General features: G+C 65.0%; 120 protein-coding genes, 3 tRNA genes and 1 pseudogene (2 of these 124 cut by a window edge). 84 read left to right on the plus strand and 40 right to left on the minus strand.

What is annotated here, in order from left to right; genetic code table 11:
• The 5 genes in view from WDM86_10555 to dnaQ are tightly spaced (each overlapping or abutting the next) and all read left to right on the plus strand, a layout consistent with a single transcriptional unit that may run on beyond the window.
• A protein-coding gene (locus tag WDM86_10555) for a pyruvate, water dikinase regulatory protein (GenBank protein ID MEI9990470.1) crosses the window boundary here: on the plus strand, positions 1-697 show its 3' portion. 125 nt of this gene lie to the left of the window's left edge; only the last 697 of its 822 coding nucleotides appear in the window; its start codon lies off the left edge, out of view; it ends in the stop codon at positions 695-697.
• Positions 697-1,290 carry a Maf family protein gene (locus WDM86_10560; protein MEI9990471.1) on the plus strand — a complete coding sequence of 198 codons (594 nt, stop codon included), beginning with the start codon at positions 697-699 and terminating at the stop codon, positions 1,288-1,290. Before WDM86_10555 ends, WDM86_10560 begins: the two co-directional genes overlap by 1 nt.
• Positions 1,287-2,150 (plus strand): shikimate dehydrogenase, encoded by an 864-nt coding sequence (locus WDM86_10565; GenBank protein MEI9990472.1) that lies wholly within the window; start codon positions 1,287-1,289, stop codon positions 2,148-2,150. The genes WDM86_10560 and WDM86_10565 overlap by 4 nt, the downstream gene beginning before the upstream one ends.
• The gene (gene coaE, locus WDM86_10570; protein MEI9990473.1) at positions 2,140-2,760 is read left to right on the plus strand and encodes a dephospho-CoA kinase; all 621 of its coding nucleotides are present in this window, start codon (positions 2,140-2,142) and stop codon (positions 2,758-2,760) included. The genes WDM86_10565 and coaE overlap by 11 nt, the downstream gene beginning before the upstream one ends.
• On the plus strand, positions 2,760-3,464 hold the full coding sequence (dnaQ, locus tag WDM86_10575; protein ID MEI9990474.1) for a DNA polymerase III subunit epsilon: 705 nt from the start codon (positions 2,760-2,762) through the stop codon (positions 3,462-3,464). The genes coaE and dnaQ overlap by 1 nt, the downstream gene beginning before the upstream one ends.
• A gap of 13 nt (positions 3,465-3,477) precedes the next feature.
• Here dnaQ and secB read toward each other — a convergent pair whose 3' ends face one another.
• Complete coding sequence (gene secB / locus WDM86_10580) at positions 3,478-3,972, minus strand: protein-export chaperone SecB (protein ID MEI9990475.1); 495 nt, start codon at positions 3,970-3,972, stop codon at positions 3,478-3,480.
• A 187-nt stretch (positions 3,973-4,159) separates the two neighbouring features.
• On the opposite strand from secB, the gene WDM86_10585 reads away from it, so the two are divergent.
• The 4 genes from WDM86_10585 to WDM86_10600 all read left to right on the plus strand — a co-directional run bounded on the left by WDM86_10585 (position 4,160) and on the right by WDM86_10600 (position 7,008).
• Positions 4,160-4,834 (plus strand): Tim44/TimA family putative adaptor protein, encoded by a 675-nt coding sequence (locus WDM86_10585; protein MEI9990476.1) that lies wholly within the window; start codon positions 4,160-4,162, stop codon positions 4,832-4,834.
• A 130-nt stretch (positions 4,835-4,964) separates the two neighbouring features.
• Entirely contained in the window at positions 4,965-6,098 is a 1,134-nt protein-coding gene (locus WDM86_10590) for a murein transglycosylase A (protein MEI9990477.1), read from the plus strand.
• Positions 6,095-6,592: a Smr/MutS family protein gene (locus tag WDM86_10595; protein MEI9990478.1), complete on the plus strand. Its 498-nt coding sequence runs from the start codon at positions 6,095-6,097 to the stop codon at positions 6,590-6,592. The genes WDM86_10590 and WDM86_10595 overlap by 4 nt, the downstream gene beginning before the upstream one ends.
• A complete protein-coding gene (locus tag WDM86_10600) occupies positions 6,589-7,008 on the plus strand; it encodes a secondary thiamine-phosphate synthase enzyme YjbQ (GenBank protein MEI9990479.1) in 420 nt (139 codons plus the stop codon). The genes WDM86_10595 and WDM86_10600 overlap by 4 nt, the downstream gene beginning before the upstream one ends.
• Before the next feature lie 63 nt (positions 7,009-7,071).
• Here the strand turns inward: WDM86_10600 and WDM86_10605 are convergent, their stop codons facing one another.
• Positions 7,072-8,061 carry an adenosine kinase gene (locus WDM86_10605; protein MEI9990480.1) on the minus strand — a complete coding sequence of 330 codons (990 nt, stop codon included), beginning with the start codon at positions 8,059-8,061 and terminating at the stop codon, positions 7,072-7,074.
• A 47-nt stretch (positions 8,062-8,108) separates the two neighbouring features.
• On the opposite strand from WDM86_10605, the gene WDM86_10610 reads away from it, so the two are divergent.
• Both WDM86_10610 and WDM86_10615 read left to right on the plus strand, forming a co-directional pair.
• Complete coding sequence (locus tag WDM86_10610) at positions 8,109-8,783, plus strand: EI24 domain-containing protein (protein MEI9990481.1); 675 nt, start codon at positions 8,109-8,111, stop codon at positions 8,781-8,783.
• Complete coding sequence (locus tag WDM86_10615; GenBank protein MEI9990482.1) at positions 8,780-9,151, plus strand: hypothetical protein; 372 nt, start codon at positions 8,780-8,782, stop codon at positions 9,149-9,151. Before WDM86_10610 ends, WDM86_10615 begins: the two co-directional genes overlap by 4 nt.
• Here the strand turns inward: WDM86_10615 and nth are convergent.
• Complete coding sequence (nth, locus tag WDM86_10620) at positions 9,108-9,806, minus strand: endonuclease III (GenBank protein ID MEI9990483.1); 699 nt, start codon at positions 9,804-9,806, stop codon at positions 9,108-9,110. The two genes, WDM86_10615 and nth, sit on opposite strands and share 44 nt — an antisense overlap.
• A gap of 69 nt (positions 9,807-9,875) precedes the next feature.
• Here nth and WDM86_10625 point away from each other — a divergent pair, with 69 nt between their 5' ends.
• From WDM86_10625 to WDM86_10645, 5 genes are all read left to right on the plus strand, one after another.
• Complete coding sequence (locus WDM86_10625) at positions 9,876-10,364, plus strand: DUF2244 domain-containing protein (protein MEI9990484.1); 489 nt, start codon at positions 9,876-9,878, stop codon at positions 10,362-10,364.
• Between the two features lie 85 nt (positions 10,365-10,449).
• The gene (locus WDM86_10630) at positions 10,450-11,052 is read left to right on the plus strand and encodes a TetR/AcrR family transcriptional regulator (GenBank protein MEI9990485.1); all 603 of its coding nucleotides are present in this window, start codon (positions 10,450-10,452) and stop codon (positions 11,050-11,052) included.
• A complete protein-coding gene (locus WDM86_10635; GenBank protein MEI9990486.1) occupies positions 11,028-11,867 on the plus strand; it encodes an SDR family oxidoreductase in 840 nt (279 codons plus the stop codon). Before WDM86_10630 ends, WDM86_10635 begins: the two co-directional genes overlap by 25 nt.
• Positions 11,868-11,917: 50 nt before the next feature.
• The gene (locus WDM86_10640; GenBank protein MEI9990487.1) at positions 11,918-12,805 is read left to right on the plus strand and encodes a hypothetical protein; all 888 of its coding nucleotides are present in this window, start codon (positions 11,918-11,920) and stop codon (positions 12,803-12,805) included.
• 181 nt (positions 12,806-12,986) lie between these two features.
• Positions 12,987-13,772 carry an EF-hand domain-containing protein gene (locus tag WDM86_10645; protein MEI9990488.1) on the plus strand — a complete coding sequence of 262 codons (786 nt, stop codon included), beginning with the start codon at positions 12,987-12,989 and terminating at the stop codon, positions 13,770-13,772.
• A 3-nt stretch (positions 13,773-13,775) separates the two neighbouring features.
• Here WDM86_10645 and WDM86_10650 read toward each other — a convergent pair whose 3' ends face one another.
• Positions 13,776-14,204, minus strand: a complete 429-nt coding sequence (locus WDM86_10650; protein MEI9990489.1) for a hypothetical protein — start codon at positions 14,202-14,204, stop codon at positions 13,776-13,778.
• A 78-nt stretch (positions 14,205-14,282) separates the two neighbouring features.
• On the opposite strand from WDM86_10650, the gene WDM86_10655 reads away from it, so the two are divergent.
• Positions 14,283-15,494, plus strand: a complete 1,212-nt coding sequence (locus tag WDM86_10655; GenBank protein ID MEI9990490.1) for a PQQ-dependent sugar dehydrogenase — start codon at positions 14,283-14,285, stop codon at positions 15,492-15,494.
• A 42-nt stretch (positions 15,495-15,536) separates the two neighbouring features.
• Here WDM86_10655 and WDM86_10660 read toward each other — a convergent pair.
• Positions 15,537-15,612 (minus strand) — tRNA-Ala (locus WDM86_10660).
• A gap of 192 nt (positions 15,613-15,804) precedes the next feature.
• Between WDM86_10660 and WDM86_10665 the strand changes: the two genes are divergently transcribed.
• From WDM86_10665 to WDM86_10680, 4 genes are read left to right on the plus strand one after another with little or no spacing between them, the layout of a single operon-like run.
• Positions 15,805-16,116, plus strand: coding sequence for a YggT family protein (locus WDM86_10665; protein ID MEI9990491.1), 312 nt, complete (start codon positions 15,805-15,807; stop codon positions 16,114-16,116).
• Positions 16,117-16,121: 5 nt separating this feature from the next.
• Positions 16,122-16,436: a DUF167 family protein gene (locus WDM86_10670; GenBank protein MEI9990492.1), complete on the plus strand. Its 315-nt coding sequence runs from the start codon at positions 16,122-16,124 to the stop codon at positions 16,434-16,436.
• Positions 16,433-17,317, plus strand: a complete 885-nt coding sequence (gene folD, locus WDM86_10675) for a bifunctional methylenetetrahydrofolate dehydrogenase/methenyltetrahydrofolate cyclohydrolase FolD (protein MEI9990493.1) — start codon at positions 16,433-16,435, stop codon at positions 17,315-17,317. Before WDM86_10670 ends, folD begins: the two co-directional genes overlap by 4 nt.
• A gap of 15 nt (positions 17,318-17,332) precedes the next feature.
• Positions 17,333-17,752 carry a VOC family protein gene (locus WDM86_10680; protein ID MEI9990494.1) on the plus strand — a complete coding sequence of 140 codons (420 nt, stop codon included), beginning with the start codon at positions 17,333-17,335 and terminating at the stop codon, positions 17,750-17,752.
• Here WDM86_10680 and WDM86_10685 read toward each other — a convergent pair.
• The gene (locus WDM86_10685) at positions 17,749-18,351 is read right to left on the minus strand and encodes an SCO family protein (GenBank protein ID MEI9990495.1); all 603 of its coding nucleotides are present in this window, start codon (positions 18,349-18,351) and stop codon (positions 17,749-17,751) included. The genes WDM86_10680 and WDM86_10685 overlap by 4 nt on opposite strands.
• An 84-nt stretch (positions 18,352-18,435) precedes the next feature.
• Between WDM86_10685 and WDM86_10690 the strand changes: the two genes are divergently transcribed.
• Positions 18,436-19,818 carry an ActS/PrrB/RegB family redox-sensitive histidine kinase gene (locus tag WDM86_10690; protein ID MEI9990496.1) on the plus strand — a complete coding sequence of 461 codons (1,383 nt, stop codon included), beginning with the start codon at positions 18,436-18,438 and terminating at the stop codon, positions 19,816-19,818.
• Between the two features lie 121 nt (positions 19,819-19,939).
• Positions 19,940-20,473 carry an ActR/PrrA/RegA family redox response regulator transcription factor gene (locus WDM86_10695; protein ID MEI9990497.1) on the plus strand — a complete coding sequence of 178 codons (534 nt, stop codon included), beginning with the start codon at positions 19,940-19,942 and terminating at the stop codon, positions 20,471-20,473.
• Positions 20,474-20,636: 163 nt separating this feature from the next.
• On the opposite strand, the gene WDM86_10700 is transcribed toward WDM86_10695, so the two are convergent.
• The 6 genes from WDM86_10700 to WDM86_10725 form a co-directional block, all read right to left on the minus strand.
• A complete protein-coding gene (locus WDM86_10700) occupies positions 20,637-21,020 on the minus strand; it encodes an MmcQ/YjbR family DNA-binding protein (GenBank protein ID MEI9990498.1) in 384 nt (127 codons plus the stop codon).
• Entirely contained in the window at positions 21,007-21,480 is a 474-nt protein-coding gene (locus WDM86_10705) for an MmcB family DNA repair protein (protein MEI9990499.1), read from the minus strand. The genes WDM86_10700 and WDM86_10705 overlap by 14 nt, the downstream gene beginning before the upstream one ends.
• 41 nt (positions 21,481-21,521) lie before the next feature.
• Positions 21,522-22,205: a M24 family metallopeptidase gene (locus WDM86_10710; GenBank protein ID MEI9990500.1), complete on the minus strand. Its 684-nt coding sequence runs from the start codon at positions 22,203-22,205 to the stop codon at positions 21,522-21,524.
• Entirely contained in the window at positions 22,202-22,975 is a 774-nt protein-coding gene (locus tag WDM86_10715; protein MEI9990501.1) for a class I SAM-dependent methyltransferase, read from the minus strand. Before WDM86_10715 ends, WDM86_10710 begins: the two co-directional genes overlap by 4 nt.
• 68 nt (positions 22,976-23,043) lie before the next feature.
• Complete coding sequence (locus WDM86_10720) at positions 23,044-24,159, minus strand: ferritin-like domain-containing protein (protein MEI9990502.1); 1,116 nt, start codon at positions 24,157-24,159, stop codon at positions 23,044-23,046.
• Between the two features lie 121 nt (positions 24,160-24,280).
• Positions 24,281-25,060 (minus strand): helix-turn-helix transcriptional regulator, encoded by a 780-nt coding sequence (locus WDM86_10725; protein ID MEI9990503.1) that lies wholly within the window; start codon positions 25,058-25,060, stop codon positions 24,281-24,283.
• 100 nt (positions 25,061-25,160) lie between these two features.
• On the opposite strand from WDM86_10725, the gene WDM86_10730 reads away from it, so the two are divergent.
• A complete protein-coding gene (locus tag WDM86_10730; GenBank protein MEI9990504.1) occupies positions 25,161-26,240 on the plus strand; it encodes a zinc-binding alcohol dehydrogenase family protein in 1,080 nt (359 codons plus the stop codon).
• Positions 26,241-26,256: 16 nt separating this feature from the next.
• On the opposite strand, the gene hisB is transcribed toward WDM86_10730, so the two are convergent.
• The 3 genes from hisB to WDM86_10745 all read right to left on the minus strand — a co-directional run bounded on the left by hisB (position 26,257) and on the right by WDM86_10745 (position 28,769).
• Positions 26,257-26,856 carry an imidazoleglycerol-phosphate dehydratase HisB gene (gene hisB, locus WDM86_10735; GenBank protein MEI9990505.1) on the minus strand — a complete coding sequence of 200 codons (600 nt, stop codon included), beginning with the start codon at positions 26,854-26,856 and terminating at the stop codon, positions 26,257-26,259.
• Positions 26,857-26,922: 66 nt separating this feature from the next.
• The gene (locus WDM86_10740) at positions 26,923-27,945 is read right to left on the minus strand and encodes a hypothetical protein (GenBank protein ID MEI9990506.1); all 1,023 of its coding nucleotides are present in this window, start codon (positions 27,943-27,945) and stop codon (positions 26,923-26,925) included.
• 2 nt (positions 27,946-27,947) lie between these two features.
• A complete protein-coding gene (locus WDM86_10745) occupies positions 27,948-28,769 on the minus strand; it encodes an HAD family acid phosphatase (protein MEI9990507.1) in 822 nt (273 codons plus the stop codon).
• Between the two features lie 46 nt (positions 28,770-28,815).
• On the opposite strand from WDM86_10745, the gene hslV reads away from it, so the two are divergent.
• Together hslV and hslU are read left to right on the plus strand one after the other, a co-directional pair.
• Positions 28,816-29,376, plus strand: coding sequence for an ATP-dependent protease subunit HslV (hslV, locus tag WDM86_10750; protein ID MEI9990508.1), 561 nt, complete (start codon positions 28,816-28,818; stop codon positions 29,374-29,376).
• Complete coding sequence (gene hslU, locus WDM86_10755; protein MEI9990509.1) at positions 29,373-30,680, plus strand: ATP-dependent protease ATPase subunit HslU; 1,308 nt, start codon at positions 29,373-29,375, stop codon at positions 30,678-30,680. The genes hslV and hslU overlap by 4 nt, the downstream gene beginning before the upstream one ends.
• 40 nt (positions 30,681-30,720) lie before the next feature.
• Here hslU and WDM86_10760 read toward each other — a convergent pair whose 3' ends face one another.
• Both WDM86_10760 and WDM86_10765 read right to left on the minus strand, forming a co-directional pair.
• Positions 30,721-31,671: an IS110 family transposase gene (locus WDM86_10760; protein ID MEI9990510.1), complete on the minus strand. Its 951-nt coding sequence runs from the start codon at positions 31,669-31,671 to the stop codon at positions 30,721-30,723.
• Between the two features lie 308 nt (positions 31,672-31,979).
• Positions 31,980-32,396, minus strand: coding sequence for a GFA family protein (locus WDM86_10765; protein MEI9990511.1), 417 nt, complete (start codon positions 32,394-32,396; stop codon positions 31,980-31,982).
• Between the two features lie 123 nt (positions 32,397-32,519).
• Between WDM86_10765 and metK the strand changes: the two genes are divergently transcribed.
• From metK to WDM86_10845, 16 genes are all read left to right on the plus strand, one after another.
• Positions 32,520-33,710: a methionine adenosyltransferase gene (metK, locus tag WDM86_10770; GenBank protein ID MEI9990512.1), complete on the plus strand. Its 1,191-nt coding sequence runs from the start codon at positions 32,520-32,522 to the stop codon at positions 33,708-33,710.
• The gene (locus WDM86_10775) at positions 33,707-34,390 is read left to right on the plus strand and encodes a tRNA (guanine(46)-N(7))-methyltransferase TrmB (GenBank protein ID MEI9990513.1); all 684 of its coding nucleotides are present in this window, start codon (positions 33,707-33,709) and stop codon (positions 34,388-34,390) included. Before metK ends, WDM86_10775 begins: the two co-directional genes overlap by 4 nt.
• 60 nt (positions 34,391-34,450) lie before the next feature.
• Complete coding sequence (locus WDM86_10780; GenBank protein ID MEI9990514.1) at positions 34,451-34,660, plus strand: hypothetical protein; 210 nt, start codon at positions 34,451-34,453, stop codon at positions 34,658-34,660.
• Positions 34,661-34,807: 147 nt separating this feature from the next.
• Positions 34,808-35,293: a ribosome maturation factor RimP gene (gene rimP / locus WDM86_10785; protein MEI9990515.1), complete on the plus strand. Its 486-nt coding sequence runs from the start codon at positions 34,808-34,810 to the stop codon at positions 35,291-35,293.
• A gap of 21 nt (positions 35,294-35,314) precedes the next feature.
• Positions 35,315-36,922, plus strand: a complete 1,608-nt coding sequence (gene nusA, locus WDM86_10790; protein ID MEI9990516.1) for a transcription termination factor NusA — start codon at positions 35,315-35,317, stop codon at positions 36,920-36,922.
• Positions 36,919-37,557, plus strand: coding sequence for an RNA-binding protein (locus WDM86_10795; protein ID MEI9990517.1), 639 nt, complete (start codon positions 36,919-36,921; stop codon positions 37,555-37,557). Before nusA ends, WDM86_10795 begins: the two co-directional genes overlap by 4 nt.
• Entirely contained in the window at positions 37,554-40,121 is a 2,568-nt protein-coding gene (gene infB, locus WDM86_10800; GenBank protein ID MEI9990518.1) for a translation initiation factor IF-2, read from the plus strand. Before WDM86_10795 ends, infB begins: the two co-directional genes overlap by 4 nt.
• A gap of 38 nt (positions 40,122-40,159) precedes the next feature.
• Positions 40,160-41,785, plus strand: a complete 1,626-nt coding sequence (locus WDM86_10805; GenBank protein MEI9990519.1) for a sulfotransferase — start codon at positions 40,160-40,162, stop codon at positions 41,783-41,785.
• A gap of 9 nt (positions 41,786-41,794) precedes the next feature.
• Positions 41,795-42,202, plus strand: a complete 408-nt coding sequence (gene rbfA, locus WDM86_10810) for a 30S ribosome-binding factor RbfA (GenBank protein ID MEI9990520.1) — start codon at positions 41,795-41,797, stop codon at positions 42,200-42,202.
• A gap of 74 nt (positions 42,203-42,276) precedes the next feature.
• Positions 42,277-42,996, plus strand: a complete 720-nt coding sequence (locus tag WDM86_10815; protein ID MEI9990521.1) for a class I SAM-dependent methyltransferase — start codon at positions 42,277-42,279, stop codon at positions 42,994-42,996.
• A 155-nt stretch (positions 42,997-43,151) separates the two neighbouring features.
• Entirely contained in the window at positions 43,152-44,096 is a 945-nt protein-coding gene (truB, locus tag WDM86_10820) for a tRNA pseudouridine(55) synthase TruB (protein ID MEI9990522.1), read from the plus strand.
• A gap of 17 nt (positions 44,097-44,113) precedes the next feature.
• Complete coding sequence (gene rpsO, locus WDM86_10825) at positions 44,114-44,380, plus strand: 30S ribosomal protein S15 (protein MEI9990523.1); 267 nt, start codon at positions 44,114-44,116, stop codon at positions 44,378-44,380.
• Positions 44,381-44,558: 178 nt separating this feature from the next.
• Positions 44,559-46,697, plus strand: coding sequence for a polyribonucleotide nucleotidyltransferase (gene pnp / locus WDM86_10830; protein ID MEI9990524.1), 2,139 nt, complete (start codon positions 44,559-44,561; stop codon positions 46,695-46,697).
• Between the two features lie 79 nt (positions 46,698-46,776).
• Positions 46,777-47,013 carry a type II toxin-antitoxin system HicA family toxin gene (locus WDM86_10835; GenBank protein MEI9990525.1) on the plus strand — a complete coding sequence of 79 codons (237 nt, stop codon included), beginning with the start codon at positions 46,777-46,779 and terminating at the stop codon, positions 47,011-47,013.
• A 2-nt stretch (positions 47,014-47,015) separates the two neighbouring features.
• On the plus strand, positions 47,016-47,456 hold the full coding sequence (locus WDM86_10840; GenBank protein ID MEI9990526.1) for a type II toxin-antitoxin system HicB family antitoxin: 441 nt from the start codon (positions 47,016-47,018) through the stop codon (positions 47,454-47,456).
• Between the two features lie 299 nt (positions 47,457-47,755).
• Positions 47,756-48,061: a hypothetical protein gene (locus WDM86_10845; GenBank protein ID MEI9990527.1), complete on the plus strand. Its 306-nt coding sequence runs from the start codon at positions 47,756-47,758 to the stop codon at positions 48,059-48,061.
• Here WDM86_10845 and WDM86_10850 read toward each other — a convergent pair.
• Positions 48,058-48,621 carry a cob(I)yrinic acid a,c-diamide adenosyltransferase gene (locus tag WDM86_10850; GenBank protein ID MEI9990528.1) on the minus strand — a complete coding sequence of 188 codons (564 nt, stop codon included), beginning with the start codon at positions 48,619-48,621 and terminating at the stop codon, positions 48,058-48,060. The genes WDM86_10845 and WDM86_10850 overlap by 4 nt on opposite strands.
• A 100-nt stretch (positions 48,622-48,721) precedes the next feature.
• On the opposite strand from WDM86_10850, the gene WDM86_10855 reads away from it, so the two are divergent.
• Both WDM86_10855 and polA read left to right on the plus strand, forming a co-directional pair.
• Positions 48,722-48,898: a zinc-finger domain-containing protein gene (locus WDM86_10855; GenBank protein MEI9990529.1), complete on the plus strand. Its 177-nt coding sequence runs from the start codon at positions 48,722-48,724 to the stop codon at positions 48,896-48,898.
• A complete protein-coding gene (polA, locus tag WDM86_10860) occupies positions 48,895-51,807 on the plus strand; it encodes a DNA polymerase I (protein ID MEI9990530.1) in 2,913 nt (970 codons plus the stop codon). Before WDM86_10855 ends, polA begins: the two co-directional genes overlap by 4 nt.
• A 199-nt stretch (positions 51,808-52,006) precedes the next feature.
• On the opposite strand, the gene WDM86_10865 is transcribed toward polA, so the two are convergent.
• Together WDM86_10865 and moeB are read right to left on the minus strand one after the other, a co-directional pair.
• The gene (locus WDM86_10865; protein ID MEI9990531.1) at positions 52,007-53,731 is read right to left on the minus strand and encodes a hypothetical protein; all 1,725 of its coding nucleotides are present in this window, start codon (positions 53,729-53,731) and stop codon (positions 52,007-52,009) included.
• A gap of 65 nt (positions 53,732-53,796) precedes the next feature.
• A complete protein-coding gene (moeB, locus tag WDM86_10870; GenBank protein MEI9990532.1) occupies positions 53,797-54,582 on the minus strand; it encodes a molybdopterin-synthase adenylyltransferase MoeB in 786 nt (261 codons plus the stop codon).
• Positions 54,583-54,815: 233 nt separating this feature from the next.
• On the opposite strand from moeB, the gene WDM86_10875 reads away from it, so the two are divergent.
• Both WDM86_10875 and WDM86_10880 read left to right on the plus strand, forming a co-directional pair.
• Positions 54,816-56,414: a phosphoenolpyruvate carboxykinase gene (locus tag WDM86_10875; protein MEI9990533.1), complete on the plus strand. Its 1,599-nt coding sequence runs from the start codon at positions 54,816-54,818 to the stop codon at positions 56,412-56,414.
• A gap of 68 nt (positions 56,415-56,482) precedes the next feature.
• Positions 56,483-56,791: a hypothetical protein gene (locus WDM86_10880; protein MEI9990534.1), complete on the plus strand. Its 309-nt coding sequence runs from the start codon at positions 56,483-56,485 to the stop codon at positions 56,789-56,791.
• Here the strand turns inward: WDM86_10880 and WDM86_10885 are convergent.
• The 3 genes and pseudogenes from WDM86_10885 to dnaK all read right to left on the minus strand — a co-directional run bounded on the left by WDM86_10885 (position 56,748) and on the right by dnaK (position 60,546).
• Positions 56,748-57,302, minus strand: a complete 555-nt coding sequence (locus WDM86_10885) for a hypothetical protein (protein MEI9990535.1) — start codon at positions 57,300-57,302, stop codon at positions 56,748-56,750. The two genes, WDM86_10880 and WDM86_10885, sit on opposite strands and share 44 nt — an antisense overlap.
• An 80-nt stretch (positions 57,303-57,382) precedes the next feature.
• Positions 57,383-58,513: a molecular chaperone DnaJ gene (gene dnaJ, locus WDM86_10890; protein ID MEI9990536.1), complete on the minus strand. Its 1,131-nt coding sequence runs from the start codon at positions 58,511-58,513 to the stop codon at positions 57,383-57,385.
• Between the two features lie 83 nt (positions 58,514-58,596).
• Positions 58,597-60,546 (minus strand): annotated as a pseudogene (gene dnaK / locus WDM86_10895) (molecular chaperone DnaK).
• A 229-nt stretch (positions 60,547-60,775) separates the two neighbouring features.
• Here dnaK and WDM86_10900 point away from each other — a divergent pair.
• Positions 60,776-61,774 (plus strand): hypothetical protein, encoded by a 999-nt coding sequence (locus WDM86_10900; protein ID MEI9990537.1) that lies wholly within the window; start codon positions 60,776-60,778, stop codon positions 61,772-61,774.
• A 153-nt stretch (positions 61,775-61,927) separates the two neighbouring features.
• On the opposite strand, the gene WDM86_10905 is transcribed toward WDM86_10900, so the two are convergent.
• Entirely contained in the window at positions 61,928-62,320 is a 393-nt protein-coding gene (locus tag WDM86_10905; GenBank protein MEI9990538.1) for a type II toxin-antitoxin system PemK/MazF family toxin, read from the minus strand.
• Between the two features lie 11 nt (positions 62,321-62,331).
• Positions 62,332-63,741 carry a M20 family metallopeptidase gene (locus WDM86_10910; GenBank protein MEI9990539.1) on the minus strand — a complete coding sequence of 470 codons (1,410 nt, stop codon included), beginning with the start codon at positions 63,739-63,741 and terminating at the stop codon, positions 62,332-62,334.
• A 104-nt stretch (positions 63,742-63,845) separates the two neighbouring features.
• On the opposite strand from WDM86_10910, the gene WDM86_10915 reads away from it, so the two are divergent.
• Positions 63,846-64,691, plus strand: a complete 846-nt coding sequence (locus WDM86_10915; protein MEI9990540.1) for a hypothetical protein — start codon at positions 63,846-63,848, stop codon at positions 64,689-64,691.
• A gap of 4 nt (positions 64,692-64,695) precedes the next feature.
• Here the strand turns inward: WDM86_10915 and WDM86_10920 are convergent, their stop codons facing one another.
• On the minus strand, positions 64,696-66,948 hold the full coding sequence (locus WDM86_10920; protein MEI9990541.1) for an NADP-dependent malic enzyme: 2,253 nt from the start codon (positions 66,946-66,948) through the stop codon (positions 64,696-64,698).
• A 164-nt stretch (positions 66,949-67,112) separates the two neighbouring features.
• Between WDM86_10920 and mutS the strand changes: the two genes are divergently transcribed.
• Positions 67,113-69,740 (plus strand): DNA mismatch repair protein MutS, encoded by a 2,628-nt coding sequence (gene mutS, locus WDM86_10925; GenBank protein ID MEI9990542.1) that lies wholly within the window; start codon positions 67,113-67,115, stop codon positions 69,738-69,740.
• On the opposite strand, the gene WDM86_10930 is transcribed toward mutS, so the two are convergent.
• Entirely contained in the window at positions 69,730-70,356 is a 627-nt protein-coding gene (locus tag WDM86_10930) for a hypothetical protein (GenBank protein MEI9990543.1), read from the minus strand. The two genes, mutS and WDM86_10930, sit on opposite strands and share 11 nt — an antisense overlap.
• 50 nt (positions 70,357-70,406) lie before the next feature.
• Between WDM86_10930 and WDM86_10935 the strand changes: the two genes are divergently transcribed.
• The 6 genes from WDM86_10935 to WDM86_10960 all read left to right on the plus strand — a co-directional run bounded on the left by WDM86_10935 (position 70,407) and on the right by WDM86_10960 (position 74,016).
• Entirely contained in the window at positions 70,407-71,060 is a 654-nt protein-coding gene (locus WDM86_10935) for a helix-turn-helix domain-containing protein (protein MEI9990544.1), read from the plus strand.
• A gap of 50 nt (positions 71,061-71,110) precedes the next feature.
• Positions 71,111-71,578, plus strand: coding sequence for a universal stress protein (locus WDM86_10940; protein ID MEI9990545.1), 468 nt, complete (start codon positions 71,111-71,113; stop codon positions 71,576-71,578).
• Positions 71,579-71,737: 159 nt separating this feature from the next.
• Entirely contained in the window at positions 71,738-72,085 is a 348-nt protein-coding gene (locus WDM86_10945; protein ID MEI9990546.1) for a thermonuclease family protein, read from the plus strand.
• Between the two features lie 48 nt (positions 72,086-72,133).
• Complete coding sequence (locus tag WDM86_10950; protein MEI9990547.1) at positions 72,134-72,325, plus strand: twin transmembrane helix small protein; 192 nt, start codon at positions 72,134-72,136, stop codon at positions 72,323-72,325.
• Positions 72,326-72,411: 86 nt separating this feature from the next.
• The gene (gene leuC, locus WDM86_10955; protein ID MEI9990548.1) at positions 72,412-73,812 is read left to right on the plus strand and encodes a 3-isopropylmalate dehydratase large subunit; all 1,401 of its coding nucleotides are present in this window, start codon (positions 72,412-72,414) and stop codon (positions 73,810-73,812) included.
• Between the two features lie 112 nt (positions 73,813-73,924).
• Positions 73,925-74,016 (plus strand) — tRNA-Ser (locus WDM86_10960).
• Between the two features lie 224 nt (positions 74,017-74,240).
• Here the strand turns inward: WDM86_10960 and WDM86_10965 are convergent.
• Positions 74,241-76,448: a primosomal protein N' gene (locus WDM86_10965; protein MEI9990549.1), complete on the minus strand. Its 2,208-nt coding sequence runs from the start codon at positions 76,446-76,448 to the stop codon at positions 74,241-74,243.
• A gap of 50 nt (positions 76,449-76,498) precedes the next feature.
• Between WDM86_10965 and fsa the strand changes: the two genes are divergently transcribed.
• Genes fsa through WDM86_10980 form a run of 3 tightly spaced genes read left to right on the plus strand, consistent with a single transcriptional unit; the run spans position 76,499 to position 78,737 of the window.
• The gene (gene fsa, locus WDM86_10970) at positions 76,499-77,158 is read left to right on the plus strand and encodes a fructose-6-phosphate aldolase (GenBank protein MEI9990550.1); all 660 of its coding nucleotides are present in this window, start codon (positions 76,499-76,501) and stop codon (positions 77,156-77,158) included.
• Entirely contained in the window at positions 77,155-77,853 is a 699-nt protein-coding gene (locus WDM86_10975; GenBank protein MEI9990551.1) for a hypothetical protein, read from the plus strand. The genes fsa and WDM86_10975 overlap by 4 nt, the downstream gene beginning before the upstream one ends.
• A complete protein-coding gene (locus WDM86_10980) occupies positions 77,829-78,737 on the plus strand; it encodes a tyrosine recombinase XerC (GenBank protein MEI9990552.1) in 909 nt (302 codons plus the stop codon). The genes WDM86_10975 and WDM86_10980 overlap by 25 nt, the downstream gene beginning before the upstream one ends.
• A 164-nt stretch (positions 78,738-78,901) precedes the next feature.
• Here WDM86_10980 and WDM86_10985 read toward each other — a convergent pair whose 3' ends face one another.
• Genes WDM86_10985 through WDM86_11000 form a run of 4 tightly spaced genes read right to left on the minus strand, consistent with a single transcriptional unit; the run spans position 78,902 to position 82,653 of the window.
• Complete coding sequence (locus tag WDM86_10985; protein MEI9990553.1) at positions 78,902-80,107, minus strand: MFS transporter; 1,206 nt, start codon at positions 80,105-80,107, stop codon at positions 78,902-78,904.
• Between the two features lie 7 nt (positions 80,108-80,114).
• Complete coding sequence (locus tag WDM86_10990; protein MEI9990554.1) at positions 80,115-80,546, minus strand: hypothetical protein; 432 nt, start codon at positions 80,544-80,546, stop codon at positions 80,115-80,117.
• Complete coding sequence (locus tag WDM86_10995; protein MEI9990555.1) at positions 80,543-81,553, minus strand: phosphotransferase family protein; 1,011 nt, start codon at positions 81,551-81,553, stop codon at positions 80,543-80,545. The genes WDM86_10990 and WDM86_10995 overlap by 4 nt, the downstream gene beginning before the upstream one ends.
• A complete protein-coding gene (locus tag WDM86_11000; protein MEI9990556.1) occupies positions 81,550-82,653 on the minus strand; it encodes a hypothetical protein in 1,104 nt (367 codons plus the stop codon). Before WDM86_11000 ends, WDM86_10995 begins: the two co-directional genes overlap by 4 nt.
• A gap of 161 nt (positions 82,654-82,814) precedes the next feature.
• Here WDM86_11000 and WDM86_11005 point away from each other — a divergent pair.
• A tRNA-Thr gene (locus tag WDM86_11005) sits at positions 82,815-82,890 on the plus strand.
• 42 nt (positions 82,891-82,932) lie between these two features.
• Here the strand turns inward: WDM86_11005 and WDM86_11010 are convergent.
• The 3 genes from WDM86_11010 to WDM86_11020 all read right to left on the minus strand — a co-directional run bounded on the left by WDM86_11010 (position 82,933) and on the right by WDM86_11020 (position 84,683).
• Positions 82,933-83,145 (minus strand): hypothetical protein, encoded by a 213-nt coding sequence (locus tag WDM86_11010; GenBank protein MEI9990557.1) that lies wholly within the window; start codon positions 83,143-83,145, stop codon positions 82,933-82,935.
• A gap of 61 nt (positions 83,146-83,206) precedes the next feature.
• Positions 83,207-83,488: a hypothetical protein gene (locus WDM86_11015; GenBank protein MEI9990558.1), complete on the minus strand. Its 282-nt coding sequence runs from the start codon at positions 83,486-83,488 to the stop codon at positions 83,207-83,209.
• Positions 83,489-83,642: 154 nt separating this feature from the next.
• Positions 83,643-84,683, minus strand: a complete 1,041-nt coding sequence (locus WDM86_11020) for a LysR family transcriptional regulator (protein ID MEI9990559.1) — start codon at positions 84,681-84,683, stop codon at positions 83,643-83,645.
• A 44-nt stretch (positions 84,684-84,727) separates the two neighbouring features.
• Here WDM86_11020 and WDM86_11025 point away from each other — a divergent pair, with 44 nt between their 5' ends.
• From WDM86_11025 to WDM86_11050, 6 genes are all read left to right on the plus strand, one after another.
• Complete coding sequence (locus WDM86_11025; protein ID MEI9990560.1) at positions 84,728-85,906, plus strand: GNAT family N-acetyltransferase; 1,179 nt, start codon at positions 84,728-84,730, stop codon at positions 85,904-85,906.
• Between the two features lie 9 nt (positions 85,907-85,915).
• Positions 85,916-86,122, plus strand: coding sequence for a hypothetical protein (locus tag WDM86_11030; protein MEI9990561.1), 207 nt, complete (start codon positions 85,916-85,918; stop codon positions 86,120-86,122).
• A 278-nt stretch (positions 86,123-86,400) separates the two neighbouring features.
• Positions 86,401-87,594, plus strand: coding sequence for a deoxyribonuclease II family protein (locus WDM86_11035; GenBank protein MEI9990562.1), 1,194 nt, complete (start codon positions 86,401-86,403; stop codon positions 87,592-87,594).
• Positions 87,595-87,597: 3 nt separating this feature from the next.
• Positions 87,598-88,713, plus strand: a complete 1,116-nt coding sequence (locus WDM86_11040) for a DUF2235 domain-containing protein (GenBank protein ID MEI9990563.1) — start codon at positions 87,598-87,600, stop codon at positions 88,711-88,713.
• 13 nt (positions 88,714-88,726) lie between these two features.
• Positions 88,727-88,924, plus strand: a complete 198-nt coding sequence (locus WDM86_11045) for a hypothetical protein (GenBank protein MEI9990564.1) — start codon at positions 88,727-88,729, stop codon at positions 88,922-88,924.
• A gap of 123 nt (positions 88,925-89,047) precedes the next feature.
• A complete protein-coding gene (locus WDM86_11050; protein MEI9990565.1) occupies positions 89,048-89,473 on the plus strand; it encodes a helix-turn-helix transcriptional regulator in 426 nt (141 codons plus the stop codon).
• Positions 89,474-89,527: 54 nt separating this feature from the next.
• Here the strand turns inward: WDM86_11050 and WDM86_11055 are convergent, their stop codons facing one another.
• The 4 genes from WDM86_11055 to WDM86_11070 all read right to left on the minus strand — a co-directional run bounded on the left by WDM86_11055 (position 89,528) and on the right by WDM86_11070 (position 92,530).
• Positions 89,528-89,710, minus strand: coding sequence for a hypothetical protein (locus WDM86_11055; GenBank protein MEI9990566.1), 183 nt, complete (start codon positions 89,708-89,710; stop codon positions 89,528-89,530).
• 78 nt (positions 89,711-89,788) lie between these two features.
• Positions 89,789-90,796 (minus strand): site-specific integrase, encoded by a 1,008-nt coding sequence (locus WDM86_11060; GenBank protein MEI9990567.1) that lies wholly within the window; start codon positions 90,794-90,796, stop codon positions 89,789-89,791.
• A complete protein-coding gene (locus tag WDM86_11065) occupies positions 90,745-91,197 on the minus strand; it encodes a hypothetical protein (protein ID MEI9990568.1) in 453 nt (150 codons plus the stop codon). The genes WDM86_11060 and WDM86_11065 overlap by 52 nt, the downstream gene beginning before the upstream one ends.
• A 454-nt stretch (positions 91,198-91,651) precedes the next feature.
• Positions 91,652-92,530 (minus strand): replication-relaxation family protein, encoded by an 879-nt coding sequence (locus tag WDM86_11070; GenBank protein ID MEI9990569.1) that lies wholly within the window; start codon positions 92,528-92,530, stop codon positions 91,652-91,654.
• A gap of 259 nt (positions 92,531-92,789) precedes the next feature.
• Between WDM86_11070 and WDM86_11075 the strand changes: the two genes are divergently transcribed.
• The 12 genes from WDM86_11075 (at position 92,790) to WDM86_11130 (ending at position 103,759) form a co-directional block, all read left to right on the plus strand.
• On the plus strand, positions 92,790-93,419 hold the full coding sequence (locus WDM86_11075; protein ID MEI9990570.1) for a DNA cytosine methyltransferase: 630 nt from the start codon (positions 92,790-92,792) through the stop codon (positions 93,417-93,419).
• A gap of 283 nt (positions 93,420-93,702) precedes the next feature.
• Positions 93,703-94,407 (plus strand): hypothetical protein, encoded by a 705-nt coding sequence (locus WDM86_11080; protein MEI9990571.1) that lies wholly within the window; start codon positions 93,703-93,705, stop codon positions 94,405-94,407.
• Entirely contained in the window at positions 94,407-96,473 is a 2,067-nt protein-coding gene (locus WDM86_11085; GenBank protein MEI9990572.1) for a hypothetical protein, read from the plus strand. Before WDM86_11080 ends, WDM86_11085 begins: the two co-directional genes overlap by 1 nt.
• A gap of 126 nt (positions 96,474-96,599) precedes the next feature.
• Positions 96,600-96,749 (plus strand): hypothetical protein, encoded by a 150-nt coding sequence (locus tag WDM86_11090; GenBank protein MEI9990573.1) that lies wholly within the window; start codon positions 96,600-96,602, stop codon positions 96,747-96,749.
• A 139-nt stretch (positions 96,750-96,888) separates the two neighbouring features.
• The gene (locus WDM86_11095; protein ID MEI9990574.1) at positions 96,889-97,818 is read left to right on the plus strand and encodes a hypothetical protein; all 930 of its coding nucleotides are present in this window, start codon (positions 96,889-96,891) and stop codon (positions 97,816-97,818) included.
• Between the two features lie 25 nt (positions 97,819-97,843).
• On the plus strand, positions 97,844-98,653 hold the full coding sequence (locus tag WDM86_11100; protein MEI9990575.1) for a radical SAM protein: 810 nt from the start codon (positions 97,844-97,846) through the stop codon (positions 98,651-98,653).
• A gap of 32 nt (positions 98,654-98,685) precedes the next feature.
• Positions 98,686-99,828, plus strand: coding sequence for an ABC transporter substrate-binding protein (locus tag WDM86_11105; protein ID MEI9990576.1), 1,143 nt, complete (start codon positions 98,686-98,688; stop codon positions 99,826-99,828).
• Positions 99,829-99,831: 3 nt separating this feature from the next.
• Positions 99,832-100,677, plus strand: a complete 846-nt coding sequence (locus tag WDM86_11110) for a hypothetical protein (GenBank protein MEI9990577.1) — start codon at positions 99,832-99,834, stop codon at positions 100,675-100,677.
• Positions 100,677-101,567, plus strand: a complete 891-nt coding sequence (locus tag WDM86_11115) for a branched-chain amino acid ABC transporter permease (GenBank protein MEI9990578.1) — start codon at positions 100,677-100,679, stop codon at positions 101,565-101,567. Before WDM86_11110 ends, WDM86_11115 begins: the two co-directional genes overlap by 1 nt.
• Positions 101,560-102,315, plus strand: coding sequence for an ATP-binding cassette domain-containing protein (locus tag WDM86_11120; protein MEI9990579.1), 756 nt, complete (start codon positions 101,560-101,562; stop codon positions 102,313-102,315). Before WDM86_11115 ends, WDM86_11120 begins: the two co-directional genes overlap by 8 nt.
• Positions 102,315-103,031 carry an ATP-binding cassette domain-containing protein gene (locus WDM86_11125; GenBank protein ID MEI9990580.1) on the plus strand — a complete coding sequence of 239 codons (717 nt, stop codon included), beginning with the start codon at positions 102,315-102,317 and terminating at the stop codon, positions 103,029-103,031. The genes WDM86_11120 and WDM86_11125 overlap by 1 nt, the downstream gene beginning before the upstream one ends.
• A gap of 134 nt (positions 103,032-103,165) precedes the next feature.
• On the plus strand, positions 103,166-103,759 hold the full coding sequence (locus tag WDM86_11130) for a site-specific integrase (protein ID MEI9990581.1): 594 nt from the start codon (positions 103,166-103,168) through the stop codon (positions 103,757-103,759).
• A 99-nt stretch (positions 103,760-103,858) separates the two neighbouring features.
• Here the strand turns inward: WDM86_11130 and WDM86_11135 are convergent, their stop codons facing one another.
• Positions 103,859-105,466 carry a carbamoyltransferase C-terminal domain-containing protein gene (locus WDM86_11135; GenBank protein ID MEI9990582.1) on the minus strand — a complete coding sequence of 536 codons (1,608 nt, stop codon included), beginning with the start codon at positions 105,464-105,466 and terminating at the stop codon, positions 103,859-103,861.
• A 166-nt stretch (positions 105,467-105,632) separates the two neighbouring features.
• Here WDM86_11135 and WDM86_11140 point away from each other — a divergent pair, with 166 nt between their 5' ends.
• From WDM86_11140 to WDM86_11170, 7 genes are all read left to right on the plus strand, one after another.
• On the plus strand, positions 105,633-106,466 hold the full coding sequence (locus tag WDM86_11140) for a glycosyltransferase (GenBank protein ID MEI9990583.1): 834 nt from the start codon (positions 105,633-105,635) through the stop codon (positions 106,464-106,466).
• A 15-nt stretch (positions 106,467-106,481) separates the two neighbouring features.
• Complete coding sequence (locus tag WDM86_11145; protein MEI9990584.1) at positions 106,482-108,644, plus strand: family 16 glycosylhydrolase; 2,163 nt, start codon at positions 106,482-106,484, stop codon at positions 108,642-108,644.
• A 79-nt stretch (positions 108,645-108,723) separates the two neighbouring features.
• The gene (locus tag WDM86_11150) at positions 108,724-109,110 is read left to right on the plus strand and encodes a hypothetical protein (protein ID MEI9990585.1); all 387 of its coding nucleotides are present in this window, start codon (positions 108,724-108,726) and stop codon (positions 109,108-109,110) included.
• Between the two features lie 2 nt (positions 109,111-109,112).
• The gene (locus WDM86_11155; GenBank protein MEI9990586.1) at positions 109,113-109,517 is read left to right on the plus strand and encodes a hypothetical protein; all 405 of its coding nucleotides are present in this window, start codon (positions 109,113-109,115) and stop codon (positions 109,515-109,517) included.
• An 11-nt stretch (positions 109,518-109,528) separates the two neighbouring features.
• A complete protein-coding gene (locus tag WDM86_11160) occupies positions 109,529-109,708 on the plus strand; it encodes a hypothetical protein (GenBank protein ID MEI9990587.1) in 180 nt (59 codons plus the stop codon).
• Between the two features lie 40 nt (positions 109,709-109,748).
• Positions 109,749-110,405, plus strand: coding sequence for a hypothetical protein (locus tag WDM86_11165; GenBank protein MEI9990588.1), 657 nt, complete (start codon positions 109,749-109,751; stop codon positions 110,403-110,405).
• A 4-nt stretch (positions 110,406-110,409) separates the two neighbouring features.
• On the plus strand, positions 110,410-110,896 hold the 5' portion of the coding sequence (locus WDM86_11170; GenBank protein ID MEI9990589.1) for a phosphatidylglycerol lysyltransferase domain-containing protein. 467 nt of this gene lie beyond the right edge of the window; only the first 487 of its 954 coding nucleotides appear in the window; it begins with the start codon at positions 110,410-110,412; its stop codon lies off the right edge, out of view.

Genomic DNA, 110,896 nt, shown 5'->3' on the forward strand with positions numbered 1-110,896 from the left:
GCGCAGCCAAAAACAGCTCCAGCGCGCCGTGGAGCACATCAAGGCCGAACCCGGGCTGGTGTTCTTCACCCTGGTCAATCTGCAATTGCGCCAGGAGCTGCAGCAGGCCTGTATCACGCTTTCGGTGCCGTCCTACGATGTGCTGGAAACGCCCATCGGGGTGCTGCGCGACTTCCTCGGCGGCGCCGCGGAAACCCACCGGCCGGGCGGGCAGCACGATGTCGATCAGAAATATCTCCACCGCATCGAGGCGCTGAATTTCACCATCGCCCATGACGATGGCCAGAATCTCGAAACCCTGGGCGAGGCCGAAATTATCTTGACGGGCGCCAGCCGCACCTCCAAGACGCCGACCTGCGTCTATCTCGCGATGCGCGGCTATCGCGCCGCGAACGTGCCGCTGGTTCCCGGCATGCCGCTGCCGGTGGAGCTGCTGGCCGTGAAAAAGCCGCTCATCGTCGGCCTGTGGGCGACGCCCGACCGGCTCATTCAGGTGCGCCGCAACCGGCTCGCGACCATGGGCGAGGCCCGCGATACCGACTATGTCGACCTCGAACTGGTCCGCGCCGAAGTCACCAACACCAAGCGCCTGTTCGAAAGCCAGGATTGGCCGTCGATCGACGTCTCGCGCCGCTCGGTGGAGGAAACCGCCGCCTCGATCGTCAATCTGCTCGCCGAGCGGCAGGAAGGCGCCTAGTGGATTTCATTCTCGCCTCCGGCAGCGAGTCCCGCAGGCGTCTCCTGGCCGCCGCCGGCGTGCCGTTCGAGGCGATCCCGGCGGATATCGACGAAGACGCGCTCAAAGCCAAATTGCTGCGCGCCGACACGCGGGCGCAAGACATCGCCGGTCATCTCGCCGAAGCCAAGGCGCTGCGGATATCCACGCTCCACCCACAGGCGCTAGTGCTGGGCGCCGACCAGACGCTGATCTTCGGCGCCGAGGTCGTCAGCAAGTGCCCCGATCTCGCGGCGGCCCGCCGCTTGCTGCTGCGCCTGCGCGGCCACGCGCACCGGCTCGTCGGCGGCTATGTCCTGGCCAGGGCGGGCGTGGTGGTCTGGCGTCATGGCGAGACGGCGAAGCTGACCATGCGGGAGTTCAGCGACGGCTTCCTGGACGGTTATCTGGCGGCGGAGGGTGAGGGCGTGTTGTCGGCGGTGGGGTGCTACAAGCTCGAAGGCCTGGGGGCGCAGCTTTTCGCCACCATCGAAGGCGACTATTTTTCCATCCTGGGCCTCGCGCTCCAGCCTTTGCTGGCCGAACTCAGAAGACAGGGCGTGTTGCGGACATGACGATCACGGGCGCCGCCAAGCTCGCCGGCATCCTGGGCTGGCCGGTCGCGCAGGCCCTCTCGCCGCGCCTGCACGGCTTCTGGCTTCAGGAGATGACCATCGACGGCGCGCTGGTGCCGCTCGCCGTCAAGCCGGAGAATTTTACGTTCGTCCTGCGCGGCATCATGGCGGCGGGCTTCAAGGGTTCGAGTGTTACTATTCCGCACAAGGAAGCCGCTTTCGCGCTCGCGCACGATTGCGATCTGGCGGCCCGGGCAGCCGGCGCGGTCAATCTGCTGATATTCCATGAGAGCGGAAGGATCGAAGGCCGCAACACCGACGCGACGGGGCTCGCGGCATCGCTGCGCGAGGACCTCGGTCCCGATTGCGTGAGGGGCAAGATGGCCGTCCTGCTCGGCGCCGGCGGCGCGGCCCGGGCCGCCGCCGTGGCGCTGCACGATCTGGGCGCCGCCGAAATCCGCATCCTCAACCGCGGCCGCGGCCGAGCCGACCAGCTTGCCGCGGCGCTGTCGCCGCAACTGACACCGAAACTTGTCGTCTATGACATGGTGGATTGGTCCAAGGCCGCGCAGGGCGCCGCGCTGGTCGTCCACACCACCAGCGCCGGCATGAAGGGCGCGCCATCGCTGGAGATCGACCTCTCGGTCCTGCCGGCCGGCGCCGCGCTGTGCGACATCGTCTACAATCCGCTGGAAACGTCTCTGATCGCGCGCGCCCGAGCACGCGGCCTGCGCACTGTGGACGGTTTGGGGATGCTCATGCACCAGGGCGTGCCGGCCTTCGAAGCGTTCTTCGGTGTGCGGCCCGCCGTCACGCCGGCCTTGCGCCGATATCTCGAAGAGGCGCTGCGTGCCCGATAAGCGTCCTCTGCATATCGGACTGACCGGCTCCATCGGCATGGGCAAGTCCGAGACGGCGAAGATGTTCGCGCGGCTCGGCGTGCCGGTCTATGACGCGGATGCCGCCGTGCACCGGCTCTACAGCAAGGGCGGCGCGGCGGTGGCGCCGATCGCGGCGCCGTTCCCCGGCACGGTGAAGGACGGCGCCGTCGACCGCGCCGAGCTTTCCAAATACGTCACCGGTAATCCCGAGGCGACGGCGCGGCTGCAGGCCATCGTCTATCCCTTGATGGCCGGCGAGCGGAAGCGCTTCCTCGACGCGGCCCAGGGCGCCGACATGGTCGTGTTCGACATCCCGCTGCTGTTCGAGACCGGGGGCGAGGCCGCGATGGACGCGGTTGTCGTCGTCAGCGCGCCTTCCCATATCCAGCGCGAACGGGTTCTGGCGCGTCCGGGCATGACGGAGGAGAAATTCGCCTATCTGCATTCGCGACAGATGCCCGACGAAGAAAAGCGTGCAAAAGCCCATTTCGTGGTTGTGACCGACCAGGGCCTGGAGCATGCATTCGAGCAGGTGAAGAAGATCGTGGCGAGCCTTCGGGAACGCCGCAGCCAAGGGCAGTCGGGCTGATGCGCCAGGTGGTGCTGGATACGGAGACAACGGGGTTCGAGCCGGCGGAAGGCCACCGGATCGTCGAGATCGGCTGCGTCGAGCTGTTCGACCATCTGCCGACCGGGCGGACTTACCGCGCCTATCTGAACCCGGAGCGGCTGGTGCCGCCGGAGACCACCCGCGTCCACGGCCTGACCGACGAATTCCTCGCCGACAAGCCGAAATTCGCCGAAGTGGTCGAGGACTTCCTGGATTTCCTCGGCGACGCGGCGCTGGTCATCCACAATGCGAGCTTCGACCTCAAATTCGTCAATTCCGAGCTGCACCGCGTCGGCAAGCCGCCCATCCCGCATGCCCGCGCCATCGACACGATCGAGATCGCCAAGGCCAAGATCCCCGGGGCGCGCTATTCGCTGGATGAATTGTGCAAGCGCTTCGCCATCGACCTGTCGGCCCGCACCAAGCATGGCGCGCTGCTCGATGCCGAGCTGACGGCGCAGGTCTATCTCGAGCTTGTCGGCGGGCGGCAGCGCAAGCTGTCGCTCGATCCGGTGGAGGCCGTTGCCGCGTTCGGCGCCGCGCCCATGGGCGCCGCCCGCCAGCGCCCCGAGCCGCTCGGCTCCCGCCTCACCCTGGCCGAGGCCGAGGCCCACGCCACCTTCGTGGCAAAGGAGCTAGGCAAGGAACCGCTGTGGATGTCGCTGACCTCACCCTCCCCTTGAGGGAGGGTGGATTCTACGCCAATCCGTTCGCTCCGCCGCCGCGGACCTGCTGCATCTGTTCGGTGCGGGAGCGGTAGAGGCCGGCGAAGTCGATCGGCTCGATCATCAGCGGCGGCATGCCGCCATCGCGCACCGCGTCCGAGATGATCCGCCGCGCGAAGGGGAACAAAAGATGCGGACCCTCGATCAGCAGGACCTGCTGCAGCACCTCCTCGGGGACGTTGACGATCTGCAGCAGCCCCGCATAGGCCAGTTCCAGCAGGAACACCGGCTTGTCGTCCTGGGACTTGGCGTTGACGCGCAGCTTGAGCTCGACCTCGTACAGCTCGCCTTCCAGCCGCCTCGCCTGGAGGTCCACGCCGAGATCGATCTGCGGCCGGACCGTCACGCTGGCCGGCGCGCCGGGATTCTCGAAGGACAGGTCCTTGACGTATTGCGCGATGATCTGGATGCGCGGCGCGCCGCCTGCGCCATAGTCTCCGCCTGGAAGGGCACCGGTTGCGCTCATCATGCGTTCCTTAAGAAGGTTTGGCGGGGGCCGCCGGTACCACGGATCGCGCAAGCGTGACAAGGCAAAGGGGCTGGTTTCCGTGGGCGGCATCGCCACATATCGAACTGCGATGCTGGACCCTCGCGGTTGCGGGGGGTAGGGTGGCAATTCGGCGGATGGGCGGGCCGCCGCGAAGGTTATGACGATGCCGAACGCGCAATATCTGGAAATCCTCGTCCTCGCCGTGGTCGCCGCGGTGATCCTGTTCCGCCTGTACACGGTCCTGGGCCGGCGTACGGGAAACGAGCGGCCGCCGCAGGAGAGCTATCGCCTGTCGGGCAATCCGCCCGCCGACGCGCCGCCCAAGGACAATGTGGTGCCGCTGCCGAGCCGCTCGGAGCAGATCGCCGAGCGTCCCGCCGATCCGGTGGCGCGCGACCTGTTCGACATCAAGCTGGCCGACCGCACCTTCGAGAACGAGCATTTCCTCTCCGGCGCGCGCGCCGCCTATGAGACGATCGTGACCGCCTTCGCGCGCGGCGACCGCGCCGTGCTCAAGCCGCTTTTGTCGGCCGAAGTGTTCGCCGCCTTCACCGGCGTGATCGCGGGGCGCGAACAGCGCAAGGAGACGGTCGATTTCACCTTTGTCGGCTTCAAGGACGTGAAGATCGTGCACGCTTCGCTTAAGAACCGCGCGGCGGAGATCACGGTGGCGATCGGCGCGCAGTTCATCTCGGCGACCGTGGACGCCGACGGCAAGACGATCGAGGGCGACGCCAAATCGGTGCGCGACGTCACCGATGTGTGGACCTTCACCCGCGACGTGAAGGCCCGCGATCCCAATTGGCTGCTGGTCGCGACCTCCGGCGGAATGCCGTAACCCGACTGTCTATCGCGTCCCAGGGCACGAGGGATTCGTTCTCCGCGACTCCGCGTGAATCCCAGGTCGGTGGGTCAAGCCCGCCATGACGGGATTAAGCTCGATCGGGAATCCCGTTAGTGTATCGCCAATGCGTTCGCGGATTCTGCTTGCCCTTCTCGTTGTCCTGATCGCCGCCGCCGCGTTCGGCGTTTGGTGGTGGTATGTCCGCGCGCCCCGGCAGGAACATCTCAGCCTGCGCGCCGTCTCCTTCGCCGATCTTCCGGGTTGGCGCGAGACCGATGCGACGGCCGCCCTCGCCGCGTTCCGCCGCTCCTGCGCCAAGATCGCCGCGCTGCCGCCCGATGCGCCAATGGCCTACGCCGGAACGGCCCGCGACTGGCAGAAGGCTTGCGCCGAAGCCTCCGGCGACCCGCGCCGCTTTTTCGAAACCGCCTTCAAGCCCTACGCCGTGGACAATGGCGACGGGCTCGTCACCGGCTATTACGAGCCGCTGCTGAACGGCAGCACGACGCGGCACGGCGCCTATCGCGTCGCGGTCTATGGCGTGCCGGACGATCTGGTGATGATCGACCTCGGCCTGTTCCGTTCCGAATGGAAGGGCGTGCGCATCGCCGGCACGGTCGCCGGCCACTACCTCAAGCCCTATCCGGCGCGGGCCGAGATCGACGCGCATCCGCCGCGCACCGCGCCGGTGCTGTTCTGGAGCGACGATCCGGTGTCGGTGTTCTTCCTGCACATCCAGGGCTCCGGCCGCGTGCGGCTGGACGACGGGCGGATGCTGCGCGTGACCTATGCCGGCCAGAACGGCCATCCCTATACGCCGATCGGGCGCACGCTGATCGCCGACGGCGCGCTGAAGCGGGAAGAGGTCTCGATGCAATCGATCCGCGCCTGGCTGACCGCGCATCCCGTCGCGGCGCGGCGCGTGATGGAGACCGACGCGTCCTTCATCTTCTTCAAACAGGAAGCGGTCGGCGACCGCGCGCTCGGCCCGGCCGGCAGCGAGGGCGTGGCGCTGACGCCGCGCGCCAGCATCGCCGTCGATCCGACGATCCATCCTTTCGGCGTGCCCATGTTCATCGCGGGCGAAGGCGTCGCCGGCCTGTTCGTCGCGCAGGACACCGGCGGGGCGATCCGCGGGCCGGCGCGCGCCGACATCTTCTTCGGCTTCGGCTCCAGCGCCGAGGACAAAGCCGGCAAGATGAAGGCGCATGCGCGATTCTTCGTCCTGCTCCCCAGCGGCGTGGCGCCGACGCCATGACCCGCCGCAAGACGACCGACGAGGAACGCCAGCTTTTCGCGCAGAGCTTCGCCGAGGCGCGCCCGCTGCATGCCGATGTCTTGAAGCCGCCGGCGCCGCCGAAGCGTCCCACGCACGTTGTCGAAGGCGGCAGCGGCGTCGACGGCCGCACCACGGAACGCCTGCGCCGGGGCCTGTTGGAGCCCGAGGCCAAGCTCGATCTCCACGGCCTGACCGAGAACGCCGCGCATCGCGCGCTGATCCTGTTCCTCAAGGGGGCGCAACAAAGGCGCCACAAGCTCGTTCTGGTGGTGACCGGCAAAGGCAAGAAGATGGACGTGGACGCGCCTTTCGACATGGAATTGCACGGACGCTCGCGCGGCGTGCTGAAGGCGGCGGTGCCGCGCTGGCTGCGCGAGCCGGAATTCGCCGGCCTGATCGCCGGCACGCGCGCCGCGCACCGCAAGCACGGCGGCGACGGCGCGATCTATGTCTATTTGCGGAAGGGCCGATGAAGCAGAACTCCGCTACGCTCGAAATCCACACACGCGGGCCTGGCCTCGTGGACATCACGGACGCGGTGTCGCGCTTCGTGGCGCAATCGGCGGTGCGCGAAGGTCTGTTGACGCTGTTCATCCGCCACACTTCGGCGTCGCTGCTGGTGCAGGAGAATGCCGATCCCGACGTTCTGGCGGATCTCGAAAGCTTCATGCGCCGCGCGGTTTCGCGCGACACCTCGCTCTATCGCCACGCGACGGAAGGCCCCGATGACATGCCGGCGCATATCAGAAGCGCGCTGACGCAGACCTCGCTGTCGATTCCGATTCTGGGCGGCCGGATGGTGCTGGGCACCTGGCAGGCGATCTATGTGTTCGAACACCGCGACCGCGGACATGCGCGAGAGGTGGCGGCGCATGTGATCGGGATGTAACCCCACTGTCATCCCCTTCCCTTCGCGTTGCTACGCAACGCCCTCGCGGGGATGACAGCGATGCTAAATCAATCCCGCATCCGCCGCGAGCTTGTGCAGCGAGACTTCCGGCCGCGCGCCGTAATGCGAGATCACTTCCGCCGCGCACAGCCCCGCGATCCTGCCGCAATCGGCCAGGTGCTTCTTGTGCGTCAGCCCATAGAGGAACCCGGCGGCGAACTGGTCGCCGGCGCCGGTGGTGTCGAGCACGCGCGCGACCGGCGCGGCGTCGACCACATGCACCTCCTCGCCCCTGGCGATCACGCAGCCCTTCTCGGAGCGCGTCAGCGCCTTGATGCCCTTGTGGCGGCGCGCCGCCTGCAGCACCTCGTCGAACGTGTCCACTTCGAACAGCGCCTTCGCTTCGTCCTCGTTGGCGAAGATGATGTCGAAACTGTCGAGCCGGGCGCGGAACTCGTCGCCATAGCGGCCGATCAGGAACGGGTCCGACATCGTGAAGGCGACCTTGTTGCCGGCCTTGTGCGCGATGTCCATCGCCGCGATGCAGGCCTCGCGCGCGCTCGGCGGGTCCCACAGATAGCCCTCGATATAGAGGATCGCGGAGGACGCGATCTCCTCCTCGTTGAGGTCGGCGACCGAGAATTTCTGCGCCGCGCCGAGATAGGTGCTCATGCTGCGCTGCTCGTCCGGCGTCACCGCGACGACGCACAGGGCGGTGGCCGGTCCGTCCTCCGCCGACGGCGTGGTGAAGTGCACGCCGGTGTCCTTCATGCTGGCGCGGAAGGCTTCGCCCAGCCGATCCTGCTTGACCTTGCCCTGGAAGACGCCGTTGCCGCCCAGCGAGGCGAAGCCCGCCATGGTGTTGGCGCCCGAGCCGCCGGCGATCTCGCGCGTGTTCTTCAGCGCGCCGTGCAGATGGACCGCCCGGTGCTCGTCGATCAGCGTCATCACGCCCTTGGCGATGGAATGATCCAGCAGGAATTGCTCGTCGACGGGCGCCAGCACGTCCACGATCGCGTTGCCCATTCCCGTCACGTCGAATTTGTGCGCCATGCGCCCGTTCCCCGCTATAACCGCTAGTGAGTTAGAGGACGCCGGACATGTTCGCAAGCGTGCGCAAGGCGGTCGCGACGCTGTTCGGCCGCGACTTCGTGGGCCTGCTGTTCTGGGTGCTGGTGGCGTCCGCCATCGCGTTCGTCGCGCTGATCGCCGGCCTCGAATACGCGATCGTCCACCTGCCCGCGACGGTGCCGGCCTGGCTCAAGGCCCTGCTCGAAGTCGCGGCGCCGATTGCCTTGCTCCTGGTCGTCTTCGCGCTGGGCGCGCCGGTGGCGGCGCTGGTCGGCTCGCTGTTCCTGGACCGCATCGCCGCCAAGGTGGACGCGCGGTTCTATCCGAACGATCCCAAGGCGCCCGGCGCGCCCTGGATCGGCGGCACCGGCGAGCGCCTGAAGCTCGTCGTGCTGGCGGTGCTGATCAACGGCGCGGCGCTGGCCCTGGACGCCGAGATCCCGTTCGTGCCCGAGGCCGTCGCGCTGCTCGCCAATGGCTGGCTGCTGGGGCGCGAATTCTTCGAGCTGGCGGCCCTGCGCCATCTGCCGCGCCAGCAGAGCGACGCGCTGCGCCGCCGCCATGCCGGCAAGGTCTATATTGGCGGGCTGCTGATCGCGGTCTTGACCGTCATTCCCGGCATCGACCTGATCGCGCCTTTTTTCGGCGCCGCTTTGATGGCACATCTGTTCAAACGTGTGACGCTTCTGGAAGGCAAGTCATGAACAGGCTGGTTCCCGTTCTCATCCTCTGCGCCCTGCTCGGCGCCTGCGCCGCGCCACGCGCCGCCGGGCCGGCCCATGTCGAGCTTCCCTCCGCCCCGCCGGAAGGCGAGCCGGTGGGAACCACGGGCCTGCACGAAGCGGAACTGAAGGCGCAATACGGCCAGCCCGCTTTCGTGCGCCATGACGGCAATGCGCAGATCTGGCGGTTCGACGGCGCCGCCTGCAAGGCGTTCTTCTTCCTCTATTCGCGCGGCGGCGACACGGCGGTTTGGCATGTCGAGACCGCGCCGCGCGGCCAGAGCATCGCCGCCGACGAGACTTGCCTCAGCGGGTTGCGCGCCCGCGTCGCGCCGCAGCCGGTTTCCTGACGACCTCATCCTCTTTCGTCTTGTCCTTGTAGCGGCACAGATCGCGCACCACGCAGGTCGGGCACAGCGGCTTCCTCGCAATGCAGGTATAGCGCCCGTGCAGGATCAGCCAGTGATGGGCGTGCAGCTTGTATTTGTCGGGCACCTTCTTTTCGAGCTTCAGCTCGACCTCGAGCACGTTCTTGCCGGGCGCCAGGTTGGTGCGGTTGCAGACGCGGAAGATATGCGTGTCGACCGCGATGGTCTTCTGGCCGAAGGCGACGTTGAGCACGACATTGGCGGTCTTGCGGCCGGCGCCGGGTAAGGCTTCGAGTTCTTCGCGGGTATGCGGCACCTGTCCGCCATGGCGCTCGATCAGGAGCTTCGACAGGGCGATGACGTTCTTCGCCTTGCCGCGATAGAGCCCGATGGTCTTGATGTAGTCCGTCAGCCGCGCTTCGCCCAGCGCCACCATCTTCTCGGGGGTATCGGCGATCTTGAACAGCGGCTCGGTCGCCTTGTTGACGCCCTTGTCGGTCGCCTGGGCCGACAGCACCACCGCCACCAGCAGCGTATAGGGGTTCACCGATTTCAGTTCGGTCTTGGGCTCGGGGATGGTTTTCTTCAGCCGCGCGAAGAACTCCTCGACTTCGGCGGGCGTGAACGCGCGTGCCATTGCGGGCCTGATGTGAATGCGCGCGGACTGTTGCGGGAACGGATTTGCCGCGCAAGTATTGCCGTCGCCATGCATCCGGAAGACGACATCCTGCTCGACGAGGTCCTGCGGCCGAGCCCGCCGCTGCGGCCGCGGACGCTGCTCGCGATCCTGGCGGCCGTCGCTCTCGTCAATATCGCCTTCGCGCTCAGCTTCATCCTGAAGGGCGCCTGGCCGATCGCGCCGTTCCTGGGGCTCGACGTCGCCCTGCTCGCCTGGGCCTTTCGCGCCAGCAGCCGCGCCGCCAAGCGGCAGGAGCGGGTGACGCTCACCCCGGCGCGCCTCCTCGTCGCCCGCACGCCGCCGAACGGCCCGCCGCGCGAATGGGCGTTCAATCCCTATTGGGTGCGGGTCGAGATGGACGATCCGCCCGAGCACGCCAGCCAGCTCACCCTGTGGAGCCATGGCCGGTTCCTGCGCATCGGCCAGTTCCTGGCGCCGGAGGAGCGGGCCCGCTTCGCCCGGACCCTGAAATCGGCGCTGCGCGACGCCCGCGCGACCTTCGTCCCGGCCGGCTGACCGCTCCATTTCCGCACCCATCTTTCCCTTGCCGCAAATGCCAGGTTTTGGTATGAATGAACGTTCATTCTCAACTAGGCGCGCCGTGTCTACGACGGAAGCTATTGATAATACGAAGAAACCCAATGGCGACAAACGCGCCCGGCTGCTGGATGCCGCCCTCGATCTTTTCGAGACCCGCGGCTTCGATGGCGTCGCGGTGCCGGAAATCGCGGCAAGAGCGGGCGTCGCCACCGGCACGGTCTACCGCTATTTCGCCAGCAAGGAGGCGTTGGTCAACGCGATCTACCGGCAGTGGAAGGACATCTACAACGCCTTCGTCCTCGCCCCCTTGCCGCCGTCGCTTTCGGTACGGGAGAAGTTCTCCGCCACTTGGCAGCGCATGATGGTCTTCGCCCGGACCTATCCGCGCGCCGCAAGGTTCATGGACCTGCATCATCATGGCGCCTATCTCGACGCGGACTCGCGTGCCCTGAGCCGGACCTATGGCGAAACCGCCCGCGCCTTCGTGGCCGAGGCGCGGGCCGCCGGCGCGATCCGCGACATCGACCCGGCCCTGGTCGTCGCCCTGATGTGGGGTGCCGCCGCCGGCCTCACGAAATTCGCCAGCCAGGGCGCGCTCGCCTTCGACGCCCGTACCGCATCCGATCTGGAAGAGGCGCTATGGCGCGCCATCGCCAAGGACTGAAGGAGGACGACATCATGGCCCGCAAACGCAAGGGTGAAGGACAGACCGCGCTCATCACCGGCGCCAGCATGGGGATCGGCCTCGAACTGGCGCGCTGCTTCGCGGAGGGCGGCTACGACCTCGTCCTCACCGCCCGCTCGGCCGAGGCGCTCGACAGGATCGCCCAGGACTTCGCCGGCAAGTACAAGGTCAGCGTCGCGGCGATGCCCGCCGATCTCGGCGAGATCGGCGCCGGCGCCAAGCTGGCCAAGGCGCTCGACGGACGCGGCCTGAAGGTCGATGTGCTGGTCAACAATGCCGGCTATGGCGTCGCCGGCGCCTATGGCGGCTCCGATCTCGCAGCAGAGATGGGCATGATCGATCTCAACATCCGCGCGCTGGCGGAGCTCACCCACATCTACTGGCCGCGCATGCTCGCCGCGCGGCGCGGCGGCGTGCTCAACGTCGCTTCCACCGCCGCCTTCCAGCCGGGTCCCTTGATGGCGGTCTATTACGCGTCCAAGGCATTCGTCCTGTCGTTCTCCGAGGCGCTGTGGAAGGAGGCCGAGGGCACCGGCGTGCATGTGAGCTGCCTCTGCCCCGGACCGACCGAGAGCAATTTCCGCGAGCGCGCCGGCACCGGCAAGACCAAGCTGACCAATCTGGGAACGCCGATGACCTCGGCCGTCGTGGCGCGGCTGGGCTATCGCGGCTTTCAGAAGAACCGCCGCGTCGTCGTCACCGGCGCGCGCAACAAGATGCTCGCGACGCTGGCGCCCTTCCTGCCGCGCGCGACTCTTCTCGGCATCGTGCACAATATGCAAAGCCCGGCATAAATCCGCCGCAAATCGGATCGAAGCTGCGCGCACCGCCTCGGGGGAGTATTGTGCGCGGTTGGCTTTCATCCGTCATCGTTATCGCCCTGCTCGCGCTGGCGCCGGCCGCGCGCGCCGCCGATTGCCCGCAGGCCGAGATCAGCAGCACCGCGTCGCGGCTCCAGGATGCGCGCAATGCGCTGATGCTGCTGGCGCCCGGCAAGGACCAGGAAACGGCGATCCCGCGCCAGACCCAATCGGCCATCGCGGACCTGAAAGCACGCTTGGCGGAATTCATCCTCGCCTATATGCGCTGCCAGTCCGAAAACGCGGACGTGGAGGGGATCGAAGTCGATCTCTCCCGTCTCGGCTGGGCGCGATCCCTCGAGCCCGGCAGGGTCTATCGCAACGACGAAATGCCGCCGCACGCGCTCGACCCCGGCTGGTCACTGAGCTTCGAGACCAGGCCGCTCGGCCAGGGACTGATCGGTATCACCGCGACCTTCGGCATCCCCTGCGGCGGCGACACGATGCTGATGATCTTCCAGCACAGCGACGAGGGCTGGAGCGAGATCATGCGCGTGTCGAGCCCGCCCTATCGCGACGTCGCGGGCTCTTATCAGGCGTTCGACTATGCCATCTCGCCGCCCGACAGCGATGGCGACTGGTTCCTGGTCGAAAAGCATCTGCCGACGAGCTGCATCTCGACCCTGTCGGGCATCGCTTATTCGGTGCTGCGCCCGGCGGCCAATCCGCTCCGGCCCAAGGTCTTGTTCACCGGCCATGGCAGCCTGTCCTGGGCCGATGAGGATTTCGGCCGGCTCTCGGTCGGCGCCGATTACTTTGAGATCCGCTTCCACGATTTCGACAGCGACACCAATCTCGTCGAGATCGTCCGCCGCTATTCCGTCGCCGGGCAGACCGTTGCGCCGGTGAGGAATCCGGGCTGGCCTCGCTGATCGGCGTGTCGTGCCGGGGCGCGAATTGCCCGGCAGGTCTTGCCGCCGCGCGGCAGATTCTCCCGGCTTTGTCGCGCCGCTGTCGCGGGTAAGACTTTCCTAAGTCTGTTTTTGGCGCTCCCGTGTCGGCGGCAAACGGCACGCCTTTCGCAACCTCGAAGGCGAACAGGGAGTTCGCCCCATGTCATTCGCCATCGGCGCCGCCACCTACGCCACCCAGCGTCTCGCATCGCTCTTCGCGCAGTTTTCCCCCTCGCCCAGCACGCCCAGCGACACGCCGGCCGCGCCAGCCGAGCCGGCGTCCGCCCCCGCCGCGTCCAGCAACGCGCTGACCGGGACCGCGCAGCCCTCGCTCAGCAACCAGATCCTGTCGGCCCTGATGGGCCTGCAGAACGCGATCGGCGGCACGACGTCCGCCGATCCGGCCCAGAACCTCTTCAACGCCATGGACTCCGACGGCGACGGCAGCGTCTCGCAAGGCGAGATGGAGACCTATGTCGAAAAGGCCGGCGGAACGCAGGGCCAGGCGGACGCGCTCTACACGGCGCTGAACCCGAACGACGGTTCGAGCGGCGTCACGGAAAGCCAGATGGCGAGCGCCGCTCCGCAGGCCGGCGGTGTGCCGCATCACCATCATCATCACCACGCCGGTGGCGCGAGCGGAAGCGGCAGCCCGGTCGACTCGCTGATGTCGCTGCTCGACGGCAACCAGGACGGCTCGGTCAGCCAGGACGAGTTCTCGAGCGCCGTCACGGCCAATGGCGGCACCGCCGCCGAGGCCACCAGCGATTTCACCGCGCTCGATTCGGACAAGTCGGGCACGCTGAGCTCGGCCGATTTCGCCACCGCGTGGCAGAACATCCAGAGCCAGCAGGGCGGCGGCTCGTTCGTGAACACGATCCTGGATGCGTTCGCCAAGGCCAACAACGCCACCGCGACGGCGGCCGGGACCAGCGTTACGGCGTAACGTCTATTTCGACACCCGCATCGCGATCTGGGCGAGCAGCAGCTTGGCGCCCTTGCGGCGCAGGACGCGGTCGGTCACGCCTTGCAGGCGGTCGGCGATCATCCCCACATCGGGCTGGCGCCAGGTCCTGACCGAGGTTGTGCTGAAGTTCATCAGGTTGCGCACGAAGCCGTCGCGCAGGATCGGCATCGCGCGCTCCGCCTCGGCGCGCAGCCTGGGGTCCAGGATATCGATGCCCACGCCGATCATCAGCATGCCGACCGGCCGGTCGCCCTCGAAGATCGGCAGGTACAGCGGATCGACCATCAGGTAGGAATCCGCCTGGGTCACCTTGTGCTTGGGCGCCTTGCCGTCGCCATCGTCATCGGCGCGCGCCGGCGCGCCCAGTAGGGCGACGGACAGCAGCAGGGCGGCAAGCGGGGCGGATCGCATGGCAGGGCTCGAATGTTCTTGCCCAAGCTTTACGCTAAGCTCGTAAAGCCTTCCTTGCCGCTTCCTTTGAGAGACGCCATGACCCGCCCGCTCGTCCTTGCCGCCGGCCTTTTGCTGAGCACCGGTCTGGCCCTCGCCGCCGACCAGCCGGGGCAGAAATTCGATATTCAGGTCAAGGACTTGCCCAAGCCCTTCGCGACGCCGGGCCTCGCCAATCCGTCCACCGTGGTGCCGCGCCCGGCCGGCGTCGTGCCGGCGGTGCCGCCCGGCTTCGAGATCGAGGTCTATGCCTCGGGCTTCGTCAATCCGCGCTGGATGGCGGTGGCGCCGAACGGCGATGTCTTCCTGGCCGAGCCGGCGGCCGGCCGCGTCGACCTGCTCCACGCGGCGGGCGGCAGGGTTGCCGTCTCGACCTTCGTCGACGGCCTCAGCCGGCCGCATGGCCTGGCGATGGCGAAGGGCGCGCTCTATGTCAGCGATGACAAGGCGGTGTGGCGCCTCGCCTATGCCGACGGCGCGACCAAGGCGGGCAAGCGGGACCGCGTCACCACCGCGCCGGATCTGTCGCCCGGCGGCTTTCACTGGACGCGCGATCTGGCGATCGATTCCAAGGGCGCGATCTATGTCGGGATCGGCAGCTCCAACAATGTCGGGCCGGACGCGCCGACGCGCGCCAGCGTGCAGATCGTGGCGCCCGACGGCTCGCTGAAACCTTTCGCGACCGGCACGCGCAATCCGGTGGGCTTGGCGTTCTATCCGGGTACGGACGATCTCTTCGTCACGGTCAACGAGCGCGACGGCTATGGCGACGCGATGGTGCCCGATTATCTCACCCATGTGCGGCCGGGCGGCTTCTATGGCTGGCCCTATGCCTGGCTGGGCCCCCATCCCGACCCCGATTGGGGCGTCAAGCGGCCGGACCTGGTGGCCAAGGCGATTCCGCCGGACCTTCTGTTCCACGCCCATTCCGCGCCTTTGGGGCTGGTGTTCTACGAGGGCGCGCAGTTCCCCGCGTCCTACAAGGGCGATGCGTTCGTCGCGCTGCACGGTTCGTGGAACGCGGGCGCGCCCACTGGCTACAAGGTGGTGCGCGTGCCGTTCAGGAACGGCCGGCCGTCGGGCGGCTATGAGAACTTCGTCACCGGCTTCTGGAACGGCGCCGACAGACCGGGCGAGCCGGCGCGGGTCTGGGGCCGCCCCGCCGGCCTCGCCGTCGCCGGGGACGGCAGCCTGTTGATCGCCGACGATGCCGGTAAGGTGGTGTGGCGGGTGAGCTATACGGGGAAGTAGCGCGTGGTCGGGCTTGCCAAGCCGAAGCCCGCAGGCGAAGGCTGGTGGAGCTGAGCGGAATCGAACCGCTGGCCTCCTCATTGCGAACGAGGCGCTCTCCCAACTGAGCTACAGCCCCGAACCACGCTTTGGCGCCGGTCGCCCGGCGCGGCGGGTATGTAGGGAGCGGGCCCTTCATGTGTCAAGGCTGGCGAAAACGCCGGCAAATCAGCGCACCGGACGCCGCCGCCCGGTTCCCGCGCGCTTGGAATGCGGCGGGCCAGCCAGTACAAGGGCGCTCCCGCGACTAGCGAAAGGCCTCCCGTCTTCGATGGCAAACGTCTTCCTGTCCCCGCTGCTGTGGCTCGTGAACACGGTCGCGGACCTCTACATCATGATCATCATCGTCGCGGTGATCGCGAGCTGGCTGGTCGCGTTCGGGATTCTCAACCTTCGCAATCCGCTGGCGCGCCAGCTCTTCCAAATCCTGGACGCGCTGACCGAGCCGGTGTTTCGCCAGGTGCGCCGGGTCATCCCGCCGATCCGGGGCCTCGACCTGTCGCCCATCATCGTGTGGATCTGCATCGAGCTGCTGCGGATCTTCCTCGACAATCTTCTCGTCTATCTGATGTATCCGCACTGACGGTCATGGCGCGCCTGCGGTCCGCCAAGGGCGGCGTCGTCTTCGCGCTGCGCCTGACGCCCAAGGGCGGGCGCGATGCCGTCGAGGGCTGGAGCGTGGGCGCCGATGGGAGCGAGCATCTGAAGGCCCGCGTCGCTTCGCCGCCGGAAGACGGCAAGGCCAATGCGGCTCTGATTGCGCTGCTGGCAAAGACGCTCGGCGTGCGCAAGACCACAATCGAGATCATCGCGGGGGAGACCTCGCGCCTGAAGACCATCGCTATCGCCGCGCCGGATCCGGACACGATCCGCCGGCTCGAAACGCTCGGAGCCGCCAAGTGACCGCCAAGATCATCGACGGAAAAGCCGCCGCCGCGAAACTGCGCGAGCGCCTGGTGGCGCAGACCGCCGCCCTCAAGAGCGCCCATGGCATCGTGCCGGGCCTGGCGACCGTTCTGGTCGGCAACGATCCGGCGAGCGAGGTCTATGTCCGCAACAAGGGCAAGACGGCCGAGGCCATCGGCTTCAAGTCGCTGCATTTCTCGCTGCCGGCCGACGCCTCGGAGGCCGAGGTGCTGGCGCGCGTCAAGGCGCTCAACGACGACAAGTCCGTACACGGAATTCTGGTCCAGATGCCGCTGCCCGCCCAGGTGCGCGAGGCCGCGGTGCTCGACGCGCTCGATCCGGCCAAGGATGTCGACGCGCTGACGCCGACCAATGCCGGCCTGCTGCTGAGCGGTCGCGCCGCGCTGGTGTCCTGCACCCCGGCCGGCGTGATGATGCTGCTCAAGGACACTATCGGCGATGTCGCCGGCAAGGACGCCATCGTGATCGGCCGCTCGCTGTTGTTCGGCAAGCCGGCGGCCCAGCTCCTGCTTGCCGCCAACGCCACCGTCACCATGGCGCATTCGCGCTCGCGCGACCTGCCGGCGTTGGCGCGCCGCGCCGACATCCTGGTCGCCGCCATCGGCAAGCCCGGCCTGGTGACGGCCGATTGGGTCAAGCCCGGCGCGGTTGTCATCGATGTCGGCATCAACCGGATCGATCTGGGCGGCGGCAAGACGAAGATCGTCGGCGATGTCGACTATGAGCCGGCGGCGCAGGTCGCGTCTTATATTACGCCGGTGCCGGGCGGCGTCGGCGCCATGACCATCGTCTGCCTGATGCGCAACACCTTGATCGCCGCCAGCGTTCAGGCAGGATTGGGCGTGCCGAACGTCTGACGCCGGGGTAAAACGATGCGCAAGGCCTTGCTCGCCGTCCTTGTCCTCCTGGCGCCGGTCGCGGCGCGCGCCGCCGATCTGAAGGGAACGCCCGTGCCCGCCGCCCCCATCGTCTTCTTCGACATCGCCGGCCCCGACCAGGACAAGCAGCGCGCTTTCTATGCCGGCGTGTTCGGCTGGACCATCGACGCCGGCGGCGCGATCAAGAATGCCGGGCTGGACGGCACGCTGCGCAAGGATCCCACGGACAAGATTATCTATCTCGGCGTGCCCGATGTCGCGGCGGCGCTGGCGCAGGTCACGGCCGCCGGCGGCACCGTGATCATGCCGCGCTTCGAGGTGAAGGGCGTCGTGGTGATCGGCCTGTTCAAGGACCCGGCGGGCAACAGCATGGGGCTCGTCGAGACGAAGGACGGCAAGCCCGTCGTCCCCTAAAGCCGCGCGCGCAATTCCTCGGCGAGCTTGTCGGGGCCGATCGCGGTGTCGTCCCAATAGGCGACGAAGCGCCCGTCCGGGCCCATCAGATAGATCACGTTGGAATGATCCATGCCGTAGCCGCCGCCCGGCAGCGGCTGCTTCTTAAAATAAACGCGATAGTCGCCCGCGACCTTCGCGATGGCCTTCGCGTGGCCGGTCAGCCCCACGAAGCCTGGCCCGAACGCCTTCAGATAAGATCTGAGCTGCGCCGGCGTATCGCGCGCGGGATCGACGGTGATGAAGATCGGAACGATGCGGCTCCGGCGCGGCCCGAGCTTTTCGAGCGCGTCGCCGATCATCGCCAGCGTCGTCGGGCACACATCGGGGCAGAACGAGTAGCCGAAATAGATCAGCATGTAGCGGCCGCGGAACTCCGCCGAGGTCCGTGTCCTGCCGTCCTGGTCGGTCAGCGTGAACGGTCCGCCGATGGCGGGCGCGCCGGTTCCCACGATGCGGCCGAGTCCCGGCAGCGCGTCGCTCACCCGCCACAGCGTCACGCCCAGGACGAGCGCCAGCACCAGCAGGACCGGAATGAGGATGACCGAAATGCGCCGCATGGGACCGTCTTGGCGCCCGATTGAACCGCGCGCCCGGCGTTTGATAATGGCAGGATGAGCCAAGCGAAAGAGGCGAATCGGCGCGTGAGCGACACGGACGCGGCCAGGATACGAAGCTTCACCCCGACGCCCGCCTCGGCGGCGCGCGGCCGGGTGCGGCTGCGCACGCTGTCCAATCTGCGCTGGATGGCGGTGGGCGGCCAGTCGGCGGCGCTGTTCATCGTCTATTTCGGCTTCGGCTATTCGCTGCCCCTTCTGCAATGCGCCGGCGCCATCGCGGCCAGCGTGGTGGTCAATGTCGTGCTCGCCTTGCGCTATCCGGCGAGCCACCGGCTCACCAATCGCGAGGCGACGGGCTATCTCGGCTTCGACGTGCTGCAGCTCGCGGCGCTGCTCTACCTGACCGGCGGGATCATGAACCCCTTCGCGCTGATGTTCCTGGCGCCGGTGGTGATCGCGGCGGCGACGCTCAATCTCGGCAACACGCTGATCCTGGCGGGCACCGCCTTCCTTTCGGTCTGCGTGATCTCGGTGTTCCACAAGCCGCTGCCCTGGGCGGCGGGCGAGGCGCTGGTCCTGCCGACCCTGTACCTCGCCGGTATCTGGGCCTCGCTGGTGATCGGCATCGGATTCACCTCGATCTATTCCTGGCGCATCGCGAGCGAAGGCGCGCGCATGTCGGCCGGCCTGGCCGCGACGCAGCTTGCGCTGTCGCGCGAGCATCGCCTGGCCTCGATCGGCGCGCTGGCGACGGCGGCGGCGCATGAGCTCGGCACCCCGCTCGGCACCATCGCGGTGGTGGCGCGCGAGCTCGAACGCGCCTTGCCGCCCGGCTCGTCCGAGGCCGAGGACGCGGCGCTGCTGCGCGAACAGGCCGAACGCTGCCGCGCCATCCTCGCCCGTCTTGCCAACCCCGAGGAAACCCTGCTCGGCGAGACCGCGCGGCTGCCGCTCGGCGCCTTCCTGGAGGATCTCGCCGATCCCTATCGCGGCGAGGATCTGGAGATCGCCATCGAGCTCAAGCCCGATATCGGCGGCGATGCCATGCCGCAAGTGTGGCGCGCGCCGGAGCTGCTGCACGGGCTGGGCAACATCATCGAGAACGCCGCCGATTTCGCGCAGAGCCGGGTGTGCATCCAGGCGCAGTGGAACGCCAGCCAGCTGCGCATCGCGGTGGAGGATGACGGCCCCGGCTTCGCGCCGGAGATCTTCGAGCGCATCGGCGAGCCCTATATCACCTCGCGCCCCGGCCATTTCGCGCTGGGCGAGACCGAGATCGGCCCCACCGGCACGCTCGACAAGCATGAAGGCATGGGGCTGGGCTTCTTCATCGCCAAGACCCTGCTGGAACAGACCGGCGCGACCGTCACCGCCATCAATCCCGATTCCGGCGGCGCGCGGGTCAGCGCGGTGTGGCCGCGCAACGTGATCGACGGCGAAGGCCCGCCCGGACGCGGCGAGGGCTAGAGAAGCCCGGCCGGGCGAATCCCTAGGTATAAGAACGAGTTATCGTTTCCGAAGTTTCGGTTGTCGCAGGGGGGTGCGCGGTATATGACACCCGGACAGGCACCCCCCCAAAAGGCAAGAAATGAGCGGCGACGATAAAACCCTGCTTCTGGTCGAGGATGACCGCCCCCTGCGCGAGCGGCTGGCCCGCGCCATGGAAGCGCGCGGCTTCACCGTGACCATCGCGGAGGGTGTCGCCGAGGGCAAGGCGCGCGCCAAGGAAGCGCCGCCGGCCTATGCGGTGGTGGACCTGAAGCTCGACGACGGCAACGGGCTGGACGTGGTGGAGACGCTGCATGTCGTGCGTCCGGAGAGCCGCGTCGTGGTGCTGACCGGCTTCGGCAATATCGCGACCGCGGTCGCGGCGGTGAAGTACGGCGCCATCGACTATCTGCCCAAGCCGGCCGATGCCGACGACATCCTGGCGGCGCTGCTGGCGCAGCCCGGCTCCAAGCCCAAGCCGCCGGAGAATCCGATGTCGGCGGACCGCGTGCGCTGGGAACACATCCAGCGGGTCTATGAGCTGTGCGGCCACAACGTGTCCGAGACGGCGCGCCGCCTCAACATGCACCGCCGCACCCTGCAGCGGATCCTGGCGAAGCGCAGCCCGCGGTAGAGCCGTTTCGGTTCGGATTGGATCATTCAAAGAGTAATCGTCATCGCCCGCTTCATGCGGGCGATCCAATTTGGCCGCGAGCAAGATGGATTGCCCGGACGGGCCTAGCGACAGCGTGGGCCGGCAATGACGGCTTTGTGGGTAAATCGAACCCGAAACGCTCCTACCGCGTGGCATTTTTCTTCGGCGCGGGCTTCGCGGCCGCGCCTTCATCGACCGCCTTGATCAGCTTCTTGGGCGCGATGGCGCGCCAGCGCCGCTCCAGCATCTTGCGCAGCATCGTTTCGTTCAGGCGCGATATCCGCACCAGCACGCTCGGATAGTCTTTATAGTGGTCGGTGATGAAATAGGTTTTCGGGTCCATCTCGATGAGGTTGTCGCGCTCGTCGATCGAACCCACGACCCACACGATCGAGGCGTCCTCGGCGCGCAGCCGGGTAAAGAACTTCTTCTCGATCTTGAACGCCGGCTTGCCGTAGGACGGCTCCTCCGTCGCCCCGGGGAACGACAAGGCGATTTTGCGCAAGGCCCGTTCAGTGATCGGCATCGGGCAGCACCGTGGCCTGGCGCGGGTCCGGCGCGATTTCGAGCAGCGAGGCCAGCCGGTCGGCCGCGACCTTGGCGAAGCGCAGCGTCACCGCCTTGCGTCGGCTGGCATGCACCGGCGCCGGTGTCGCCGGCCGCACGATGGCGCCGCCATATTTGTCGGCGACGATCAGCCCGGTGCCCGGCGGCACATGCTCATCGGGAAAGTCCGGCGGGATGGCGAAATAGAAATGCTCGCAGAAGTCGAGATAGTCCGGCCATTTGGTATCGCCGCGCAGATCGGCCAGCGCGACCTTGATCTCCACGCCGAGAAGCGTGCCGTCGGCGCCGAGCGCGGCGACGTCGAGCCGCCGCCCATTGGCCAGGGTGAATTCCAGGATCGGGCTGAAGCCCTGTTGCAGCAGGAGCCGGCTGACGCCGCGCGCCACCTCCGCCGCATTTGCCGTCGAAACGAGTGCCATGCCCGATTGGAACACTTCGGGAACGGGAGAGTCAATCGGGCTTACAAGAGCCGCTCATAGAACCCGCCGAAGGTCCGCGCCTTGTCGACAAGGTGGATCTCCAATATCCAGTGCCTTTCGTCGCCGGCCGCGTCGGGGTCGCGCATCCGGCTGGCGTTGCCGGGCGCGATCAGCCTTCCGGCGCGCGGCACCGGGGCGTGCGGAAAGCGGCCCTGGATCGTGTGGCCGGCGATCTCGCCGCCGAACAGCCAGCCGGCCGCCTCGGCCGTCTTCTGCGCGAAGGCGTAGAGCTGCTCGCAGGTGATGTCGGGCGCGGCGTGGTAGTGCGCGGCCACGATGTCGAACAGACGCGGCAGGTCGGCGACCAGCGCCTTCTTCCTTGCATCGCCGCCGAACACATAGGTGCGGCCGAGATCGGCCTCCCAATCTCCGATCACCGGGCCGAGATCGAGATAGACCAGGTCGTCTTCCTCTATCGTGTGCACCGGCGGATCGTCGGAGAAGACGCACACCGTGTTCGGGCCGGCCCGCACGATGCGCTTGTGCCAATGCGCCTTGACGCCGAAACGGTCGCGCGCCAAGGCGTGGATCTCCTCGCTCAGCGCGTCCTCGCGCTTGCCGGGCACGATCAGGCCTTCGCGTTCGATGGCGTCGAACAGCGCCAGTCCCCTGGCCTCGGCCTCTTCCAGCTTCGCGCGGCGCCCACTCTCATTTCCAATGCTCATGGCCGCGATACTATCAACAGCAGCGACCCGTGGAAAACCGGCGTGGACCGCAGCGCGCCGTGCTTCGCGTCCCAGGCGCCGCTCGCAAGGTCGCGCGCCAGCTCGCGTTCGAACCGTGCCGCCGCCTCGGGCGCGACGAAGCTCCAGGCCGAGCAGGCGCGCCGCGCCTTCGGATCGAGCAGCATCTCGGGACGTCCGTAATAGGCTTCGTTGAAGCCGTCGCTGCAATCGAGCGGAATGGGGATAGGCGTCGCTTCGATGTCGCCTCCGAGCGGCGCGAAGGCCGCGACCGGCGGATAGCGCCGCGCTTCGGTCGCGATCGCCTCCGGCGCGTATTCGGCCAGCCAGAAGCGGTCCAATCGATCCGGATCGCCCGTCATCACGACGACGGGCCCGCGCGTCACACGCCGCATTTCCTTCAAGCCGGCGGCGAGGTCCGGCCATTGATGCACCGAGAACGTCGTCATCGCGGCATCGAACGAGCCGTCGGCAAAGGGCAGCTTCTGCGCGACCGCATCGATGGCGCGCGGCAGATGCGCCGGGCGCTCGGCCCGCATCGCGGCGGAAGGCTCCACCGCCGTCACGGCGCGGTCGGACGGCTCGTAGGAGCCGGCGCCGGCGCCGATATTCAGCACCGTCTTCGCATCACCCAGCGCCGCATGGATGAACGCCGCGATACGCGGCTCGGGACGGCGGAACCCGGCATAACCGGGCCCGAGGACGCCGTAATCCGCGTCGCCCGCGCTGCCGTCGGCGTGTCGCTTGTCCATGGCGCCGACCATAAAGCAAAAGGGCGGCTCTGTTGAACCGCCCTTTCGCGCGTCCGGTGGCGGCCGGTCTATTCCGCCGCGAGCAGCTCGCCGCTCTTGCCGCGGTCGGCGAAGTTGATGGTCTGGAGGTAGCGGATGCCCTCCTCGGCAATGTCGTCGCCGACCATGCGGTCGCCTTCTTTCTTCAGCTCGTCCATGTCGACATACATGCCGTAGAACGCCTTGGTGCGCTCGGTGATGATGCCGGCGTTCAGCAGCGTCTTGATCAGCACGCGGAAGATGTTGGCCGACTGCTTCATGCCCTCGCGGCGGTCGTCGTCGGTGAAGGCTTCCATGATCGCGGCGCGCGCGTCCTGCCAGTCGATGCCGACGCTGTCATAGACCGTCTGCATCTGCTCGGCGTTGATGAGGTTGAACAGCAGCGTCTGGAAGCATTGCGCCGCCCAGTCCTCGACCAGGTTCTGCTCGTCCTTGCTGAGCTTGGGGATCGTGCGGTCGGCCCAGATCTTGCCGAATTTGTGATGGAACGCCTCGTCGGTCATCACGAGCTGGCAGAGCTTCACCAACAACGGGTCCTGCGCGTTCTGGTACAGCGTCGCGAAGGCGCCCATGGCGAGGCCCTCGACCAGCATCTGCATGCCGACGATCTTCTTGTAGACCTCCGGCGCGCCGACCATCTCGGTCAAGAGCGATTGCAGCGTGGGGCCGCAGGGCAGCGGCGAGCCCCAGCGCGCCTTGATATAGGCGGCGAAGGCGGTGACGTGGCGGGCTTCCTCGCGCGTCTGGTTGGCGGCGTATTCCTGGGCGCCCGGATCGCGCAGGATGTGGCAGAGCGAGGCGGAGAGCGCGAGCGCGCCCTGCTCGCCATGCAGGATGGCGGAAAGCTGCCAGCGCGTCGCCTCGTTGGCGAATTTGATCTTCTGCTCGCGCGTCATCGTATCGCCGATGCGGGTGTGGAAGATCGGGAAGAAATTCTCCGGCATGATCATCTTCTCCGTCGCGTCATAGGGCGCGGCGAAGTCGATGTATTTCTTGTCGAGCGGATCCCAGAAATGGTCGTGGGTCGCGCTGATGATCTTGTCGAAGGCGGTCGAGCGCACATTGTAGCGCGCGGGATCCAGCATCGCGGGAAAGTCGTCCGGCGCCACCGCGTCATAGGCATTGTCTTTGGTGATCTGAACCATGGCGATCTCCGGCTGCTGCGCGACTGAAATGGTGACGGTATCGTCAGTGTGAAGACGGAGGCGTTAAAAGTCAAGAAAGATGACGCCGGTGTCATCGATCTGACGTGCCGGGACGGCTCGGCTAGTCCCGGGCTTCGGTATAGATCACCAGCTTCAGGCTCGGGTCGTCATTGGCCTGGAAGCTGGTGTACTGCAGGCGCAACGCGCCCTTGCGCGGATGGGTCAGCCGCTTCTGCCCGGCGATGGTCTCGCGAAGATCGTGGGTGTCCCACCAAACGGCGAATTCGGCGCAGCCGGAGCGCAGACGTTCCAGCAGATCCGTGAACGCGGGATCCTGTGCCCAGAGGTCGTGGGTGGCGCGGAATTGGGCCACCATCCGCCGGGCTTCCCGCTCCCAATCCGCGCCGAACAGCGCGCGGGTCTTGGGATTGGTGAGCACCAGGATCAGCGTGTTGCGGTCCGCCTCGGCAATGCGGTCGAACGCGAAGAGCTCGGCGGCTGCGGCGTTCCAGGCCAGCACATCCCAGCGCCGGCCCGTCACATAGGCCGGAAGGTTCAAGGCCTCGACGGTCTGCCGCAAGCTGTCGGGCACGACCTCCCGCCCCAACGGACGGCGCTCGGCGTTGCGGGTCAAGGCCCGCAAATGCGCCTGTTCCACCGGATCGAGGCGCAAGGCGCGCGCCAGGGACTCCACGGTGGTCACCGATGGACTGACGGCGCGGCCCTGTTCCAGGCGGATGTACCAGTCGGTGCCAATGCCGGCGAGTTGCGCCACTTCCTCGCGGCGCAATCCCGGGGTCCGGCGCCGGCGACCGCCGGGCAGGCCCACGGCCTCCGGCGACAGCCGGCTGCGGCGCGAGCGGAGGAAATCGCCCAGTTCACGGTTGACGGCCTGATCCACGAAACCCTCGGAAGCAGTCTACAATCCTAGGATAATAGCAGGTCTGCATCCGGTTTTCCAGACATGCGACGGAGGGGCGTCATACCAACGGAAACCGACCATGAAAGCCGCCGTCCTCAAGGAATTCGGAACCCCCCTCGTCATCGAAGACCTGCCCGATCCCGTGCCCGGCACCGGAGACGTCATCGTCGATGTCGTGGCGGCCGGCGTGCTGCCCTACATGGCCGAGGTTTTGAGCGGGAAGCGGAAATACCTGATGGCGTTGCCGATGGCGCCCGGCGCTGGCGCGGTCGGCCGCGTTCGCGCCATCGGCCCCGATTCCACAAGGCTCAGGATCGGCGAATGGGTGATCTGCGATCCGACGGTGCGCTCGCGCGACGACGCCAGAACGCCCGACATCACGCTGCAGGGCCTAAGCGCGCGCGGCGAGGGCGGCCTGAAACTGCAGCAGCACTATCACCACGGTTCCTGGGCGGAGCGGATGCTGGTCCCGACCGAGAACGTCTTTCCCCTCGGCCCGATCGATGCGGCCGATGCGGGGATGTGGTGCGTCCTCGGCCTCTACCTCGTGCCCTATGGCGGCCTCCTCGCCATCGATCTCAAACCGGGCGAGACGCTGCTGGTGAGCGGCGCGACGGGGAATTTCGGCAGCGCGGGCGTGGCGGTGGCATTGGCCATGGGCGCCGGCTGCGTCGTGGCGCCGGGCCGCAACGAAGCGATGCTCGAAAGCCTGAAGCGCCGGTTCGGCGCGCGCGTTCGAACCGTGAAACTGACCGGCGACGAAGCGGAAGACATCCGGCGCATGAAAGCCGCGGCGCCGGGCCCCATCGATGGCGTGCTCGATCTGCTGCCGCCCTGGGCGCCCGCCTCGGCCGTCCGCGCCGCCGCGATGACGGTGCGCGAATATGGCCGCGTCGTCCTGATGGGCGGCGTCGGCATGCTGGGCGGCGGCGACCTCGCGCTCCCTTATCCGTGGATCATGCGCAACAACATCACGGTCAAAGGCCAGTGGATGTATCCACCCGCCGCCAACACGCTGATGATAAACTTGGTGCGCGCCGGGCTGCTGGACATCGCGACCGTGGAGACCACGGCGTTCCCGCTGGATCAGGCCAACGCGGCGGTGGCGAACGCGGCCGCGAAAGGCGGCAGGTTCAAGCGCACGGTGATCTGTCCCTAAGCCGCTCGCGTGGCGCTCAGCCCTTCTCGCTGAGCGTTCCCTTGGTCGAGGCGACGCCCCCCTCGAGCCGCTCATCGGGCTCGATCGCCTGGCGCAGCGCCCGCGCCGTGGCCTTGAAACAGGTCTCCACGATGTGGTGGCTGTTCTCGCCATAGAGGTTCTCGATGTGCAAGCAGATGCCGGCGTTCTGCGCGAAGGCCTGGAACCACTCCTTGAACAGCTCGGTGTCCATCTCGCCCAGCTTGGGCTTGGGGATGTCGACCCGCCAGATCAGATAGGGCCGGTTCGACACGTCGATGGCGACGCGGGTCAGCGTCTCGTCCATCGGGATGGTGGCGGCGCCGAAGCGGGTGATGCCGGCGAAATCGCCCAGCGCCTTCTTCACCGCCTGGCCGATGACGATGCCGGTGTCCTCGGTGGTGTGATGGAAATCGACATGCAGATCGCCCTGGGCGCGCACCTTCAGGTCGATCATCGAATGGCGGCCGAAGCTGTCCAGCATGTGGTCGAGGAAACCGATGCCGGTGTCGATATCAGTGAGGCCCGAGCCGTCGAGGTCGAGCGAAACGGAAATCTCCGTCTCGCGAGTCTTTCTTTCCACCGTGGCGGTACGCATGGCGCGGCATTCCCGATTCTGTGACGGTTTCTTATCCCAATCGTCCCGCGCTGTCGAAACGCCGGCTCAGGCGGCGCGGGGCAGCCGGAATACGCCGGTCGAGGGCTGCAGGCCGTCGGTCCCCATCAGCGCGAGCGATCCCGTCGCCGCATTGGCCTCGAAGGCGAGCCGGCTGTTGACGTTGGCGATGGGCGGCTGGAACCAGGCGAAGTCGTCGTCGCAGGGCGGCAGCGCCCGCGCCGCCGCGGCGCGGCCCAGGCTGTCGATCGGCCGCGCGCGCCAGCCGGCGCCCTGCCGCTCGATCGGGGTCTCGAAATGATTGGCGACGCACACCGCGTGCCCTTCGACGTTTCGGCACGCCGCCGCCGTCTCCGTGCGCTCGATGATGCAGCCTTCGCCGTCCCGCACGCCCGACAGAAGGAAGATCGCCGGCACGGCAAGCCGCGTCTCGCTCAGCATCGTTTTGGCCGCGCCATAGTCGGCGGCGCTCTCCAGCACCAGGCGCAGCAGATGCGCCGGCGGCATGCCGGTCTCGCCCCTGACCCGGACACGGTTCCTCACCCAGTCGCCGGCATAACCCGCGTTCCGCTTGCGCATCGGCGCCTGGTTGATCGCGGCGGCGAAGCGTCCCGGCGCCAGCCCCTGGAAGCTGCCGCTCAGCCCCGGCCAGGTGATGTTGTAGAAATCGCCGGCGCGTCCCGATTGATGCGCCACCACCATGGACGTGCCGAGATCGGGAAACGGCCAGTCGAGCACGCGGCGCATCACCGGACCGTCTTCGCCGCGCCACACCCCCCCGGTGCAGCCCCATTCGAAACACAGATTGAGGAAATAGACGCCGCGGATCTGCAGCAGCTCCGCCAGCGCGTCGATCTCCGACAGGAACGGATTGTCGGCGCGCCGCAGCCAGTTGCGCGAGGCGCGGTCGCCGAGCGGCAGCGCCAGCGCGCCCGCCGCGCGCGAGGCGAAGCCGAACGTGCCGGTCGCGGCCCGCGCCAAAGCGCGCGCCTTGTCGGGATAGAGCCTGAGCAGGTCGAGCGAGGTACCGCCGCGAATGTCCGCGTAAGGAATATTCGGCAGTTCGCCCATGGTCACCGGTCCGGATTGCCCTGCCAGCCGCCATACATCGGATTGGGCAGCAGGAAGAGATGGTCGCCGATGCCGTCGCCGGCGTCGCTCTCGCTCATCGCGCGCAGCAGCCTGCCGCGCCGGTCGAGGATGGCGAGATCGGTGACCTGGTCGCCAAGCCACATCACCGCGATGGGCCGGCCATGGGCTTTCGTCGTGAGCGCCGTTTCGGCGCCGCGCCAGCGTTCGGTCTTGTCGGAATGATCGCCCGTCATGCCGATCTCATAGTCGAACCAGATTCCGGCTTTTTTGAGGGTCGCCTTGGTCAGCGCGTCGTCCTCGCCCGCGCGGTTCGTCACGATGCCCACCAGCCCGCCGAGCTTGTGCACCGCGTTGGTGAAAGCGGCGGCGCCCGGCACGTCCGCCGCCATCTCGGCCTTCACCCAGCTTCGCCATTGCCCGTCCTTGAATTCGCCGCCGCAGATCTGGCGCTCGCGCTCGAACAGCGAATTGTCGATCACCGTCTCGTCGGCATCCATCAGCACCAGCCAGGTGCGCGGCTTGTGCGTCCTGGCCAGGCGCTGGGCGGCCGCCAGCGCCTCGTCATAGAGGTTCACGCTCAGCCGGCAATATTCCAGCGAATTGCGCTGCCAATGCACGCCGTCCGGCGGCTTCCTGGCCGGCGCGGTGCACTGCCAGGGATCGGTTTCGCCGGCCACCGGCGGCGGGACCGTCCAAACCCTTGTCATGCGCGCCTGGCAGTCATAGGTGAGGGGTGCGGCAAGGGCCGGTTGCGCCAGCCAGAGCAGGGCGCCTAGGCTTGCCGCTACAGCGAAATTCCTCATTTGCGCTAGCCCCTTAAACGGTTCGTGCGACACAGGTGACACTTTTATGACAACCAAGGAAAGATGGCGCTCCACCACCATCCTGTCGGTGCGCAAGGGCGGCCGCGTGGTGGTCGCCGGCGACGGCCAGGTTACGGCGGGCGCCACGGTGATGAAATCGAACGCGCGCAAGGTGCGCCGCATCGGCAAAGGTGCGAACGGGGGCGACGTACTGGTCGGCTTCGCCGGCGCCACGGCGGACGCCTTCGCCCTGTCGGAGCGGCTGGAGGCCAAGATCGAGCAGCATCCCGGCAATCTGGCGCGCGCCTGTGTCGAACTCGCGAAGGATTGGCGCACCGACCGCTATCTGCGCCGGCTGGAGGCGATGATGGCGGTGGCCGACGCCAAGACCTCGTTGATCCTTTCGGGCACCGGCGACGTGGTCGAGCCGGAGGACAGCCTGATCGGCATCGGCTCCGGCGGGCCCTACGCGCTCGCCGCGGCGCGGGCGCTGATCGGCCTCGATTTGTCGGCGGAGGAGATCGCGCGCCGCGCCATGAAGATCGCCGCCGACATCTGCATCTACACCAACGACAACGTCGTCATCGAAAGTCTCGAGAGTAAATGAGTTCCTCCTTCACCCCCCGCGAGATCGTTTCCGAGCTCGACCGCTACATCGTCGGCCAGCACGACGCCAAGCGCGCCGTCGCCATCGCCCTGCGCAACCGCTGGCGCCGCCAGCAACTCGGCCCCGAGCTGCGCGAAGAGGTCCTGCCCAAGAACATCCTGATGATCGGCCCGACCGGCGTCGGCAAGACCGAGATTTCGCGCCGGCTGGCCAAACTGGCGCAAGCGCCCTTCCTGAAGGTCGAGGCGACCAAGTTCACCGAGGTCGGCTATGTCGGCCGCGACGTCGACCAGATCGTGCGCGACCTGCTCGAAGTCGGCATCGCCCAGGTGCGCGGCCAGCGCCGCCGCGAGGTCGAGGCCCAGGCGGAAGCCCGCGCCGAGGAACGGCTGCTGGACGCCCTGGTCGGCTCGTCCTCGGGCAACACGCGCGAAAGCTTCCGCAAATCGCTGCGCGCCGGCGAGCTCGACGGCAAGGAGGTCGAACTGGAGATGAAGGATGCCGGCGGCATGCCGAGCTTCGAGATTCCCGGCATGCCGAACGCGCAGATTTCGATGCTCAATCTCTCCGACATGTTCGGCAAGGCGTTCGGCCAGAAGGGCAAGAAGCGCCGCATGACGGTGGCCGAGGCGCATGAGCCGCTGGTGGCGGAAGAGGCCGACAAGCTGCTCGACGAGGACCGCATCGTGCGCGACGCGATCGAGACGGTGGAGAACCACGGCATCGTGTTCCTGGACGAGATCGACAAGATCTGCGCCAGGAGCGAGATGCGCGGCGGCGGGGATGTGTCGCGCGAAGGCGTGCAGCGCGATCTCCTGCCGCTGATCGAAGGCACCACGGTCGCGACCAAATACGGCCAGGTGAAGACCGATCATATCCTCTTCATCGCCTCGGGCGCGTTCCACATCGCCAAGCCCTCGGACCTTCTGCCCGAATTGCAGGGCCGGCTGCCGATCCGCGTCGAGCTCAAGGCGCTGACGCGCGAGGATTTCCGCCGCATCCTGACCGAGCCGGAAGCCAGCCTGATCAAGCAATATGTGGCGCTGCTGAAGACCGAGGAGGTCGCGCTGGATTTCACCGAGGACGGCATCGCCGCCATCGCCGATCTCGCGGCGCAGGTGAATGCCAGCCTGGAGAATATCGGCGCGCGGCGGCTGCAGACCATCATGGAGCGCGTGCTGGACGAGGTGAGCTATTCGGCCAGCGAGCGGGGCGGCGAGACGATCACGGTTGACGGCGCTTATGTCCACGGCCGGGTCGACGACCTGGCGAAGGACCAGGATTTGTCGCGGTATATTCTTTAGTGCTTGGTGTCATGGCCCGCGCATGCGGGTGACTGTGTTGTCAGTCAAGCATTTTGGCGGGATGCCAGGGGGTATCGGCTTTGACGATGCTGTTTGCCAGAGCGATGAGCTTTCGCGCGACGGCGACGATGGCGACTTTTCTGGGCTTTCCGGCGTCGACGAGCCGCCGATAGAAGGCCTTGAAGGTGGGATTGCAGCGGATGGCGGAGACCGCCGCCATATAGGCTGCGGTTCGCACGCAAGAGCGGCCGCCGCCGATATGATCGCTCCGCAGGGATGTTCCGCTGCGCTGGGGATGGGGGGCAAGACCGGCCAGGCTGGCGGCCTGATGGCGGTTGAGGCTTCCCAGCTCGGGCAGGTCGGTGATGAGGACGGATGCCACGACGGGTCCGATCCCCGGAATCGTGCGCAGCAGCTCGTTCCTGTGACGGATGGCGTCGTCCTGCGCGATCGCCTGGGCGAGCGCGGCCTCGATGCGGCAGCGTTCGGCGTTGAGGCCGGCGATGACGGTTCGCAGGCTTTGAAGGACGAAGCGGTCGCGCGTCATCTTCAGCCGGGTCTTCTCCTGGACCAGGAGCTCGACCAGTTGGCGGCGCCGGGCCGACAGGCCGCGGATCGCTTCGGCCTTTTGGCTGGGAATGGGACGGATGTCATCCTCCGGCATGGCCAGAGCAAAGCGCGCGATGAGTTCGGCGTCGAGGGCATCGGTCTTGGCCCGCCGGCCCAGGAAGTTGCGATAGCCGCGCACCCGGCCGGGCTGGACGCGGGCGACCTGAAGGCCGGCGTCGCTCAACGCCCGGGCGGCCGGATACTCGAGCCCGCCGGTGGCCTCCAGCACGACCCGCTGCACGCCGCGACGCTGCAATTGCCGGCGCAGCGCCGCGATCCCGCGCCCGGCATTGTCGAAGGCCAACGAGATGCGCTGCGGCAATACAAAAACATCCAGCCGGGCCTTCGACACGTCGATCCCGGCAACACAAAGTGCTGTCATGAGATGGTCCTCGCCTGTATGCGGGCTCGCCGCCACGGCGACGGCCCTTCTGACTGTCCGGACAAACTCCTACGATGCCGCCGTGCGCAAACCCGCGTCTCGAACCGATCCGAAGGATCGTTCCGCCACCCAGCGCGCTACGGCAGCACCGGCAAGCTTAACAAGCCCGCAAGAACACACATACAGGCCACCCAGGTGACGCCGAGCACTGACCGCGAAACTTTAGACCCGCCTGAACTATCCGCCGCGTGCCGCTATCAACTGGGTGGCCCGCAGTCGCGGGCCATGACAGATCGGTGGTTTGCCCCTCACCCCATCGGCGGCATTTTTTCGAAGGCCGGCAGGTTGCGGTCGATATGGGCCCAGGGCTGCGCCGAACTCACAAACAGCGCGCCGCCGATCCTGATCCAGCTCGGATCGTCCATCGACCCGGCCTTGACGACCGTCAACGGCGCCGCATGCGGCACGCTGTACAGCGGCGAGCCGCACTCGGCGCAGAAATACCGCGTCACCTCACCGCCATTGTCGCCCGTCACCGTGTAGCCCTTGGGCGTTCCCTGGGTCACGGCGAAGGCCGGCCTCGGCAGAAGGACGGCGACCGTGGCCGCGCCGCCGGTCGATTTCTGGCAGTCGCGGCAATGGCATTCCATCACGGCGATGGGCTCGCTCGCGGCTTCGTAACGGACGGCCCCGCAAAGGCATCCGCCCTGAAAAGGTGCCACCATGCAATCCCCCCGAAACAACACTCCCGAGCAAGTGTAATGCGCGATGTGCCGACACGCCAGTTGACCCCGAAGGCGTTTATTGCAAAAAGCAGTCTCTCCCAAGTCACATAAAGGTTTTGACATATGGCGCGGCAGAACTACCTGTTCACCAGCGAAAGCGTGTCCGAGGGGCACCCGGACAAGGTCTGCGACCGGATTTCCGACGAGGTGGTCGATCTGTTCTTCCGCGAAGGCCCCAAGAGCGGCCTTTCGGAGTGGGACATCCGCGCCGCCTGCGAAACCATGGCGACCACCAACCGCGTCGTGATCGCGGGCGAGACCCGCGGTCCCAAGCACATCATGGTCGACGACGTGGTCGAAGTCGCCCGCCAGGCGATCAAGGACATCGGCTATGAGCAGGCCGGGTTCCACTGGCGCAACGCCAATATCGAGGTGCTGCTGCACGCCCAGTCGCCGCATATCGCCCAGGGCGTCGATGCCTCCGGCAACAAGGACGAAGGCGCGGGCGACCAGGGCATCATGTTCGGCTATGCCTGCCGCGAGACCCCGGCGCTGATGCCGGCGCCGCTGTTCTACAGCCACAAGATCCTCGAATTGCTGGCCCATGCGCGCAAATCCGGCGCGGAGAAGACGCTCGGCCCCGACGCCAAGAGCCAGGTCACGCTGCGCTACGAGAACGGCAAGCCCGTCGAGGTGACGCAGATCGTGCTCTCGACCCAGCACCTGCACGAAGACCAGACCTCGGCCGACATCCGCAAGATCGTCGAGCCCTATATCCGCAAGGCGCTGCCGACCGCCTGGATCAGCGACAAGACGGTGTGGCACGTCAATCCGACCGGCGCCTTCGTGGTCGGCGGCCCGGACGGCGATTGCGGCCTCACCGGCCGCAAGATCATCGTCGACACTTACGGCGGCGCGGCCCCGCATGGCGGCGGCGCGTTCTCCGGCAAGGACCCGACCAAGGTCGACCGCTCGGCCGCCTATGCGGCGCGCTATCTGGCCAAGAACGTCGTGGCGTCCGGCCTGGCCGACCGCTGCACGATCCAGATCGCCTACGCCATCGGCGTCGCCGATCCCCTGTCGGTCTATGTCGACACCCACGGCACCGGCAAGGTCGAGGAAGCCAAGCTCGAGAAGATCCTGCCCGAGCTGATGAGCCTGAAGCCGCGCGGCATCCGCCAGCATCTGGGGCTGAACAAGCCGATCTATGCGCGGACCTCGGCCTATGGCCATTTCGGCCGCGAGCCCGATGCCGAAGGCGGCTTCTCCTGGGAGAAGACCGACCTCGCCGACGCGCTGAAAAGCGCGGTGTGATCGATACGCCGGAGCGCCGGCGCCGGATGCTTTACGGCCGGCGCAAGGGCCCGGCGTTGTCGGCGCATCAGGAGAGCTTGCGCGAAACGCTGCTGCCGCGGCTTTTGCTGCATATCGAGCCTGGCGCGGACCCACACGTCTATTTCGGGACGCCCGTCACCGACATCTGGCTTGAAACCGGCTATGGCGCCGGCGAGCATCTGCTCTGGCAAGCGCAGCATCATCCCGACATCGGCCTGATCGGTGCCGAGCCCTATATTTCCGGCACGGCGAAACTTCTGTCGAAACTCGAAGCCACGCCGCTGCCCAATATCCGCCTCCACGAAGACGACGCCCGTGACATCATCGATGCGCTGCCCGACGCCAGCATCGGCCGCTTTTTCCTCCTGTTCCCCGATCCCTGGCCCAAGACCCGCCATCACAAGCGCCGCTTCCTTCAGACGGAAATGCTGGACAGGCTGGCGCGCATCCTGAGGCCTGGCGCGGAACTGCGCTTCGCCAGCGACGATGCGGGCTATCTCGCCTATGCGCTGGAGCGGCTGATGGCGCATCCGGCTTTCGCCTGGACCGCCAAGTCCCAAGCGGATTGGAAAACCCGCCCCGCCGACTGGCCGCCGACCCGCTACGAAGCCAAGGAACTGCACGGCCCGCCGGTGTTCCTCCGCTTCGTCCGGCGCTGAGCGCAATCCGGCCGCAATCGCGCACTATTTCCGGCCCGGACGGTTTGGTAAGCTGGGTGCATGATCGACGACGACGGCGACATCAAACAGCCCCTCGGCATCTGGGACATGGGCGTGGTCGGGATTGCCGCGGTCCTCACCCTGGCCGGCATCGCCACCTGCTTCTTCACCTTCACGGTCCCCTCCGAGAAGCCGTCCGCCCAGCCGACCGAAGTCACCGTGGGCCTCGGCCAAGGCAGCGCGATCCATCCGGCCAAGCCGCAGCCTTAATTGACCCTCGCGGCTTGAAATCGGGCCTTTCGAAGCGTACATAGCCGTCATCCCAGACAACAGAACGTACTGTTGTGTGGCGGTCGAAAGACCGCCGCGCGGGAAAAGGCTTTGCATTCGGGAGTTCCTCGCCTCGTGATTTCCGCCATGGCCCATCTGGAGCCGATCATCGAACCCGCCGTGGAAGCGGCCGGGTTCCGGCTCGTGCGCCTGCGCCTGATGGGCGGCAACACCAAGACGCTGCAGATCATGGCCGAGCGCCCCGACGGCTCGATGAATGTCGAGGATTGCGCCACCCTGGCCCGCGCCCTGCAGGACTTCCTGGAGCAGGAAAGCCCGATCGAAGGCGATTTCGAGCTGGAGGTTTCCTCGCCCGGCATCGACCGGCCGCTGACCCGGCTGACCGATTTCGCCCGCTGGGCCGGGCACGAGGCCAAGCTGGAACTCCACACCCCGATCGACGGGCGCAAGCGGTTCCGCGGCCGCCTGCTCGGCCTCGACGGACAGGACGTCACAATCGAGAGCCAAGGTCAGCGCCTTTCGGTTCCGTTCCGCGGCATTGCGGAGGCCAAGCTGGTGCTGACCGACGCGCTCATCGCCGAAGATCTGAAGGCGCGCAAACGCGCGCAGTGAACTGAAGGAGAGATAATCATCATGGCTTCCATTGCCGCCAACCGGACCGAGCTTCTGCAGATCGCGGACGCCGTCGCGCGCGACAAGTCGATCGACAAGCAGGTGGTCATCACCGCGATGGAAGAGGCGATGCAGCGCGCCGCCAAGGCCCATTACGGCAGCGAGAACGACATCAAGGTCGACATCGATCCCAAGACCGGCGAGACCCATGTTTCGCGCTACCTCCACGTCGTGGAGCTGGTCGAGAACGACAAGACCGAGATCAGCCTGGCCGACGCGCGGGCCCGCAACCCCGCCGCCCAGGTCGGCGACATCATCGCCGAGACGCTGCCGCCGGTCGATTTCAACCGCATCAACGCGCAGAACGCCAAGCAGGTGATCGTGCAGAAGGTGCGCGACGCCGAGCGCGAGCGCCAGTTCGACGAGTACAAGGACCGCATCGGCGAGATCGTGCACGGCATCGTCAAGCGCTCGGAGTTCGGCTCCGTCGTGGTCGATCTCGGCCGCGCCGAGGGCGTGGTGCGCCGCGACGAGATGATCCCGCGCGAAAGCTTCCGCGCCGGCGACCGCATCCGCGCCTATATCTACGACGTGCGCCGCGAGACCCGCGGGCCGCAGATTTTCCTGTCCCGCTCGCATCCCCAGTTCATGGTCCGCCTGTTCGCCCAGGAAGTGCCGGAGATCTATGACGGCATCATCGAGATCCGCGCCGTGGCGCGCGATCCGGGCAGCCGCGCCAAGATCGCGGTGATCTCCAAGGATTCCTCGATCGATCCGGTCGGCGCCTGCGTCGGCATGCGCGGCGTGCGCGTCCAGGCCGTGGTGCAGGAGCTGCAGGGCGAGCGCATCGATATTATTCCGTGGAACAACGAAGCCGCGACCTTCATCGTCAACGCGCTGGCGCCGGCGGAAGTCTCCAAGGTCGTGCTCGACGAGGACACCCATCGCACCGAAGTCGTGGTGCCGGACGAGCAGCTTTCGCTCGCCATCGGCCGCCGCGGCCAGAATGTGCGCCTGGCGTCGCAGCTCACCGGCTGGCAGCTCGACATCCTGACCGAGGCCGAGGAATCGGAGCGCCGCCAGAAGGAATTCACCGAACGTACAAAGCTGTACATGGATTCACTCGACGTCGACGAGACCGTGGCGCAGCTTCTGGCCTCCGAAGGCTTCGCGACCATCGAGGACGTGGCCTATGTGCCGCTGAACGAACTCGCAGCCGTCGAAGGCTTCGACGAGGAAACCGCAACCGAGCTGCAGCAGCGTGCGCTCGAATTCATCGAGGCAAAGAACAAGGAAATGGACGACAAGCGCAAGGAACTCGGCGTGCAGGACGACATGCTGGAGGTCGACGGCGTCACGCCGGCGATGGCGGTCGCGCTCGGCGAGCACGACATCAAGTCGCTCGAGGATCTCGCCGGCTGCGCCACCGACGACCTGCTCGGCTATTACGAGGTCAACAAGGAAAAGGAACGCGTCCGCATTCCCGGCGCGCTGGAAGGCTTCAACCTTTCGAGCGACGACGCCAACGCGATCATCATGAAGGCCCGCGTCAAGATGGGCTGGATCGAGGAGCCGGTCGTGGAAGCGCCGGCCGAGGACGGCGAAGCGACGGAGGACGCCGAGGCTTGAATCACGCACGCGCCCTCGCCAAGGACGACGACACGATGCGCGAAAGGCGGTGCATCGTCGGCGGAGAGGTCTTGTCCGAGGACAAGCTGATCCGCTTCGTCGTCTCGCCCGAGGGCGAGGTGACGCCCGACATCGCCGCGGTCCTTCCCGGCCGCGGCATCTGGGTCGGCGCGACGCGGGACGCCATCGACAAGGCCGTCAAGAAGAACCTGTTCGCCAAGGCGGCCAAGGCTCCGGTCAGGGTCGCGCCCGATCTGGCGGATCGCGTGGAGAAGCTTCTCCTGGCGCGCATCCAGGCCGATCTCGGCATGGCGCGGCGCTCGGACCAGATATTCCTGGGCTTCGAGACGGTCCAGCGCGCGCTGCAATCCGCCGCGCCGCCGGCGCTGATCTTCGAAGCCCTGGACGGCGCCTCGGACGGCAAGCGCAAGCTGTTCGGCGCGGCGCATGCGCGGGGCCTGAATATCGAGACGATCCAGTGCCTTAGCTCCGCGGAATTGGGCTTGGCCCTGGGCCGCGAGAATGTGATACATGCAGCCCTCAAATCCGGGCGCCTTCAGGAACGGTTGAGCTTCGACGCAGGGAGGCTGAAGGGCTTTCGCGCGCCGCACGGACCCTTTGAAAGAGACGAATGAGCGATACGAACGATACCACGAAGAAACCGGCCGGCGGCAGGACACCCCTGACGCTCAAGAAGGTCGAGACTTCGACTGTGAAGCAGAGCTTCAGCCATGGCCGCACCAAGGCGGTCGTGGTGGAGAAGAAGCGCACGCTCGGTCCCACGCCGCCGCCCGTCAAGGCGCCGTCCGCCCCGACCCGGGTGGCTTCGCCCGCGCCCGCCGCGCCCCATTCGGCGCCGCCGCCGCCCGCGCCGCGCGGCGTCGTGCTGCGCCAGCTCACGGAAGAGGAAAAGGCCCGCCGCGGCGCGGCCCTCGCCGATGCCCGCGTCCATGAGGAAGAGGCCCGCAAGCGGGCCGAGGACGAGGCGCGCACCCGCGTCGCCGAAGAAGAAAAACTGAAGATCGAGCGGCTCGCCGCCGAGAAGCGCAAGGCCGAGGAAGACGCGCGCAAGGCCGCCGAGGAATTGGCGCGCAAGCACGCCGCCGAGGAAGTCGCGCGCCGCGAACCCAAATCGGAAGCCGCGCCGGGCGTGGCCGCCGCCGCGACCGCCGGAGCAGCCGCCGCCACGCCGGCCGGTGCCGCCGCGCGCGTGCGCCGTCCGCTGGAAGAGGAAGAAGAAGAGGCCACGACCAAGAAGGGCACCAAGGTGCCCGCCAAGCCGGTGCCCGCCAAGAAGATCGGCGAGGACAGCCGCCGTCGCGGCAAGCTCACCGTCACCAAGGCGCTGTCGGGCGACGACGAGCGCATGCGCTCGGTCGCGTCCTACCGCCGCCATCTGCAGCGCGTGAAGGGCGTGCAGGTCGCGCCCGCCGGTCCCGCCGGCCCGCGCGAGGTCGTGATTCCGGAGACCATCACGGTCGCCGAACTCGCCAACCGCATGGCGCGCCGCTCCGTCGACATCATCAAGGTGCTGATGAAGAACGGCCATATGGCCACGGCCAACGACGTGATCGACGCCGACACCGCCGAACTGGTCGCCGCCGAATACGGGCACACGGTCAAGCGCGTCGCCGAGTCCGACGTGCTCGAGGGCCTGAAGGGCGGCGAGGACGATGCCGGCCATCTGGTCTCGCGCCCCCCCGTCGTCACCGTCATGGGCCATGTCGATCACGGCAAGACCTCGCTGCTCGATGCGCTGCGCAAGACCGACGTCGTGTCGGGCGAAGCCGGCGGCATCACCCAGCATATCGGCGCCTATCAGGTGCAGCTCAAATCGGGCCAGAAGATCACCTTCCTCGACACGCCCGGCCATGCCGCGTTCACCGCGATGCGCGGCCGCGGCGCCAAGGTCACCGATCTCGTCATCCTGGTGGTGGCGGCCGATGACGGCGTCATGCCCCAGACGGTGGAGGCCATCGCGCACGCCAAGGCGGCGCATGTCCCGATCATCGTGGCGGTCAACAAGATCGACAAGGGCTCGGCCGATCCGATGCGGGTCAAGACCGAATTGCTGCAGCACGAGATCCAGGTCGAGGAACTCGGCGGCGAGACGCTCGCCATCGACGTGTCGGCGACCAAGGGCACCAACCTCGACAAGCTGGAAGAAGCGATCCTGCTCCAGGCCGAAATCCTCGACCTCAAGGCCAATCCCGACCGCACCGCCGAAGGCGCGGTGATCGAGGCCAAGCTCGACCGCGGCCGCGGGCCGGTGGCGACCGTGCTGGTGCAGCGCGGCACGCTGCATGTCGGCGACATCGTGGTGGCCGGCTCCGAATGGGGCCGCGTGCGCCTTTTGCAGAACGATCGCGGCGAGACCATCCCGAGCGCCGGGCCGGCCATGCCGGTCGAGGTGCTTGGCCTTTCCGGCGCGCCGGAGGCCGGCGACGAAATGGTCGTGGTCGAGAACGAAGCCCGCGCCCGCGAAGTCACCGAGTACCGCGAGCGCAAGCGCCGCGAGGCGCGCCAGGCCGCGTCCTCGCGCCAGACGCTCGACCAGTTGCTCAAGACCCGCGACAGCGGCGAGAAGCGCCTGCTGCCGCTCGTCATCAAGTCGGACGTGCAGGGCTCGTCCGAGGCGATCCAGGGCGCCCTGGCCAAGATCGGCACCGACGAAGTCGCGGTGCAGATTCTCCAGGGCGGCGTCGGCGGCATCACCGAGAGCGACATCATCCTGGCGCACGCATCGGGCGCGGCGGTGATCGGCTTCAACGTGCGCGCCGACAAGCTCGCCCGTGAACGCGCCAAGCGCGACGGCGTCGAAATCCGCTACTACAACATCATCTACAACGTGGTGGACGACATCAAAGCCGTGCTCTCGGGCATGCTGGCGCCGGAGATACGCGAGAAATTCCTCGGCAATGCCGAGATCCTGGAGGTGTTCGAGATCTCCAAGGTCGGCAAGGTCGCGGGCTGCCGCGTCACCGACGGCATCGTGCGCCGCGGCGCCAAGGTGCGGCTGATCCGCGACAATGTCGTGATCCACGAGGGCGAGTTGTCGACCCTCAAGCGCTTCAAGGACGAGGTGCGCGAGGTCCAGACCGGCCAGGAATGCGGCATGGCGTTCGCCAACTACCAGGACATGAAGAAGGGCGACGTCATCGAATGCTTCGAGGTCGAGACCATCCAGCGCGCGCTGTGACGGCCGCCTCGGGCTAGCGATCGCACGAAGGTTCGGCCATGAGCGGGTCCCCCGGCTTGCAGCGTTTCCGCTTCGCCGTCGGCGAGGCGCTCAAGCGCGGCGACGTGGCGGGCGCGATGAACTTCGCCGACCAGGCGGTGGGCCAGGGCATCGAGGACATCGACCTTCTGACCCTTGCCGGCCAGTGGCGGCTGCGCGCCGGCCAGGTCGCGCGCGCTCTTACGGTCTTCGAACGCGCCCGCGCGCTGGGCCCCGACAATCCCGAGGCGCTGACCGGGCTCGGCATCAGCCTGACGATGCTGGGCCGCCCGCAAGAGGCGCTCGCCGCCTTCGACCACGGCCTCGCCGTCGCGCCCGGCGCGCGCTATCTCGTGCCGCACCGCGCCCAGGCGCTGGAGAATGCCGGCCGCTTGCGCGAGGCGCAGGCCGCGCTGGAGCAGCTCGTCGCCGCCGCGCCGGACAATGCGCGGGCGCTCGAACAGCTCGCCAGCCTCTGCGTGCGGCGCGGCGACATGGCGGCAGCGCGCGATTATGCGACCCGCGCGCTGAAGATCGCGTCGCCGCTGCCGGCCGCGACCATCGCCGTCGCCGCCGCCGAACTCTCCGATGGGAATTACGAAGCGGTCCGCGCGCTCGTGGCGCTGCTCGGCGCCGAGCCTGGGATCGGTCCGGCGAACCAGTCGATCGCGCTGGGCCTTCTGGGCGACGCGCTGGACGGGCTGGACAAGCCGGACGAGGCCTTCGCCGCCTACACCGCCGCCCGCGAAGCCTTGCGCGGCCCGATGGCGGCGATGTTCCAGGGCACGGAGAGCGCGCTCGACCGCGTGCGTCGGCTTGAATCCTATTTCCGCGAGGCGCCGATCGCGCCGTGGCACGCCGATCCGTCCGCCGCCGTCGCGAGCCCCGTAAAGACACACGTCTTCTTGGTCGGCTTTCCGCGCTCCGGCACGACGCTGCTGGAACAGGCGCTCGCCAGCCATCCCAGCATCCGCACGATGGAAGAGGTCGATTGCCTCGGCGCCGCCGCCGGCGAATATTTCCGCGCCGAAGACGGCATGGCGCGCTTCGCGGCGCTCGGCGACGACGATCTGGCGCGGCTGCGCGCGGCCTATTGGCGACGCGTCGGCGAGGCCGGCATCGCGGCCGACCGGCCGGTCTTTATCGACAAGATGCCGCTCAATTCGGTTCATCTCGGCGTGATCGCCCGATTGTTCCCGGGCGCGAAAGTGCTGTTCGCCCTGCGCGATCCCCGCGACGTGGTGCTGTCCTGCTTTCGCCGCCGCCTGGTGATGACGGCGCATCTGTACGAGCTCTCGACGCTCGCCGGCGCCGCCGCGTTCTACGACGCGGTGATGGCGCTGGCGCGGCTCTATCGCGAGAAGCTGGCGCTGCCGGTGCTCGATCTGAAGCACGAGGACATGATCGCCGATTTCGACGGCGAGACGCGCCGGGTCTGCGATTTCCTGGGCGTCGAATGGAGCAAAAAGATGCGCGATTTCGCCGCCGACGCGAAACAGCGCGACATCAAGACCCCCAGCGCCATGCAGGTGGTGCGCGGCCTCAACGCCGACGGTGCCGGCCAGTGGCGGCGCTTCGCGGCGCAGCTCGCGCCGGTCCTGCCGGTGCTGGCGCCCTGGGTTGTGCGTTTCGGCTATCCGGAATAGGAGGCGCCCATGTCCCGCCGTCACGATTCAACCCCGCGCGATCACGGACCGACCCAGCGCCAGCTTCGGGTCGGCGAGATGCTGCGCCATGCCCTGGCCGACGTCCTGCGCCGCGACGAAATCCGCGATCCCGATCTCGCCGGCGTCTCGGTGACGATCACCCAGGTCAAGCCCTCGCCCGACATGCGCCATGCGACCGTGTTCTGCGAGCCGCTCGGCGGCAAGAACGCCAAGGGCGTGATCGCCGCCCTTAACAAGCACAAGGGCTTCCTGCGCGGCGAGATGGGCCGGCTGATCGCGCTGAAATTCACCCCCGAACTGCGCTTCATGGAGGACGATTCCTTCGCCGAGGCGCAAAAGATCGAGAACATCCTCAAATCCAGCCGCGTCCAGCAGGACCTCAAGGACGAGGAATAGGCTGGCCTCGGGTTTGCAGCGCCTCTTTCCGCCAGCGGGATGCGTCCCGTTTCGAAACACGCGGAGAATTGCCCATGCTCGCTTCGATCAAGCCCACGGCCAAGGTGCTGCTCAATTCGGCACTCTCGCTGCTGCCGGAGACGGCGCGGCTGAAATACAAGGAGCATCACGAGCTGCGCTATTGGCGCGGCGTAGCCGCAACCATGGTCAAGAACCCGGCGCAGCAGGCGCATGAGCGGGCGCATTACGAATATTTCTTCACGAATTTCTTCGGCCTGACCAAGGCGGACTATGATGGCAAGGCGGTGCTCGACATCGGCTGCGGCCCGTGCGGCAGCCTGGAATGGGCCGACAATACGCACGAGCGCGTCGGCCTCGATCCATTGGCGAGCGCCTATCGCAAGCTGGTCGAGGACGACCGCCAGAAGATGGCCTATTGCGCCGCGCCGTCCGAGAAGATCCCCTATGCCGATGGCCATTTCGACATCGTCACGACCTTCAACAGCCTGGATCACGTCGACGACGTCGACGCGACCGTGGCCGAGCTCAAGCGGGTCACGTCCCCGAAGGGCCGCATCCTGGTGATCGTCGAATTCGGCCACGCGCCGACGCCGACCGAGCCGCACCGGCTGGATGAGAACATCGCCGACAAATTCGGCCCGGAGTTCAAGGCGCAGGGTGTGCGCCTGTTCGGCGTCCGCGCGGACCACAATCTCTACGCCTCGATGAAGGACAACGTGCCCTATGTGAAGGGCGAAGAAGGCATCATCGCGATGCGGCTGGAACGGGTTTAAGCGACGTTGTCATTCGCCGCGAATGCGGCGAACCCAGTTGACGTTTGTCCGATCGATGCGCGTTGCACCTGGGTCCGCCGCATTCGCGGCGGATGACAATAGGGGCTCCTGACAATTACCTTGCTAAAGGGCGTTGCCCTTGGCAGAAGCCCGCCATGGCACGCAGGAAGAAGGGCCAGAAGGTCCATGGCTGGGTCATCGTCGACAAGCCGCAAGGCATGACGTCCACCCAGGTCGTGGGCGCGGTGCGGCGCATTTTCGACGCCCAGAAGGCCGGCCATGCCGGAACCCTCGATCCGATGGCGACCGGCGTGCTCGCGGTCGCGCTCGGCGAGGCGACCAAGACCGTGCCTTACGCGATGGATTCGGAGAAGACCTATCGCTTCACCGCCCATTGGGGCGAGGCGCGCGACAGCGACGACGCCGAAGGCAAAGTCACCGCGATCTCCGACAAGCGCCCTACGAAAGACGAGATCGAATCGGCGCTTCCCCGATTCACCGGCGCCATCGTCCAGGTGCCGCCGGCCTACTCCGCGATCAAGGTCCAGGGCGAGCGGGCCTATGACCTGGCGCGGGAAGGCGAGGTGGTGGAACTCGCCCCCCGCACCGTCGAGGTCTACGAGGCCCGCTTGCTCGGCCAGCCTGATCCGGACCATGCGGAGTTCGAAATCCATTGCGGCAAAGGCACTTACGTCCGCTCCTGGGTCCGCGACCTGGCCTTGGCGCTGGGCACGGTCGGCCATGTCTCCCAGCTTCGGCGTACCCAGGTCGGGGGATTTACCGAAGAAATGGCGATCCCCCTAGCGCGGGAGGGGGGTAATGTGCATATTCCCGCCGCTTTTGAGCACTTGAGGCCCATTGCGACCGCGCTGGACGGCATCCCGGCGCTGGCCGTCACGGGCCCGGATGCGGTCCGTCTTCGAAGCGGCAATCCGATCCTGATCCGCGCGAATCATTTCGCACGGATCACGGAAGGCCAATCCGAGACCGACGATCTTCAAGGGCTCACGGTTTTTCTTCAGACCTCTGAGGGCGAGCCGGTGGCGCTGGCGGAAATCGCATTGGGCGAGCTTCGGCCATTCCGTGTTTTCAACCTCTGAAGGACCCGACGCCGAACATGATTACCCCGGAACGCAAGAAGGAAGTCGTTGCGCAATACGCGATCAAGGAAGGCGACACCGGTTCGCCGGAAGTCCAGGTCGCGGTGCTCAGCGAGCGCATCAACAACCTGACCGATCACTTCAAGCAGCACGCGAAGGACAACCATTCGCGCCGCGGCCTGATCAAGATGGTCTCGACGCGCCGCAAGCTGCTCGACTACGTCAAGACGACCGACGTGGCGCGCTACAATTCGCTGATCGAACGCCTAGGGCTTCGCCGCTGAACGGCCGGCCTACACTCCTCACAAGGTTTCGCGTGAGGCTCGCGATGGTCGCGGGCCCGCGCGTTTGCGCGTCCACTGGCATGGGCCATGTGGATGCATCCGCACGTTCGGGCATGAGGCCCGGCGTGCAAAGCACCGCCGCAATCCGGCGCCGGTGCACGAAGAAAGAAGACTGAAGATGTTCAACGTACACAAGGAATCGTTCGAATGGGGCGGCAGAACGCTGACGCTCGAAACGGGCAAGGTTGCCCGCCAGGCCGACGGCTCGGTCGTCGCCACTTACGGAGAGACCGTGGTGCTGGCCACCGTGGTCGGCGCGCCCAGCCCGCGCGAGGGAATCGATTTCTTCCCCCTCACCGTGAACTACCAGGAACGCTATTACGCCGCCGGCAAGATCCCGGGCGGCTATTTCAAGCGCGAGCGCGCCCCGACCGAGCGTGAGACCCTGATCTCGCGCCTGATCGACCGCCCGATCCGCCCGCTGTTCGCCGAAGGCTATCGCAACGAGACCCAGGTCGTCGTGCAGGTGCTCTCCCACGACATGGAGAACGATCCCGATATCGTCGCGCTGGTCGCGGCCTCGGCGGCGCTCACCATTTCGGGCATTCCCTTCATGGGCCCGATCGGCGCCGCGCGCGTCGGCTATATCGACGGCGAATACAAGCTGAACCCGCCGATCGACGACTATGCGAACTCCAAGCTCGACCTCGTCGTCGCCGGCACCGCCGACGCCGTCCTGATGGTGGAGTCCGAGGCGCAGGAATTGTCCGAGCAGGTGATGCTCGGCGCCGTGATGTTCGGCCATCGCGAGCTGCAGCACGCGATCAACGCCATCATCAAGCTGGCGGAGAAGGCGGCGAAGGAGCCGCGGCCGCTGCCGGACGTCGGCACGCATGTGCTGGCGATGGAGATCGAGAAGGTCGCCGGCATCAATCTCGCCGGCGCGTTCCAGATCCCGGTCAAGTTCGAGCGGCGCGACCGCATCGCCGAGATCAAGAAGAAGACGGCGGAGTATTTCGTCGGCGAAGGCGACGGCAAGGTCTCGGCCAAGGAATTCGGCAATTTGTTCCATGACCTGGAAGCCAAGATCATGCGGGGGGCGGTGCTCGACACCAAGACGCGCATCGACGGCCGCGACCTTGTCACGGTGCGTCCGATCGTGGCCGAAGTCGGCATCCTGCCGCGCACCCACGGCTCGGCGCTGTTCACCCGCGGCGAGACCCAGGCCTTGGTCGTGACCACCCTCGGCACCACCGAGGACGAGCAGTTCATGGACCAGCTCGAAGGCACCGTGAAGCAGAACTTCATGCTGCACTACAACTTCCCGCCCTACAGCGTGGGCGAGACCGGCCGCATGGGCGCTCCAGGCCGCCGCGAGATCGGCCATGGCAAATTGGCGTGGCGCGCGATCCATCCGATGCTGCCGAGCAAGGAAGAGTTCCCCTACACGCTGCGCGTCGTGTCGGAGATCACCGAGTCCAACGGCTCGTCCTCGATGGCGACCGTCTGCGGCACCAGCCTCGCGCTGATGGACGCCGGCGTCCCCCTGAAGAAGCCGACCGCCGGCATCGCGATGGGCCTCATCCTGGAAGGCGAGCGCTATGCGGTGCTCTCCGACATCCTGGGCGACGAGGATCATCTCGGCGACATGGACTTCAAGGTGGCGGGCACCGAAGACGGCATCACCGCGCTTCAGATGGACATCAAGATCTCCGGCATCACCGAGGAGATCATGCGCGTGGCGCTGGACCAGGCCAAGGGCGGCCGCATCCATATCCTCGGCGAGATGAACAAGGCGATCGATCACGCCCGCGGCGAGCTCGGCGAGCACGCTCCGCGCATCGAGCAGATCAAGATCCCGACCGACAAGATCCGCGAAGTGATCGGCTCGGGCGGCAAGGTGATCCGCGAGATCGTCGAGAAGACCGGCGCCAAGATCAACATCGAGGACGACGGCACGGTGAAGATCGCCAGTGCCGATGGCGAGTCGATCAAGGCGGCGCTGAAGTGGATCAAGGGCATCGTGGCGGAGCCCGAGGTCGGCGAGATCTATGACGGCAAGATCGTCAAGGTCATGGATTTCGGCGCCTTCGTGAACTTCTTCGGACCCAAGGACGGGCTCGTCCATGTGTCGGAGCTTGCCGCCGGCCGCGTCAACAAGCCGTCCGACGTGGTCAAGGAAGGCCAGGCGGTGAAGGTCAAGCTGCTCGGCTTCGACGACCGCGGCAAGGTTCGCCTGTCGATGAAGCAGGTCGACCAGGTGACCGGCGAGGATCTCTCCAAGAAGGCGAAGTCCGACGCCCCGGCGGCCGAATAAGCCGCACTTACGAAACAAAGCCGCCCGCGAGCGATCGCGGGCGGCTTTTTTGTTGCCCGGTGTTGTGCTTCGCACATAAATGTGCGAACATATCTGTGTAAACGGCCACGAATTCGAGCGGAAAATCAAGAAGATCGGCCGCAATCGCGGCGTGCTCGTCTCGTTCGATCCGGGTCACGGCAAAGGCAGTCACGGGCGGCTGTACTACGGCGATCGCTTCACGACCTTGAAGGATCGCCGCAAGGAGATCGGTCCCGGTTTGCTGAAGGCGATGCTCGACCAGTTGGGACTCTCGAGATCGGATTTGGAGATATAGGAATGGCGAATGTCGCGTTTGGTTATCCCTATAAGCTGGAACGGCAGAGCAATGGCTGGTGGCTGGTTCGCTTTCCGGATGTGCCGGAGGCGCTGACCGAAGGTGAGACGAAGGAAGAAGCATTCGAGAACGCGCAGGACTGCCTGATCGCCGCCCTCGAAGGCTACGTGAAAGCGGGCCGGACGATTCCGCGTCCGCCGTCGGGTGGCAGCCGCATTTCGCTCCCCTCGCTGGTGACGGCCAAGCTCGCCGTCTATGTGAACATGCAGAAGCAGAGTTGGTCGCGGACGAAACTCGCGCAGGCGCTCGGCATGCCGGAGAATTCCGTCCGGCGCCTGCTCGATCTGCGGCACAGTTCGCAAATGTGGGTGATCGACGAGGCCCTCGCCAAGATGAACGCCGAACTGGCGATCGATTTGCCGAAGCAGAGGGTTCGCGGTTAGCGGGGCTGCGCCTCGCCATGCCCAGGATCGAAATCGGCGCGCATGCGACCGACGATATGCGCCACCGACGGCTGGACTGGATGGCGCCGCCCGAACCATCGTCGGCGCGGCCCCCGCCGAAATCTTGCTCCCCTGCCTAAGTTCAGGGCGAAGCTGGCGCGGATTTGCGCAAAGGTGGCGGCACAAAAACGACAGCGGGGAACCATCCGCGCGGAATGATGGTTAACCGGGGTTACCCAAGCTTGTGCGCGCGGAACACGCTCGTTAGCCTCATGTCACCGGGGTGTTGGGGTACAGCCATGTTCGTCGTTCTGCGATTGCTCAGTCTTATTCTCGTCGTGTCGGCGCTGATGCTGCTCGGCGCCGATCTCGTCACGTCGCTGGAAAACGGCGGCAAGGTCCTGGTGCGCTCGCTCGATCAGGTCTGGGCGCTGTTCGACAAATCCGCCATCGTCGCCTTCCATGGCTGGTGCGATCGTCACCTGCCGGGCTTCCTGGCGCACGGCATCGCCGCGCTGTTCGGCCTGCCGGGCTGGGCGGTGACGGGCGTTCCCGGGATCGTGCTGGCCTTCCTGTTCGGCCGCCGCGTCGCCGACGCCGGCTAGCGGTTCGCGCCCGGGATCCAGAGCACGTCCTTCGCGCCGCCGTCATTGGCGAAGCGGCTGGCGACGAACAGGTGATCCGACAGCCGGTTGATGTAGCGGATCGCCACCGCGCTCACCTTTTCCGCCTGTGCCAGTTCCACGATCAGCCGTTCGGCGCGGCGCGCGATGGCGCGGGCCAGATGCAGATGCGCCGCCGCCGCCGTGCCGCCCGGCAGAACGAAGGACGCCAGCGGTTTCAGGGTCTCGTTCATCGCGTCGATCTCCCGCTCCAGCCGCTCGACTTGCGACTCGGCGATGCGCAGGCGGTCACCGCCGCGCCGCCCGTCCTCCGGCGCGCAGAGATCGGCGCCGAGGTCGAACAGATCGTTCTGGATGCGCGACAGCATGGCGTCGAGTTCGCCGGTCGTATGCAGCCGCGCCAAGCCGACCGCGCAATTGGCCTCGTCGACCGTGCCATAGGCGGCGACGCGCGGATCGTTTTTCGGCCGTCGCGAGCCGTCGCCGAGCGCGGTCTCGCCCGTGTCGCCGGTCTTCGTATAGATGCGGTTCAGAGTGACCATGAGGGTCAAACTACAGGCTGTCAGCAGCCTCGGCAAAGGCGCTTGCGGCCCCGGTGCGGGCGACTATGATCCGCCGCCGAAACCATAAAAACCCCGCAAAATGCCCATCGAAGCCCCCGAAATTATCGAAGTCGACGATACCCGCGTGAAATGCGAGGGCATTGGCGGCGCGCTCGGCCATCCGCGTGTCTATCTGGAGATGGGGGACAAGGATTTCGTCGAGTGCCCCTATTGCGACCGCAAATTCGTCCTCAAACCGGGGGCCCATCGGCATTGAGCAAGCCGGCTCCATCCCCTGGAAAAGCCGCGCTCAAGAAGGGCGATCATCTCTACCTGATCGACGGTTCGGGCTATCTGTTCCGCGCCTATCACGCTTTGCCGCCGCTGACGCGCAAATCCGACGGGCTGCCGGTCGGCGCCGTCAGCGGCTACTGCAACATGATGTGGAAGCTCCTGGAGGACATGAAGGGTCCCGACCAGCCGACCCATCTCGCCGTGGTGTTCGACGCCGGCGCGGTGACGTTCCGCAACACGATCTACGACCAGTACAAGGCCAACCGCCCGCCGCCGCCCGAGGACCTGATCCCGCAATTCCCGCTGGTGCGCGACGCGACGCGCGCCTTCGGCGTCTCCTGCGTCGAGCAGGACGGCTTCGAGGCCGACGATCTGATCGCCACCTATACGCGCCTGGCGCGCGAGGCCGGCGCGCGCGTCACCATCGTCTCCTCCGACAAGGACCTGATGCAGCTCGTGGAAGACGGCGTGGTCACGCTGCTCGACACGATGAAGAACAAGCGCCTCGGCTCGGCGGAGGTGATGGAGAAATTCGGCGTGCCGCCGTCGAAGGTGATCGAGGTCCAGGCGCTGGCCGGCGACAGCGTCGACAACGTGCCCGGCGTGCGCGGCATCGGCATCAAGACCGCGGCCGAGCTGATCAACCAGTACGGCGATCTCGAAACGCTTCTTAGCCGCGCCGGAGAGATCAAACAGCCCAAGCGCCGCGAGACACTGATCGAGAACGCCGAGAACGCGCGCATCTCCAAGAAGCTCGTCACGCTGGACGCGAATGCGAAATATCCCGAGGGGCCCGAGCGCTTCGCGGTGCACGAGCCCGATCCGAAGGAATTGATCGCCTTTCTGCGCGGGATGGAATTCAACAGCATCACCCGGCGCGTCGCGGCGCATTTCGGCATCGAGGATGTCGAAGGCATCGCGCCGGCGGTCGAGCCCTCCGCTACGGCCGCGAACCGCGTGGTGCGGCAGGCCGATCGCGAGACAACGAAGGCGGTCGAAAGCCATGTCGGCGCCGTGCCCGTGCGCGACCTGATCGTCAAGCCGATCGATCTCGACACCTACAAGACCGTCACCACCGCCAAAGAGCTCGATGCCTGGATCGTCCGCGCCCGCGAGGCCGGGATCGTCTGCGTCGACACCGAAACCACCGGCCTCGATGCGATGACAGCCGGCCTGTGCGGCGTGTCGCTGGCGGTGGCGCCGGGCGAGGCCTGTTACGTGCCGTGCGGCCATCGCAAGGGCGACGGCTTCGATCTCGGCGGCGACGGCGAGCTGGTGCAGATGGACGCGGCCGACGTGCTGGCGCGGCTGAAGCCGCTGCTGGAAGACCCGTCGATCCTCAAGATCGCGCAGAACCTGAAATACGATTTCCTGATCTTCGCCCAGCGCGACATCCGCGTCGCGCCTTACGACGATACGATGCTGATCTCCTATGTGCTCGACGGCGGGTTGCACGGCCACGGCATGGACGAGCTGTCGGAGCTGCATCTCAGCCACAAGCCGATCTCGTTCCTCGATGTCGCCGGCAAGGGCAAGGACAAGATCACCTTCGATTGCGTGCCGATCAAGGAGGCGACGCGCTACTCCGCCGAAGATGCCGACGTTACGTTGCGGCTCTATTTGCTGCTCAAGGCGCGGCTGCCGGTCCAGGGCAAGACGACGGTCTATGAGACGCTCGAACGTCCGCTGGTGACGGTGCTCGCCGATATGGAGCGCGAGGGCGTGATGATCGATCCCGATCTGTTGCGCCGGCTCTCCAACGATTTCGCCCAGGCGCAGGCCAAGATGGAAACCGAAATCCACAAGCTGGCCGGCGAGACCTTCAACATCGGCTCGCCCAAGCAGCTCGGCGACATCCTGTTCGGCAAATTCAAGCTCGAAGGCGGCCGCAAGACCAAGACCGGCGCCTGGTCCACGGACTCCGACGTGCTGGAAGATGTCGCGGCGCAGGGCCATCCCATCGCCAGGATGGTGCTCGACTGGCGCGGCCTCGCCAAGCTGCGCGGCACCTATACCGATGCGCTGCCGACCTACATCAACGCCAAGACCGGCCGGGTGCACACGTCCTACGCGATGGCCTCGACCTCGACCGGCCGGCTCGCCTCGACCGATCCCAATCTGCAGAACATTCCGGTGCGCACCGAAGAGGGCCGGCGCATCCGCCAGGCCTTTATCGCGCCCAAGGGCTCGAAACTCATCAGCGCCGATTACAGCCAGATCGAGCTGCGCCTGCTCGCCCACATCGCCGACATCCCGCAGCTCAAGAAGGCTTTCGCCGAAGGCCTCGACATCCATGCGATGACGGCATCGGAAATCTTTTCGGTGCCGATCAAGGATATGCCGAGCGAAATCCGGCGCCGCGCCAAGGCGATCAATTTCGGCATCGTCTACGGCATTTCCGGCTTCGGCCTGGCCAACCAGCTCGGCATCGGCCGCGGCGAGGCCGACGACTACATCAAGAAATACTTCCAGCGCTTCCCCGGCATCCGCGACTACATGGAGACGACCAAGGCCTTCGCGCGCGAGCACGGCTATGTCGAAACGCTGTTCGGCCGCCGCGTCCATATCCGCGAGATCAAGTCGCCGGTGCCCGGCTTCCGCGGCGGGGCGGAGCGCGCCGCGATCAACGCCCCGATCCAGGGCACCGCCGCCGACATCATCCGCCGCGCCATGATCCGCGTGCCCGACATGCTGGAGGCGAAAAAGCTGACGGCGAAGATGCTGCTCCAGGTGCATGACGAGCTGATCTTCGAAGTGCCGGATGCCGAGGTGGAGAAGACCCGGACCGCGGTGAAATCGGTGATGGAGAAGGCGGCGCTGCCCGCCGTCCAGCTCAGCGTGCCGCTGACGGTCGACGCCCGCGCCGCCCAGAACTGGGACGCGGCGCATTAGGCGCAGCGATTGCATTCAACGGCACAGGGAAAAAGTGTCATCCCGGCCGAGCACGGCGAGAGCCGGGACCCACCGCGCCGCCTGCTTGATGGGTCCCGGCTCTGCGCGATGCTGACGCATCGCTTGGCCGGGATGACAGGAGGAATAGCAATCGTCATCGCCCGCCTGCGCGGGCGATGACGCAAGGGCCTTAACGGCGTCAGGCCGCGATGTTGCGAAGGCCCGTCTCGCTGGTGATTCCAGCCTTGCTCAGCATGGCCATCAGCTCGGCCATCGCCGTGTCGGCGTCGCGCGTTGCCGGCGCTTGCGCGATATAGCCGCTCAGAAATCCCGGCCGTCCCAGATAGCCCAGCACCAGGTCGCGGGCGCGGGCCGCGAGGCGGCCCTCGGTCAGCATGCCGCCGGTGCATAGCTTCAGGACCGTGGTCGCCTTGTCGGCCGGGCTTCCCGGCTTGGCCTCGATCGCCTCGAAGATCCTGGCCCGCGCCTCGATCGTGCAGGCGATCTTGTCGAGCATGTCCGCCATCTCCTGGCGCTGGTTCTCCTGGAAGCCCGAGCGCATGAGCCGCGCCTGGAGCTGCGCCAGGCGCTGCAGCCGCGCCAGCGCCGGCGCCCGGGCGGCGGTGAAGTGGGTGTCGAAGCTCGACGCGGTCAGCACCGGCAGGACGAAGCTCGCGAGCTGGCGCTTGTTCTCGGCGCCGATGATGTTCTCCTCGACGAACAGGAGCCGTTCCAGCTTCTCGTCCGGCGTCGCGGCGCCCGCCATGTATTCGCCCAGCGTCTCATGCGTCACCAGCCGCTTGGAGCGCAGCGTGAAGGCGGCGATCAGGTCCTCATGGCTGAGATATTTCCCGATTCCGAGCACGAGCCGGTTGGCGATCTGGCGCAGCGTCTTGAATTCCTCGTCCAGCGCGTTGGGCACCAGCCGCTTGGAACTCTTGAACTCCGCCATGATCCGGCTGGCGATCGCGGTGCGCGCCTCGGGCAGGGTGTCGGCCGCGAAGTTCTGGGTCAGCGCGATCAGTCCGGCGCGCTCGCCGGCGTTGAGCGGCTCCTGGCCGAGGAACAGCCGCACCAGGCTCATCAGCGCCTCGCCGAGATTCTCGCTGGCGCCGATCAATTCGTGCAGCGCCGCCGACCCCGCCAGGATCTCGGCCAGGAGCGAGTCGATCGCGCTCAGCAGCAGCGTGCGGCCGGCGCCTTCCGCCGGCGCCTCGCGCATCAGGTCCAGCAGGCGCAGCACCTTGTCGTCCCAGCCGCGGGCATCGCTCAGGCGGTTGGCGATCGCGCCGTTCAGCACATAGAGCCCGTCGGGCTGCGCCGCCAGCCTGGTCGCCAGCGCGCCGAAGGCGCCCGGCCTGGTGCTGGGGAAAAGCTTGTTGCGGGCGTCGCGATAGACGCGGTTGAACGCCTTGGTGATCAGCTCGTTCAGGCTCTTGATGATCTGGGCGACCGGCGTGGAGGTCGAGGACGCCTGCGCCACCGCGATCTTCTGGATCGCGTGCTGCAGAAGCGTGCCGGTGGCTTCGAGCTTCTCCAGAAGGTCGGCGCGATGGCTGAGTTCGGTGATGGTGATCCGGTTGCGGCTGAGGAAGTCCGGAATGAGCCGGGTCATCGTTGCGCGCGCGTGGTAGGAATAGAGGTCGTCCGGCTTGAAGCAGGGCAGCGCGTGCGGCACGTCCTCCTGGGCCGGCGTGGTCTTCACCTTGTTGTGGCCGTCCTCGAAGATCTTCAGCGTGAGATAATCGCCGGTCTCGTCGTTATAGGTCTCCTTGACGACCTTCACCCCGGTCGCCTTTTCGTCCTTCATCAGGTTCTGGGCGTATTCGATCGCGGCGTCGCGCTCGGTGCGGACGTCGAGCATCTTCCAGGCGCCCTTGGCGCCCTGGCGGGAAAAGATTTCGTAGTGAATGGACTGCGCCATGCGTTCCCCGCGGCCGTGTCGGCAGCGGTCCACTATGCGTTCGGCCTGTTAAATCGCGGTTAAGCCTAAGCGTCCGTGAGCGCGCGGATCGTCGGCGCCATGCCGCACAGGGCACAGGCCGGGTCGGGCCGGAAACGCACGGTGCGGAAGCGGGTGGTTAGCGCTTCGTAAATCAAAAGCTTGCCGGCCATGGATTCGCCGACGCCGGTGATCTCCTTGATCACCTCCAGCGCCTGCAGCGTCCCCATCACGCCGGCCGCGGCGCCGAGCACGCCGGTCTCCGAGCAGGACGGCGCGGTGCCCGGCGGCGGCGCCTCGGGGAACAGGCAGCGATAGCAGGGGCAGCCGGGCCGGTGCGCCTTGAAGGTCGCGAGCTGGCCGTCGAATTCGGTTACCGCGGCGCTGACCAGCGTCTTCCTGGCGAAGTAGCAGGCGTCGTTGACCAGGAAGCGCGTCGCGAAATTGTCCGACCCGTCGGCGACGATGTCATAGCCGCCGATCAGCGTCAGCGCATTGTCCGGCGCGATGCGAATGTCATGGGTCCGGACCCGCACATTCGGATTGATCGCCAGCGCGGCATCGCGCGCCGACGCCGTCTTGGGCCGCCCGACATCCGCCGTGCGATGGGCGATCTGGCGCTGCAGGTTGGAAAGGCTCACATCGTCGAAATCGGCGATCCCGATCGTCCCCACCCCGGCCGCCGCCAGATAGAGGATGACCGGACTGCCCAGCCCGCCGGCCCCGACCACCAGGACGCTCGCCTCTTTCAGCTTGCGCTGGCCGACGCCCCCCACCTCGCGCAGGACGATGTGGCGGGCATAGCGGTCGATCTCGTCGTCGGACAGGGCCATGGGCCGTCATAACCCATTGGCGGGCGTCCCAAAACCGTCATGCGCGGCGCCGTACCGCCCGCCATTGACACCGCTGTCAATTTTAACCAATTGAAATCAGTAACATTTCTTGAGAAACCCTGATGGGAGGCTTGCGTTGCTCGCAGGGGCGCCAGTCTCTATTTTGCGAGCCAGTCCGAAGAGCCAGCGCCAATCCGGCGCCGGTCCCGCTCTTAGTTAATTTGAGGTAATCCATGTCCAGTGCCTATGGTCTTGAGCAGCAAGGCTTTCGCGGTCTCAAAGCGGTCCGGTGGAACCTGACCCCGGCGGAGCTCTACGAGATCGCGATCCGGCGCGGCGAGGGGCGCCTGGCCAAGGACGGCCCGCTGGTCGTGCTGACCGGCGAGCACACCGGCCGTTCGGCCTCCGACAAATTCGTCGTGCGCGACGCCGCCAGCGAGCCGAACATCTGGTGGGACAACAACAAGCCGATCTCGCCGGCCCATTTCGACGCGCTCTATGCCGACATGATCGCCTTCGCCGAAGGCAAGGAGCTGTTCGCCAAGGACCTGTTCGGCGGCGCCGATCTGGCGCACCGCCTGCCGGTGCGGATCGTCACCGAATATGCCTGGCACTCGCTCTTCGTGCACCAGCTCCTGATCCGCCCGACGGCGGAGCAGCTCAAGGGCTTCACGCCGGAGTTCACCATCGTCGACCTGCCGAGCTTCGAGGCCGATCCGGTCAAGCATGGCTGCGCCAGCAAGACGGTCATCGCGGTGAACTTCACCAAGAAGCTCGTCCTGATCGGCGGCACGTCTTACGCCGGCGAGATGAAGAAGTCGGTGTTCACGATCCTGAACTACCTGTTGCCGCCAAAGCGGGTGATGCCGATGCACTGCTCGGCCAATGTCGGCAAGGACGGCAAGTCGGCGATCTTCTTCGGCCTCTCCGGCACCGGCAAGACGACGCTGTCGGCCGACGCCTCGCGCACCCTGATCGGCGACGACGAGCATGGCTGGAGCGAGCACGGCGTGTTCAATTTCGAGGGCGGCTGCTACGCCAAGGTGATCAAGCTCTCCCGCGAGAACGAGCCGGAGATCTTCGCGACCACCGAGCGTTTCGGCACCGTGCTCGAGAACGTGGTGATGGACGAGCACACCCGCGTGCTCGATCTCGACAGCGCGCATTACGCCGAGAACACCCGCGCCGCCTATCCGATCGATTTCATCCCGAACGCGTCCGACACAGGCCGCGCCGGCCATCCCAAGAACGTCATCATGCTGACGGCCGATGCCTTCGGCGTGCTGCCGCCCATCGCAAAGCTCACGCCGTCGCAGGCGATGTACCACTTCCTCTCCGGCTTCACCGCCAAGGTCGCCGGCACCGAGAAGGGGCTGGGGAAAGAGCCGCAGCCGACCTTCTCCACCTGCTTCGGCGCCCCCTTCATGCCGCGCCATCCCAGCGAATACGGCAACCTGCTGCGGGCGCTGATCGCCGAGCACCAGGCCGATTGCTGGCTGGTCAACACCGGCTGGACGGGCGGGGCCTTCGGCACCGGCTCGCGCATGCCGATCAAGGCGACGCGCGCCTTGCTCAATGCCGCGCTCGACGGCAGCCTCGCCAATGCCGAGATGGGGGTCGACCCGCATTTCCGCTTCCGCGTGCCGGTGGCGGTGCATGGCGTGGATTCGAAGATCCTGAACCCGCGCGACACCTGGGCCGACAAGACGGCCTATGACGCGCAGGCGACCAAGCTGGTCGGCATGTTCCGCAAGAATTTCGAGAAGTTCGAGGCCCATGTCGGCCCCGATGTCCTCGAAGCCGCGCCCGCGCTGGCGGAAGCGGCGGAGTAGTCGTTTTCGCATCCAACATCGAAAGGCCCGCGACCTGTCGCGGGCCTTTTGCATGAAGTGGAGGACCGATGCCCGATTCCAACGGCATGCTGACGCCGGTCGAGCGCGACACCATCGCCAAGCACATGCAGGTCAAGCTCAAGGCGCAGACCTGCCCGTGGTGCGGCCAGACCAGATGGGAGATCGGCCCCGCGCTGGCCACCAATCCCGCCGTCTATGCCGACGGCTCGATCCACCTCATCGGCCCGACCGTGCCGATGGTGACGCTGATCTCGCCGTGCGGCTACATGACCTTCTTCGCCGCCAAGATGTTCGGCCTGGTGCTGCGCGATGCTAAGACCGGCGATACACCCACACCCGCGCCGGCGGCAGGTTGAACAGCACGAACGCCGCCTGACGCACCGCGACGCCGGCCGGCGGCACGACGGGAGCATGCATCCCGTAGGAGAACTGCACATAGGGCGCGCCGGGCGCGAGCCTGGCCAGCACGCCTTCGAGGAACACCTGCCGCCGTTCCATCGAATGATTCAGCAGCGGCACGCCCGAGATTGCGCCGGCGAAGGGCCCGGCCGCGCGGCCGCCGAGCGTCTTGTCGAGATCGAAGGCGTCACCCGCGATCACATGCACGCCGGCGTAGCGCGCCGCGATCAGCCTGGCGAAATTGCCGTCATATTCGACGGCCCAGATCCGTTCCGGCGCGATGCCGCGCGCGATCAGCGCCTGGGTCGCGACGCCGGTGCCAGGCCCGAGCTCCAGCACCGGCCCATCGCCGGCGGCATCGATCTCCGCCGCCATGGCGCGCGCCAATGCCTTCGACGACGGCGCGATGGCGCCGACGGCGCGAGGCTGCGCGATGAGGCGGCCGATGAAGCGAAGCGTGTCGAACATAGTTGCTTTCGACGCTCAATCTGTCATGGCCCGCGAATGCGGGGCATGACACCGAGAGGTAGAGGGCAACGCCCTCTCCCTTAATTCTTCGTCTCGCCGCCGAGGCAGCTCTTTGCCCTGGCCAGCCAGCTTTCGCTTTCGGGATGGGTGCTCGCGTCGGACAGCTTGTCGAACTCCTTCAGGAGCTCCTTCTGCTTCTTGGTCAGCTTGGCCGGGGTCTCGACCGCGACCTCGACATAGAGATCGCCGTGCATGCCGCCGCCGCGCAGCACCGGCATGCCCTTGCCGCGCATGCGGAACTGGCGGCCGGACTGCGTGCCTTCGGGGATCGTCACCCGCGTGCGCCCGCCGTCCAGCGTCGGCACGTCGAGCGTGCCGCCCAGCGCCGCGGTCACGAAGCTGACCGGCGTGCGGCAATAAAGGTCGTGGCCCTCGCGCTGGAACATCTCATGCGCCTTCACCGAGACGAAGATGTAGAGATCGCCGGCCGGCCCGCCGTTCAGCCCGGCCTGGCCCTCGCCGGAAAGCCGGATGCGGGTGCCTTCCTCGACGCCGGGCGGGATGTCGACGCTGAGCGTGCGCTCCTTCTGAATATGGCCGGTGCCCTTGCAGCCCTTGCACGGGCTCTTGATGACGCGGCCATTGCCGCGGCAGGTGGAGCAGGTGCGCTCGATGGTGAAGAAGCCCTGCTGGGCGCGCACCTTGCCGATGCCGGAACAGGTCGGGCACTGCTCGGCCTTGGTGCCGGGCTCGGCGCCCGAGCCGCCGCAGGCCTCGCAGGCCACCGCGCTCGGCACCTTGATCTCGGCGCCCCGGCCCTTGAAGGATTCTTCGAGGGAGATTTCCAGGTTATAGCGCAGATCGCCGCCGCGGTTCTGCCGCCGGCCGCGCCGCCCGCCCATGAACTCGCCGAACAGATCGTCGAACACGTCGGTGAAGGAAGAGGCGAAGTCGAAGCCGGAGGGCCCGCGCCCGCCCATGCCGTTCTCGAACGCCGCATGGCCGAAGCGGTCATAGGCGGCGCGCTTCTGATCGTCCTTCAGGACGTCATAGGCTTCGTTGATTTCCTTGAACTTGACCTCGGCGGTCGCGTCGTCGGGATTGCGGTCGGGGTGCAGCTCCATCGCCAGCTTGCGATAGCTCGCCTTCAGCTCGGTGACGGCGGCGCCCTTCTGGCAGCCCAGGACTTCGTAATAGCAGCGCTTGCTCATGACCGTCTGTGCGCACTCGCCCCTTTGTTAAAAAGAAGCCCGGCGCTTCGACACGCCGGGCTCTTTGTTACCGGGCCCGGCGATTAAGCCGAACCGTCCTTCTTGTCGTCGACCTCGGAGAACTCCGCGTCCACCACATTGTCGTCCGGCTTGTTGCCGGCGCCGTCGGCCGCGGCATCCGCCGCCGCCGCGCTCGCCTGGCCCGCCTTGTACATCGCCTCGCCGAGCTTCATCGAAGCGGTCGCCAGCGCCTGGGTCTTGGCCTGGATGGCGTCGACATCGTCGCCCTTGGAGGCTTCCTTCAGCGCGGCCATCGCGTTCTCGATCGCGGTGCGTTCTTCCGCGCCGACCTTGTCGCCATGCTCGGAAAGCGCCTTCTCGGTCGAATGGACCAGCGCGTCGGCCTGGTTCTTGGCCTCCACCGTGGCGCGGCGCTTCTTGTCGTCCGCGGCATGGCTCTCGGCTTCCTGCACCATCTTCTTGATGTCGGCTTCCGAAAGGCCGCCCGAGGCCTGGATGCGGATCTGCTGTTCCTTGTTGGTCGCCTTGTCCTTGGCGGTCACCGACACGATGCCGTTGGCGTCGATGTCGAAGGTGACTTCCACCTGCGGCACGCCGCGCGGCGCCGGCGGAATGCCCATCAGGTCGAACTGGCCGAGGATCTTGTTGTCGGCCGCCATCTCGCGCTCGCCCTGGAAGACGCGGATCGTGACGGCGGTCTGGTTGTCCTCCGCCGTCGAGAAGATCTGCGACTTCTTGGTCGGGATCGTGGTGTTGCGGTCGATCAGGCGGGTGAACACGCCGCCCAGCGTCTCGATGCCGAGGGAGAGCGGGGTCACGTCGAGCAGCAGGACGTCTTTCACTTCGCCCTTCAAGACGCCGCCCTGGATCGCGGCGCCGATGGCAACCACTTCATCCGGGTTGACGCCCTTGTGCGGCTCCTTGCCGAACAGGTTCTTGACGATCTCCTGGACCTTGGGCATGCGGGTCATGCCGCCGACCAGGATGACTTCGTCGATCTGGTTCGCGGTGACGCCGGCATCCTTCAGCGCGGCCTTCACCGGTCCGACCGTCTTCTGGATCAGATCGTCGACCAGGGCTTCCAGCTTGGCGCGGGTGATCTTGATCGTCAGATGCTTGGGGCCCGAGGCATCGGCCGTGATGAACGGCAGGTTCACCTCGGTCTGCTGCGCGGAGGACAGCTCGATCTTCGCCTTCTCGGCCGCGTCCTTCAGGCGCTGGAGCGCCAGACGGTCGGCGCGCAGATCGATGCCGTTCTCTTTCTTGAACTCGTCGGCCAGATAGCCGACCAGCCGCTGGTCGAAATCCTCGCCGCCCAGGAAGGTGTCGCCATTGGTCGACTTCACCTCGAACACGCCGTCGCCGATCTCCAGCACCGACACGTCGAACGTGCCGCCGCCCAGGTCGTAGACCGCGATGGTGCCGGACTGCTTCTTGTCGAGGCCATAGGCCAGCGCCGCGGCCGTCGGCTCGTTGATGATGCGCAGGACTTCGAGCCCCGCGATCTTGCCGGCGTCCTTGGTCGCCTGGCGCTGGGCGTCGTTGAAATAGGCCGGGACGGTGATGACCGCCTGGGTGACCTTTTCGCCCAGATGGGCCTCGGCGGTTTCCTTCATCTTCTGCAGGATGAAGGCGGAGACTTCCGAGGGGGAGTATTTCTTGCCGTCGCGGCCCTGGACCCAGGCGTCGCCATTGTCGGCCTTCACGATCTTGTACGGGACCATGCCGATGTCCTTCTGGGTCATCGGATCGTCGAACCGGCGCCCGATCAGGCGCTTGATCGCGAAAAAGGTGAATTCGGGATTGGTGACGCCCTGCCGCTTGGCGGGCTGTCCGATGAGCCGTTCGCTGTCCTGGGCGAAGGCCACGATGGAGGGCGTGGTGCGCGCGCCTTCCGCATTCTCGATGACTTTGGGGGCTGACCCCTCCATGACCGCGACGCACGAATTGGTGGTGCCGAGGTCGATGCCGATAACTTTTGCCATGTCTGTTTCCTTACCTTTGGCGGACGGGTTCCTGGCCTTCCAAAGAAGCGCCCTCCGGGCCGTCCCCTAGCATAAAAAACCACGGCAAAAGGCCGGGAAATGGCCCCTACCGCGTCATGGGGTATATAGGGTCGGCATATCGGCACGGCAAGGGCGGCCGGGGTCTGATTCGCAGCCCCGGCCCCGCGGGCCGCAAAGAGGGCCCCGCGGAAAGCCCTTCAATCCTCTCGACTTTTTGGCATAAGCGGTTGGGCAAATGGGCGGGAAAAGCGCGATGGCGGCGGCGGTGAGACGGCTTTTGACTTTGGCGGCGCTGGCCCTGCTGTGGGCCGCGCCCGCGCTGGCCCAGCCGGAGCCGGCCGAGGTGGTGACGGTCGGCGTCTACCCGACCGTGGTGGACGACCTCAACATCGCCGCCAGCACCTATGACGTCGTCGCCTATGTGTGGCTCAAATGGAAAGGCCCGGTCGATCCGACCGAGGGCCTGGAATTCGCCAATGCCAGCGAGCGGCAGAATTTCGTCCAGCAGAAGTTGTTCGCCGCCCCGCGCCAGCTCGCCGACGGCTCATTCTACCAGCTCCTGCAGATCCATGGCCGCTTCTTCCAGCCTTTCAGCCTGATCGATTTCCCGTTCGACCGGCAGGCGCTGGGCATCGTGATCGAGGACGAGATCAACGCCCATCACCGCATCGTCTACGTCCCGGACCTGAAGGATTCCGGCGTCGGCGCGAATTTGCAGATCCCCGGCTGGCGCATGCTGGGCTGGCATGCGGAGGCGGGCGTGCAGGACTATGCGACGCATTTCGGCGCCCCCGACGTGGTGGAGGGCACGCATCATCCCAGCCTGCGCTTCACCATCGCGATCGAGCGCCGTGCGAGTTTCTTCCTGTGGAAGCTGTTCCTGCCGCTGTTGATCGTGATGTTCGCCAACTGGCTGGCCTTCCTGATCAAGCCGGACCTGGTGGACGTGCGCACCGCGCTGACCGCGACGGCGCTGCTGACGCTGGTCTTCCTGCAGAAATCCTATTCCGACGATTTGCCGGAAATCGGCACGCTGGTGTTGATGGATAAGATTTATGCCGTTGCCTATCTGCTGGTGATCGCGACCCTGGCGCAGGTGGTGGCCATGGCGAGCTGGCAGAAGACATCGAACGTGCCGGACGACCGCGTGATGCGCCTGGACCGCATCAGCTTCGCGACCCACATCGCCTTCTTCGCCGCGGCGGTCGGCGTGATCGTGCTGTCGGCGGGGTAGAATTTGGCGGTGCTGCGGCTTGAGATCCCGCCGGAAAAACCAAAGGGGAGCTTTCTAGGGCTCCCCTTGGTCGATTGTCTCCCTTGCGGGCAACGGACACCCTTTCGGGGCCGCGTATGCAAGAAACATAGTATTACAGCCCTGAATTTTCAATTACGGAAATGGCTTGGGGAGCCATTGGTTTAAAATGGCCAGAATCGCGTTGAAATCGGCCTCTGGAACGAGCGGAATCCGGCCCCGGAACTGACTGAAACGACTGGGCGAGACCGTCGCGGGCTGGTTGCATACCGCCCAGGACTGAACGCCCTCGAACGTCACGGACAACCGGTGCGCCCATCTGTTGTCGTCTTGTGGGATCGTCGTTGTCGGGACGACCAAGCACGGGCCATGCAGCGTGTTCTTATAGGACACGACGATGACCGGCCGGGTCTTCCAGAACTCGGGCAACACGGCATCTTTCCAGAAGTCGCACCAGTAGAGTTGCCGAATCTTCGGTGCCGCGGTGATGCGCGGCACAAGCCATGGCGGTCTTTGTTCGTCCGGCACGGCGCGTGGCCCTATGGGCGTCGCCTCGCGTGATCCGCCAGCACATCGGCGATGCAGGCCGTCACCTTCTTCGCCGTCGGGACATGCAAGAATTCGTTCGGCCCGTGCGCGTTGGACTTCGGGCCCAGCACGCCCGTCACCACGAACTGCGTCCCCGGATATTTCTCGCCCAGCATCGCCATGAAGGGGATCGAGCCGCCTTCGCCCATGAACGCCACCGGCTGGCCGAAATGCGCCGCGCTCGCCTTCTTCAGCGACGCCGCCAGCCACGGCGCCAGCGCCGGCGCGTTCCAGCCCGTCTGGCCGGCCTCGGCGTCGAATTCGACCTCGGCGCCATAGGGCGCGTCGGCTTCCAGCCTGGCCTTGATCGCCTTGGTTGCGCGCTCGGCGTCGCAGGTCGGCGGCAGGCGGATCGACAGCTTGGCGACGGTGTAAGGCAGCAGCACATTGCCGCCGTTCTCCGGCAGCGGATAGCCGTCCATCGCCGTCACCGCGAGCTGCGGCCGCCAGGTGCGGTTCAGGATCAGCTCGGTGAGGTCGGACGCCACAGGCTTGGTCCCGCCGGCCAGCGGCAGCTTGGTATAGACCTCGTCGCCCAATATCGCGGCGGAGGCGCGCGCCTGTTCCAGCCGGTCCGGCGGCACCTGCACATAGAGCTCGTCGAGCTTCATCTGCCCGCTCGCCTCGTCCTCGATGCGGCTCAGAAGCGTGCGCGCGATGCGGAAGGATGACGGCACGATGCCGCTGGCATCGCCCGAATGCACGCCCTCGGTCAGCACACGGACGGTCAGATTGCCCATTGCGATGCCGCGCAGGCTGGTGGTCAGCCAGAGCTGGTCGTAATTGCCGCAACCGGAATCCAGGCACACCACGAGATCGGGCGTGCCGATCCGCGCGCTCAAATGATCGATATAGAACGGCAGGTCGTAGCTGCCGGATTCCTCGCACGCCTCGATGCAGATCACGCAGCGCGCGTGATCGGTCTTCTCCTCGCGCAGCTTCAGGATCGCCGCCAGCGAGGCGAACATCGCATAGCCGTCATCGGCGCCGCCGCGCCCGAACAGCCTGTCGTCCTTCAGGACCGGCGTCCACGGCCCGGTGCCCTCCGCCCAGCCCTTCATCTCCGGCTGCTTGTCGAGATGGCCGTAGAGCAGCACCGTACCCTTGGCCTCGCCCGGGATTTCCATGAAGATCAGCGGCGTGCGGCCCTTCAGGCGCACGACTTCCAGCGTGGCGCCCGCGATACCCGCCAGCTTCTTGCGCGCCCAGGCCTCGAACATCGCCACCGCGCGCTCCATATGGCCGTGCGCCTCCCACTCCGGATCGAAATGCGGCGACTTGTTGGGGATGCGGATGTAATCGGTCAGCACCGGCAGGATGTCGTCTTCCCAGATGCGTTCGATAAAGGCGGGCACGGTCATGGCAAGGCTCGCTGGAGGGCGGCCAACCATGCCGGATTTCCCGCGTCGCGTCATCGCCCCAATTCGGTCACGCCGCCGCTGTGCTATGGTTCCGCGAGGGGGCCATGGCGACCGAATTCATCCTGCTGAAGCTTTGCGCGCTCAGTCTGGCGGTGCTCTGGCTGCTCGCGATCTGGCGCGGTCTGCGCGAGATCGCCGCCGGCTTTCGCCGCCTCAGCCGGGGCGAGGGCTTCAGCTTCGATCCCTGGCTGCTTGCGCCTTTCGCGCTGGCCATGGCGCTGGTCGGAAGCTGGCTGGCAAGCCTTTGGTGGCTGCCGCACGGCTTCGTCGCCACCTTCGATCCGGCGGACGTCCTGGGCGACGCCGACCTGCTGTTCCTCGACATCTTCATCGTGGTGCGCGACTCCGCGACCTGGATCTGGGGGCCGCTCCTGGCGCTGCTGATCGCGATCCCCATCGTGCACGCCTTCCGCAATCCCGATTTCTACTGGCACCTCTATGTCGTCGGCGTGCTCGGCATCCTGGCGATGCCATTCGCGCTGGTCGCCTTCGGCACCTTCCTGGAGCGCGAGACGGTGCCGTTCCAGCGCGGCAATCCCAACTGGATCGCCGATCCGGCCAGCGCCTATGACGAATTCGGCCGCTACGGCCTGCGCCATGTCACGCCGCACTGCACAGGAACGATGATGGGCGCGCTGCGCCTGAAGACTTTCGATCCCGCGAGCTATTCGCCCGAACGCGACCGCGCCCAGCAATTGGCGCAGCTCTGGCTGAACGACACGTTCAACGCCGCGACGCTCGACATCCCCGCCGCGTTCGGCTGCCAGCTCTCGCAGATCGAGCCCAATCCGAACTATTTTCCGATGGCGCTGACGCTGGCTTTCTACCGCGCCTTCGTCAGCCTGGTGATGCTGGGCATGGTGCTGCGGCCGTTCCTGCGGCCCGGATAAACCGCTACAGCGCCGCGATCAGCGCGGCGTTGTAGATCTCGCTCATCTTGGCGCCGAGCGGAGCGATCTGCACCGATTTCTCCAGCCCGATCAGCAACGGCCCCATCATCGTCACGCCGCCGAGCTGCGACAAAAGCCGCGTCGAGATCGCCGCCGAATGGATCGCGGGCATGATCAGCACGTTCGCCGTGTCGGTCAGCCGGCAGAACGGATAGAGCAGCATCTTTTCGCGATCCAGCGCCACGTCCACCGCGATCTCGCCGTCATATTCGAAATCGACATGCCGCTCGTCCAGAATGTGCACCGCCTCGACGACGCGCTCCGACCGCTCGCTGCGCGGAAAGCCGAAGGTGGACGATGCCAAGAGCGCCACGCGCGGCGTGAAGCCGAAGCGCCGCGCCACGCCCGCCGCCTGCACCGCGATGTCGGCCAGCTCCTGCGAGGTCGGCATCTCGTGCACCGAAGTATCGGCGACGAACACCAGCCTGCCGCGCGCGAAGATCAGCATCACGCCGATCGGCCGCTCGCCCTTGGGCGGGTCGAGCACCAGGCGCACATCGTTCAGCGCCGCGGCATAGTTGCGCGTCACGCCCGTCACCATCGCGTCGGCATCGTCCTGCGCCAGCATCGCGCTCGCATAGACGTTGCGGTCGTTGGTCACCATGCGCACCGCGTCGCGATAGAGCACGCCGCGCCGCTGCAGCCGCTTGAACAGGAATTCGATATAGGGCTGGGCCTCCTGCGCCGAATGCGGCACGCGAATTTCGAGGGCATTCTCGTCCAGCCCGGCGTGGCGGATGCCGTTTTTGACGATCTCCTCGCGCCCCACCAGGATCGCCTTGCCGAGGCCGGAATTCTGGAACGCGGCGGCGGCGCGGATCACCGATTCCTCCTCGCCTTCCGCGAACACCACGCGCTTGGGATTGGCCCGCACGCTCGCCGTGATGCGCTGGAACAGGGCGGCGGAGGGATCGAGCCGCGCCGAAAGCTGGAACGAATAGGCGTCGAGATCCTTGATCTCGCGCCGCGCCACGCCGGACTTGATCGCCGCCTCCGCCACCGCGCGCGACACGCGGCTGATCAGCCGCGGATCGAACGGCACCGGGATGATGTATTCCGGCCCGTATTCGGGTCTGGCGCCTCGATAAGCCGCGGCGACCTCGTCCGGCACGTCCTCGCGCGCCAGCTCGGCCAGCGCCTCGGCGGCGGCGATCTTCATCGCCTCGTTGATGGTCCGCGCCCGCACGTCGAGTGCTCCGCGAAATATGTAGGGAAAGCCCAACACGTTGTTCACCTGGTTGGGATAGTCGCTGCGCCCCGTGGCGACGATGGCGTCGGAGCGCACCGCCTTCACCTCTTCCGGCGTGATCTCCGGATCGGGATTGGCCATGGCGAAGATGATCGGCGCCTTGCGCATCGACATCACCATCTCCTGCGTCATCGCGCCCTTGACCGAGAGGCCGAGGAACACGTCCGAGCCTTTCACCGCGTCCTCCAGCGTGCGCGCATCGGTGTCCACCGCATGGGCGGATTTCCACTGGTTCATGCCGGCGGTGCGGCCGCGCCAGACCACGCCCTTGGAATCGCACAGGATCGCATTGGCCGACGGCAGTCCCATCGACTTGAGCAATTCGAGGCAGGCGATGCCCGCCGCGCCGGCGCCGTTCACCACGACCTTGGTGTCCTCGAACTTGCGCCCCGTCAGGTGCATCGCGTTGATGATGCCGGCGGTGGAAATGATCGCGGTGCCGTGCTGGTCGTCGTGGAAGACCGGGATGTCCATCATCTCGCGCAGCCGCTCCTCGATCACGAAGCAGTCCGGCGCCTTGATGTCCTCCAAATTGATGCCGCCGAAGGACGGGCCGAGATAGCGCACCGCGCCGATGAACTGCTCGACGTCGGAGGTGTCGACTTCCAGGTCGATGGAATCCACGTCGGCGAAGCGCTTGAACAGGACCGCCTTGCCCTCCATCACCGGCTTGGACGCCAGGGCGCCCAGGTCGCCCAGCCCGAGGATCGCGGTGCCGTTGGAAATCACCGCGACCAGATTGCCCTTCGAGGTATACTCATAGGCGAGGTCGGGGTTCTCCGCGATCGCCAGCACCGGCACCGCGACGCCGGGCGAATAGGCAAGCGAAAGGTCGCGCTGCGTCGCCATCGGCTTGGTCGGCGTAATCTCGATTTTTCCCGGCTTGCCTTGGGAGTGAAAGGCCAGAGCCTCTTCCCGTGTGAAGGAGGGCTTCTTGATGTTGGGCATGCTGCTACCGTTTGGAGTGATCCACAGAATATCCCCTTTTGGCCCACCCGATATCAATGCGGCAACCGCAGCCGCCGCTGCGACATGATAAAGTCCGCGACATGAACGAACACGCGCCGGAGACTCCGCAAGAAAGTAAGGCGTCGCCCGAGGGGGCGACTCCGATGATGGCGCAGTATCTGGCGACCAAAACGGCGCATGCCGGCTATCTCCTGTTCTACCGCATGGGCGATTTCTACGAGCTGTTCTTCGACGACGCGGTGAAGGCGGCCGAGGCGCTGGACATCGCGCTCACCAAGCGCGGCAGGCACCAGGGCGAGGACATCGCGATGTGCGGCGTGCCGGTTCACGCTGCGGAAAGCTATCTGGAGAAGCTGATCCGCAAGGGTTTCCGGGTTGCGGTGTGCGAGCAGATGGAGGACCCGGCCGAAGTCAAGAAGCGCGGCGGCAAATCCGTCGTGAAGCGCGAGGTCGTGCGTCTTGTGACCCCGGGAACCCTGACCGAGGATTCGCTCCTGGAAGCGCGCGCCGCCAACATGCTGGCGGCGCTCGGCCGCGCCGGCAGCGCCTTCGCCATCGCGGCCGCCGACATTTCCGCCGGAACTTTCTGGGTCGCGCCGGTCCAGCCGGACGAGATCGCGATGGAACTCGCCCGCGTGCATCCGAGCGAACTGCTCGTGCCGGATGCGCTGCTCGCCGACGCGGCGCTGGCGCCGATCCTCAAGGCGCTCGGCCCGGCTTTGTCGCCGCTGCCGTCGATCAAATTCGATTCCGGCGCCGGCGAGCGCGCGCTGAAGGCGCATTACAAGGTGCAGAGCCTGGACGGCTTCGGCGCCTTCTCGCGCGCCGAGCTGTCCGCCGCCGGCGCGCTGATCGCCTATCTCGACCTGACGCAGAAGGGCAACCTGCCGGCGCTGCGCACGCTCGCCCGCGTGGCGCCGCGCGCCTTCATGGGGATCGACGCCGCGACGCGGCGCAATCTCGAACTGACACAGACGCTCGCCGGCGAGCGCAAGGGCAGCCTGCTCTCCGCCATCGACCGCACGGTCACCGCCGCCGGCGCGCGCGAATTGGCGGCGCGGCTCGCCGCTCCGCTGACCGACGTGAAGGCCATCGCGCAGCGCCACGACGCCGTCGCTTTCTTCGAGGGCGATTCCGAATTGCGCCGGAGCCTGCGCGAGGATCTGCGCCGCGCCCCCGACATCGCCCGGGCGCTGGCGCGCATCTCGGTCGGCCGCGGCGGGCCGCGCGATCTCGCCAATCTGCGCGACGGCATCAAATGCGCCCGCCATCTGCGCACCCGCCTGAAGCTGGACGATCCCCTGAAGCCGGCGCCCGGCGAATTGCGCGACGCCTGCCACGATCTGATCGAAGGCACGACGGGCGCCTCGCGCCTGGCCGACAAGGTCGAGACCCTCCTGATCGCCGAGCCGCCCTTCCTGGCGCGCGACGGCGGCTTCGTCGCGGCCGGCGTGCATGCGCCCTTGGACGAGGTGCGCAAGCTGCGCGACGAATCGCGCCGCGTGATCGCCGGCCTCGAAGCGCGCTACCGGACCGACAGCGGCACGCCGCAACTGCGCATCAAGCACAATGGCGTGCTCGGCTATTTCATCGAGGTGACGCCGCAGCATGCCGACAAGCTGCAATCGGGCGACAACCGCACCCTGTTCCGCCACCGCCAGACCATCGGCAGCGCCGTGCGCTTCACGACGGACGAACTGGCGTCGCTTGCCACGCGCATATCGCAAGCCGCCGACCAGGCCCTCGCGCTGGAGCGCGAATTGTTCGACCGGATGTGCGAAGAGGCCATCGCCTGCGCACCTTCCCTCAACCGCATCGCGGGCGCTCTCGCGGTTGTCGATGTCGCCTGCGCGCTGGGCGAGCTCGCGGTTGCCGGCCGGCACGTCCGTCCGAAGATCGACGACGGCCTTGCGTTCAAGATCGTGCGCGGCCGCCATCCGGTGGTCGAAGCGGCGCTGGCGCACGACCACGCCCATCCGTTCGTGCCGAACGATTGCGACCTGTCGCCCGAGGGGATCGGAAGGCTCTGGCTGGTCACCGGCCCCAACATGGCGGGCAAGTCGACCTTCCTGCGCCAGAACGCGCTGATCGCGATTCTCGCCCAGGCCGGCGCTTTCGTGCCCGCCGACGCGGCGCATATCGGCATCGTGGATCGGTTGTTCTCCAGGGTCGGCGCGGGCGACGACCTCGCCGCCGGCCGCTCGACCTTCATGGTCGAGATGGTGGAGACCGCCGCGATCCTGAACCAGGCGACGCCGAAGAGCCTCGTGATCTTGGACGAGATCGGCCGCGGCACCGCGACCTTCGACGGCCTCGCCATCGCCTGGGCGACCGCCGAGCACCTGCACGAGAAGAACCGAAGCCGCGCGCTGTTCGCCACGCACTATCACGAGATGACGGCGCTGGCCGAGCGGCTGACATCGCTCGCCTGCGTGACGATGCGGGTGCGCGAATGGAACGACAGCATCGTCTTCCTGCACGAGGTCGCGCCGGGCGCGGCGGACCGGTCTTATGGAATCCACGTCGCCAAGCTCGCCGGTCTGCCGCAAGCGGTGGTGTCGCGTGCGGAGGAGGTTTTGAAAGCGCTGGAAGACGGCCGCGAAGGCCATAAGCCGCTGGCCCGCATCGACGACCTCCCGCTTTTCGCCGCGGCCGCGCCGGCGCCCAGGCCCGACGGATTCCAGGAAGCGCTGCGCGCGATCGAGCCCGACACGTTGACGCCGAAAGAGGCGCTGGAGTTGATCTACAAGCTCAAGGCGATCAAACCGTAGACCGCGTGTCCGGGGGCATCCTGGCGGCATCCTCGCCGCCGCGGACCCAGACGATGAGGCGCGCTGCGAGCGGCGCCAGCAGGATCGCCAGGAGATAGAATAGCGGTCCCAGCACCAGCCAGAATCCGATCGCCGGCGTGGTCGCCCGCGAGGCGAGGCCGACGAGCCGTCCGAGCGGCGCGGTTCCGGTGGCGGCGATGGCGACATTGTTCAGCGCGGCCAGCACCCGCAGCGGCACGAAAGCGATGACGAAACTCGCCATATGCAGCGGCGAACGGTCCCGTACCCGTCGCGACCACGGATTGACGTAAGGGCGGGCGAAGGAGCGGATGGGATGGGCGAGCCAGTGCTGCGTCACCGTTCCGGCCGCCAGGATCGCCCAGAGCAGGCACGCTTCGATCGCGATGCCGCCCGCGACCGTGATCAGCCAGGCCTTGGCGGAGACATAGCCCGCCGCGCCCGTCGCATAGATGTTCCCCTCGCTGGCCTCCGGCCGGACGAGGGCGAGCGCGGTGGTGAACAGGTCGAGCCAGCTGGCGAAGAGATAGGCCAGGGCATAAAGGCCGAGAACCGCCACGATGCGGCGCGTTCGCTGACGGCTACTGGACAGGCCCATGGCAACCTCATATGTGAAAGTGGATTCACATTAACAGGAGAATGACGGCCTTGGTCAAGACACCGGCCTCCCCGCAGAAGCGGAAGCGCCAGCGGCGCAGCTTCCGCACCGAAGAGCGCCTCCTCGCCGCGGTTCTCGCGCTGGCCGACCGGGGCGGCCTCGATGCCTGCACCGTGCCGGCCGTCGCCGAACGGGCCGGCGTCGCGGTGGGCACGATCTACCGCCGCTATCCCGACAAGGACGCCCTCGTTGCGGCCGCGTTCCTCGATTTCGCGTCTCTGGGCGACGGAAAGCGGGAGGCGGAATACGCGGCCTTCGCCGCCAGCGCGCGGAACCTGCCCGACTTCCTGCGCCGCGTCGGCGAGGCGGCCGTTCGGGTCGCGTGCGAGCATCGCGGCCTCCTGCTCGCGATCCGCGCCTTCGCGCGGACGACGCCGGATCGCGCATGGCGCACGCGGTTCGCGCGGCAGCAGAGCCGGGGCCGCGCCACGCTGCTGAAGGCCGCCTTGGCGCGCTTCGGGCCCGAGATCGCCGGCGGCGAAGCCGCACTGCGCTTTTCGCTCGCCGCCTTGTATGGCGCGGTGGAAGTGACCTGGCTCGAGCCCCAGGCCGGCCTGTTCGCAAGCCGGCCGTCGCGATCCTCCTTCGTCGCGGCGATCGTGGAGATGCAGGCGGCCTATCTGTCGAAGCGGCCGCGCCCATAGGCAGCGCCACCCTTGAAGCCGCGCCCGTCCTGGTGTCAGCATCCGCCGCCATGAGCGAGCCCGACCGCAAGCGCAAATTCCTCGTCGTCGTGGACAAGACGCCGGAATGCCGGATCGCCGTGCGCTTCGCGGCGCGCCGCGCCCAGCACACCGGCGGCCGCGTCACGCTGCTCTGCGTCGCCCAGCCCGCCGACTTCCAGCAATGGCGCGGTGTCGAGGAGATCATGAAGGACGAGGCGCGCCAGGAAGCCGAAGGCCTGATCTACGGCGCCGCCAAGACCGTCAACGAACTGGCCGGCATCATCCCCGAACTGGTACTCGGCGAGGGCCGTCCGACCGAGGCGCTGCTGGAACTCGTCAAATCCGACAAGGACATCTCCATCCTCGTGCTGGCCTCGAGCACCGCGAAGGACGGCCCCGGCCCGCTGGTGGCGCTGTTCGCCGGCGGCGTCCAATCGATCCCCGTCACCATCGTCCCGGGCAATTTCACCGACGCGAAGATCGACGCCCTCGCTTGAAATGGTTGCATATTTGTTCTATATGCAACCTTGAGTTGATAGCGGGTTGCGGCGGTGGATTGGAAGCGGATTGGGGTGGCTCTCGCGCTGATCTCGAAAACAATTATATTGCCGAACTTCGCACAAGCCTATGATTCCGATAGGTATTTCCCAGGCCCGGTGAACGCCTACGTGGTCCGGGTGATCGACGGCGACACCTTCGAGGCGTCCGCCGACATCTGGCTGGACCAGCAGATCTCCATCCGCGTCCGCATCGCGGGCATCGACGCGCCGGAGCTGCGGGCGCGCTGCGACGCCGAGCGCAAGGGCGCCGAGGCCGCGCGGGACTATCTCGCCCGCCGCATCGAAGGCGGCGACGTGAAGCTCAGCGCCGTGCGCTACGACAAGTTCGGCGGCCGGGTCGACGCGGTGGTGGCCGATGGCGGCGGCGACATCGCGCACGCGATGATCCGCGCCCGCCTCGCCCGCGCCTATGCCGGCGGCCGCCGCGACGGCTGGTGCGGCTGAGACGCGGCGGGTCTTGCACCGGCCCGGCGCGGGGCGGATATAGGTCTCATGAACGGAAAGATCGCCGTCGGTATCGCCATCGCCGTGGTGTTCGGCGTGTTGCTGGCCGGGCTCTACACGCTCTGGAAGGGCGGCGCGGTCTCGGCCACCTGGTCGAACCGGCTGATGCGGCTGCGCGTGCTGGCGCAGTTCATCGCCATCGTCATCATCATGACGGTGCTGTATTTCAGCCATAAATAGCGGCGGGAAGAGTCCGCTTGCGCATCCTTGCGCCGGCTGATACGGCAGCGCAACATTCTGACCCAAAACTCCCACCTTGTGACCCCATGCCGAAGACATTGTACGACAAGATCTGGGATGCCCATCTGGTGCAGCAGCCGCCGGGCGAATCCGCCACGCTCTATATCGACCGCCATCTCGTGCATGAGGTGACGAGCCCGCAGGCCTTCGAAGGCCTGCGCCTCGCCCATCGCAAGGTGCGCCGGCCCGAGGCGACGCTGGCGGTGCCCGATCACAATGTCCCCACCATCGGCCGCTCGATGGGCAATACCGATCCGGAATCGCGCCTCCAGGTCGCGACGCTCGAATCCAACGCCAAGGAATTCGGCGTCGAATATCTGCCGCTGCCCGACATCCGCCAGGGCATCGTGCATATCGTGGGGCCGGAGCAGGGTTTCACGCTGCCCGGCATGACCATCGTGTGCGGCGACAGCCACACCTCGACGCATGGCGCGTTCGGCTCGCTCGCCTTCGGCATCGGCACCTCGGATGTCGAGCATGTGCTGGCGACGCAGACGCTCCTGATCGGCAAATCGAAGAACATGCGCATCACGGTCAACGGCGCGCTGCCGCTCGGCGTCACGGCGAAGGACATCGCGCTCGCGATCATCGCCCGGATCGGCACCGCCGGCGGCACCGGCTATGTCATCGAATATGCCGGCGACGCGATCCGCGGCCTGTCGATGGAAGGCCGCATGACCCTGTGCAACATGACGATCGAGGGCGGCGCCCGCGCCGGCCTCATCGCACCCGACGAGACCACGTTCAAATACGTCGCCGGCAAGCCGCGCGCGCCCAAGGCCGCCGCCTTCGAGCACGCCGTGATGTACTGGAAGACGCTGATCTCCGATCCCGACGCGGTGTTCGACGCGGAAGTGACGCTCGATGCGTCCGAGATCGTGCCGATGGTGACCTGGGGCACCTCGCCCGAACAGGCGCTGCCGGTGACCGGCCATGTCCCCGATCCCGCCGCGATCCGTGACGAGGCGCACCGCGCCAGCATCGAGCGCGCGCTCGATTACATGGGATTGATCCCGGGCGTGGCGCTGAAGGATGTGAAGGTCGACCGCGTCTTCATCGGCTCCTGCACCAACGGACGCATCGAGGATCTGCGCGCCGCCGCCGCGATCCTGAAGGGCAAGAAGATCGCCCCGCATGTCGGCGCGATGGTCGTCCCCGGCTCCGGCCTGGTGAAGGCGCAGGCGGAGGAAGAGGGCCTCGACGAGATCTTTCTCGAAGCCGGTTTCGAATGGCGCGAGCCCGGCTGTTCGATGTGCCTGGCGATGAACGCCGACAAGCTCGAGCCCGGCGAGCGCTGCGCGTCCACATCGAACCGCAACTTCGAAGGCCGCCAGGGCCGCGGCGGCCGCACCCACCTGATGAGCCCCGCGATGGCGGCGGCGGCCGCGATCGCCGGCCACCTGGCGGATGTGCGGGAGTTTCAGTAGCCGTCGCAATTTCGCATGGCTGCCGTGATTTGACCTTCAACACAGGCGCGTTCATTGTTTGCGCATGAACACGCGGCTTCCATTGCACTCATCGAGTTGCTCGTCTTGACAAGGAAGGGTGACAGAGAGGCAATGTGTCGGCTTGCTAAGCCGTAGCCGGGGTTCGCAAATCCCGCGTTGGTTCGATCCCAGCCCCTTCCGCCAGACGGAGGGTGCCGCCGAATGGCCGGCAACCGGTCCCGAACACCGGGGTAACCGCAAGGTTAAGGGTTCGATTCCTTCACCCTCCGCCAGTTTTTGTCTTCTCAACCAAATCGGTGTCATGGCCCGCGAATGCGGGCCACCCAGGTGACGCCTTACGCGACAGGTTTTACCTGGGTCCGCCGCATTCGCGGCGGATGACAATCGTTGCGTGGTCGGCAATCGACTCAGAAAAAACTCACCGGATCGACATCGACGGTGACCCGCACCTTGTTCGAGACCTTCACCGCCGCGAGCCACGCCCGCAAATAGGCCTGCACATCGACAGTGCGCTCGGCCTGCACCAAAAGCCGCTCGCGCGTCTGGCCGCGCAGCAAATGATAGAACGCCGGCGTCGGCCCCCACACTTTCACGCCCCGCGCGGCCGGCGCGGCCTTCGCCAGGGCCCGCCCCGCATCCGTCACCGCGACGCCGTCATGTCCCGACAGGATGATCGCCGCCAGCCGTCCGAAGGGCGGCGCGCCGGCGCGTTCGCGATAGAGCCGCTCCTGCTCGTAGAACGCATCGCGGTCGCCGCTCGCCAGCGCCGCCATCACCGCGTCCTTCGGATTGCGCGTCTGGATCAGGACCAGTCCCGGCTTCTCCGCCCGCCCCGCGCGCCCCGACACTTGGTGCAGCAGCTGGAACGTCCGCTCCCGTGCCCGCAGATCGCCGTCCGAGCCGCCGAGATCGGCATCGATCACGCCCACCAGCGTGAGCTGCGGAAAATGATGTCCCTTGGCGACGATCTGGGTGCCGATCAGCACATCGATCTCGCGCCGGGCCATGGCGCGGATTGCCGCCTGGGTCTCGCGCGGCCCGTGCATCGTGTCCGACGACGCGATGGCGACGCGCGCCTGCGGAAACAGCGCGGCGAATTCCTCCGCCACGCGCTCCACGCCCGGGCCGCAGGCGATCAGCGTGTGCTCCGCGCCGCATTCGGGGCATTTCAGCGGCGTCGCGATCTCATAGCCGCATTGATGGCACGCCAGCCGCTTGCGGTAGCGATGCTCCACCAGCCAGGACGAGCAGTCGCGGCAGGTCATCTTGTGGCCGCAGGCGCTGCACAAGGTCAGCGGGGCATAGCCGCGCCGGTTGAGGAACAGCATGGTCTGCTCGCCCGCCGCCAGCGCCGCCGTCACCGCCTCGCGCAGGGGCTGCGACAGCCAGCTTCCGGCCTCGGTCTTCTCCTGGCGCAGGTCGATCAGCTTCACGGTCGGCATCACCGCCGCGCCGTGCCGCGCGCCGAGCCTGCGATGCGCATAGCGCCCGCTTGTTGCGTTGACATAGCTTTCAAGCGACGGCGTCGCGCTTGCCAGCACCACGGGGCATTGCTCGAAGCGCGCCCGCACCACCGCCATGTCGCGCGCGTGATAGATGACGCCGTCTTCCTGCTTATAGGCTTGCTCATGCTCCTCATCGACGACGATGAGGCCGAGGTCCCGGAACGGCAGGAACAGCGACGACCGCGCCCCGACCACCACCCGCGCCTCGCCGTTCATCACCGCGCGATAGACCCGCGTGCGCTCCTTCGCGGAGAGATCGGAATGCCATTCCGCCGGGCGGCAGCCAAAGCGCTCGGCGAAGCGCTCCAGGAACTGCACCGTCAGCGCGATCTCCGGCAGCAGGATCAGCACCTGCCGGCCCCGCCGCAGCGCCTCGGCGACCGCCTCGAAATAGACCTCCGTCTTGCCCGAGCCGGTCACGCCGTCGAGCAGGCTGACCGCGAAGCGATGCGCCGCGACTTCGCCGCGCAAGCCCTCGGCCGCCTCGGCCTGGGGCCCGTTCAGTTCGACGGCCATAAAGGCGGGATCCGGCGCGGGAAAAGGCGGGAACTCGGGAAGCTGCGTCGGCGCCAGCGCCCCCGCCTCGATCAGCCCGCGCACCACCGCCGGCGACACGCCGGCCTCTTCCGCCAGGGTCGGCACGCTGCGCGCCAGCCCGTCTTCCGCCAATTCCAGCACGCGGGCCCGGGCCGGCGTCAGCCGCTTGGGTGTGTCGCCGCCCCGCACGAAGGCGGTGCGCATCGCCTGCGGCTCGAAGGCGCGTCCGCTGCGCAGCACCATGGCGAGGATCATGCCCGGCGGCGACAGGGTGTATTGCGCCACCCAGTCGACGAAATCGCACAGCCTGCCCGGAATCGCCGGATACCCCTCGAACGGCAGGGCCTCTTTCAGGCGGTTGTCGCCGACGCTTCCTTCCGCCGCGCCCCAAACCACGCCCATCTGCGCGCGCGGGCCCAGCGGAGCCGAAACCAGAAGGCCGCGCAGCACGTTTGTACCTCTGGGAAGTTTGTAATCGTAGGCGCCGGACAGCGGCAAAGGCAGCAACACTCCGGCCCGCGGCGCAGGCTGCAGCAACAAATCCCCGGCAGGTCTAAACGCCGCTAGTTTCATGCGGTACACTTGAGTTGGTGATTCTGCCGGGTCAACCGTAAAATGGTGCCATGAAGCTCTTCATCGACAGCGCGGACCCCAAAGAGATCGCGAAGTGGGCGCAAACCGGCCTGGTGGACGGGGTGACGACCAATCCCTCGCTCGCCGCCAAGACCGGCCTCGACTACAAGGAATCGCTGAAGGAGATTTGCGATTCGGTGCCCGGCCCGGTGAGCGCCGAAGTGCTCGCGGTCGACACCAAGGACATGATCGCCGAGGCGAAGATCTTCGCCAAGATCGCCAGCAACATCACCATCAAGGTGCCGCTGACCTGGGACGGGCTGGCCGCCTGCCGCGCGCTGCGCTCCGAAGGGCTGATGGTCAATGTCACGCTGTGCTTCTCGCCGGTGCAGGCGATGATGGCGGCGAAGGCCGGCGCCACCTTCATCTCGCCCTTCATCGGCCGTCTCGACGACGCCGGCCAGGACGGCATGGAGCTGATCCGCGAGATCCGCACCATCTTCGACAATTACGGCTACGAGACCCAGATCCTCGCCGCCTCGATCCGCGGCGTGCCGCATGTGCGCGAGAGCGCGCTCAGCGGCGCCGACGTCGCGACGCTCCCGGTTGACGTGTTCAAATCCCTCCTCAACCATCCGCTGACCGACAAGGGGCTGGCGACCTTCATCGCGGATGCGAAGAAGGCCGGCGTCAGAATCCGGGACGAATGAGCGAACAGGCGAAAACCGCACCACCGGGGCAGGCGGCGGCGGACGCGATCAAGGCCTATGTCAAGATGAACCGCGGCAAGCTCGCGGCCGATGGCGAGTTGCTGGCGTTGCTCCTGCCCGAGCGCGACGATATCGGCGAGGCGCGGGATTTCCAGCGTTTCGTGATCGACCGGCTGGCGGCGGAGAACGCGACGCTGCGCGCCGAACGCGACGGCCTGCTCGGCCTGCAGAAATCCTCGGTGCGCATGGGCGAGGGCGTGCGCCGTTTCGTGCTCGACCTGATCGATGCGAGGAGCTTCGCCGAAGCCATCGCGGTGGTGATCGCCGCCGCGCCGTCCTTCGGCGCCGACCGCGCCGCGATCTGCGTCGAAGGCGAGCCCGGCACGGCCAGGATCCGCACCGAAGGCGTGCATCTCATCCCGCCCGGCACGACCGAGGCGGTGCTGGGCCGCGACGGCACCGGCGCCATCCTCTCCGGCGGCGGCGAGCTTCTTCTCGGCGCGGGCGGCGGCGACTTCCGCAGCCTCGCGGTGTTCCGCGTCAAGATCGGCCGCGACGCGCCGGCGGCGCTGCTCGTCATCGGCGCCCTGGCGCAGGGCGCGTTCGAGGACGAGGCCATCGCCACCGATCTGCGCTTCGCGGCGCGCGCGCTCGAACGGGCCATAAGGGCATGGCTCGATCTGCCGAAGATCTGAAGACGGCCTGGCTCGCCAGCCTGGCGCATGAGCGTCGGGCGAGCGTGCACACGCTGCGCGCCTATGGCGACGACATGGCGCGGTTCCTGGATTTCCTGCACGGCCATCTCGGCGGCGGCGTGAGCGAGCGCGCGCTGGCGAAGCTTGCCCCGGCCGACATCCGCGCCTTCATCACCGTGCGCCGCGCCGAGGGCCTCGGCAGCAAGGGTGTGCAGCGCGCGATGGCCGCTTTGCGCAGCTTCTTCCGCTATCTGGCGCGCGAGAACATTTTGGAGAGCGCCGCCGCCCGCAGCATCCGCACCCCGCGCATCCGCAAGGGCCTGCCGCGGCCTTTGAGCGAACGCGACGCCGCCCGCGCGATCGAAGTCGCCGGCGAGAACGACATCGCATGGATCGCGCGCCGCGACGCCGCGCTGTTGACGCTGCTCTACGGCGCGGGCCTGCGCATCTCCGAAGCCTTGAGCCTGAGGCGCGGCGACGTGCCCCTGGCGCCGTCGCTGACCATCTTCGGCAAGGGCCGCAAGGAGCGCGTCGTGCCGATGCTCGAGTCCGTGCGCGCGGCCATCGCCGCCTATGCCGACGCGATTCCCTTCACCGGCGCGAAGGATGCGCCGCTGTTCCTTTCCCGCCGCGGCAAGCCGATGAGCCCGCGCGAGGCACAGCTCCTGATGGAACGCCTGCGCGGCGCGCTCGGTCTGTCGGAACGCGCCACGCCGCATGCGATGCGCCATTCCTTCGCGACGCATCTGTTGGCCAATGGCGGAGACCTCCGCGCCGTGCAGGAGCTCCTCGGCCACGCCTCGCTCTCGACGACGCAGACTTATACGGAGATCGACACGAAGAAGCTGATGGCGGTCTACGAGAAAGCGCATCCGCGCGGATGATAAAAACAACAGGTGTCATGAAAATAAGAGGTGTCATGGCCCGCGAATGCGGGCCACCCAGTTGACGCCAGCGCCGGTATCGAAGATTTCTGCGAGGCGTGAATTTCAACGTCGTGCCGGTGTGACCTGGGTGACCTGTAGTCGCGGGCCATGACAGAGGTGGTTTAGATCGCCTCCATCGCCTCATCGCTCCGCTGCGTGATCCGTCCGCCATCCCAGGCGCGGCCCAGGCCCCAGGCGAACAGCACCGCGCCCGCGCCCATCGCCGCCATCAGAAAATACGTCCGCCCGCCATACGCCGGATAAAGCAGCCCCGATGCATAGGTCGCCAGCCCCATCGCGACGCCGTTCGATCCGACCGCGTAGAGACTCTGCGCCGTCGCCGACAGGCGCGGCGGCACCGCTTTCAGGATGAAATACATCGCCCCCAGATGCGCCAGCGCGAAAGTCGCGCCGTGCAGGATCTGCGCAATCACGACCAGCGCGAAGGGCGGATCGAAGGCGAGGATCGTCCAGCGCACCACGCATCCCACCCCGCCCAGCAGCAGAAGCCGCGTCGCACCGATACCGCGGAACAGCCGCAGCGACACCGAAAACAGCATCGCCTCCGCCACCACGCCGAGCGGCCAGATCGCGCCGATCAGCGCCCCGCTATAGCCCAGCCTGAGCCAATGCAGTCCGCCATAGCCGTAATAGAAAGCGTGGCTCCCCTGATCGAGACTCGCGGCGCACAGGAACAGCAGGAACGGCGCCGACGCCATCAGCTCGCGCGCCTCCGCGAAGGTCGCGCGCAGCCGCACATGCAGCGCGCCGTGCGGATGATCGCGCGGCGGCGCCGGCAGGAAGCAGATCGAAACGAAGGCCAGCGCCAGCGACACCGCCAGCCATGGCGCCAGCACGATCATGCCGAAGCGCGCGATGGCGAGGCCCGACACGACATTGCTCGCGGCGTAGACCATGGAATTCCACATCCGCACGCGGCCGTAATCGAAGCCGAAGCGCTCGGCCAGCCGCATGCTGACGCTTTCCTGCAAGGGCGTTGCGGCGTTGCTGGCGACGTTCGCGGTCACCGCGACGACGAAAATCTCCAGCGGCCCGACCGCCCAGTTGAGCGCGAGGTAGCCGGCGAATTGCAGCCCGAACAGCCAGATCATCACGCCGCGCCGGTCGTCGCGCGCGTCCGCGATCATCCCGGTCAAGGGCGGCACGATCACCCGCAGCAGCATGCCGGCCGACAAAAGCGTGCCGATCTCGGCCGCGCTCAATCCTTTATAGGCGAGCCAGGCGCCGAAGAACGGGATATAGACGCCGCCGCTCAATCCCGTCGCGGCATAGGCGGCGGAAAGCCGAAGCGCGGTCGGCGATCGCAAAGACCCTTCAGGCACCAAGCTGGACAAGCCGACGCGTCGCGGCCGCCTTCAGCACGGCCCAGATCCGCTTCTCCGCATCGCGCAGGCCATGCAGTTCGACGAAGATCATCGCCTCGGTCAGGAGGCGGCGCAGCGCGTAATTGTTCTCGTTCAGCGTGGAGATGCGCAGATCCGCGTCGCGTGACGCCGCCGCCGCTTGGAGCCTGGCCTTCAATCCGGCATCGCCCACCGCGCCGGCGATCTCGCCGAACAGCGCCCGCAGGTCGCGGTTCTCCGCGAAGCGGATATCGGCGCCGCGATCGTATTCCTTGGCCGCCATCGTCAGGACGGTCGAGAGCAGGCTGACGGTGCCCTGCGCGAAGGCCGCGCCATGTTCGTTGACGCCGCCGGCGATCTTGCGCATCGACAGGTCGAGGATGGTGCCGACTTCGGGGTTCATGCGCCTTCTCCCAGCCGCTCGGCCAAGATCATGTTGTGGAAGGCCAGGCAATACCATCCCGAAAAGGCGTTGATCGGATCGATGTTGCGCCCCTGCGCGTATTCGCGCGCCGCCGAAATCCAGATCGCCGCGCCCTTCAGGCCGGCGAAAATCTCCCACCAGCGCAACGCCTGGGGCTCCGCCGTCAGCCCGCTCGCCTTCTCCCAGGCCGCGATGGCCGCGTCGCGCGCGATCATGCCGCCCGGAAAACCCGGATTGCCGCCGGCCCAGAGCGGATCGATCGCCCAGCCGAGATCTTCCAACGGATCGCCCAGATGCGCCATCTCCCAATCCAGGATCGCGCGGATCGTGCCGCTTTCGTCATAGAGGAAATTGCCGGTGCGATAATCGCCATGCACCACCGCGATCTTCTGCGCCGGCGGCGGCGGGTTGCGCTTCAGCCAGCGGATCGCGGCGCGCACGATGGGCTGCGGCTCGATCTCGTCCTCGTCGATCACCTTTTCCCAGCGCGCCACCTCGTGCATCGCGACGTCGTGGATGTCGGTCTCGCCGTCGAAGTTGGACAGGCCCATGTCGCGCGGATCGACCGCGGCGATGCGGCCGAGCACGCCGTAGAATTGCCGGCCGATCTTGTCGCGATGCACGCCATAGGGATCGGGACTCACGATCGAGCCGGTCAGGCAGTTTTCGATCTCCTCCATGATGAAGAAAGGCCGCTCCAGCGGCGCCGGATCGAGCTCCAGCGCCACCGGCGCCGGCACCGGCAGGCCCAGGGCGTGGAACGCTTCATAGGCCTGGTATTCCGTCGTGCGCTCGGTCTCGATCAGGCTGGCGGGCGGATCGCGGCGCAGGATCAGCCCGCGCTCGGCCCCGCCGCTCTTGGCGCGGAAGCGATAGGTCTCGCGTGACGCGCCGCCGGGAATCCGCGCCAGCCCCGTCACGGTCAAGTCCGGCTCGCCAAGCTTGGCGCGCAGATAGGCTTGCAGCTTGTCGGAAAGATCGTTCATGGCGCCGGATCGAAGATGCCGGTCAGCCCGTGTGGCGCGAAGGCGCCGACGACGAGTTGCTCCAGAACGCCGGTGCCGCTGGTGTCGACGTTCGGGCCGGTCAGCCTGGCCTCGACGAAGGCCTGGATGTGCTGGAACTGCGGCTCGTTTTCGTTGACCTCGGCGGTCTTGAAGGAATCGTAGCCGACCGCCAATTCGCCGTGATAGCGGCCATGGCCCCATTCGGGATGGCCGTAGCCGATGCCTGACATGTAGAAATTGAACTTCGGCGTCATCTCCGCCCGCCATTCGCCGCCGCGCGCGTCGCGCGTCTGGATCGTCGCGTGCTTGGCATGCCGCGTGCCCGGCTTGTAGTCGATGGTCGACCAGCAGGCCGCCATGTGCTCGGCCTCGCCGTCGCCGGCCGGCCCGATCACGGACGCGGTGTTCCACGGCTTGCCGGCGGCGTCGGCATTGTTGTGATAGAGCATGAAGCGGTCGGGAAAGTTCAGCGGCGACCACAGCCAATAGAATTGCGGCAGGCGCGGCGGGGCGGCGCCTTGTGGATTGGCGAGGCCAACCGGCCGCACGCCCCAGGAGCGGTCGCGGGTGCCGACGATCCTCTCGCGGCTGAGCTCGATGCGCTTGCCCCCGATCTCGATCCAGCCTTCATAGCTCCCGTTCTGCGTCAGCCGCGTATAGTCCATGAAGGTGAGCGGCCCCATGCGATAGGTGAAGCGCGGCTCCTCCACCGGCAAGGCGCGGGCGTGAAAGGTGATGTCGGCCGCGATGCCGTGATCGTTCTTGCCGACGACAAGGCGCAGCGTCTTCAACGGCTCGATCACCTGCACGGCGATGGGCCCGACGGTGGTGTCCATCCGCTCCATGGCGAGCAGCTTGGAGGCGCGCAGATTGTGCTGCACCCCGCCATCGATCACCGACAGCGCCGCGTCCATCACGTTCAGATGCGGATAGACGCCCAGCGCGGCGGCGAAGAACACGCTGCCGTCCGCCGAATAGCCGTTGAAGAAATAGCGGTCGTAGAAATTGCGGTCGGTGCCGGCTGTGGCGATGGGTTCCGGCCGCTGGTGCACCGGATAATCGTCGGCTTTGGTCAGCATGGGCGCTTCTTATTGTGGTTGGCGGGCAGAATGGCCCCCGCTTGGGCGTCCGGCAACGGCAAAAATCGAGGCTTCCCAAGGGGAAATCCTTTGTTGCAGTCTTGGGGCGACATGCGTATTTTCCGCGCCTCTTCGGGCAGCCTTCGGGCGCGCCACGGAAAGCCGCCTTAGCTCAGCCGGTAGAGCACATCATTCGTAATGATGGGGTCGCGTGTTCGAGTCACGCAGGCGGCACCAGCACTTAAGCCAAGTGCAGGATGCCTTTGTCTCCGTATTGTCTCAAGGGCCGATTGGGGGCTGAGTCGATTGGTCCCGCGCGGCGGCCCCGCACTCGCGCGCCAGCGTGCTTCTCGCACCATCGAGCCGACCAAATGCTTTCGCTTCGGCGACCTTCACGTGGTGAAGCCAGCGGCCATCCAGCGCCGGCTCGACCGGCTCGCGCACGGTTCGGCGTAGCAGCAGCACGCCGCCGCCATCCACGGCGTTTGCCAAGCCGTGCTTTGCCTGCAACGAGTGCGGAACAGCGAGAGCTATCTGCCTTATTTCAGAGCAACTATGGACCGTGGCTCATGCGATATTGCCGGAGCATTTCGGGCGCTACGTCGCGGTCGTAGCACAAGGGCGCATAGTCGCCGGGACGGCTATAGGCGCTGCGCCCGCCGCACTGCCTGCCGTTTCGCATGACATTGTAGGGACAGGCGCAGGGGCCGGGATAGGCGGCAATCGATTCGCGAATAATCGCCTGCTTGATTTCAGCGTCCGAAAGAGCGAGCGCGGGCGTGCTTTGCGCAACAATCGCCAAGATGATAGCGAGGTATCGAAGGTAGGCGCGCACGCGCGACCTCTCAGATAGCGATGACGGATAGCACTGTAGCTCTATTCGAAGTTTCCAGAGATACCCATTTCGGTTATCGCGCGCCAATTCTCATATGGATCGGCGGAGCTCGTGTATCCGATATCGTCGGCGGCGGCACTTTTCTCGATTGGAACTAGAGCTGTTCCATCCATGATTGATGAATGACCGCCCAATGCGGGTTCGGCGCCGTAAACTCTTCGCCAAACCAGGGCATCTTCTGCACGTTGAACATCGATTCGCGGATGAATTGGAGCGTGGACTTCACCGCTGGCTTGAGGAGGTCCTCTCGGCTGTAGGAGATGTAGAGCTTGCTTGGCAGGTTCATGTCGAGCGGCAAGGCGACGAATTCCGGGTCCCGCAGGACCATATAGGTCGGCATGAGGCCGATCCCTGCGCCTTCTCGAACGCAGCTTGAAAGAAAAGCGCTCTGGTTCGTGAACAGCGAGACGCGCTTGACAATGTCCTCGCCGAACCAGGATGCCCAGGTCGCGGCCCGCGTCAGGTAGATCGAAAGATCAAGCGCGCGATGAGATGCGAGTTCGTCCCGCGTCTGCGGCGTTCCGTACGCCTTCAGATAGCCACGTGACGCGAACAGCATGAAATGGACGGATGCGAGCGTCCGCGTGATGTGGCCGGCGCTCTGTGGGTCATAGTAGTGCACGCGCAGATCGAACACGTCCTGGCGCGACGCGGCCAGGTCATGGTCGAGGATGATCTTCAGTTCGATGTGGGGATAGCGGTCGAAGAAGCGCGGTAGGAACTGCGCCATCCAGAAATTGGCAATTCCGTCCGACGCGAGAATCCGGCAATCGCCCTCGACCCGCGTTTCCGCTTCCCTGGCATCCTGTCGCGCGAGGCCGATGGATTTTTGCGCGGCGAGCACATGATGCAGCATGCGCTCGCCCTGGTAGGTGATGGCGGTTCCCCGTGCGGACCGATCAAAGGCGCGCCCGCCGAGCCATTTCTCCAAGCTGTCGATCCGCTTGCTGACCGCCGACTGGGTGACGCCGAGCGCGGCCGCCGCTCGCTTGATCGAGCCCTCGCGGGCGACCGCGATGAAGTACGGCAGATCGCCCCAACGCTCTCCCGGAGGATCATCACTTTTGGAATAGGCCATTTCCCGGTTCCCGGCTTCCGAACCGCTGTAATCCGATGGCAACGTGAGGGCCAGCAACTAGAGATTGTGCCCGGGCAAAGCCCCTCGCATCGGAGTTTTCTATGAAAAACAACGCGTTCCCTGCGGCCACGCATGGGCGCCACGGCGAAGCTTTTGCCGTGGACCATCCCAAGGGCGGGAAGGCCTGGCTCCGGCCGGCGCTTCCGGCGGATATGCCGCTCTTGCACCAGCTCAATGTTTCGGAGATATCCCCCCTCGTGGGACCGGAGCGCGCGATGCGCGATGTCCAAGCCCGCAATCCCGACGCGCTGTGGGTAATCGAACGCCGCAGCGAGCCCGCCGCGCCGGTGGAGATTGTCGGCTGCTACGGCTTCCTGCCGCTCACGGACGCGGGACTGGACGCCTTGCACGCCGACACGCTGGTGCGCCGCGATCCGCCGCTCGAACTCATCGCCGAGGCAGGCACGCGGCCGGCCGCGATGTACGTGTGGACGGCAATCGCGCATGGGCTCGCGCGCGTTACACAGCCGCTTGTCACGCTGGCGCTCGCATCTTATGCCGACGTGCCGTTCTTCACCGTCAGCATGACCGAGAAAGGGATTCAGGCGGCGCGGCGGCGCGGGTTCGTGCCCGTCGACGCGCGGGCGGGCGACCGCAACGCGCTCGTCATGCTGCCGGCGCGACGCGCGAACGACGGCGAGGCGCAGGCCGGCGGGCCGGAGCCCCGGCACGACGTGATCGTCGCCTCGAACACCGAGCATCTGCACATGGAAGCCTACGTGCGGGGCGCGGTGTTCGGCGCGGAGCAGTTCAGCCCGTATCGCGAGGAATTCGACGGCAACGACTTCTCTGCGTCGCACCTTCTGGGGTTCGTCGACAACGAGCCGGTCGCCGTGCTTCGCATCCGCTATTTCTCGTCCTTTGCGAAGCTCGAACGCCTCGCCGTGCTCGCGCGCTTCCGGCGCACGAAGATCAAATACGAGATCGTGAACCGGGCCATCGATATCTGTCGCCGCAAGGGGTACACCAAGCTCTACGGGCACGCTCAGACCCGGCTCGTCCCGTTCTACGCGAAGTTCGGCTTCCGGCCCCGCGAGCGCGAGACGCGCCTCGTGTTCGCCGATCATGCCTATGTCGAGATCGAGGCGGATTTCGACGCCCACGAGAACCCGATTTCGTTGCAGACGGACCCCTACGTCATCATCCGCCCAGAAGGGGCGTGGGACCGCCCCGGCATCCTCGATCTGTCGGCCGCCCGGCCGGCGACCAACCCCGCGTAGCGGCAAGCCATGTCCGAGCTCATTTGTTTCGCGCATCTTCTCGTCGTGGATTCGCGGCTGTTCGATCTCGCGCAGCGCAAGCGGGACGAGAATGTCGCCATCACGGAGGCCGACTTGGACGAGATACGCGCCTTGCTGTCAAAAGCGTTCGGCGCCATTCAGCCCGCCGCCTATGCGCAGATGGGGAATAAAGCCCTGACGCGGAACGCTCCCTGACGCAGAGCGGCACACAACGACACCCTATGCGAACAGGTCTCGACCGGTTCCATGGAGGGGCGAATCAGGCCATGCTCGCCTGACGGTTGCAAGGCGTGAGCCGGACGGTGCCGCTCGGGGCGGGCATCGAGGATTTCCGGCGCGGCGTTCGTCGCACGGCTGAGCCCCGCGAGGGACACTCCATGTCGCTTCGAGCACTTTTCGCAAAATCGAAACTCTCCATTCGGCTCATTGCCGTTGGAGCAGCGCTCCTTCTATTGCTGCCGCTTTCCTTGGCAATGGCGGCCGATACGGCGCCGAGCCCGCTGCTCAAGGCCGGCGAGCCTGTCGATTGGCTGTTCATGTTCAAGCTGAACTCGGCCGCTTTCCCCGGATGCGGCGGCGATGCGGAGCGCGTCTGCCTCTTCGGCGGGACGGTGCAGGACTACGCCCATTTCGGGCAGCAATTCGTCTACGCGAGCAGTGCCGACCACACGCTTCAGAAAGGTACAGGCTGCGCCGGCGACAGCGTGAACGACCCGCTCGGCGCGACCTTCGACGAGATCTACAACGGCAGCTACCACTATGTCGTCTGGAACGACCAGTTCTACGACGATCCAGAGATCCCCGGATGCACCAAGTCCTGCGGCTCGCCCTGGGGCCATTCCAAGGGCATGCTTGCCTGGAACGACGACGGCGACGGCCTCGTCCTACAGGTGACGACGCCATCCTGGCCGGCGGCCGGCAGCGCCGCGCATCCGCGTCGGAATGACGGCAATACGCTCGGCTGCGTGACCGACGACAACGTGCTGGTGAGCCAGCATTTCTTCGCCCTCAAGCTCACGCATGACGACGTGGTCAAGGTGCTCCAGGCGCTCGCCAACGCGAGCGTCGTGACCCACGTGAGCGAGGCGCAGATCGTCAACAGCGGCGGGCCGTCGGACATCACGGCGCTCGTCGCGACGCTCGGCAAGAAATCGAAGGCCACGACGGTCATCAAAGCGACGCTGTCCTCCGGCGTCGTGCTGATCTCCAAGCCGTCGAACATGAACGTCCCGCCCTGGCAGCTCGTATCGGCGGAGCTCGGCAGCGTGGCCCTGCGCACGGCGACCTGGTGGGCCAATCCGCAAATCTATTCGACGACGGCATCCACGCGCATCGTCTGCTGGAGCAGCACGCTTCCGAAGCCCGGCGCGGTGGCAATTGCCACCAGCGGCTCCTGGGACGGCACGAAATTCATCCTCACGGGCGGCGCGAGCGGCGACCACAATCACGCCAAGATCGGCGTATCGACCTCTGGCGACGCGCACTATGCGATCTTCGGCGACATGAACCAGCAGGGCACGGTCAGCGACCCGGCAAAGTGCAAGAGCAGCCAGAACGGGCGCGGCGGGCTCTTCTACGTCATTGACGACGAGACGCTGTCTGCCAGCGTCGCGAGCCTGATCGCCGGCAGTACCGCGCCGACCCATCCGCCGAAGCCGAAGAACTGAGCCATGGGCAAGAACATCGTCGTCTGCTGCGACGGGACATCGAACGAATACAACTATGCCCAGACGAATGTCGTCCGGCTGTACGCGACGCTCGTCAACGATCCGGCGCGCCAAGTGACCTTCTATCACCCCGGGCTTGGAACAATGGGGCCGCCCGGCGCACTCACAAAATTCGATAACGATTGGACGCGCATGGCCGGGCTCGCGTTCGGACGCGGCATCGAGAACGACATCCGCGACGCCTACTGCTTCCTGATGCAGACTTACGAGGACGGCGATCACGTCTATCTTTTCGGGTTCAGCCGTGGCGCGTACACGGCGCGGTGCCTTTCGGCGGTCCTCTATCTCTATGGCTTGCTGCGCAAAGGCAACGAGCCGCTCGTGCCCTATGCCGTGCGGATGATCGTCGAGCTCGGCAAGACGCAAACGAACCGCGAGGGTCCGCTGGGCCTGGCGAAAGGCTTTCGGGAGACGTTCTCGCGGCCATGTCCGGTCCACTTCGTGGGCGTCTGGGATACGGTGAGTTCGGTCGGCTGGTTCAACGACCCCATGAAGCTCCCGTACACCGCCAACAGCCCTGAGATCGCGGTCGGCCGCCACGCGGTATCCATCGACGAACGGCGCGCGTTCTTCCGCGATAACCTCTGGCGGCCGGCGGCAGCGGGACCGAGCGGTCCGCAGGATGTAAAGCAGGTCTGGTTTGCCGGAAATCACAGCGATGTCGGCGGCGGATACCCGATCGAGGAATGCGGCCTGTCGCAGTTCGCGCTCGAATGGATGCTTATCGAGGCGCGCGACGCCGGACTGCTTGTCGATACGCAAAAGGTACTATGGGCTCTCGGTGAGGTATCGGGTTCGCCGTATGTGAAGGCCAACGTGGAGCAGAAAGTCCATGACGCCCTTGTCGGTTGGTGGCGCCTTGCGGAATTCGTCCCGAAGCCGCACTACGATTTTAAGACCGGGAAAATGGGGCGTCGGATGAACCTCTTTCGGCGTCGAACGATCCCGAGTGGATCGCGCGTGCACGAATCGGCCTATCTTCGCGGCCCGGGCTACGCGCAATTCATACCGAGCGACGCCATACGCGAGCCCCACGTTCCCTTTGCGTCGCAGGCATGAAATAGACCGTCTGGTGGAAGACATCGATATTTGGCGCACTGCCGCCGAAATGATCCGTCAATTCCAAGAGGACGCTGCCACGACGGCGGCGCTGCGGGCGGACGCGCTCCTCGATGGAGGAGACGTTGACGGCTTCCACGTATGGAAGCGTGTGGTCTTGGCGATCAATGACCTTCAAAAGACCCGTCCCGGCGGGGACACTCTCCACTGACGGGTGGCAGTTCCTCCGACGCATCGAGATCGCGCGCGAACCCGGAAGACCATGTCTGACAATTGTTCCACATGTGATCGTTGCTTAAAGTGATTGCGTTAATGATGCGTGGGCGCTGTGCCGATGCCGAAACTCAAAGACCGGGCGGATCGCGCTATCGACGAGGCGATAGGGCGCCGCATCAAGTTGCGCCGCGTCATCTTGAACCTTTCGCAGGAGGCGGTCGCGAAGGAGCTTGGGATAACGTTCCAGCAATTGCAGAAGTACGAGAACGGCAGCAATCGGCTGGTCGCCAGCCGCTTATATCGGCTGGCGTTCGTCCTCAAGACATCGGCGGAATATTTCTTTGCCGATTTAGACCTTCCACAGGACGCCGCGTTCGAGCGCGACGATTCGGCAGTATTGGATGAGCGCACATCGCGGTTGAGCATCAAGCTGATGCGCGCTTTTGCCCGGATTCACGACCCGCGCATACGACGGAGCTTGGTCAATCTGGTCGACGAGATGGCCAAAAGCGAGACAGACGCGTCTGATCTGGACGAGGGGTAAGGAAAAAGCACGAAGCGCCGTAGTCTGCGCGCCGCAGCGTTTCGGCGGGCGTGATCATAACGGCTGCCCAGCGGCTTCCGCCGGATTGCCGCAGCCTGCGCCGGATCGTGCGATCTCGCCATGCCGTCGTCCAATCATCGCCGTCGGACGGAAGAATTGCGGATGATCGCCACCGCCCGGCCCTTCGGATCGGTCGCTTTCGAGTTGGCTCAAGGCATCGCCCACCATGATCGTCACGGCCGGTCGGGTTCTGCCGCCGCCGTGTGGCCCGTACCGGTCGGTAGGGAAGCTCGTCGTGGCCGGGCCTTTCCCACGTCATGTCGTGGCTTTGCGGCTCCGCAGGTCCGTGATGGTAGCGTAGGTGCGCCAGTCCGATCCGTGCAAGCTGCCTCGCCAGCGCGCCATGGCACGCCGCTTCTGGGCGGCCAGCTTGCCGAACGTGTGGCTGACCGTAGTAAATCTTTGTCGCACTTCGGATTCCCGTATCTGCGGCGAGAGGTGGCCATAGGTGCGGCTCACCGTATCGGTGTTGCTGTGGCCCAATTGCTCGGCCACGACGGGCAGAGGTGTCCCGGCCTGTATGAGCTGGCTGGCGTAGGTGTGGCGCAGGCCATGAAAGGTGAATGCTCCGGGCAGATCGGCTGCACGCACGGCGGCTTTGAACATGTGGCGGTGGAGCGAGTACCAGGGTGAGCCGTCGCTCCGTACGAGCAGGAAGTCGTCGGGCCGCCTATCCTTGGCGAGCGCGAGGAAGAACGCCATGCCCTCGTCCGGCAGGAACACAAAACGCGGCCGGTACCGCTTCACGGGGGTGATGTACACGCCATAACCGTCGCGGCCGACATGGCAGGCTTGTATCCGCAACAATTCCGTAGCCCGGCAGCCGGTATAGAGCGCGGCGAGGACGAGCTGCTGCAAGTCGCTGCGGCATTCCTTCAGCAGGGCGCGGCATTCGGCCCGGTTCAGGTGCAGAATGCGCGGGCATACGACATTGGGAAGGCGCCGCAAGACACGCCAACTCCGGTCGTTGTCGATCTTGCCGTTCTCCCAAGCCATCCGGAGCGCGACGCGCAGTCTACCTATGAGCGTGTTGACGGTGCCCTTGCGCTTGCGCAGCGCATCTTCGTCCGCGATGGAGCGCCGAGGCTGAAGCTCCTGGTTGCCGCGCTTGGGCGGCGTTTCCAACACATCGAGCGCGAAGGCCCGCAGGCGTTCGCCGTTGAACTCGTCGGCGGCCAGCGTGCCCAGCCGCGGCAGCAGGTGAAAGTTGATCAGCCCACGAGCGTCTGGAAGTAACTCTTGGCGGCGGCGATGCGCTTCCATTCGAGATATTCGTTGAGCGCATGGCCCACGGTGTACGTGCTGCCGACCGGGACATAGTCGAGCTCTTCCTTGATACCGATTGGAAGCGCGTCGCTCAGACCGAACGTCTCGTCACAGGCGCGGAACCAGTCCGCCGCCTTCCGCGCAGCCTGCTCATATGAGAGATATATTTCCCCGTCCGCTATTCGTTGATCGTCGGTGCGGCCCAGGCGCAGTTGTCGGTATTTGCCGTCGCGGCTCCGCGCTCGGGCGACCCAGTACGTCGTCCGTTTGCTGCGGCGGAGATATCCGAGGTGACGCCCATAGCAGAGAAGGGACCAGTACGGTTCGTCGCGCTTTGCCAGTTTCCGGCGAACGATTCGAACGCTCAAATCGGGGCGCGTGAGGCGTGTCCAGGTCATCAAAGAAACCCTCCCTATGAAGGATTAGAACACCCAAAATTGCTCGAAGCTGCCGACACTTGACCGGGCGCCGCAGTCTTAGCCGTCGGCGCGGGTCGTCGTGCGCGTAACCCTCAGTCATTGCCACCTTCGGTTAGGTTGGGCCAAACTAGCGCTCGCCTGAAGGCTCAACCTTGAGGCTCGCGAGCCTCCCTAACGGGAGACCCGCGATGAGGCTCTTATCGAAGAAGCAAGTGCGAGAGAAGGTTCTGTATTCCCCGGCTCATATCGCCCGCCTTGAGGCGGCGGGGTCGTTCCCTAAGCGGATACGGCTCGGCCAAGGACGGGTCGGGTGGCTGGAGCAGGAGATAGAGGATTGGATCGCGTCACGCGTGGCAGAACGCGATAGAACCACGCCCTCCACGTAGAGGGAGCGTGCGAGGAAGGGTGATTTGCCTTCCTCGCATGTGGCGTCTCAGGCGTCGATGCGGAAGGGCGGAAGGCCCGCGCGCCCCCAAGGCTCGGCAAGCAATCCCGCCATCGGTACGGCAAGGCCGCGCTGCGACGCCGCCTTGAACAGAAACAGGGGATGCTCGCCGTCGAGCTTGGCGAGGATGTCCGCGAGGCGGGCAGGGTCCGTCGTGATGGTGAGGACGAGCAGGTTCGGGACGTTCCAGTACCGCTTGGGATGCCCGCCTTCGATGGCTTGGCGGTAGAGGGCGAGCTTGGCGAGATAGGAAGTCTGGCCTGTGCCCGCGCGGGAGACCGGCATCGTCCCGCGATCAGCTTCGAGCGCGAAGAAGCGATATGTCTTCCGTCCGTCCACCTGATATTCGAGGCCGAAGATCGCGTCCGGGATCATCGCGCCGCCGGGCATCGTGAGCTTGAACGGCACGGCCGCCGCCTGCATCTCAGCCGGAGCCTTCGCGAGTATCTCGCCCCACGGGATGAACCGCGGGCCGGTACGGTTTCGCGTGGCAAGCTCGATGGAGGCGAGGCACTCGCAGATCATAAGACCGTGCTGGAACTGTCGGTGCGCGTGGTTCGCAAGGTATGTACGGGCGTCGTCCTCGCATCCGGCGCATTCGTTGAGTGCGCGCCGTCCGCGCTCGCCAAGCTCATGGACGGCCGGCACATGCCGCGCGTCGGCGAACTCCCACTGCTGGGGCGGCCGGTCCAGGTATCCCTCGTGGAAGAGGTCGCCGAGACGTTCCTTGAACCGCGTCTCGGACGCGCCGCCGACGAATGCATGAATGTACGTCGAGCGGAGATAGCGGTACTGGCTGAGGAGCCGGAAGATCGCGATGTCCCGCTCGGTGAGCTCGATGCGCTTGCCGGTGCGGGTGCGCTTCATGCGTGAGCGGCGGTGCTGCATCGCGCCTTGATAGCCTCGCGCGACACCGCGCAAAACGTGAAAGCATGTTCGCCTATGAGCTGATGCGATGTCCCATGAGACGCGACGCGCAATCGGATTTCATCGCGCTCGAAACAATTTGTGATGGTTGCTCATCGCGGTGCGGACGAACGCGCGACCGCACATCGCTCCTCATGCCGGACGGATACAGCCCCCTCGCGGACCTATAGCTCGCCTGTCCTCAACCAAGGAGGACAGCATGCAAACCATCGAATTGTTCTGCGGCACGAAATCGTTCAGCAACGTCGCGAAGAATCACGGGCACGCGACGTTCACCCTCGATATCGAGCCCTCGTTCTCGCCGGACCTTATCGCGGATATCAAGAAGGTGCGGGCGTCGTTCCTGCCGCGGCATCCGGTGATCCTGTGGGCGTCGCCGCCGTGCCAGGCGTTCAGCGTGGCCGCGCTGCGGTTCAACTGGAACCGGGACCGGACGCCGAAGCATCCGCGCGTCATCGAGGCGCAGAAGGTCGTCCGGAAGACGCTCGCGCTCATCCGCGCGGTGAACCCGGACTGGTGGTTCATCGAGAACCCGCGCGGGATGCTCCGCCACATGCCGTTCATGCGGGGCTACCGGCGGCAGACCGTCTCGTACTGCCAGTACGGCGCGACCGTCCAGAAGCCGACCGACATCTGGACGAACGCGCACTGGTGGCGGCCGAGGCCCATATGCGCCGCCGGCGCCCCCTGCCATGAGGCAGCGAGAAGGGGCGAGCGGCGCATGGGCACGCAAGGGATGAAGAACGCCCGGGAGCGGTCCCGCATCCCCGCCGGGCTGTTCGAGGACATCCTGGCGCAGCTCGCGGCGCGGTACGAGCGGCCCGCATGAACAGCTAGCCTCGGCTTTCGCCGGCACAGGGCGGAGCGGCGACGCTCCGCCCTTTATTTTGAGCGATGCGCGAGGCGATACGCCTGGGGATACAAAGGGCGATACCGCATCCCCCTCCGCATCTTTGCTGGTGGCGGAATATCACTGTGCGGACAGTCTCTTGTGCCATCCTCTGAGCCCACCTCATTCCAGACTTCAGGGCCTTCGCCCCCTCTTCTCCCCCTCAAAGAGGGGGATGCGGCCGTGCTCATCGCCCGAATACCGTTCACTTGGGGGGAACATCATGCAGCTCAAGATACAGCGCTCGCAGCGCGTGGGCGGCCTTGCGAGCAGTACCGTCTTCTTCTGCCTCGACGTGCGGGCGGATTACTCCGCCCAGGAAGCCGCCGATGTCCAGCGATACCGCCTCGGCGGCCAGCTCGTGTACGCGAGCCGCGCCGCCAGGAAGCACGCGGACAATGCCCGCGCGCGCGTCGAGACCACCAGGGGCGCAGGCGGCTGGACCGAGGTGAGCGGTATCGCGCGCGGTTTCGGCTCGCTCGCGCTCGCCAAGCTCCAACTGAACATCACCGTGGCGAGCCTCGGACGCGGGCACCATATCGAGTGCAAGGACCTCGAAGAGCTCCTTGAAGCCGAGGACGAGCTGCGGAGCGCGTGCAAGAACGTGACGCGGTATTTCGAGGTGGCGTCCACCTTCAACGGGGCGGAGGTCGTCATAGAGTACGAGAAGGGAGAGGAGCGCGTGAGCGTGGCCCTTAATGCCGCCCCGATCCTCGCGCTCCCGCCTCCTGCCAAGGCGCAGGCCGACGCCTACGACAGCTCTGACGTGTCCGACCCCCTCGGCATCGGCGCTGCCTGGACCCGCTTCGAGGAGCGCGCGATCGGCTGGTGCGCCGAGCGCGGGTGGGTGCTCGGCCCCGCCAAGGTCCGCGTCCTGTCCGTCGCCGCCGGCATCCTCGTCCTCTACGTCCTGTACCGCATCCTCTGATGGACGACTTCACCCCGTCCGTCTTCACCCCGTTCCTGCGCCGCTTCACGGACGAGCGGGCGCGGGACACGGCGGACATCGCGGCCTTGTATGCCCGCGTCTCGAAGATGCACGCCGATTCGGTATTCACGGGCGAGGACGGCCGCGAGCTCATCGCCGGCCTCGTGCGGCGCAAGTACGAGCATCTGGCGTCCGCCTCGGTCCTGCCCGCCTTCGACCGCGCCCTCGATGCCATCCTCAAGCTCGAAACCCCGATATTCGAGCTGCCCGCGCCGGACTTCCGCCACCTCACCCTCAAAGAGGCCACGGACTTCCGGCGCTTCCTCCGAGCTAAGGAGTATTTCCACGCCCACGAGCAGGAGCTCGTTGTCCGCGTCGTGTATTTCCTCGGGATCGGCCTGCAGATGCTTGCCGAGGAGCTTCCCCGCGCCGCCCTCGCGTCCCCCTTCTCGGTCCCGCTCATCACGACGCTCCGGGAGCCGAAGCTCTATATGCAGAAGGTCATCAACGAGCTCGGGGACGACCAGTATCAGAGCGTCGGGCTGTTCGCGGAGATTTCCCAGCGCATCTATCTGAATACCTGCGAAGCCTCGGGCATTGTCGATCCGCAGAAGCCGAACAAGCGGTTCATCACCGCGCACGACGCCGACCTCTCGCCCGAGGAGACGGCGCGGGCGTATTTTGGCGGGACGCCCTTCCTGGACCTCTTTCTCGCGCCCGTCCCGCTCCGCTTCGAAATGGAGGACCGCTTCAGCCATATGCACGTCCTCGGCGGCTCGGGCGCGGGCAAGACGACCCTTCTCCAGAACCTCATCCTCAACGACCTCCATTCGGACGATCCGCCGTCCCTCGTGATCGTGGACAGCCAGGGCGACCTCATCAGCAAGCTCTCGCGCCTCGACCTCTTCGATCCCGATACCGGCCCCCTTGCGGATCGCTTCGTCCTCATCACTCCCAAGGACATAGAGCATCCGCCCGCCATCAACATCTTCGACGTGAACCAGGCGCGGCTTGCCGAGTATGACGAAGCCGCCAAGGAGCAGGTCGTGGCGGGCGTCATCCAAACGTTCGATTATCTGTTCGCGGGCCTCCTCGGGGCGGACCTCACCGCCAAGCAGGGCGTGTTCTTCCGGTTCGTCGCGCGGCTCATGCTCGCCTTGCCCGAGACCCTCGGCCGTACCGCCACCATCCTCGACATGCTCTCCCTCATGGACGACGCCGCCCCCTATGAGAAGGCCATAGCGAAGCTGCCGCCCATCCAGCGGCAGTTCTTCGAGCGGGACTTCAAATCAAAGACCTTCCAGCAGACCAAGGAGCAGATCAGATACCGCCTCAATGCCATCCTTGAAAATCCGACCCTCGCACGGCTCTTCACCGCGCCCGAGACCAAGCTCGATATCTTCGAGACGCTCAACAAGGGCGGCATCATCCTCGTGGACACCGCCAAGGACTTCCTCAAGGGCGCGAGCGGGCACTTCGGCCGCATCATGATCTCGCTCGTGCTCCAAGCGGTCCTCGAACGCGCTGCCGTATCCGAGCACCGCCGCAAGCCCACCTTCCTCATCGTTGACGAAGCCGCCGCGTACTTCGACAGCAACATCGACGACTTCCTCACCGAAGCGCGCAAGTACAAGTGCGGCTGCGTCTTCGCGCACCAGTTCCTCGACCAGGCGACCTCATCGCTTCGCGCCTCGCTCGCCGCTAATACTTCCATCAAGTTGGCCGCCGGCGTCTCGACGAGCGACGCCCGTGCGCTCGCCCCCGATATGCGCACCACTGCCGATTTCATCCTCGCCCAGCCGCGGCTCCACTTCGCCGCGTACTTTCGCGGTGCGACTCCAAATGCGGTTTCGGTGCAGGTGCGGCTGGGAATTCTTGAGGCCCATCCCACCATGACGACTGCTGCGTACGAGTTACTTAGACAGCAAAATCGACTGATGCTTTGCATGCCCGAACTTACCAATAAGATGGCCAACAAGCCCTCCCAAAGCCAACTTGAGGAATCGGATTCAGATGAGAGCCATCAGGCCGCTTTTGATCCGACCAAGGCTTCTGACGAGTGGTAAGGCCTTGCCTATAGCTGCGTCGCGTTGATACTTGCCATATTATACAGTCCGTGTACTGTGTAATTGCTTTGTGAGTGGATCGGAGCGCCGGAATGATCAGGCGCTCCCCACACTCAGGAGGCCATAATGTTTTTTGCCCGACTGTCCACCAACGGTGTACTAGCGTTAGTCACCGTCGCTCTGCTGATCAGCTCCGGCATCAATCTGCACGACAGCTTCGAGATCGCGCATCTGAACCGCTCCTGCGGAGCCGCTCAGATTCGAGCCGCGCATTAGCAGCAGCATTTTGCACCCGCCTTGATGGTGGGTGCAATTTTGATAGTATTTGTCTTTCTAGACCAAATATAACCTTGCAATGCATAAAGATTTCGAGTGATTTTCGCCAAGTCAGGTTTCAGTTCTGCTGGGGGGCAGCATGCTGATCGATGCGATGAAAAACGTCTGGTGGCAAAGAATTGCCGACCAGTCCGGTCTCACAACAGCATGCAACTTTGAGACTTATAGGCAGATTTCCAAAGTTACGTCAGAGCCTGCTACGCACATCCTAATATGGACGCTTTACGGTTCACCGCTAAACGTCCCCCAACGAGGTGGTTGGCCTCTTACGCCTCAAGATCGATTTTTCCGAGATCAGATATCTCGGAAGAAAATCCGAGTCGCAATTTTCTCAAATCCCCGTCAGGCACGGCGCTATGCAAATATCTGCGACGCCATCAAGAGCGGGCGACCTATACGGCGTTTGGATGCCGGGCTCAAAAATCGTAGCGATGTGCGCGAACGCGTCATCCAATTCGAAACGGCATGTAATGCAAGCGGCAAGCTCTACTACTCATCGACCGATTTGATCGCAAAAGTCATTCCTCATCATTTTAAGAAGCTGAGTGTTGCGTTCGTGGCTGACGATGCGGCTCAGACGTATTGCATTAGCAGTTCGTTTGCTGCGTCCCGTCAGGGCGGCGCAGAAGATATTCGAGATGTTTCCTTTTTTGCGCTGTCCGATGGCGATCATCCGCACGCAGATGGCAGGCGTCACTATTACATGCTCCTGTCACAGCTTTTGGGGGGAGAAGGCAGCTGGTACTCGGATAATCCTCGGGATATCGCCAACCGCACCGGCGGCTGGCTGCGACATATTATTACGTTCCCGCTTCAGTATATCGGTTCATTGTGGCATCGTTACCTAACGGTCATACGAGAGAACAAGGGCGTCGAACGTGTCCTTAAACTTGGTGGTCTCGTAGTCTTTCAACTATTCGTCGTTGTTAGCATTATCGGCTTTCTCGTGCGCTTCGCTAGCGTCGCGCAAAAGGTTGATCAAGTTTGCCAACGGCTTTTTGGAACCTGAAATCGAGCCCTCAGGAGAAAATGGTATGAGCGAGATTTTGCATCTTAACCTGGAGCTCACGTCTCAATGCAATCAACGATGCGTATACTGTTTCAATGAGTCCGGTCCGAAGTCGCCCCATAGCGTCCTGAATCTTCAAACGTGGCGCCAGGTGGCTGAGGCATTTTGTGGCTTTGGCCTCCAAAGCGTGCACTTCACTGGTGGCGAACCTTTGATGAAGCGAGACATTTCGCAGTTCTTAAAGGAGGCGCAGCGGTTAGGACTCCAAACAAGCGTACTAAGCAATGGGTTCAGAATTCCAGATGCGATTAAGCAAGACCCCGACACATGGTCGGCCTTGTCTGTCGTGCAAATCAGCTTGGATAGCGCAAGGTCATTGAAACACAATTTGCGCCGTGGTCTGAAGGATGCGTGGAACGATGCTATCTCCGCGATCCGCGCGTTGCGTAGAGCGCAGATTCCCTGTGAAGTTAGCTTAACCCTGTCACAGGAGAATCTCGAAGACCTTCTGCCGCTCACGAAATTCTGTGCGCGCAACAACTTGAAACTCATTGTCCGCGCCTTGCAGCCGATCGGCCGCGGAATGGCTTCAGGTCTAAAGGCCGTTCCGATCGATAAACTTGAGAATGAGTTGGACAAGCTGAGGTCGCTTTATCCAGGAATCCTGACGTCAGATCGATTCATGTATGTGCCGACGTCGCCGCTTCACGATAGAAACGCGGCTTTGGCGGGTGTCCTCACGGTCCTTCCTAACGGGCGCTTTCGCGGAAGTGTTTTCGAAACCAAAGGCACTCGGGCGCAGATCGGATCGGTCCAGGAATTACTGGCAGCCTAGCGACCATTCAATCTCGCAACATGGAGGCGATTATGACGAGATATGGCACGCTTGCTGCATTCATTGTTCTCGGTCTTGTTGCCGTCGCGATCTATTTGCTTGAATTTCAACCGACACAAAATGACTCGTCTGACTTCAAAGTTGGCGTCCTCTTTCCATTTACAGGCGACGCAGCCTCCTACGGTGCCAAGGGGCGTCGAGGCGTCGATTTGGCCATCAGCGACTTCAATCGCACTATGGAGTGCGAAAGAAGAATGAGCGCGGTCTATGAAGATTCAGCTGCGCTACCGGAGACTGGTCTAGCCTCCTTTCAAAAGCTCATCGCGAGCGATCACACACCTGCTGTCGTCGGCGATATTGTGAGTTCAGTGACGTTGGCTGCGGCGCCGGTCGCCAACAGGTCTCAAACGGTACTGCTTGCTCCCACTGCCTCTGCGCCCGCGATTACGCAGGCGGGCCCTTACGTATATAGAATTTGGCCCAGCGACCTCGAAGAGGGCAAAGCCATCGCGAACTACGCGGTATCGCATGGTTATGCGCGCGCCGCCATTCTATACATGAATAATGACTACGGCACCGCCATTCAAAACATCTTCACCAAAGTGTTTGCAACTGGTGGCCGAAAAGTTGTGTCGGCCCAGTCGTACCTTCAGACCGATCAAGATTTTCGGTCTGCTCTGACCAGCTTAGCAAACGGCAATCCGGATGTTCTTTATGTTGCCGGCTACTATGCCGACAGCGCGGCCATCGTCCGGCAAGCTCGGGCTCTCGGACTCAAGATGCCGATCCTCGGCGCTACCGCAATCGAAGATCCTCAATTCCTGGCTCAAGCTGGTCCTGCAGCCGAAGGGATCGTATATCCTTTAGCGACGGGTTTCGATGCGACGTCCACAGACCCGCATGTTGCGGCTTTCGTAAGCGAGTTCCGCACCAGGTACCATCAAACGCCAGGATGGGTTGAAGCTCAGGTATATGACGCTGTGGCGGTGCTTTGCAAAGTATCCTCACGCATACACGGCCCACTAACCGGCGCTGCGATTAAAGGCGGGCTTGACGATTTTGGTACGCTTCACGGTGTGACCGGCGACATAACGTTCGATGCGAACGGCGACGTGATAAAGCCCGTACGGCTTCGGATCATTAAGGGCGGAAAGTTCACCAACTTGGAGCACTAGGCGGTGCAATCCCTCCTGAATGCGGTTTCCTACTTCGCCGTTGTGCTGTTGGTCTCAATTCCGTTCTTTTTTCAATATCGGTTGTTTCGTTTTTTTGATCTTTCGCTCGGTGTCGTCTTCCTTGTCGGCGCATATGCTTTCTTAGAGGGCAGCAATGCGCTGTGGCCCGAATGGATCGCAATCGCTGTTGCGGTGGTTGCCGCCGCGACTTGCGGTGGTCTGATCTATCTAAGTCTGTTCAGGACGTTGGTGAATTTGAGGTCGGCGGCTCTCGGCCTGACGCTCTGCGCCTTCGGAGTCTATATTTTAGGGGTGAATATCGTCGCAATGGCATTCGGCGACGAGCTGGTGAGATCAAACGACGTTATGTTTTCGGGCTCAGTCGTCGCGAACGGGGGAGTCTTATCGAATGCTCAGCTCACCGAGATTATTTTGGCGGTGAGCTCAATCCTGATAGTTTGGAGCTTTCTGAAGTTCAGCAAAGCCGGCCGCACAGTACGGGCTTTTGCAGATAACCCAGCGCTGGCCGCTGATATCGGGCTCGCAGGGGAATTGCCGACACTGCTGGTTGTAGTCGGCGGGGCCGGATTGATGGGTTTGGTCGGTCTGCTCCTGGCCGCCGACATAGGAGTGCGGCCCACTACAGCGTTCGTCTATCTCTTGCCCGGATTGGCAGCGGTCCTCGCCTTTGGCACCAAGAACATATTTGGCGTTGTTGTGGGAAGTGCGATCGTTGCGAGTATCGCAGAGATAACTGCGGTCGCTCTTGGTCAGCAGTGGCGAGACTTTGCGATCTACACGGCGGTCGCCGTTATGCTCACGATCCACGCCAGACTGAGGCAGAGATAATGGACGCCTATCTTTTTCACTTGGTCGTCGAAGCATGCATACTCTCGATGCTGGCGGCGTCGCTCAATTTCATGGCAGGATACGGTCGGCTGGTATCTCTGGGCCAAATGACTTTCTATGCAATTGGTGCATATTCTATAGCAATATTGGTGCCCGCCACGCAGTTGGGATATTTTCTGGCTGTTCCTGCTGGAATTCTATTTGCAGTTCTCGTCGCCGTTATCGCGGCGATCGGAACGGCTCGCTTGAAAAACGACGAGTTCGCAATTGCGACGTTTGCACTTCAGATTGCGTTTTGGACGCTGCTGATGAATTGGCAAAGTCTTACAGATGGTCCGCTGGGAATCGGCAACATTCCGCCAATTTCAATCGGTGCCATCGCTCTCGATACGCCCATCAGCTTCCTGCCTGTGGCCATCGCACTTCTGATAGTCGTCCTTATGTTGGTGTTCCGCACTACTCGAAGGCCGTTCGGCTTTCTTCTCCACATGTTTCGAGACGACGAGGACCTCGCGCAGAATTTTGGGCGCGACACCCGGAAAGTCCGTATATCTTTGTGGACGCTCTCGGCGCTTATCGCGGCGGCCGCTGGAATGTGCCAGGCAAGCTACGTCGGCTACATCAACCCAGCATCATTTTCGACATTGGAAAGCACAATCCTGCTTGCGGTGGTGATACTGGGAGGCGCCGGAACTTTCTGGGGCCCGGTATTTGGTGGTTTTGCCATGACGCTCCTCCCTGAGGCTTTTCGGTATATCGGTCTGCCATCTGCCCAGGCGGCGAATATCAGACAGATGCTATTGGGGGCAGTTTTGATCTTTGCCGCCTTTCGCATGCTTCCAAAAGCGACTGGCGGCTCTCGGCTGGCCCTAGGCACGCGCAATGGATGAGCTCGTTTGCGCTCAAATCAGCGTCGAATTCATGGGACTTGCGGTCCTGCGAAATGTCTCGTTCGAAATTGCTCCCGGCTCGATCGTCGGTCTCATCGGGCCGAACGGGTCCGGCAAGACTACGTTGCTCAACACGATTTCAGGTCATGTTAAGCCCAAAACGGGTGTTGTGCGGTTTGGGCAAAAACTGACGGGGAAGCCGAGAGATCGTTTAGCCCAGCTAGGTATCTTTAGATCATTCCAAGACGCTCGCTTGTTCGAGAGCATGACCGGAGAAGAGAACGTTGTGGCGTCGCTTCAACCAAGTCTGAACGAAGGAGTGTGGACAACGATATTTGCACCGTCGCGGAATGAGAAAATCGCTCTGGAACGGAACATTCTGCTCAGGAGCATCCTCGACAGATTAGGCGTTGGAGAGGAAAGAAGCCGACCCGTGGTGGAGCTGTCGTATGGCATGCGAAAGCGAATTCTTCTCGCTCAGGCGCTTGCCGCTCGGCCGGTAGTATCGCTCTTGGACGAACCGTTGGCTGGAGTCGATCCTAAAACGCGACCACGCATGATCTCTGCTATCCAGCAACTCCGTACTGAGCAATCGATCGTCATTTGGGTGGAGCATGACTTCGAGGCCATCTGTTCGGTGGCCGACAGGCTGCTTGTATTGGATCGCGGAGAGTTGGTTGCCGACGGCAATCCTCAAGAGGTCATCGCGAGCCCGATCGTTCGCGACCTATATTTTCGGCCCGTATGATGAGCACAAACGCCCTATCGGTAACTGACCTCGATGTGTGGCTTGGACCTCGGCCCGTCCTTAAGAATATTAGCCTCCATGCTGAGGCTTCGGAGATAGTTGCGCTTTTTGGACATAATGGCGCGGGAAAGTCTACGCTGCTCCGAAGCATCATTGGTGCGACGCGGATCGCCGCTGGGCGGATTGCTCTCGGCTTTGGCACATGGACTGCAAGCCCCCATGCCCTTGCGAAGCTCGGGGTATCCTTTCTGCCCCAATCGCAGAAGCTATTTCCTAGCATGACAGTGAGAGACAATTTGCTCGTGTACGCCGACGCTGTCGGTCTCGACAGGCAGGCATTCAAAGACCGGTACCGCGACCTTGCTCGACATTTTGTTGTGTTGAATGAAGCCGAAAGCAGATACGCTGGCAAATTATCGGGCGGGCAAATCCAACAAGTCGCTATTGCGAGGGCGCTTTTGTCCAATCCGCGTCTGCTCCTACTCGATGAGCCGACCGTTGGTTTATCTCCTCAGGCGCGAAGCCAGGTACTAACCAACCTTCTCGGTCGGGCTAAGGAGATCGGAGCCACAATATTGATTGCCGAGCACAGAATAGAAGAGACGCTTGCCATTGCGTCCCGTGCTTATGTCCTGCGACAAGGCGAAATCGTATTGTCTGGAGATCCTGCCGCTCTGCTGGCTGACGAGCGTCTGCTCCAATCGATCGTCATGTAGGGCCAGCCGCACTACGAGTTTCACAAGTGCTGGTATACTGCTGAAACAATATGGCTGATTTTGTTTCAAAGGCGGTAAGGAAGTCAACCGCATTCATTCGACTAGTATTCCCCAGTGGCGGAGAAGATCTCCGCATGGCTTATTCACTGTATGATGAGCGCGGACGCCGGAAGTACCTCGTGCCGATGGAGCGCAGGGCGTTCCTCCAGTCCGCGCTTAACGTGGGCGGCGAAACTGCGAGCTTTTGTGCTGTGATGGTCTTCTGCGGTACGCGCATCTCGGAAGGGCTGGAGATTACGCCCGAGCGTATCGATGACGCCAACTGCGCCATCAACGTGCGTACCTTGAAGCGCCGGGCTTTCGTCATCCGCGCTGTACCCGTGCCGCGCAAACTCCTTACCTTCCTCGACTGCGTCCACCACTACCGAGCGGCCCAGCTTGATCCCGCTAAGGCCGGCGAGCGGCTTTGGAAGTTTAGCCGGACGACTGCTTGGCGGCGCATTAAGTTCGTTATGCGACGCGCGGCGCATCCCGAGTTCGTGTCTAAGCCCAAGTCGTTGCGACATGCGTTCGGCGCTGAGGCGTGCATGAACGTGCCACTTCCTATGGTGCAGAAATGGCTGGGCCACGCGAAGCTTGAGACGACGGCGATTTATACCACGCTAATAGGGCGGGAGGAGCGGGCGGTCGCTCGCAAAACTTGGAAACGTATTGGGAAGCTTCTTTAGTGCGTAAATTGGTGGGCCAGGAGCATTGTCGAGATCGCGCTAGACGCTCAGGGAGCTATCGCAGCAGCCCGCTGAAATTCCATCCTCGCGGCACCAAAGTCAGCGAACTTGGTGCCCCAGATATGCTTGGTACCTCTGCGATGCTTTCAAAAAGTAGGCTCGGCCTTCAGCCACAAAGCCATCTAGTTTGTGCTTCATTGCATACGCCGAGAGGTCACTGATCTTGTTTATGAAACCTCTGCCGTTGAAATTTAGAGAGGTATTACATAAGACGCCGAAACCAGTGCGAGCCTTGAACGCAACAAGTAGGTCATACAATTTTGCGTTGGTCACCGATGACACTGTCTGAATGCGAGCAGTTCCATTCACATGGGTAACTGCGGCAAGCGCCTCAGTTCTTGCGCGGTGCGTGAAGAGCATAAACGGGCTTGCTTGATTGCATCCAAACCATCGCATCGCTTCCTCCTCCAAACAAACAGGAGCAATCGGGCGAAATTGCTCGCGCTGTTTAATCTCATTAAGTCGTACCCTAGTGCTTTCTTGAAATGGCGCAGCAAGAATCGAGCGATTACCAAGAGCGCGTGGGCCTATTTCATATCGGCCGCTCACCCAACCAAGAATTAGATCGTTGGCTAGCATGTCAGCGATTAACTCGGCATTTGCTTCACATATATCATATTGATCCGATTCAAATGAGCCGCCCATATCAAACTGAAGGCCTGCATAAACGCTCCACTCAATTTTTGGATTTCCTGTAAAGTGGAATTGGGCGTCAATCGCTGTCCCGATAGCCGAACCCGAATCATTGGCAACAGGAGGTACGAAGACGTCGGGGAAAAAGCCCGTCTCCATCCATTTGGTATTCCAATCGCAATTCAGGCCACAGCCGCCCGCGATGATCAACGGCATTCTCTTTTGCATGTTCGCTTTCGCGAATCGAAAAAAAATATCGAAGATCTTATCGCTGAAAATCCCTGCGAAATTACGAAATTCAGGGTCATCAACGCCTACATTGTAGTAGGGCGCATCCTTTAAGTCGTCGTACATACTAAGTCGGACATGCGGAGAAACCAACAGAAAGTCCATCAACTTCTTCTCTTCCGCATTGGGTGTGCGTCGGTTTGAAAACGAAGCCAAGGCCATGAGCTTTCCAGCGTCCGAGAAGCGCGAGAAAGGCGCATCCTTCGGAAAGGTTGGGTCTGCTAAGCCATAAATTGAGGTGTAGCGATTTCCGGGCTCGTTCAGGACATCGGCAAGCAGTGTGATATTCAACTCGGAATCGATCTCGTAGAACGCGCCAATAGCACCTTCCCATATCAACGCGTAGCAAGGCGTCCCTTTCGGCAGGTTTGACATACCGAACGCGCAAAGCAAGTGAGATCGCTCGTGGGAGGACGAAAAATAGCGGACTGGCTTCCCAAAGAGGCGCTGCTGGCCAGCCATAACGCCCCCCTTCGAGAGGCCACGATAACCGACGTGAGCATCTCCATATGAGTACTCATAGTCGTCGCGCGGCCACCAACCGCCTGTGCAAATGACATCGGGTAGGTCATCCAGTTCGCCGAGCATACCGAATACGTCACGACCGGATATCGGCGAGTACCGATAATTTGAGTTCTTTTCGGCCTCGATCGAGACCACCAAATGGCCATCTTGCAGGAACACGATAGCGCCATCGTGGCCGGGGTTGTAAGAGAGAATCTTCAAGTTACTAGCGACTCCGCCTGTCCTAAGAGAAGTGTGGTGGCAATCTGGTGCTTCGGTCCTTGCTGCATAGAGCAAGCCGAGTTATACGGCATAAAGCGCACTAGTATCACTAAGAATTCGTGGACAAACACACTCGACAGCCTTCGCTCAACGGCAATGGATTCGGATGCAACAGGAGCTCTACGGCCCCGAGCACCATCAACAACGCTCGGAGTTCATCAGAAGGCTGGTCCAGCGTCGCTTCGAACAGCCCCTCGCGGATGATCGGCTTCAGAATTCCATACCTAAAACAATCGTGCAGTATTGGCACGACCTCAATCAATTGCCCCGCGACGTGGAGGATTGCATCGGCACCTGGTCGCGCTGGAATACCCGTGGTTTTGAGCATCGAATTTTCGACGAGCGCGCGGCTCAAGATTTCATCAGTGAATCGTTGGGTACCCGGTACAGGTGCGCCTTTGAGCGCTGTTACCACCCGGCAATGCAAGCCGACTACTTCCGGCTTTGCTACCTGCTAGTTGAAGGCGGCTGTTACGTCGATGCGGATGACGTCTGCATCAGTACAGAGATAAGCTGGTTATTCGAGGACGGCCGCCTCAAGCTCCAACCCCTCTGCTACGACGTCGCTTCTGGGGCAATGGTGAAGCCATCCGTATTTCTTTGTGTTGATGCTTATGACCCGAGCTGGATTTTCTATTTTAATAACAATCCGCTTATAGCGAGGCCGCGCCATCCAATCATCGAGCGAGCGCTCAGTCAGGCAACAGCTCTTCTCGATCTCGCGAATGACGGCGAGCTCCCTGAGATTCAGGCAACGACCGGGCCAGGGCTTCTTTCGAAATCGATTTTCGGCCTTGGCATGGATCGAGAGAGCAATATTACAAATGACGTAGTCATACTACGAGATTGGGAAGTTGTTGCCCTCTCGCGATGGCCCTTGAGCTATCGGGACGACGCGCGAAACTGGCGCTTGTCCAACCAAGTAAGTTTTTTTAAGTGAAGCGATGACTTCCTTATGAACCTCTCGAAACCGTTGCGCTCAGCATCGCGCTACCTTCATATCCTGTTCTCGCAATTCCGATCATGTCTTCCGCGGCAACGATCCATCACGTTCTCGGGGACGTCTGACGGTCAGCGCGCGGGCGTTGGTCCGATTATTGTCATCAACTTAGACAGGCAAAAGGGCCGTTGGCTTGATATACTGCGCGAACTTGATGGCATCACAGATGCTATCCGCAAGCCACTTTCGGAACGTGTTGTCCGAAGCTCGGCGTGTGACGCCCAACTCGATCTCTCTGAATTCCATGCCAACGCCGAGGTCGGCTCGGTTTACACCCTCGCCGATCAGCTGTTTGTGGAGCCGCAGCCTCATGCGGCCCCAGATACATTCGATCTGACGCGACCAATTAAGATGAGCCAGGCGGAGATCGCCGTCGCATGCTCGCACATCGCCATCTGGAGGGCGATCGCGAAGTCGAATGCTACATATACCCTCGTGCTTGAAGACGACGTCTGGTTCGAGCGCGGCTTTGGACGGGTTCTCGATCAGGCGTGGCGCGAGATGGAAGTCGCAGATGTAGGTAGCCCAAAGTTCGACATCTTATATGTTTCATACGAAGAGGTGCGCCACGGTGCACCAAAGGAACTACTTTCAAGAACTGTATTTCGACCTGAGCGCGGTCTTTGGTTTTTGTCTGGCTATGTTCTATCAAGAAACGGGGCTCAGAAGCTGCTCGAATTGCTTCCGAGCCGTGGCCCGATTGATCTCTGGATCAATCACAAGTTCCATGAACTGGAAGTTCGAGCGTTGCGGCGTTCGGTGGTCAACCAACGGCGCGATCTACACTCAACAAATTCATATTCGATCCTGCCGGCGCTGAGCCGAATTGGCGTTCTCGATAATGGCGACGCGGCACTGTTTCATCGACGGCCAACCCATACTCCGGTTTTCGTTTTCGGCCCTCCGAACTCCGGGCTGTCATCGTTGGCGATGGCGCTCTCTATGTTGGGTTATCGCTGTTGCAGTGATTTTGATCGTATTCCGAAAAACGAATGGGATAGCCTACTGGCAGGCCGCTCCAATCGCGTTTTCAATGCCTACGTAAATGTAGGCTCGCTTCGTTCACAAATACCGCTTCTTATCCAGCGCTATCCAAACGCTAAATACGTTCTCATCGACGATGCAGGTTGTGTTGATCAGGACGATTGCTCCGCTTTACTCACGTTGGAAGGAGCCGATGTGCTTCATCTGCTGCGCGCACAGGTGGGCCTTTGGCGACCACTTTGCGAGCATTTGAAGGTCGCGCCACCCGTTGCGCAGTACCCGATTATTCGGGATCTTGGACAGCGAAGACATCAGCTAGCGCCGTCTTCTGAGAGATTGGCTCCTGCAAGGTGGCTTCGGCACGACTCGTCGCCGTGGATCGCGAAGTCACGCGCAGGATGGACGGGAATTCGTGAGAGCGCATTCGATGGACAGGAAGTATCATCTTCTTCGCGGGAAGAGTTCGAAGACGATTTCGCTGAAGTTCGTTCCTCTCGATGGCTGCTGCGAAACGATACGTTTTCTGGAAACCTTGGGCTTTTTCGTCCAGCTAATGTGACACCGGCTCCTAATGGGGGCCTGTCACTTGCTGTCATGCAGGAATCGTTAGGCGTTCGGAATTTCAGCGCCGCCGCGATAACGAGCCGCGACAGCTTTCTATTCGGGCGTTTCGAGATAACGCTCCGAGCCACGAATGTTCCAGGCTTAGTTACCGGGTTCTTTCTTCACCGCGACTCGCCACGGCAGGAAATTGATATCGAAATACTAGGGAACCAGCCAGACCGGCTACTCGTAAACGTTTTCTATAACCCGGGCACTGATGGTGCGCGGTTCGACTACGGCTATCGGGGAACGCCGGCAACGATTAAGCTAGGATTTGACGCTTCAAAGGCATTACATAAATTCGCGATCGAATGGAGCCCCTGCGAGATCAGGTGGTTCGTCGACGGAAAACCGGTTCACTGTCGCCCCACTTGGGGGCCGACCCCAATTCCGCATTTGCCAATGGCGCTGCATGTAAATACGTGGCCATCCCGCTCGCGGCGGCTCGCCGGCCGGCTAGCTATAGGCGCACTACCGGATTCAGCGCTTCTGCGTCGGATTGTTGTCGCTAGATATGGCGTGGCGGACTGAGTTCGACAAAACTCTCTCGTCCACGTGTGCGCCATTTGAAACAAAATCAGCCATATTGTTTCAATCTGGGGGGGAACACATGACGCGGCAAACCGGAACGCTCCGGCTCGGGGGCGCGCTTCTGGCCGTCCTCCTCGGCGGATGCGCAGGGCTCACCGGCATTACGAACTGGAAGGAGGTCGCCGTCCCGTCGAGGCTCTCGAAGGAACGCACCTTCCGGACGGCGACGGTCGCCCTCGCCCAGGTCGGGAGCGTCTCGTTCTCGGACGCGGGGGCCGGAACGATCTCCGGCCAGTGCGCGCAGAGCGTGGACGCCTCGATCATCGTCTCCGAGGAGGGCGGCAAGACGACGATCACCATCAAGTCGAAGATCAACGTCGCGGACAACATGATGGAGATCGACACCGGCAAGCGCGAGAAGTGCCTGAGCGACCTCCAGTCCGCCCTGTCTCGCGCGGGAGCCTAGCCGTGAGCGCGCTCTCCGAAACCGACTGGGCAGCCACGTTCCGGCTCAACGCCGTCCGCGTCGCCGCCGCGACGGTCGTCATGGCTGTGGTGGTACTCATTCTCGTCATCGCAGGCGCGCATCCGCGCGGCGAAAGCCCGCTCGGCTTTATCTTTATGCCCGTTGTCTTCCTCACCGTGGGAAGCGGCATGTACTGGCTCTTCCGAGCGCTTGGGAAGATCGGCATCCCGATCATGGACGCTGTCGCAGGCTTCATGAAGCTCGTCATTGTCATCTTCGTCGTCATCGGCGATCCGCTGGTCTGGTTCGTCCGCCGCTTCTATCCCGCGCTCGTGCCGGTCGAGCGGTTCGGCTTCGTGAACTTCGTTCCCTTCATCCTGGTGCAGCGCGCACCGGCTGACGCCTGAAAGGAGATCGCATGTCCTGGGCTAACCTCGGCACCTATCGCGGCTGGCACATCTACTGGAATACCGAGAATCACAAGATGTACACGAAGACGGACGGCATCTTCCCCAACCAGCACGACTTCTACGAGCGGCCCCATGACCGCGCGACGGCCTATGCCGTCGCGCGGCGGTGGATAGACGAGCGGCGATGACCGGCGCGGCGGCTCGCGCATCGACGCGAAGGGCAGGCGGATGACGCTCTCCCACGCCGCGGGATGTATCGCGGGCGCGCTCGTGCTCGCGGCCGCCGTCCCGTACGTTCGCGCGATCCTTCGCCGCGAGACGAAGCCGCACCGGCTGAGCTGGGTCGTCTGGGCGTTCGTGTCGGTCATAACAGCGGCGACGTACCGCGCGTCAGGCGGCGCGGACGCGGCGCTCGTCGCGGACGCGCTCGCCTGCACTACCTCCGCCGTCGCGTTGCTCTCGCTGCGCTATGGCGTGGCCGGCTCTTCATGGGTGGACGGGGTGTGCGCTGCCGGCGCGGCGGCAAGCCTCGTGCCCTGGCTCGCCTTTCATGACGCGCCGCGCGCGCTCTATCTGGATATCCTCGTGGACCTCTTCGCGCTCGTCCCGACGCTGCGCAAGGCATGGCGTTCTCCCGAAAGCGAAAATCGCGCGGGGTGGGCGCTTTCCGCGGCCGGCATGTCCGTAAATCTCATCGCGGTCGCAGACTGGTCTCTACGCATAAGCGCGTATCCGCTGTACTGCCTCGTCGCGACGGGCTCCGTCGCGCTCGTGCTTCAGATCAGAACGCCGGCTCGCGCGGCCCTCCCTCTCCGGCAGACTGCGTTGCGCCGCTTCCTGTGGGGCCGTTCCCCGGCCATCCTGCGCGAGCAGCGGGATGTGTGAGCGCTTGCCGCGCCTGGAGGAGGGCGTTCTCCCGCCATTCCCGAGCGCGAAGGCGCTCGCGCTCGAAGACCGGGACGCCGTGGAGCGCATCACCCGGCGTTTCCCGCCCTATTCGGATTTCAATTTCCTTAATCTCTATTCGTGGGACGCGGGCGAGCGCGTCAGGCTGTCGAGCCTCAATGGCAATCTCGTCATCAGGTTCGCCGACTACCTGACCGACGAGCCGTTCTACATGTTCCTCGGCCCGCATCGCCCCGATGAGACCGCCGCAACGCTTTTGGCGCAGGCCGCCGCCGAAGGCATCGAGCCGCGCCTGCGGCTCATCCCCGAAGCCGTGGCTAAGGAGCTCGATCCCGCGCGCTTCGAGGTCCGCAACAGTTCAGATCAGGACGACTACATCGTATGTCTCGCCTCTATCGCGGCCTGCGAGGGACGCGCGTGGCACCGGCAGCGCACCGCAATCCGGCATTTCGAGGCGGCGCACGGCTCCG

Origin of the sequence: Rhizomicrobium sp., from assembly GCA_037200045.1 — a bacterium.
In the GTDB taxonomy this organism is placed as follows: Bacteria; Pseudomonadota; Alphaproteobacteria; order Micropepsales; family Micropepsaceae; genus Rhizomicrobium.

Bases quoted from the DNA above. Each gene is read 5' to 3' on its own strand.
- WDM86_11095 (MEI9990574.1), top strand. From the start codon at position 96,889: ATGCTGATCGATGCGATGAAAAACGTCTGGTGGCAAAGAATTGCCGAC.
- dnaJ (MEI9990536.1), bottom strand. From the start codon at position 58,513: ATGAGCAAGCGCTGCTATTACGAAGTCCTGGGCTGCCAGAAGGGCGCC.
- WDM86_10715 (MEI9990501.1), bottom strand. From the start codon at position 22,975: ATGGACAAGCGACACGCCGACGGCAGCGCGGGCGACGCGGATTACGGC.
- WDM86_10605 (MEI9990480.1), bottom strand. From the start codon at position 8,061: ATGGCGCACAAATTCGACGTGACGGGAATGGGCAACGCGATCGTGGAC.
- WDM86_10730 (MEI9990504.1), top strand. From the start codon at position 25,161: ATGAAAGCCGCCGTCCTCAAGGAATTCGGAACCCCCCTCGTCATCGAA.
- nusA (MEI9990516.1), top strand. From the start codon at position 35,315: ATGGCTTCCATTGCCGCCAACCGGACCGAGCTTCTGCAGATCGCGGAC.
- WDM86_10950 (MEI9990547.1), top strand. From the start codon at position 72,134: ATGAACGGAAAGATCGCCGTCGGTATCGCCATCGCCGTGGTGTTCGGC.
- rpsO (MEI9990523.1), top strand. From the start codon at position 44,114: ATGATTACCCCGGAACGCAAGAAGGAAGTCGTTGCGCAATACGCGATC.
- WDM86_10745 (MEI9990507.1), bottom strand. From the start codon at position 28,769: ATGAGGAATTTCGCTGTAGCGGCAAGCCTAGGCGCCCTGCTCTGGCTG.
- mutS (MEI9990542.1), top strand. From the start codon at position 67,113: ATGATGGCGCAGTATCTGGCGACCAAAACGGCGCATGCCGGCTATCTC.
- WDM86_11050 (MEI9990565.1), top strand. From the start codon at position 89,048: ATGCCGAAACTCAAAGACCGGGCGGATCGCGCTATCGACGAGGCGATA.
- WDM86_10710 (MEI9990500.1), bottom strand. From the start codon at position 22,205: ATGAGCATTGGAAATGAGAGTGGGCGCCGCGCGAAGCTGGAAGAGGCC.
- WDM86_10670 (MEI9990492.1), top strand. From the start codon at position 16,122: ATGGCGCGCCTGCGGTCCGCCAAGGGCGGCGTCGTCTTCGCGCTGCGC.
- WDM86_10865 (MEI9990531.1), bottom strand. From the start codon at position 53,731: ATGGCGCAGTCCATTCACTACGAAATCTTTTCCCGCCAGGGCGCCAAG.
- WDM86_10875 (MEI9990533.1), top strand. From the start codon at position 54,816: ATGTCCAGTGCCTATGGTCTTGAGCAGCAAGGCTTTCGCGGTCTCAAA.
- WDM86_10910 (MEI9990539.1), bottom strand. From the start codon at position 63,741: ATGACCGTGCCCGCCTTTATCGAACGCATCTGGGAAGACGACATCCTG.
- WDM86_10855 (MEI9990529.1), top strand. From the start codon at position 48,722: ATGCCCATCGAAGCCCCCGAAATTATCGAAGTCGACGATACCCGCGTG.
- WDM86_11025 (MEI9990560.1), top strand. From the start codon at position 84,728: ATGAAAAACAACGCGTTCCCTGCGGCCACGCATGGGCGCCACGGCGAA.
- WDM86_11145 (MEI9990584.1), top strand. From the start codon at position 106,482: ATGAACCTCTCGAAACCGTTGCGCTCAGCATCGCGCTACCTTCATATC.
- WDM86_11160 (MEI9990587.1), top strand. From the start codon at position 109,529: ATGTCCTGGGCTAACCTCGGCACCTATCGCGGCTGGCACATCTACTGG.
- WDM86_10995 (MEI9990555.1), bottom strand. From the start codon at position 81,553: ATGAACGATCTTTCCGACAAGCTGCAAGCCTATCTGCGCGCCAAGCTT.
- hslV (MEI9990508.1), top strand. From the start codon at position 28,816: ATGACAACCAAGGAAAGATGGCGCTCCACCACCATCCTGTCGGTGCGC.
- WDM86_10815 (MEI9990521.1), top strand. From the start codon at position 42,277: ATGCTCGCTTCGATCAAGCCCACGGCCAAGGTGCTGCTCAATTCGGCA.
- nth (MEI9990483.1), bottom strand. From the start codon at position 9,806: ATGGCACGCGCGTTCACGCCCGCCGAAGTCGAGGAGTTCTTCGCGCGG.
- WDM86_11060 (MEI9990567.1), bottom strand. From the start codon at position 90,796: ATGGAAGCGCATCGCCGCCGCCAAGAGTTACTTCCAGACGCTCGTGGG.
- WDM86_10635 (MEI9990486.1), top strand. From the start codon at position 11,028: ATGGCGCGCCATCGCCAAGGACTGAAGGAGGACGACATCATGGCCCGC.
- WDM86_10805 (MEI9990519.1), top strand. From the start codon at position 40,160: ATGAGCGGGTCCCCCGGCTTGCAGCGTTTCCGCTTCGCCGTCGGCGAG.
- WDM86_10665 (MEI9990491.1), top strand. From the start codon at position 15,805: ATGGCAAACGTCTTCCTGTCCCCGCTGCTGTGGCTCGTGAACACGGTC.
- WDM86_10845 (MEI9990527.1), top strand. From the start codon at position 47,756: ATGTTCGTCGTTCTGCGATTGCTCAGTCTTATTCTCGTCGTGTCGGCG.
- fsa (MEI9990550.1), top strand. From the start codon at position 76,499: ATGAAGCTCTTCATCGACAGCGCGGACCCCAAAGAGATCGCGAAGTGG.
- WDM86_10695 (MEI9990497.1), top strand. From the start codon at position 19,940: ATGAGCGGCGACGATAAAACCCTGCTTCTGGTCGAGGATGACCGCCCC.
- hisB (MEI9990505.1), bottom strand. From the start codon at position 26,856: ATGCGTACCGCCACGGTGGAAAGAAAGACTCGCGAGACGGAGATTTCC.
- WDM86_10565 (MEI9990472.1), top strand. From the start codon at position 1,287: ATGACGATCACGGGCGCCGCCAAGCTCGCCGGCATCCTGGGCTGGCCG.
- rbfA (MEI9990520.1), top strand. From the start codon at position 41,795: ATGTCCCGCCGTCACGATTCAACCCCGCGCGATCACGGACCGACCCAG.
- WDM86_10835 (MEI9990525.1), top strand. From the start codon at position 46,777: ATGTGCGAACATATCTGTGTAAACGGCCACGAATTCGAGCGGAAAATC.
- WDM86_11085 (MEI9990572.1), top strand. From the start codon at position 94,407: ATGGACGACTTCACCCCGTCCGTCTTCACCCCGTTCCTGCGCCGCTTC.
- WDM86_11040 (MEI9990563.1), top strand. From the start codon at position 87,598: ATGGGCAAGAACATCGTCGTCTGCTGCGACGGGACATCGAACGAATAC.
- WDM86_10650 (MEI9990489.1), bottom strand. From the start codon at position 14,204: ATGCGATCCGCCCCGCTTGCCGCCCTGCTGCTGTCCGTCGCCCTACTG.
- WDM86_10930 (MEI9990543.1), bottom strand. From the start codon at position 70,356: ATGGGCCTGTCCAGTAGCCGTCAGCGAACGCGCCGCATCGTGGCGGTT.
- WDM86_10760 (MEI9990510.1), bottom strand. From the start codon at position 31,671: ATGACAGCACTTTGTGTTGCCGGGATCGACGTGTCGAAGGCCCGGCTG.
- pnp (MEI9990524.1), top strand. From the start codon at position 44,559: ATGTTCAACGTACACAAGGAATCGTTCGAATGGGGCGGCAGAACGCTG.
- WDM86_11140 (MEI9990583.1), top strand. From the start codon at position 105,633: ATGCAACAGGAGCTCTACGGCCCCGAGCACCATCAACAACGCTCGGAG.
- WDM86_10840 (MEI9990526.1), top strand. From the start codon at position 47,016: ATGGCGAATGTCGCGTTTGGTTATCCCTATAAGCTGGAACGGCAGAGC.
- WDM86_11070 (MEI9990569.1), bottom strand. From the start codon at position 92,530: ATGAAGCGCACCCGCACCGGCAAGCGCATCGAGCTCACCGAGCGGGAC.
- WDM86_11115 (MEI9990578.1), top strand. From the start codon at position 100,677: ATGGACGCCTATCTTTTTCACTTGGTCGTCGAAGCATGCATACTCTCG.
- WDM86_10975 (MEI9990551.1), top strand. From the start codon at position 77,155: ATGAGCGAACAGGCGAAAACCGCACCACCGGGGCAGGCGGCGGCGGAC.
- hslU (MEI9990509.1), top strand. From the start codon at position 29,373: ATGAGTTCCTCCTTCACCCCCCGCGAGATCGTTTCCGAGCTCGACCGC.
- WDM86_10625 (MEI9990484.1), top strand. From the start codon at position 9,876: ATGCATCCGGAAGACGACATCCTGCTCGACGAGGTCCTGCGGCCGAGC.
- WDM86_11000 (MEI9990556.1), bottom strand. From the start codon at position 82,653: ATGCTGACCAAAGCCGACGATTATCCGGTGCACCAGCGGCCGGAACCC.
- WDM86_10990 (MEI9990554.1), bottom strand. From the start codon at position 80,546: ATGAACCCCGAAGTCGGCACCATCCTCGACCTGTCGATGCGCAAGATC.
- WDM86_11035 (MEI9990562.1), top strand. From the start codon at position 86,401: ATGGCGGCCGATACGGCGCCGAGCCCGCTGCTCAAGGCCGGCGAGCCT.
- WDM86_10850 (MEI9990528.1), bottom strand. From the start codon at position 48,621: ATGGTCACTCTGAACCGCATCTATACGAAGACCGGCGACACGGGCGAG.
- WDM86_10645 (MEI9990488.1), top strand. From the start codon at position 12,987: ATGTCATTCGCCATCGGCGCCGCCACCTACGCCACCCAGCGTCTCGCA.
- WDM86_10780 (MEI9990514.1), top strand. From the start codon at position 34,451: ATGATCGACGACGACGGCGACATCAAACAGCCCCTCGGCATCTGGGAC.
- WDM86_10610 (MEI9990481.1), top strand. From the start codon at position 8,109: ATGTTCGCAAGCGTGCGCAAGGCGGTCGCGACGCTGTTCGGCCGCGAC.
- WDM86_10920 (MEI9990541.1), bottom strand. From the start codon at position 66,948: ATGCCCAACATCAAGAAGCCCTCCTTCACACGGGAAGAGGCTCTGGCC.
- rimP (MEI9990515.1), top strand. From the start codon at position 34,808: ATGGCCCATCTGGAGCCGATCATCGAACCCGCCGTGGAAGCGGCCGGG.
- WDM86_10885 (MEI9990535.1), bottom strand. From the start codon at position 57,302: ATGTTCGACACGCTTCGCTTCATCGGCCGCCTCATCGCGCAGCCTCGC.
- WDM86_10705 (MEI9990499.1), bottom strand. From the start codon at position 21,480: ATGGCACTCGTTTCGACGGCAAATGCGGCGGAGGTGGCGCGCGGCGTC.
- infB (MEI9990518.1), top strand. From the start codon at position 37,554: ATGAGCGATACGAACGATACCACGAAGAAACCGGCCGGCGGCAGGACA.
- WDM86_10900 (MEI9990537.1), top strand. From the start codon at position 60,776: ATGGGCGGGAAAAGCGCGATGGCGGCGGCGGTGAGACGGCTTTTGACT.
- WDM86_11080 (MEI9990571.1), top strand. From the start codon at position 93,703: ATGCAGCTCAAGATACAGCGCTCGCAGCGCGTGGGCGGCCTTGCGAGC.
- WDM86_10585 (MEI9990476.1), top strand. From the start codon at position 4,160: ATGCCGAACGCGCAATATCTGGAAATCCTCGTCCTCGCCGTGGTCGCC.
- WDM86_11065 (MEI9990568.1), bottom strand. From the start codon at position 91,197: ATGACCTGGACACGCCTCACGCGCCCCGATTTGAGCGTTCGAATCGTT.
- WDM86_10940 (MEI9990545.1), top strand. From the start codon at position 71,111: ATGAGCGAGCCCGACCGCAAGCGCAAATTCCTCGTCGTCGTGGACAAG.
- WDM86_11125 (MEI9990580.1), top strand. From the start codon at position 102,315: ATGAGCACAAACGCCCTATCGGTAACTGACCTCGATGTGTGGCTTGGA.
- WDM86_10685 (MEI9990495.1), bottom strand. From the start codon at position 18,351: ATGCGGCGCATTTCGGTCATCCTCATTCCGGTCCTGCTGGTGCTGGCG.
- WDM86_11165 (MEI9990588.1), top strand. From the start codon at position 109,749: ATGACGCTCTCCCACGCCGCGGGATGTATCGCGGGCGCGCTCGTGCTC.
- WDM86_10740 (MEI9990506.1), bottom strand. From the start codon at position 27,945: ATGGGCGAACTGCCGAATATTCCTTACGCGGACATTCGCGGCGGTACC.
- metK (MEI9990512.1), top strand. From the start codon at position 32,520: ATGGCGCGGCAGAACTACCTGTTCACCAGCGAAAGCGTGTCCGAGGGG.
- WDM86_10595 (MEI9990478.1), top strand. From the start codon at position 6,095: ATGACCCGCCGCAAGACGACCGACGAGGAACGCCAGCTTTTCGCGCAG.
- secB (MEI9990475.1), bottom strand. From the start codon at position 3,972: ATGAGCGCAACCGGTGCCCTTCCAGGCGGAGACTATGGCGCAGGCGGC.
- WDM86_11150 (MEI9990585.1), top strand. From the start codon at position 108,724: ATGACGCGGCAAACCGGAACGCTCCGGCTCGGGGGCGCGCTTCTGGCC.
- WDM86_11075 (MEI9990570.1), top strand. From the start codon at position 92,790: ATGCAAACCATCGAATTGTTCTGCGGCACGAAATCGTTCAGCAACGTC.
- WDM86_10765 (MEI9990511.1), bottom strand. From the start codon at position 32,396: ATGGTGGCACCTTTTCAGGGCGGATGCCTTTGCGGGGCCGTCCGTTAC.
- WDM86_10615 (MEI9990482.1), top strand. From the start codon at position 8,780: ATGAACAGGCTGGTTCCCGTTCTCATCCTCTGCGCCCTGCTCGGCGCC.
- WDM86_10600 (MEI9990479.1), top strand. From the start codon at position 6,589: ATGAAGCAGAACTCCGCTACGCTCGAAATCCACACACGCGGGCCTGGC.
- WDM86_10590 (MEI9990477.1), top strand. From the start codon at position 4,965: ATGCGTTCGCGGATTCTGCTTGCCCTTCTCGTTGTCCTGATCGCCGCC.
- WDM86_11100 (MEI9990575.1), top strand. From the start codon at position 97,844: ATGAGCGAGATTTTGCATCTTAACCTGGAGCTCACGTCTCAATGCAAT.
- WDM86_10655 (MEI9990490.1), top strand. From the start codon at position 14,283: ATGACCCGCCCGCTCGTCCTTGCCGCCGGCCTTTTGCTGAGCACCGGT.
- WDM86_11130 (MEI9990581.1), top strand. From the start codon at position 103,166: ATGGCTTATTCACTGTATGATGAGCGCGGACGCCGGAAGTACCTCGTG.
- WDM86_10680 (MEI9990494.1), top strand. From the start codon at position 17,333: ATGCGCAAGGCCTTGCTCGCCGTCCTTGTCCTCCTGGCGCCGGTCGCG.
- dnaQ (MEI9990474.1), top strand. From the start codon at position 2,760: ATGCGCCAGGTGGTGCTGGATACGGAGACAACGGGGTTCGAGCCGGCG.
- WDM86_10980 (MEI9990552.1), top strand. From the start codon at position 77,829: ATGGCTCGATCTGCCGAAGATCTGAAGACGGCCTGGCTCGCCAGCCTG.
- leuC (MEI9990548.1), top strand. From the start codon at position 72,412: ATGCCGAAGACATTGTACGACAAGATCTGGGATGCCCATCTGGTGCAG.
- WDM86_10720 (MEI9990502.1), bottom strand. From the start codon at position 24,159: ATGGTTCAGATCACCAAAGACAATGCCTATGACGCGGTGGCGCCGGAC.
- WDM86_11090 (MEI9990573.1), top strand. From the start codon at position 96,600: ATGTTTTTTGCCCGACTGTCCACCAACGGTGTACTAGCGTTAGTCACC.
- WDM86_11120 (MEI9990579.1), top strand. From the start codon at position 101,560: ATGGATGAGCTCGTTTGCGCTCAAATCAGCGTCGAATTCATGGGACTT.
- WDM86_11105 (MEI9990576.1), top strand. From the start codon at position 98,686: ATGACGAGATATGGCACGCTTGCTGCATTCATTGTTCTCGGTCTTGTT.
- WDM86_10915 (MEI9990540.1), top strand. From the start codon at position 63,846: ATGGCGACCGAATTCATCCTGCTGAAGCTTTGCGCGCTCAGTCTGGCG.
- moeB (MEI9990532.1), bottom strand. From the start codon at position 54,582: ATGGCCCTGTCCGACGACGAGATCGACCGCTATGCCCGCCACATCGTC.
- WDM86_10880 (MEI9990534.1), top strand. From the start codon at position 56,483: ATGCCCGATTCCAACGGCATGCTGACGCCGGTCGAGCGCGACACCATC.
- truB (MEI9990522.1), top strand. From the start codon at position 43,152: ATGGCACGCAGGAAGAAGGGCCAGAAGGTCCATGGCTGGGTCATCGTC.
- WDM86_11030 (MEI9990561.1), top strand. From the start codon at position 85,916: ATGTCCGAGCTCATTTGTTTCGCGCATCTTCTCGTCGTGGATTCGCGG.
- WDM86_10700 (MEI9990498.1), bottom strand. From the start codon at position 21,020: ATGCCGATCACTGAACGGGCCTTGCGCAAAATCGCCTTGTCGTTCCCC.
- WDM86_10965 (MEI9990549.1), bottom strand. From the start codon at position 76,448: ATGAAACTAGCGGCGTTTAGACCTGCCGGGGATTTGTTGCTGCAGCCT.